At 36.6% G+C, this 115,343-nt stretch carries 128 protein-coding genes and 4 pseudogenes (1 of these 132 running past the window's edge); 106 read left to right on the top strand and 26 right to left on the bottom strand.

What is annotated here, in order from left to right; translation table 11 throughout:
• On the top strand, positions 1–518 hold the 3' portion of the coding sequence (locus tag ACI48O_RS14715; protein ID WP_435562581.1) for an SCO family protein. 64 nt of this gene lie to the left of the window's left edge; the window shows 518 of its 582 coding nt (coding positions 65–582); the start codon falls outside the window, past its left edge; its stop codon occupies positions 516–518.
• Between the two features lie 116 nt (positions 519–634).
• Entirely contained in the window at positions 635–1,207 is a 573-nt protein-coding gene (locus tag ACI48O_RS14710; RefSeq protein ID WP_435562580.1) for a YpmS family protein, read from the top strand.
• A gap of 409 nt (positions 1,208–1,616) precedes the next feature.
• Here the strand turns inward: ACI48O_RS14710 and ACI48O_RS14705 are convergent, their stop codons facing one another.
• Complete coding sequence (locus ACI48O_RS14705; RefSeq protein WP_435562579.1) at positions 1,617–2,381, bottom strand: DUF4397 domain-containing protein; 765 nt, start codon at positions 2,379–2,381, stop codon at positions 1,617–1,619.
• A gap of 303 nt (positions 2,382–2,684) precedes the next feature.
• Here ACI48O_RS14705 and rsgA point away from each other — a divergent pair, with 303 nt between their 5' ends.
• The 3 genes from rsgA (at position 2,685) to msrB (ending at position 4,828) form a co-directional block, all read left to right on the top strand.
• A complete protein-coding gene (gene rsgA, locus ACI48O_RS14700; RefSeq protein WP_435562578.1) occupies positions 2,685–3,746 on the top strand; it encodes a ribosome small subunit-dependent GTPase A in 1,062 nt (353 codons plus the stop codon).
• A gap of 109 nt (positions 3,747–3,855) precedes the next feature.
• Entirely contained in the window at positions 3,856–4,398 is a 543-nt protein-coding gene (gene msrA / locus ACI48O_RS14695; protein ID WP_435562577.1) for a peptide-methionine (S)-S-oxide reductase MsrA, read from the top strand.
• Entirely contained in the window at positions 4,388–4,828 is a 441-nt protein-coding gene (gene msrB, locus ACI48O_RS14690) for a peptide-methionine (R)-S-oxide reductase MsrB (protein ID WP_435562576.1), read from the top strand. Before msrA ends, msrB begins: the two co-directional genes overlap by 11 nt.
• A gap of 49 nt (positions 4,829–4,877) precedes the next feature.
• Here the strand turns inward: msrB and ACI48O_RS14685 are convergent, their stop codons facing one another.
• Positions 4,878–5,468 (bottom strand): DUF502 domain-containing protein, encoded by a 591-nt coding sequence (locus ACI48O_RS14685; protein ID WP_435562575.1) that lies wholly within the window; start codon positions 5,466–5,468, stop codon positions 4,878–4,880.
• 180 nt (positions 5,469–5,648) lie between these two features.
• Between ACI48O_RS14685 and ACI48O_RS14680 the strand changes: the two genes are divergently transcribed.
• From ACI48O_RS14680 to ACI48O_RS14595, 18 genes and pseudogenes are all read left to right on the top strand, one after another.
• Positions 5,649–5,798, top strand: coding sequence for a YjcZ family sporulation protein (locus ACI48O_RS14680; protein WP_435562574.1), 150 nt, complete (start codon positions 5,649–5,651; stop codon positions 5,796–5,798).
• A gap of 175 nt (positions 5,799–5,973) precedes the next feature.
• Positions 5,974–7,440, top strand: coding sequence for an NAD(P)/FAD-dependent oxidoreductase (locus tag ACI48O_RS14675; RefSeq protein WP_435562573.1), 1,467 nt, complete (start codon positions 5,974–5,976; stop codon positions 7,438–7,440).
• Between the two features lie 321 nt (positions 7,441–7,761).
• On the top strand, positions 7,762–8,751 hold the full coding sequence (locus ACI48O_RS14670) for a S66 family peptidase (protein WP_435562572.1): 990 nt from the start codon (positions 7,762–7,764) through the stop codon (positions 8,749–8,751).
• Between the two features lie 146 nt (positions 8,752–8,897).
• Positions 8,898–10,259 (top strand): aspartate aminotransferase family protein, encoded by a 1,362-nt coding sequence (locus tag ACI48O_RS14665; protein WP_435562571.1) that lies wholly within the window; start codon positions 8,898–8,900, stop codon positions 10,257–10,259.
• Positions 10,260–10,952, top strand: a complete 693-nt coding sequence (locus ACI48O_RS14660; protein ID WP_435562570.1) for a CoA transferase subunit A — start codon at positions 10,260–10,262, stop codon at positions 10,950–10,952.
• Entirely contained in the window at positions 10,937–11,611 is a 675-nt protein-coding gene (locus ACI48O_RS14655; protein WP_435562569.1) for a 3-oxoacid CoA-transferase subunit B, read from the top strand. Before ACI48O_RS14660 ends, ACI48O_RS14655 begins: the two co-directional genes overlap by 16 nt.
• A 4-nt stretch (positions 11,612–11,615) precedes the next feature.
• On the top strand, positions 11,616–12,884 hold the full coding sequence (locus tag ACI48O_RS14650) for a peptidase (RefSeq protein ID WP_435562568.1): 1,269 nt from the start codon (positions 11,616–11,618) through the stop codon (positions 12,882–12,884).
• Positions 12,885–12,919: 35 nt separating this feature from the next.
• Positions 12,920–13,777 (top strand): putative beta-lysine N-acetyltransferase, encoded by an 858-nt coding sequence (ablB, locus tag ACI48O_RS14645; RefSeq protein ID WP_435562567.1) that lies wholly within the window; start codon positions 12,920–12,922, stop codon positions 13,775–13,777.
• Positions 13,778–13,880: 103 nt separating this feature from the next.
• The gene (locus ACI48O_RS14640; protein WP_435562566.1) at positions 13,881–15,266 is read left to right on the top strand and encodes a sigma-54 interaction domain-containing protein; all 1,386 of its coding nucleotides are present in this window, start codon (positions 13,881–13,883) and stop codon (positions 15,264–15,266) included.
• Positions 15,267–15,383: 117 nt separating this feature from the next.
• The gene (gene kamA / locus ACI48O_RS14635; protein ID WP_435562565.1) at positions 15,384–16,802 is read left to right on the top strand and encodes a lysine 2,3-aminomutase; all 1,419 of its coding nucleotides are present in this window, start codon (positions 15,384–15,386) and stop codon (positions 16,800–16,802) included.
• A gap of 10 nt (positions 16,803–16,812) precedes the next feature.
• Positions 16,813–17,094, top strand: coding sequence for a YokU family protein (locus ACI48O_RS14630; RefSeq protein WP_435562564.1), 282 nt, complete (start codon positions 16,813–16,815; stop codon positions 17,092–17,094).
• Positions 17,095–17,299: 205 nt separating this feature from the next.
• Positions 17,300–18,226, top strand: a complete 927-nt coding sequence (gene rarD / locus ACI48O_RS14625) for an EamA family transporter RarD (RefSeq protein ID WP_435562563.1) — start codon at positions 17,300–17,302, stop codon at positions 18,224–18,226.
• A gap of 931 nt (positions 18,227–19,157) precedes the next feature.
• Positions 19,158–19,580 carry a hypothetical protein gene (locus ACI48O_RS14620; protein WP_435562562.1) on the top strand — a complete coding sequence of 141 codons (423 nt, stop codon included), beginning with the start codon at positions 19,158–19,160 and terminating at the stop codon, positions 19,578–19,580.
• A gap of 144 nt (positions 19,581–19,724) precedes the next feature.
• A pseudogene (locus tag ACI48O_RS14615) lies at positions 19,725–20,198 on the top strand (lysine 2,3-aminomutase); the annotation flags it as partial.
• Between the two features lie 10 nt (positions 20,199–20,208).
• Positions 20,209–20,490, top strand: coding sequence for a YokU family protein (locus ACI48O_RS14610; protein WP_435562561.1), 282 nt, complete (start codon positions 20,209–20,211; stop codon positions 20,488–20,490).
• Between the two features lie 333 nt (positions 20,491–20,823).
• On the top strand, positions 20,824–23,160 hold the full coding sequence (locus tag ACI48O_RS14605; RefSeq protein ID WP_435562560.1) for a helix-turn-helix domain-containing protein: 2,337 nt from the start codon (positions 20,824–20,826) through the stop codon (positions 23,158–23,160).
• A 324-nt stretch (positions 23,161–23,484) separates the two neighbouring features.
• Positions 23,485–24,918: an MFS transporter gene (locus ACI48O_RS14600; protein WP_435562559.1), complete on the top strand. Its 1,434-nt coding sequence runs from the start codon at positions 23,485–23,487 to the stop codon at positions 24,916–24,918.
• A 103-nt stretch (positions 24,919–25,021) separates the two neighbouring features.
• Complete coding sequence (locus tag ACI48O_RS14595) at positions 25,022–26,209, top strand: amidohydrolase (protein WP_435562645.1); 1,188 nt, start codon at positions 25,022–25,024, stop codon at positions 26,207–26,209.
• A gap of 313 nt (positions 26,210–26,522) precedes the next feature.
• On the opposite strand, the gene ACI48O_RS14590 is transcribed toward ACI48O_RS14595, so the two are convergent.
• A complete protein-coding gene (locus ACI48O_RS14590) occupies positions 26,523–26,711 on the bottom strand; it encodes a hypothetical protein (protein ID WP_435562558.1) in 189 nt (62 codons plus the stop codon).
• 669 nt (positions 26,712–27,380) lie between these two features.
• Here ACI48O_RS14590 and ACI48O_RS14585 point away from each other — a divergent pair.
• The 4 genes from ACI48O_RS14585 (at position 27,381) to ACI48O_RS14570 (ending at position 31,297) form a co-directional block, all read left to right on the top strand.
• On the top strand, positions 27,381–27,833 hold the full coding sequence (locus ACI48O_RS14585) for a VOC family protein (RefSeq protein ID WP_435562557.1): 453 nt from the start codon (positions 27,381–27,383) through the stop codon (positions 27,831–27,833).
• A 401-nt stretch (positions 27,834–28,234) separates the two neighbouring features.
• Entirely contained in the window at positions 28,235–29,128 is an 894-nt protein-coding gene (locus ACI48O_RS14580; RefSeq protein WP_435562556.1) for an NAD-dependent epimerase/dehydratase family protein, read from the top strand.
• An 855-nt stretch (positions 29,129–29,983) separates the two neighbouring features.
• On the top strand, positions 29,984–30,874 hold the full coding sequence (locus tag ACI48O_RS14575; RefSeq protein ID WP_435562555.1) for a hypothetical protein: 891 nt from the start codon (positions 29,984–29,986) through the stop codon (positions 30,872–30,874).
• A gap of 285 nt (positions 30,875–31,159) precedes the next feature.
• Positions 31,160–31,297 carry a cyclophilin-like fold protein gene (locus ACI48O_RS14570; RefSeq protein WP_435562554.1) on the top strand — a complete coding sequence of 46 codons (138 nt, stop codon included), beginning with the start codon at positions 31,160–31,162 and terminating at the stop codon, positions 31,295–31,297.
• 246 nt (positions 31,298–31,543) lie between these two features.
• Here ACI48O_RS14570 and ACI48O_RS14565 read toward each other — a convergent pair whose 3' ends face one another.
• Entirely contained in the window at positions 31,544–32,089 is a 546-nt protein-coding gene (locus tag ACI48O_RS14565; RefSeq protein WP_435562553.1) for a TetR/AcrR family transcriptional regulator, read from the bottom strand.
• Between the two features lie 211 nt (positions 32,090–32,300).
• Between ACI48O_RS14565 and ACI48O_RS14560 the strand changes: the two genes are divergently transcribed.
• The 11 genes and pseudogenes from ACI48O_RS14560 (at position 32,301) to ACI48O_RS14510 (ending at position 39,724) form a co-directional block, all read left to right on the top strand.
• Entirely contained in the window at positions 32,301–32,912 is a 612-nt protein-coding gene (locus ACI48O_RS14560) for a carboxymuconolactone decarboxylase family protein (protein WP_435562552.1), read from the top strand.
• Complete coding sequence (locus ACI48O_RS14555) at positions 32,909–33,058, top strand: carboxymuconolactone decarboxylase family protein (protein WP_435562551.1); 150 nt, start codon at positions 32,909–32,911, stop codon at positions 33,056–33,058. Before ACI48O_RS14560 ends, ACI48O_RS14555 begins: the two co-directional genes overlap by 4 nt.
• Before the next feature lie 52 nt (positions 33,059–33,110).
• The gene (locus ACI48O_RS14550; RefSeq protein ID WP_435562550.1) at positions 33,111–33,974 is read left to right on the top strand and encodes an aldo/keto reductase; all 864 of its coding nucleotides are present in this window, start codon (positions 33,111–33,113) and stop codon (positions 33,972–33,974) included.
• An 80-nt stretch (positions 33,975–34,054) separates the two neighbouring features.
• The gene (locus tag ACI48O_RS14545) at positions 34,055–34,462 is read left to right on the top strand and encodes a cupin domain-containing protein (RefSeq protein ID WP_435562549.1); all 408 of its coding nucleotides are present in this window, start codon (positions 34,055–34,057) and stop codon (positions 34,460–34,462) included.
• Positions 34,463–34,496: 34 nt separating this feature from the next.
• Positions 34,497–34,583: pseudogene (locus ACI48O_RS14540) on the top strand (MalY/PatB family protein); the annotation flags it as partial.
• Between the two features lie 484 nt (positions 34,584–35,067).
• A complete protein-coding gene (locus tag ACI48O_RS14535; RefSeq protein WP_435562548.1) occupies positions 35,068–35,535 on the top strand; it encodes a CBO0543 family protein in 468 nt (155 codons plus the stop codon).
• A 33-nt stretch (positions 35,536–35,568) separates the two neighbouring features.
• A complete protein-coding gene (locus tag ACI48O_RS14530) occupies positions 35,569–36,045 on the top strand; it encodes a hypothetical protein (protein ID WP_435562547.1) in 477 nt (158 codons plus the stop codon).
• A 178-nt stretch (positions 36,046–36,223) separates the two neighbouring features.
• Positions 36,224–36,646: a MarR family winged helix-turn-helix transcriptional regulator gene (locus tag ACI48O_RS14525; RefSeq protein ID WP_435562546.1), complete on the top strand. Its 423-nt coding sequence runs from the start codon at positions 36,224–36,226 to the stop codon at positions 36,644–36,646.
• A 67-nt stretch (positions 36,647–36,713) separates the two neighbouring features.
• On the top strand, positions 36,714–37,112 hold the full coding sequence (locus ACI48O_RS14520) for a DoxX family protein (protein ID WP_435562545.1): 399 nt from the start codon (positions 36,714–36,716) through the stop codon (positions 37,110–37,112).
• Between the two features lie 174 nt (positions 37,113–37,286).
• Complete coding sequence (locus tag ACI48O_RS14515; protein ID WP_435562544.1) at positions 37,287–37,889, top strand: NADPH-dependent FMN reductase; 603 nt, start codon at positions 37,287–37,289, stop codon at positions 37,887–37,889.
• 875 nt (positions 37,890–38,764) lie between these two features.
• Positions 38,765–39,724: a tRNA dihydrouridine synthase gene (locus tag ACI48O_RS14510; protein ID WP_435562543.1), complete on the top strand. Its 960-nt coding sequence runs from the start codon at positions 38,765–38,767 to the stop codon at positions 39,722–39,724.
• Between the two features lie 536 nt (positions 39,725–40,260).
• Here the strand turns inward: ACI48O_RS14510 and ACI48O_RS14505 are convergent.
• Positions 40,261–40,410: a hypothetical protein gene (locus ACI48O_RS14505; RefSeq protein WP_435562542.1), complete on the bottom strand. Its 150-nt coding sequence runs from the start codon at positions 40,408–40,410 to the stop codon at positions 40,261–40,263.
• Positions 40,411–40,619: 209 nt separating this feature from the next.
• Here ACI48O_RS14505 and ACI48O_RS14500 point away from each other — a divergent pair, with 209 nt between their 5' ends.
• Genes ACI48O_RS14500 through ACI48O_RS14490 form a run of 3 tightly spaced genes read left to right on the top strand, consistent with a single transcriptional unit; the run spans position 40,620 to position 41,914 of the window.
• On the top strand, positions 40,620–40,946 hold the full coding sequence (locus ACI48O_RS14500; RefSeq protein ID WP_435562541.1) for a PadR family transcriptional regulator: 327 nt from the start codon (positions 40,620–40,622) through the stop codon (positions 40,944–40,946).
• Positions 40,943–41,596, top strand: coding sequence for a permease prefix domain 1-containing protein (locus ACI48O_RS14495; RefSeq protein WP_435562540.1), 654 nt, complete (start codon positions 40,943–40,945; stop codon positions 41,594–41,596). Before ACI48O_RS14500 ends, ACI48O_RS14495 begins: the two co-directional genes overlap by 4 nt.
• Before the next feature lie 24 nt (positions 41,597–41,620).
• Positions 41,621–41,914, top strand: coding sequence for a hypothetical protein (locus ACI48O_RS14490; protein WP_435562539.1), 294 nt, complete (start codon positions 41,621–41,623; stop codon positions 41,912–41,914).
• Between the two features lie 346 nt (positions 41,915–42,260).
• On the opposite strand, the gene ACI48O_RS14485 is transcribed toward ACI48O_RS14490, so the two are convergent.
• A complete protein-coding gene (locus ACI48O_RS14485; protein ID WP_435562538.1) occupies positions 42,261–43,814 on the bottom strand; it encodes an ABC-F family ATP-binding cassette domain-containing protein in 1,554 nt (517 codons plus the stop codon).
• A 680-nt stretch (positions 43,815–44,494) separates the two neighbouring features.
• Here ACI48O_RS14485 and ACI48O_RS14480 point away from each other — a divergent pair.
• The 4 genes from ACI48O_RS14480 (at position 44,495) to ACI48O_RS14465 (ending at position 46,773) form a co-directional block, all read left to right on the top strand.
• Positions 44,495–44,788 carry a DUF4176 domain-containing protein gene (locus ACI48O_RS14480; protein WP_435562537.1) on the top strand — a complete coding sequence of 98 codons (294 nt, stop codon included), beginning with the start codon at positions 44,495–44,497 and terminating at the stop codon, positions 44,786–44,788.
• A gap of 49 nt (positions 44,789–44,837) precedes the next feature.
• Positions 44,838–45,104, top strand: coding sequence for a hypothetical protein (locus ACI48O_RS14475; RefSeq protein ID WP_435562536.1), 267 nt, complete (start codon positions 44,838–44,840; stop codon positions 45,102–45,104).
• A gap of 460 nt (positions 45,105–45,564) precedes the next feature.
• A complete protein-coding gene (locus ACI48O_RS14470; protein ID WP_435562535.1) occupies positions 45,565–45,906 on the top strand; it encodes a hypothetical protein in 342 nt (113 codons plus the stop codon).
• Positions 45,907–46,275: 369 nt separating this feature from the next.
• A complete protein-coding gene (locus ACI48O_RS14465; RefSeq protein ID WP_435562534.1) occupies positions 46,276–46,773 on the top strand; it encodes an LURP-one-related/scramblase family protein in 498 nt (165 codons plus the stop codon).
• Between the two features lie 271 nt (positions 46,774–47,044).
• Here the strand turns inward: ACI48O_RS14465 and ACI48O_RS14460 are convergent, their stop codons facing one another.
• Positions 47,045–47,989 (bottom strand): DMT family transporter, encoded by a 945-nt coding sequence (locus ACI48O_RS14460; protein WP_435562533.1) that lies wholly within the window; start codon positions 47,987–47,989, stop codon positions 47,045–47,047.
• Positions 47,990–48,108: 119 nt separating this feature from the next.
• Between ACI48O_RS14460 and ACI48O_RS14455 the strand changes: the two genes are divergently transcribed.
• The 15 genes and pseudogenes from ACI48O_RS14455 to arsA all read left to right on the top strand — a co-directional run bounded on the left by ACI48O_RS14455 (position 48,109) and on the right by arsA (position 58,612).
• The gene (locus ACI48O_RS14455; protein ID WP_435562532.1) at positions 48,109–49,002 is read left to right on the top strand and encodes an AraC family transcriptional regulator; all 894 of its coding nucleotides are present in this window, start codon (positions 48,109–48,111) and stop codon (positions 49,000–49,002) included.
• 209 nt (positions 49,003–49,211) lie between these two features.
• Positions 49,212–49,547, top strand: coding sequence for a DUF3139 domain-containing protein (locus ACI48O_RS14450; RefSeq protein WP_435562531.1), 336 nt, complete (start codon positions 49,212–49,214; stop codon positions 49,545–49,547).
• Positions 49,548–49,597: 50 nt separating this feature from the next.
• A complete protein-coding gene (locus ACI48O_RS14445; RefSeq protein ID WP_435562530.1) occupies positions 49,598–49,927 on the top strand; it encodes a hypothetical protein in 330 nt (109 codons plus the stop codon).
• A gap of 249 nt (positions 49,928–50,176) precedes the next feature.
• Positions 50,177–50,686, top strand: a pseudogene (locus ACI48O_RS14440) (methyltransferase); the annotation flags it as partial.
• 49 nt (positions 50,687–50,735) lie between these two features.
• Positions 50,736–51,116 carry a hypothetical protein gene (locus ACI48O_RS14435; RefSeq protein ID WP_435562529.1) on the top strand — a complete coding sequence of 127 codons (381 nt, stop codon included), beginning with the start codon at positions 50,736–50,738 and terminating at the stop codon, positions 51,114–51,116.
• Positions 51,117–51,464: 348 nt separating this feature from the next.
• On the top strand, positions 51,465–51,872 hold the full coding sequence (locus ACI48O_RS14430; RefSeq protein ID WP_435562528.1) for a thioredoxin family protein: 408 nt from the start codon (positions 51,465–51,467) through the stop codon (positions 51,870–51,872).
• Positions 51,865–52,557, top strand: a complete 693-nt coding sequence (locus tag ACI48O_RS14425) for a cytochrome c biogenesis CcdA family protein (protein ID WP_435562527.1) — start codon at positions 51,865–51,867, stop codon at positions 52,555–52,557. The genes ACI48O_RS14430 and ACI48O_RS14425 overlap by 8 nt, the downstream gene beginning before the upstream one ends.
• A gap of 78 nt (positions 52,558–52,635) precedes the next feature.
• The gene (locus ACI48O_RS14420; RefSeq protein WP_435562526.1) at positions 52,636–52,998 is read left to right on the top strand and encodes an ArsR/SmtB family transcription factor; all 363 of its coding nucleotides are present in this window, start codon (positions 52,636–52,638) and stop codon (positions 52,996–52,998) included.
• Positions 52,999–53,010: 12 nt separating this feature from the next.
• On the top strand, positions 53,011–54,015 hold the full coding sequence (locus ACI48O_RS14415) for a permease (RefSeq protein WP_435562525.1): 1,005 nt from the start codon (positions 53,011–53,013) through the stop codon (positions 54,013–54,015).
• A gap of 28 nt (positions 54,016–54,043) precedes the next feature.
• Positions 54,044–54,277 carry a thioredoxin family protein gene (locus ACI48O_RS14410; RefSeq protein ID WP_435562524.1) on the top strand — a complete coding sequence of 78 codons (234 nt, stop codon included), beginning with the start codon at positions 54,044–54,046 and terminating at the stop codon, positions 54,275–54,277.
• A 194-nt stretch (positions 54,278–54,471) separates the two neighbouring features.
• The gene (locus ACI48O_RS14405; RefSeq protein WP_435562523.1) at positions 54,472–54,819 is read left to right on the top strand and encodes an ArsR/SmtB family transcription factor; all 348 of its coding nucleotides are present in this window, start codon (positions 54,472–54,474) and stop codon (positions 54,817–54,819) included.
• Between the two features lie 32 nt (positions 54,820–54,851).
• Positions 54,852–55,907 (top strand): ACR3 family arsenite efflux transporter, encoded by a 1,056-nt coding sequence (gene arsB / locus ACI48O_RS14400; protein ID WP_435562522.1) that lies wholly within the window; start codon positions 54,852–54,854, stop codon positions 55,905–55,907.
• A 28-nt stretch (positions 55,908–55,935) separates the two neighbouring features.
• Positions 55,936–56,358 carry an arsenate reductase (thioredoxin) gene (gene arsC, locus ACI48O_RS14395; RefSeq protein WP_435562521.1) on the top strand — a complete coding sequence of 141 codons (423 nt, stop codon included), beginning with the start codon at positions 55,936–55,938 and terminating at the stop codon, positions 56,356–56,358.
• A gap of 94 nt (positions 56,359–56,452) precedes the next feature.
• Positions 56,453–56,824, top strand: coding sequence for an arsenite efflux transporter metallochaperone ArsD (gene arsD / locus ACI48O_RS14390; RefSeq protein ID WP_435562520.1), 372 nt, complete (start codon positions 56,453–56,455; stop codon positions 56,822–56,824).
• Positions 56,825–56,830: 6 nt separating this feature from the next.
• On the top strand, positions 56,831–58,612 hold the full coding sequence (gene arsA / locus ACI48O_RS14385) for an arsenical pump-driving ATPase (protein ID WP_435562519.1): 1,782 nt from the start codon (positions 56,831–56,833) through the stop codon (positions 58,610–58,612).
• A gap of 460 nt (positions 58,613–59,072) precedes the next feature.
• Here the strand turns inward: arsA and ACI48O_RS14380 are convergent, their stop codons facing one another.
• From ACI48O_RS14380 to ACI48O_RS14365, 4 genes are read right to left on the bottom strand one after another with little or no spacing between them, the layout of a single operon-like run.
• A complete protein-coding gene (locus tag ACI48O_RS14380) occupies positions 59,073–59,858 on the bottom strand; it encodes an arsenite methyltransferase (protein WP_435562518.1) in 786 nt (261 codons plus the stop codon).
• 1 nt (position 59,859) lies between these two features.
• Positions 59,860–60,018 (bottom strand): hypothetical protein, encoded by a 159-nt coding sequence (locus ACI48O_RS14375; protein ID WP_435562517.1) that lies wholly within the window; start codon positions 60,016–60,018, stop codon positions 59,860–59,862.
• A 56-nt stretch (positions 60,019–60,074) separates the two neighbouring features.
• On the bottom strand, positions 60,075–60,941 hold the full coding sequence (locus tag ACI48O_RS14370; protein WP_435562516.1) for a permease: 867 nt from the start codon (positions 60,939–60,941) through the stop codon (positions 60,075–60,077).
• 60 nt (positions 60,942–61,001) lie between these two features.
• Positions 61,002–61,424 (bottom strand): MarR family winged helix-turn-helix transcriptional regulator, encoded by a 423-nt coding sequence (locus tag ACI48O_RS14365; RefSeq protein WP_435562515.1) that lies wholly within the window; start codon positions 61,422–61,424, stop codon positions 61,002–61,004.
• Positions 61,425–61,818: 394 nt separating this feature from the next.
• On the opposite strand from ACI48O_RS14365, the gene ACI48O_RS14360 reads away from it, so the two are divergent.
• From ACI48O_RS14360 to ACI48O_RS14335, 6 genes are all read left to right on the top strand, one after another.
• Positions 61,819–63,090 (top strand): cation:dicarboxylate symporter family transporter, encoded by a 1,272-nt coding sequence (locus tag ACI48O_RS14360; protein WP_435562514.1) that lies wholly within the window; start codon positions 61,819–61,821, stop codon positions 63,088–63,090.
• Between the two features lie 115 nt (positions 63,091–63,205).
• Positions 63,206–64,432, top strand: a complete 1,227-nt coding sequence (locus ACI48O_RS14355) for a phospholipase D-like domain-containing protein (protein WP_435562513.1) — start codon at positions 63,206–63,208, stop codon at positions 64,430–64,432.
• 225 nt (positions 64,433–64,657) lie between these two features.
• Positions 64,658–65,047: a cupredoxin domain-containing protein gene (locus tag ACI48O_RS14350; protein WP_435562512.1), complete on the top strand. Its 390-nt coding sequence runs from the start codon at positions 64,658–64,660 to the stop codon at positions 65,045–65,047.
• A 120-nt stretch (positions 65,048–65,167) separates the two neighbouring features.
• Positions 65,168–65,728 carry a hypothetical protein gene (locus ACI48O_RS14345; protein WP_435562511.1) on the top strand — a complete coding sequence of 187 codons (561 nt, stop codon included), beginning with the start codon at positions 65,168–65,170 and terminating at the stop codon, positions 65,726–65,728.
• Positions 65,729–65,991: 263 nt separating this feature from the next.
• Positions 65,992–66,783 (top strand): GNAT family N-acetyltransferase, encoded by a 792-nt coding sequence (locus ACI48O_RS14340; RefSeq protein ID WP_435562510.1) that lies wholly within the window; start codon positions 65,992–65,994, stop codon positions 66,781–66,783.
• Between the two features lie 112 nt (positions 66,784–66,895).
• Positions 66,896–67,357, top strand: coding sequence for a hypothetical protein (locus ACI48O_RS14335; RefSeq protein ID WP_435562509.1), 462 nt, complete (start codon positions 66,896–66,898; stop codon positions 67,355–67,357).
• A gap of 213 nt (positions 67,358–67,570) precedes the next feature.
• On the opposite strand, the gene ACI48O_RS14330 is transcribed toward ACI48O_RS14335, so the two are convergent.
• The gene (locus ACI48O_RS14330; protein ID WP_435562508.1) at positions 67,571–68,902 is read right to left on the bottom strand and encodes a cytochrome b N-terminal domain-containing protein; all 1,332 of its coding nucleotides are present in this window, start codon (positions 68,900–68,902) and stop codon (positions 67,571–67,573) included.
• Complete coding sequence (locus tag ACI48O_RS14325) at positions 68,899–69,372, bottom strand: QcrA and Rieske domain-containing protein (RefSeq protein ID WP_435562507.1); 474 nt, start codon at positions 69,370–69,372, stop codon at positions 68,899–68,901. Before ACI48O_RS14325 ends, ACI48O_RS14330 begins: the two co-directional genes overlap by 4 nt.
• Before the next feature lie 364 nt (positions 69,373–69,736).
• Between ACI48O_RS14325 and ACI48O_RS14320 the strand changes: the two genes are divergently transcribed.
• A complete protein-coding gene (locus tag ACI48O_RS14320; protein WP_435562506.1) occupies positions 69,737–70,633 on the top strand; it encodes an RCC1 domain-containing protein in 897 nt (298 codons plus the stop codon).
• Between the two features lie 334 nt (positions 70,634–70,967).
• Here ACI48O_RS14320 and ACI48O_RS14315 read toward each other — a convergent pair whose 3' ends face one another.
• From ACI48O_RS14315 to ACI48O_RS14300, 4 genes are all read right to left on the bottom strand, one after another.
• Entirely contained in the window at positions 70,968–71,357 is a 390-nt protein-coding gene (locus tag ACI48O_RS14315) for an SHOCT-like domain-containing protein (RefSeq protein WP_435562505.1), read from the bottom strand.
• Positions 71,358–71,729 carry a DUF2089 domain-containing protein gene (locus tag ACI48O_RS14310; RefSeq protein ID WP_435562504.1) on the bottom strand — a complete coding sequence of 124 codons (372 nt, stop codon included), beginning with the start codon at positions 71,727–71,729 and terminating at the stop codon, positions 71,358–71,360. It abuts the gene before it with no gap.
• A gap of 287 nt (positions 71,730–72,016) precedes the next feature.
• A complete protein-coding gene (locus tag ACI48O_RS14305) occupies positions 72,017–72,322 on the bottom strand; it encodes a monooxygenase (RefSeq protein ID WP_435562503.1) in 306 nt (101 codons plus the stop codon).
• A 12-nt stretch (positions 72,323–72,334) separates the two neighbouring features.
• Complete coding sequence (locus ACI48O_RS14300) at positions 72,335–73,267, bottom strand: DsbA family protein (RefSeq protein WP_435562502.1); 933 nt, start codon at positions 73,265–73,267, stop codon at positions 72,335–72,337.
• A 192-nt stretch (positions 73,268–73,459) separates the two neighbouring features.
• On the opposite strand from ACI48O_RS14300, the gene ACI48O_RS14295 reads away from it, so the two are divergent.
• The 9 genes from ACI48O_RS14295 to ACI48O_RS14255 all read left to right on the top strand — a co-directional run bounded on the left by ACI48O_RS14295 (position 73,460) and on the right by ACI48O_RS14255 (position 80,915).
• Positions 73,460–74,029 (top strand): TetR/AcrR family transcriptional regulator, encoded by a 570-nt coding sequence (locus tag ACI48O_RS14295; RefSeq protein ID WP_435562501.1) that lies wholly within the window; start codon positions 73,460–73,462, stop codon positions 74,027–74,029.
• Positions 74,030–74,086: 57 nt separating this feature from the next.
• Complete coding sequence (locus tag ACI48O_RS14290) at positions 74,087–74,713, top strand: class I SAM-dependent methyltransferase (protein WP_435562644.1); 627 nt, start codon at positions 74,087–74,089, stop codon at positions 74,711–74,713.
• A 26-nt stretch (positions 74,714–74,739) separates the two neighbouring features.
• A complete protein-coding gene (locus tag ACI48O_RS14285; protein ID WP_435562500.1) occupies positions 74,740–74,889 on the top strand; it encodes a DUF4177 domain-containing protein in 150 nt (49 codons plus the stop codon).
• A gap of 613 nt (positions 74,890–75,502) precedes the next feature.
• Complete coding sequence (locus ACI48O_RS14280; protein WP_435562499.1) at positions 75,503–75,799, top strand: hypothetical protein; 297 nt, start codon at positions 75,503–75,505, stop codon at positions 75,797–75,799.
• Positions 75,800–75,954: 155 nt separating this feature from the next.
• Positions 75,955–76,296: a hypothetical protein gene (locus ACI48O_RS14275; RefSeq protein WP_435562498.1), complete on the top strand. Its 342-nt coding sequence runs from the start codon at positions 75,955–75,957 to the stop codon at positions 76,294–76,296.
• A gap of 65 nt (positions 76,297–76,361) precedes the next feature.
• Entirely contained in the window at positions 76,362–77,060 is a 699-nt protein-coding gene (locus ACI48O_RS14270; protein WP_435562497.1) for a response regulator transcription factor, read from the top strand.
• The gene (locus ACI48O_RS14265; RefSeq protein ID WP_435562496.1) at positions 77,060–78,091 is read left to right on the top strand and encodes a sensor histidine kinase; all 1,032 of its coding nucleotides are present in this window, start codon (positions 77,060–77,062) and stop codon (positions 78,089–78,091) included. Before ACI48O_RS14270 ends, ACI48O_RS14265 begins: the two co-directional genes overlap by 1 nt.
• Before the next feature lie 120 nt (positions 78,092–78,211).
• Positions 78,212–78,976 (top strand): ABC transporter ATP-binding protein, encoded by a 765-nt coding sequence (locus ACI48O_RS14260; protein WP_435562495.1) that lies wholly within the window; start codon positions 78,212–78,214, stop codon positions 78,974–78,976.
• Entirely contained in the window at positions 78,966–80,915 is a 1,950-nt protein-coding gene (locus tag ACI48O_RS14255; RefSeq protein ID WP_435562494.1) for an FtsX-like permease family protein, read from the top strand. Before ACI48O_RS14260 ends, ACI48O_RS14255 begins: the two co-directional genes overlap by 11 nt.
• 227 nt (positions 80,916–81,142) lie before the next feature.
• Here the strand turns inward: ACI48O_RS14255 and ACI48O_RS14250 are convergent, their stop codons facing one another.
• The gene (locus tag ACI48O_RS14250; protein WP_435562493.1) at positions 81,143–81,688 is read right to left on the bottom strand and encodes a pyridoxamine 5'-phosphate oxidase family protein; all 546 of its coding nucleotides are present in this window, start codon (positions 81,686–81,688) and stop codon (positions 81,143–81,145) included.
• Between the two features lie 109 nt (positions 81,689–81,797).
• On the opposite strand from ACI48O_RS14250, the gene pdxR reads away from it, so the two are divergent.
• Complete coding sequence (gene pdxR, locus ACI48O_RS14245; protein WP_435562492.1) at positions 81,798–83,207, top strand: MocR-like pyridoxine biosynthesis transcription factor PdxR; 1,410 nt, start codon at positions 81,798–81,800, stop codon at positions 83,205–83,207.
• Between the two features lie 353 nt (positions 83,208–83,560).
• Here pdxR and ACI48O_RS14240 read toward each other — a convergent pair whose 3' ends face one another.
• The 4 genes from ACI48O_RS14240 to ACI48O_RS14225 all read right to left on the bottom strand — a co-directional run bounded on the left by ACI48O_RS14240 (position 83,561) and on the right by ACI48O_RS14225 (position 88,279).
• A complete protein-coding gene (locus ACI48O_RS14240) occupies positions 83,561–84,430 on the bottom strand; it encodes an SDR family oxidoreductase (RefSeq protein ID WP_435562491.1) in 870 nt (289 codons plus the stop codon).
• A 1-nt stretch (position 84,431) separates the two neighbouring features.
• Positions 84,432–85,127: a hemerythrin domain-containing protein gene (locus ACI48O_RS14235; protein WP_435562490.1), complete on the bottom strand. Its 696-nt coding sequence runs from the start codon at positions 85,125–85,127 to the stop codon at positions 84,432–84,434.
• A 67-nt stretch (positions 85,128–85,194) separates the two neighbouring features.
• Positions 85,195–85,965 (bottom strand): hypothetical protein, encoded by a 771-nt coding sequence (locus tag ACI48O_RS14230; RefSeq protein ID WP_435562489.1) that lies wholly within the window; start codon positions 85,963–85,965, stop codon positions 85,195–85,197.
• A 289-nt stretch (positions 85,966–86,254) separates the two neighbouring features.
• Positions 86,255–88,279 (bottom strand): LuxR C-terminal-related transcriptional regulator, encoded by a 2,025-nt coding sequence (locus ACI48O_RS14225; protein WP_435562488.1) that lies wholly within the window; start codon positions 88,277–88,279, stop codon positions 86,255–86,257.
• A gap of 457 nt (positions 88,280–88,736) precedes the next feature.
• On the opposite strand from ACI48O_RS14225, the gene ACI48O_RS14220 reads away from it, so the two are divergent.
• The 3 genes from ACI48O_RS14220 to ACI48O_RS14210 are packed head-to-tail and all read left to right on the top strand — an operon-like array spanning position 88,737 to position 89,804.
• The gene (locus tag ACI48O_RS14220) at positions 88,737–89,228 is read left to right on the top strand and encodes a hypothetical protein (RefSeq protein ID WP_435562487.1); all 492 of its coding nucleotides are present in this window, start codon (positions 88,737–88,739) and stop codon (positions 89,226–89,228) included.
• 21 nt (positions 89,229–89,249) lie between these two features.
• Positions 89,250–89,525 carry a hypothetical protein gene (locus tag ACI48O_RS14215; RefSeq protein ID WP_435562486.1) on the top strand — a complete coding sequence of 92 codons (276 nt, stop codon included), beginning with the start codon at positions 89,250–89,252 and terminating at the stop codon, positions 89,523–89,525.
• Positions 89,526–89,564: 39 nt separating this feature from the next.
• Entirely contained in the window at positions 89,565–89,804 is a 240-nt protein-coding gene (locus ACI48O_RS14210; RefSeq protein ID WP_435562485.1) for a hypothetical protein, read from the top strand.
• Positions 89,805–89,913: 109 nt separating this feature from the next.
• Here ACI48O_RS14210 and ACI48O_RS14205 read toward each other — a convergent pair whose 3' ends face one another.
• On the bottom strand, positions 89,914–91,845 hold the full coding sequence (locus ACI48O_RS14205; RefSeq protein WP_435562484.1) for an alkyl/aryl-sulfatase: 1,932 nt from the start codon (positions 91,843–91,845) through the stop codon (positions 89,914–89,916).
• A gap of 589 nt (positions 91,846–92,434) precedes the next feature.
• Here ACI48O_RS14205 and ACI48O_RS14200 point away from each other — a divergent pair.
• The 9 genes and pseudogenes from ACI48O_RS14200 to ACI48O_RS14160 all read left to right on the top strand — a co-directional run bounded on the left by ACI48O_RS14200 (position 92,435) and on the right by ACI48O_RS14160 (position 97,368).
• Positions 92,435–92,971, top strand: a complete 537-nt coding sequence (locus ACI48O_RS14200) for a DUF6143 family protein (RefSeq protein ID WP_435562483.1) — start codon at positions 92,435–92,437, stop codon at positions 92,969–92,971.
• Positions 92,972–93,277: 306 nt separating this feature from the next.
• Positions 93,278–93,490 (top strand): RNA polymerase sigma factor, encoded by a 213-nt coding sequence (locus ACI48O_RS14195; protein WP_435562482.1) that lies wholly within the window; start codon positions 93,278–93,280, stop codon positions 93,488–93,490.
• Positions 93,491–93,613, top strand: a complete 123-nt coding sequence (locus ACI48O_RS14190; protein ID WP_435562481.1) for an RNA polymerase sigma factor — start codon at positions 93,491–93,493, stop codon at positions 93,611–93,613.
• 27 nt (positions 93,614–93,640) lie between these two features.
• Positions 93,641–93,739, top strand: a pseudogene (locus ACI48O_RS14185) (sigma factor-like helix-turn-helix DNA-binding protein); the annotation flags it as partial.
• 297 nt (positions 93,740–94,036) lie between these two features.
• On the top strand, positions 94,037–94,222 hold the full coding sequence (locus ACI48O_RS14180; protein ID WP_435562480.1) for a hypothetical protein: 186 nt from the start codon (positions 94,037–94,039) through the stop codon (positions 94,220–94,222).
• A gap of 170 nt (positions 94,223–94,392) precedes the next feature.
• Positions 94,393–94,590, top strand: a complete 198-nt coding sequence (locus ACI48O_RS14175) for a hypothetical protein (RefSeq protein ID WP_435562479.1) — start codon at positions 94,393–94,395, stop codon at positions 94,588–94,590.
• A 91-nt stretch (positions 94,591–94,681) separates the two neighbouring features.
• On the top strand, positions 94,682–94,945 hold the full coding sequence (locus ACI48O_RS14170) for a hypothetical protein (RefSeq protein ID WP_435562478.1): 264 nt from the start codon (positions 94,682–94,684) through the stop codon (positions 94,943–94,945).
• Between the two features lie 244 nt (positions 94,946–95,189).
• Positions 95,190–96,092 (top strand): radical SAM protein, encoded by a 903-nt coding sequence (locus ACI48O_RS14165; protein WP_435562477.1) that lies wholly within the window; start codon positions 95,190–95,192, stop codon positions 96,090–96,092.
• A 16-nt stretch (positions 96,093–96,108) separates the two neighbouring features.
• On the top strand, positions 96,109–97,368 hold the full coding sequence (locus ACI48O_RS14160; RefSeq protein ID WP_435562476.1) for a coproporphyrinogen-III oxidase family protein: 1,260 nt from the start codon (positions 96,109–96,111) through the stop codon (positions 97,366–97,368).
• Positions 97,369–97,491: 123 nt separating this feature from the next.
• Here ACI48O_RS14160 and ACI48O_RS14155 read toward each other — a convergent pair whose 3' ends face one another.
• Together ACI48O_RS14155 and ACI48O_RS14150 are read right to left on the bottom strand one after the other, a co-directional pair.
• The gene (locus ACI48O_RS14155; RefSeq protein ID WP_435562475.1) at positions 97,492–98,118 is read right to left on the bottom strand and encodes a hypothetical protein; all 627 of its coding nucleotides are present in this window, start codon (positions 98,116–98,118) and stop codon (positions 97,492–97,494) included.
• Positions 98,111–98,719 carry a hypothetical protein gene (locus tag ACI48O_RS14150; RefSeq protein ID WP_435562474.1) on the bottom strand — a complete coding sequence of 203 codons (609 nt, stop codon included), beginning with the start codon at positions 98,717–98,719 and terminating at the stop codon, positions 98,111–98,113. The genes ACI48O_RS14155 and ACI48O_RS14150 overlap by 8 nt, the downstream gene beginning before the upstream one ends.
• 210 nt (positions 98,720–98,929) lie before the next feature.
• Here ACI48O_RS14150 and ACI48O_RS14145 point away from each other — a divergent pair, with 210 nt between their 5' ends.
• From ACI48O_RS14145 to ACI48O_RS14085, 13 genes are all read left to right on the top strand, one after another.
• The gene (locus ACI48O_RS14145) at positions 98,930–99,277 is read left to right on the top strand and encodes a PadR family transcriptional regulator (RefSeq protein ID WP_435562473.1); all 348 of its coding nucleotides are present in this window, start codon (positions 98,930–98,932) and stop codon (positions 99,275–99,277) included.
• A complete protein-coding gene (locus ACI48O_RS14140) occupies positions 99,258–99,896 on the top strand; it encodes an HAAS signaling domain-containing protein (protein ID WP_435562472.1) in 639 nt (212 codons plus the stop codon). Before ACI48O_RS14145 ends, ACI48O_RS14140 begins: the two co-directional genes overlap by 20 nt.
• A gap of 68 nt (positions 99,897–99,964) precedes the next feature.
• Positions 99,965–101,425 (top strand): DUF4153 domain-containing protein, encoded by a 1,461-nt coding sequence (locus ACI48O_RS14135; RefSeq protein ID WP_435562471.1) that lies wholly within the window; start codon positions 99,965–99,967, stop codon positions 101,423–101,425.
• Between the two features lie 325 nt (positions 101,426–101,750).
• Positions 101,751–104,237, top strand: coding sequence for an ABC transporter permease (locus ACI48O_RS14130; RefSeq protein ID WP_435562470.1), 2,487 nt, complete (start codon positions 101,751–101,753; stop codon positions 104,235–104,237).
• A gap of 15 nt (positions 104,238–104,252) precedes the next feature.
• The gene (locus ACI48O_RS14125) at positions 104,253–104,942 is read left to right on the top strand and encodes an ABC transporter ATP-binding protein (protein WP_435562469.1); all 690 of its coding nucleotides are present in this window, start codon (positions 104,253–104,255) and stop codon (positions 104,940–104,942) included.
• 46 nt (positions 104,943–104,988) lie between these two features.
• Positions 104,989–105,252 (top strand): hypothetical protein, encoded by a 264-nt coding sequence (locus tag ACI48O_RS14120; RefSeq protein WP_435562468.1) that lies wholly within the window; start codon positions 104,989–104,991, stop codon positions 105,250–105,252.
• Between the two features lie 1,001 nt (positions 105,253–106,253).
• On the top strand, positions 106,254–106,478 hold the full coding sequence (locus tag ACI48O_RS14115) for a YozE family protein (RefSeq protein ID WP_435562467.1): 225 nt from the start codon (positions 106,254–106,256) through the stop codon (positions 106,476–106,478).
• A 173-nt stretch (positions 106,479–106,651) separates the two neighbouring features.
• Complete coding sequence (locus ACI48O_RS14110; protein ID WP_435562466.1) at positions 106,652–107,347, top strand: hypothetical protein; 696 nt, start codon at positions 106,652–106,654, stop codon at positions 107,345–107,347.
• Between the two features lie 78 nt (positions 107,348–107,425).
• The gene (locus ACI48O_RS14105) at positions 107,426–107,599 is read left to right on the top strand and encodes a YozD family protein (protein ID WP_435562465.1); all 174 of its coding nucleotides are present in this window, start codon (positions 107,426–107,428) and stop codon (positions 107,597–107,599) included.
• A 138-nt stretch (positions 107,600–107,737) separates the two neighbouring features.
• Entirely contained in the window at positions 107,738–107,914 is a 177-nt protein-coding gene (locus ACI48O_RS14100) for a hypothetical protein (protein ID WP_435562464.1), read from the top strand.
• Positions 107,915–107,944: 30 nt separating this feature from the next.
• A complete protein-coding gene (locus tag ACI48O_RS14095; protein ID WP_435562463.1) occupies positions 107,945–108,751 on the top strand; it encodes a serine/threonine protein kinase in 807 nt (268 codons plus the stop codon).
• 6 nt (positions 108,752–108,757) lie between these two features.
• Complete coding sequence (locus ACI48O_RS14090) at positions 108,758–109,528, top strand: sporulation protein (protein WP_435562462.1); 771 nt, start codon at positions 108,758–108,760, stop codon at positions 109,526–109,528.
• Between the two features lie 204 nt (positions 109,529–109,732).
• A complete protein-coding gene (locus ACI48O_RS14085; protein ID WP_435562461.1) occupies positions 109,733–110,041 on the top strand; it encodes a YodL domain-containing protein in 309 nt (102 codons plus the stop codon).
• A gap of 69 nt (positions 110,042–110,110) precedes the next feature.
• On the opposite strand, the gene ACI48O_RS14080 is transcribed toward ACI48O_RS14085, so the two are convergent.
• Positions 110,111–110,242 carry a hypothetical protein gene (locus tag ACI48O_RS14080; protein WP_435562460.1) on the bottom strand — a complete coding sequence of 44 codons (132 nt, stop codon included), beginning with the start codon at positions 110,240–110,242 and terminating at the stop codon, positions 110,111–110,113.
• Positions 110,243–110,456: 214 nt separating this feature from the next.
• On the opposite strand from ACI48O_RS14080, the gene deoD reads away from it, so the two are divergent.
• The 4 genes from deoD (at position 110,457) to ACI48O_RS14060 (ending at position 114,986) form a co-directional block, all read left to right on the top strand.
• Positions 110,457–111,164 carry a purine-nucleoside phosphorylase gene (gene deoD / locus ACI48O_RS14075; protein WP_435562459.1) on the top strand — a complete coding sequence of 236 codons (708 nt, stop codon included), beginning with the start codon at positions 110,457–110,459 and terminating at the stop codon, positions 111,162–111,164.
• Positions 111,165–111,313: 149 nt separating this feature from the next.
• A complete protein-coding gene (locus tag ACI48O_RS14070) occupies positions 111,314–112,165 on the top strand; it encodes a M15 family metallopeptidase (protein WP_435562458.1) in 852 nt (283 codons plus the stop codon).
• Between the two features lie 256 nt (positions 112,166–112,421).
• Positions 112,422–113,822 (top strand): lmo1851 family serine protease, encoded by a 1,401-nt coding sequence (locus tag ACI48O_RS14065; RefSeq protein ID WP_472850876.1) that lies wholly within the window; start codon positions 112,422–112,424, stop codon positions 113,820–113,822.
• Between the two features lie 324 nt (positions 113,823–114,146).
• Positions 114,147–114,986: a hypothetical protein gene (locus ACI48O_RS14060; RefSeq protein WP_435562456.1), complete on the top strand. Its 840-nt coding sequence runs from the start codon at positions 114,147–114,149 to the stop codon at positions 114,984–114,986.
• Positions 114,987–115,343: the final 357 nt, after the last annotated feature.

Here is a 115,343-nt window from a genome sequence, read left to right as displayed (position 1 = left end):
GACAAAATGAAATTAAAAATGCGAAAAACTGGCCTGTTCAAGATTTTACCTACACCGACCAAAATGGAAAGCCATTTGGTTTATCTGATTTAAAAGGAAAAGTGTGGGTTTCAGATTTTATTTTTACTACCTGTGCTGATGTTTGCATGCCGATGACAGCTAATATGTCGAAGCTTCAAAAGATGTTAAAGGACGAAGGAATCAAAGATGTTGAGCTCGTCTCATTTAGCGTGGATCCAACCGTTGACAACCCAGAGCAATTGAAAATGTTTGCTGATAATTTTGAAGCAGACTTTAGCAACTGGCACTTTTTAACGGGATATTCTCAAGAGGAAATTGAGAAGAAGGCATTAAAGGACTTTAAAGCAGTTGTGAAAAAACCGGTTAACGAGGATCAAGTAATTCACGGAATTGATTTTTATTTAATCGATCAAGAAGGAAAAATCGTAAAATATTACGATGGACTGAATGAAATTCCCTATAAAGAAATAATAAGAGACATCAAAACCTTGCAATAGACCTTCCTGTAAGGTCTTTTTTCTTTCTATTACTATTAATCGAGCTGATATAGTAAACTAATCATGGATATTTCGGAATAACAAAACCTTTTATAGCTAAATAGGAGAATACAGACATGAAAAATAAATGGAAAAGCTTGTTTTTAATTTTAGCAACTATAAACGTACTAATTATTGCGATCATTTTTTACTATATAACTTCCCCCGTAGATGAAAAACCTATTGAAGATAGAAATGTTACAAGTGATTCAGTTCCGTTTAAAATACAAACGAATAAAGCGGATCTAAATAAAGTAATCAATCAATACCTTGAAAAACAAGGCAATGGTTCGGTTGATTATCAAATAAGCTTGGACAATGTGGTGAATCTATACAGCACACTTATCATTTTTAATCAAAAAGTTGATATGAAAATAGCGTTTGATCCCATCCCATTAGAAAATGGAGATCTTATTTTGAAGGAGAAGGAAATCTCAATTGGAAAGCTCCACCTTCCCCCGGCAGTTGTCTTAACCCTGTTAGCGAATGCCTATCAATTTCCGAACTGGATGACCATCCAGCCAAAGGAAGAACAGGTTTATGTAGATGTGCAGGAATTACCATTAAAAGGTGGATTGCAGGTTGAAGTAAATGAATTTGATTTAAAGCAAGATCAAATTATGTTTACTTTGTACATGCCTATAAAATAAGCCGTTCTCTTTTACTACAACTACCAGTTCCAGCTGGTTCAAATAAGAAGTGCTGCAGCAACAAATATATATGCGGACATACGATCCGCTATTTTGACAAAAAGTGTTGTTTTGATAGGCTATCCGGACACTGGATCCGTTATTTGTTGATATTTGGGCATTATTTATTGGTTTTTAGTGAAATAAGGGAACCTATGTCCGCTTAATGCAGTAAAAAGGGGAAAAATTCAAAAATAAGGTCCTGTATGTCCGCTTAATCAAAAAAGGCAGAGCAAATGTTACAGATATTGCTCTGCCAATTTTATGATGGCGGCTCTGCCCGCTGATCGTTATATTTATAAACTTTTAGAAGTCAAGTAAAAAAATAATAGTTTTATAGTAAAAAAATTAACGGCCAATACTCCGGCCGTTAACCTCTAATGATAAATGCTTCGAGTAAGGGTTCACCTTGTTGAAGACCTGCGGCTACAATGGTATAAACCTCATTTTCTTTAAATTGCATGTTCGGCAAAGGCAGAATTACTTGTTTCGTTCCCGCTTCCCTCATCTCTAGCTTCACGTTCATCGGAGTCAAACCTAAGTAAGGTGTTACATTTCTATAAGCAACTTGAGGGAATACAACATCTCCTTTAACGACAGCGAGATCAACAGCTGGTGTATTTTGAGATAGATGGAGGAAACGAACTTTAGTTTCTCCAGTGGGAACATCAAGATGATCTACAACTGAAAGCATCCGAAGTTTTTTCTCAGTTCCAATGATTGGCAAGGTATAAATTTTCCCTGCTTCGACCGTTATTCTTTTGTTTAAAATAGAGGATACCGAATTCTCTGCAGGATAAATATCAACATGGTATTTTCCAGTTGGAAGAGACAAATAGTTGCTTACATCTTTGTAAGAAATATTTTTGAAGACCCTAATGGCATTAATGTAAACATCGACATTAGGCGCATCTGTTGAAACGTGAAGAAAGCGAATCGCTCCATTAGGCTGATTGCTTTGTGTTACAGGGCGTTGTTCCAACCTTGATAATTGAAACGCTTTTGTTAATGCTTGCAAATGCTTTTTGTAATAGTGAATATGCATATTAGGATCTAAATATTTATAGTAATTTGCCATCATATCATAGGCTGATGCTTTTTCGAAGTAATCCTGACCATTCCTCTTTTCAGACATACGCCTCGCTCCTATCCTCATTGCTTCTTCAATAACATATGCTCTTTGGGCGGCTGAGGTGTGTAAAAGTGAAACTTGGAAATCGATATTTACTTTTTGGATGATTTTGCATATACTAAAATCAACAAAAAGAAAGGTGGGTGAAGTGTAATGATTGCAGAGATTGTCGTAAATGTTAACTGTATTTTGCACAGCCCATCGGAATCGTTCGTTAATTAGTAGTGGATTTAATGTTCCTCGACTCGATTAACCATGGGCTGTCTTGCCTATGGTTTTTTATTATGTCTAAGATGGAGGAACGAAATGAATTCGATAACATTTGGTTTAGATGAACAATTTAAGCGGGAGTTTAAAAGCTTTGAACATAAAGAGTATATAATTGGACGGGTTGCCCTGGAATATAAGGGACTTTACCGGGTTTGGACCGATATAGGAGAACTTCTGTGTGAGGTTACAGGTAAATTTTTATATGAGGCAAAAAGTAAAGAAGATTTTCCAACCGTTGGCGATTGGGTTGTCCTCGATCCTCGTAAGGATGAACAAAAAGGGACGATTCATGCGGTTCTGTCGAGAAAAAGTAAATTTTCCAGAAAAATCGCTGGTTCAACAACGGAAGAACAATTGATTGCGGCCAATATTGATACCATATTCATTGTCAATTCATTAAATGATGATTTAAATTTACGCAGAATCGAGCGTTACCTATTGCTGGCATGGGAAAGTGGCGCGAATCCGGTCATCATTTTAAGTAAAGCTGATTTATGCGAAGAAGTAGAGCAGTCCTTACAAGAGGTTGAAGGTGTTGCCCTTGGTGTTCCGGTTATTCCAATAAGTGTGGTGACAAAGCAAGGTTTAGAACAACTGCAAGCCTACCTAGAACCAGGCAAAACCATCGCCTTATTAGGCTCCTCCGGTGTCGGGAAATCGTCCTTGACGAATTTCTTATTAGGGGATGAAAAGCAAAAAGTCCAAGGGATTAGAGAAAGTGATGATAAAGGGCGACATACGACCACACATCGCGAATTATGTTTGCTTCCTAACGGGGCGATGGTCATTGATACACCGGGGTTAAGAGAATTACAACTTTGGGAAGGTGACACGGGACTGAGTGAAAGCTTTTCCGATATTGAGGCGATTGCCGAAAAATGTAAATTTCGCGATTGTTCTCATGACGAAGAACCGGGTTGTGCCGTTCGGGCAGCAGTGGAGGAAGGAACGCTTTCTAATCGGAGGCTTGACAGCTATAAAAAATTACAAAGAGAGTTAGCTTACCTGGATCGGAAATTGGATAAGCGAGCCCAAGCAGAAGAAAAGAGAAAATGGAAAAACATTCATAAGCAAATAAAGCAAAGAAACAACCGTTAACGAAATGGCTGCTCCTAAATGTAGGAGTAGCCATTATTTTTCATTTTTAAAAAGAAACGTTAAAATAGTGATAATAGGTGAAAACGAAACTTATTTTGGAGGTGTGGAGATGGAAAGCCATTTAGAGCTGGCAACATTTGCCGGAGGCTGTTTCTGGTGTATGGTTAAGCCATTTGATGAACAGCCCGGGATTGAAAGGGTGGTTTCAGGATATACCGGGGGACATGTGGAAAATCCAACTTATAAACAGGTTTGCTCAGAAACGACGGGACACTATGAAGCCGTTCAAATAACCTTTAATCCAGACGTATTTCCTTATGAAAAATTACTTGAATTATATTGGCAGCAAATTGATCCAACCGATCCGGGCGGTCAATTTTATGATCGAGGCACGTCATATCAAACGGTCATCTTTTATCATAATGAAGAGCAAAAAAGACTTGCCGAAGCTTCCAAAAGTGAGCTTGAACGTAGCGGACGTTTTGCTAAACCGATTGCTACCAAAATTTTTCCTGCAAAAGAATTTTATCCTGCAGAAGAATATCATCAGCATTATTATAAGAAAAACGAGCTTCACTATCAGGGATATCGGATCGGATCCGGGCGGGATGCCTTTATCCGGAAGCATTGGGGGGAAGAGTATGGAAAATAAAAAAGTGGACGATTTAAAAAAGCGTCTGACACCAATTCAGTATGAAGTAACACAACGAAACGGAACAGAGCCGCCATTTAAAAATGAATATTGGAATGAATCACGTGAGGGTGTTTACGTTGATATTATTTCCGGAGAGCCGCTGTTTAGCTCCAAGGATAAGTTTGATTCCGGCTGCGGCTGGCCAAGCTTTACTAGGCCGATTAAGGATAATGAGATTGTTGAAAAGGAGGATTTCAGCCATTACATGATTCGCACTGAAGTGAGGAGCAAACAGGCTGATTCCCATTTAGGCCATGTCTTTAATGATGGACCACAACCAACTGGTCTCCGTTATTGTATTAATTCAGCAGCACTGCGTTTTATTCCCAAGGAAGATCTTGAAAAAGAAGGCTATCAAGAATTTCTTAGATTATTTGAAGAAAAGTAAAGAACGCCGCTCCGTGCGGCGTTCTTTGCTTGTTCCAAGTACAAACAGCTTATTGACTTTGCTTCACTTGTTTCGTTGTCATTCCGCCGGATAAAATGAACTTCATCGCATCTTCAGGTTTGACATCAATAATTTCAATCTGATCCTTTGGAACTAAGAAGGTGAAGCCGGCAACCTGAAAGGTTTGCGGCACATATACAGCCACGTATTGGGAAAGGGGCTGATGAAAATTTTCCAAATCCTCTGTGGTGATAAATCCCATGCTTTTCATCTCTGTTCCAGGAATGGTTACTAGAGCAACCTTGGAAAACGATTTTTTCTCACCAAGAAAGGAATGAATCGTATCCTTGATAACGGAATAGATAGTCTTAACTAATGGGATATTATCGAGGATTCGATCAATGATCCGAATCATCTTTCCGGTTATGAATTTAGTAGATAACCAGCCTAACAGGGTGATCAACACTAAAGTCAGCAGTAAGCCAATTCCGGGAATGTAGTCATTTTTCAAAAATGGCTTAAGTACGTTTCCAAGGATGCTGTCTAAAAACATAAATGTTTTATAAATAACATAAATTACGAGAATGATAGGGACAATCGTTAAGATTCCATTAATAAAATTCTTCACTAGATTCCTCATCTGCGTTACCTCCACTGTGCTTTCATTTCATACCTCTTTTAGTTTATCAAATTCCACTCTTATAAGGTGACAAAAGATTCCCTAAGATTATCACAAAAAAATAGGCGAATACACATGCGAGACAAGAACCTATTACATACTGTATCAATGAGACCGATAAATTTTCAGGGAGTGATGATCATGCATTATGGAATGGGTGGTTATGGCTGTGGATACGGCTATACTGCACCGTGTGCATATCCAGGCTTTGGCTATAATAATTGGTTTGCGCTAATTGTTGTTTTATTTATTTTATTAATTATCATTGGTGCAAGCTGTTACGGAAAATAAGACGAAAGTGCGACTCACGGTTGATCCGTGAGTTTTTCATTTTGTTATTACGAATGTTTTTTGGTATATAGGTTGTTAATGTTCGGATTTTGTGTTGACTCCACTCTGTATTTTTGATATATTAACCTTTGGTTAAGGATATACACGAAGATATTACGTCTGGAGGAATAATCCGATGAAATCAAATTATGATGTTATTGTTGTAGGCGCAGGTCCTGCAGGAATTTTTACTTGCTATGAACTTACATTGAAAATGCCGAATGCTAATGTACTTTTAGTGGATAAAGGCCATGATATATATAAACGAAACTGTCCAATTTTACAAAAGAAAATAGAAAAATGTCCGCCAGCTGCTGGAAGAAAGGAATTCGCAGGATGCTTACCGGCATGTTCAATCACCAATGGCTTTGGCGGAGCTGGAGCCTATTCCGATGGGAAATTTAACATAACAAGTGAATTTGGCGGTTGGATGACTGATTATCTCCCTGAATCACAAGTATTAGAATTAATTAAATATGTGGACGACATCAATCTTTCTCATGGAGCAACGGAAAGCATTACCGACCCGTTAACGGACAAGGTAAAGGATATTGAACGAAGAGGCTATGCCGCAGGGTTAAAGCTGCTTCGTGCTCAAGTTCGTCACTTAGGCACAGAGCAAAATTTGCAAATTTTAATGAGCATTTTTGAATACTTAAAAGATAAAATTGATATGGCGTTTAAAACAGAGGTAAGCGATTTAATTACCGAAAAAACTTCTGAAGGTTTTAAAATTAGTGGAATTCATTTGAAAAATGGCGAGTCCATCTATTCGGAAAAAGTCGTAATCACTCCAGGGCGCGACGGCTCAAAATGGCTATCTGATATGTTTAAATCACGCCGCATTGGCATGATCAATAATCAGGTTGATATTGGTGTTCGCGTTGAGACCTCTAATGTTGTCATGGAGGAAATTAACGAGAACTTATATGAAGGAAAGTTCGTCTTTAACACCTCTGTCGGAACAAAGGTAAGAACTTTCTGCAGCAATCCTTCAGGTCATGTAGTGGTTGAAAATCATTCGGGAATTATGCTGGCCAATGGACACGCTTATCGCGATCCTAAATTAGGAAGTGCTAATACAAACTTTGCCTTGCTTGTATCGCATACTTTCTCGGCTCCATTCGATAAGCCAAATGAATACGCCCATGAGATTTCAAGATTGGCGAACGTTTTATCAAATGGCGGCTTGATTGTTCAAAAATACGGAGATATTTTAAAAGGTAGACGTTCAACAGAGAAACGAATTAAGGAAGGTTTCATCGAGCCAACTCTAAAGGAAGCAGTTCCTGGTGATTTAGGACTTGTTCTACCTTACAATACAATGAAAAGCTTAATCGAAATGACCGAGGCATTGAACCATGTTTCTCCGGGTCTTGCATCTGAGCATACGTTATTCTATGGAGTAGAAGCAAAATTCTACTCAGCTCGTCCAAAACTGAATGAGCGTTTTGAAACCGAAATCAACGGTTTGTATGTTGGCGGAGACGGTGCCGGTATTACACGCGGTCTTGCTCAAGCGAGTGCCTGCGGCGTTTGGATTGCCCGAGATATTATCGAAAAAACAAAAGTATCATCATCGAATGATGCAGTCTTAGTATAAAAAGTAGGTAAACCTAAAGGGGTGGGGCTCCTTTAGGTTTTTTTGTTGATGTATGCTTGGTATGAATGGGGTCTGATGTCTGATGGACCACTTCAACGGATTTTCCAGAAGGTTTTGGTCACATGAAGGGCTCATGTGACCACTTCAATTGTATTTTCAGCAGTTTTTGGTCACATAACCGATACTACGTCCCTAACTCACCTACTTTAAATTGTTCTTGGCTAATAAAACAGGGTAAATAAAAAATTCATGACTGGTTCATAGGTTATCCAAGAAATATGTGGTAAAATTAGTCTTTACAATGGATTTGGGGGTATTATCATGTTTCCAGCAAAGCTACAGCCAGGAGATGAAATTCGAGTCATTGCACCATCTACCAGTATGGCACTTGTAAAAGAAAAACAACTCGAAATTGCCGTTGAGCGATTAAACAAATTAGGCTTTACCGTAACTTACGGAAAAAACGTTAATGTCCATGATGAATTTTATAGTTCCTCGATTGATGAAAGACTCGAAGATTTACATGATGCCTTTCGCGATCCGAATGTAAAGGCGATTCTAACAGCACTTGGCGGCTATAACAGCAACCAATTGCTCAAATATATTGATTATGATCTTATTCGGGCCAACCCGAAAATTTTTTGCGGATATAGTGATATTACCGCTTTAAGCTTGGCTATTTATAAAAAAACAGGATTAGTAACCTATTCTGGTCCCCATTTCTCCAGCTTTGGGATGAAAGAGGGCTTCGATTATTCATTGCAATCCTTTTTAGATGCAGTCACAAACGATTCTCCATATGAAATCGTGCCATCATCCTTTTGGAGTGATGATCCATGGTACTTGGATCAAGAAAACAGAACCTTTGTCGAGCAAAGCCATTATCACGTTATTCATGAAGGAAGTGCAGAAGGAAATTTAATTGGCGGAAATTTATGCACCCTTAATCTCTTGCAGGGAACCGAATTCATGCCATCACTAAAGGATGCAATCCTCGTCATTGAAGATGATCATGAATCGCATCCGCACCTCTTTGATCGAGATTTGCAATCCTTGCTCCATTTACCTGAAGCAGACCAAATTAAAGCTATTTTAATCGGAAGATTCCAAAAGGACTCGAATATGACGGAGGCTGCGTTGGAGCAAATTATTGAAAATAAGCGTGAGCTAACTAATATTCCGGTCATTGCCAATGTCAATATCGGTCATGTATATCCATTTGCAACGATTCCAATAGGAGCATCTGCTTCGGTACGGGCAAAAGGAAATGATACGGAAATTACCATCGAACAAGCGGAATACAATAAATAAAGCAACACCATAATATCGTTAACATTAACCAAAACAGGCACAAGATCTTGTGTCTGTTTTTTTCATTTATAAACTCCCCAATTCATATAATGGAATAGTAAGAGAATGACAGAGTCACCGGTTTGAATAAGAAACGGAGTGAGACCATGGACCAATCCTATTTAATAAAACCGCTTTTAGACTCTACATATCCTGTAGTCGATTATGGAGAGGGGATTTATTTATACGATAAGACGGGAAAAAAGTATCTCGATGCATCGTCTGGTGCTGTGACCGCCAATATTGGCCATGGGGTACCAGAAATTGTTGAAGCCATGCAAAAGCAAGCACAGCGAGTTTCGTTTGTCTATCGTTCGCAATTTACAAGTGAGGCGGCGGAGGCATTAGCCAATAAGATTGCTAGCCTCGCGCCAGGAGATTTAAATTGGAGTTTTTTTGTCAACAGCGGTTCTGAGGCGACCGAAACGGCAATGAAGATTGCGATTCAATATTGGCAAGAAAAAGGGATCACTTCTAAAACGAAAATACTCTCGCGCTGGGTCAGCTATCACGGAATCACTATCGGTGCTCTGTCCATGTCCGGTCATCCAAGTCGGCGGGCTCGATTTGTCCCTCACTTAGAAGATTGCCCATCGATCAATCCTCCGTATTGCTATCGTTGCCCATATAACCAATCTGCACCCCAATGTGGTTATCCATGTGCTCATGAATTAGAAACCGCCATAAAGCGTATCGGTGCAGACAAAATCGCTGCGTTCATTGCCGAACCCATCATTGGTGCCGCTGGCGGTGCAATCACGCCGCCAAAAGACTATTACAAGGTCATTAAGGATATTTGCAAGCGAAACGAAATCCTCTTTATAGCTGATGAAGTGATGACTGGATTTGGAAGAACCGGGCCCATCTTAGCGAGCGAGCATTGGGACGTGAAGCCTGATATTGTTGCTCTAGGAAAAGGAATGGGAGCCGGGTATGCCGTGATAGCGGCCACTCTTGTTAGTGATCAAATCATGGAGCCGATTTTGGAAGGCTCAAAGCTCGTCATGAGCGGCCACACGCTTAGTGCCAACCCGCAGGCTTGTGCCGTTTCCTTAGCTGTTCTTGAATACTTAGAAAAAAATCAAATCGGGAGCCAAGTCGAAGCAAAAGGTATTTATTTAAAAAATATGCTGGAAAAATTAATGAATCAATTCGACTTTATTGGTGATATAAGAGGAAAAGGTCTGTTACTAGGGATTGAATTCATTGAAGACAGAACCACTAAACAACCATTTCCAAGGGCAATTCAAGTTACAAAAACAATTATTGAAATAGCTCAGAAAAACGGGCTGTTAATTTATCCCGCCGGCTCGGGTCTTGACGGAATAAACGGAGATGCCATTATTATTTCCCCGCCCTTAACAATTACGAAACGAGAAATAGAGGAACTAGCGCGCTTAATAACCACGACTCTTTTGCAATTTAAAGAAATGATAAGCAACAGCAAGCCGAAGGAAGGTGAACTCTGAATGGATAATTCTTTCGGGAAAATCATTCCGCTTCAGGAAGCAACTGAATATTTTTTTGACGGCATGACCTTAATGTTTGGCGGGTTTGGCGGGGTAGGTTCCCCGCCGACACTTATTGAGGCCATTATGGCAAAGGAAATCAAACGGCTTACTCTAATTGGAAACGACACGGGCTTTCCCCATATCGGGATAGGAAAAATTATCAGCAATGGTCAGGCTGACAAAGTAATCGCCTCCCATATCGGCTCCAACCCGATCGCCGGAAAATTAATGACGGAAGGCAAGCTTGAAGTGGAGTTTTCCCCACAAGGAATACTAGCCGAAAGAATCAGAGCGGGGGGAGTTGGATTAGGAGGGATTTTAAGCGACATTGGCTTAGAAAATGAAGTGATTTCAGCTAGGAAGCCCACCTTAAACATTGAAGGGAAAAACTACATGATTGAAACAGCCTTAACGGCCGATGTTTCGATTGTATATGCAAAAAAAGCGGATCCTTACGGAAATCTCATTTTTGACAAAAGTGCGCGCAACACCAATCCCCTCGTCGCGATGGCAGGCAAGGTCACCATTGCGGAGGTTGCAGAAATCGTACCGCTTGGAAGTTTAAATCCTGATGAGATTGTAACCCCGGGCATCTTTGTTGATAAAATCATCCAATCGGAAGGGGTGAATTGGGAGTGGGCATGGGAGTAAAGATTCGCGAGATGATGGCACAAAGGGCAGCCCAAGAAATTAGATCCGGAATGACGGTGAACCTTGGCATCGGTATCCCTTCATTAGTTCCGAATTACCTGACGGCTAGCCACGTCATGTTTCAGGCTGAAAATGGAATTTTGGGGATGGGACCAAGTCCGGTAAAGGGTGATGAGGATGAAAACCTATGCAATGCAGGTGGCTTCCCGGTAACGGTTAACAAGGGAGCATCGTATTGTGACAGTGCCACCGCATTTGCGATGATTCGCAGGGGAAGGATTGACATAACGATACTGGGGGCACTTGAAGTTAGCCGGAAAGGGGATTTGGCGAATTGGATTGTTCCAGGTAAAAAAGTACCTGGTATGGGCGGAGCAATCGAATTGGCTCAAAAAGCGAAAAAGGTAATTGTTCTAATGAGTCACACTGACAAACATGGAAATCCGAAGATCGTTGAGGAGTGTCAATTTCCATTAACAGCCTCCTCCTGTGTAAACATGATCATAACCGAGATGGGGGTTTTTCATGTCGTTCCGACAGGGATTGAATTAAGTGAACTATTCCCCCCATATTCCGTTAAAGATGTTCTAGAAAAAACAGGTTGTCCATTATTAACAGTGCCCGAAATTAAAACGATCAAAATTGACAACAAGGAGTGATAGGATGGAGCCTTACGAAAGCAGGTTGGTGGAGTGGTTAAAGAAAAATCAAGCAAGGGGAACCTCGCTCCTGCAAAAATTAGTTCAAGAGGGAAGCACTAGAGGGAATGAAAGTAGCGCCCAGGCGGTCGTGATAGAAAAGTGCCGGGAGCTTGGTTTAATACTTGATATTTGGGAAATTGGCAATAAGCAGCTGTTAAGTCATCCCTATTTTTGTTCGGATCGCAAGGTTTTTGAAGGAAATCCAAATGTTGTTGGTATTTTGAAAGGGAAAGGAGGAGGCAGGTCAATCATATTAAACAGTCATATTGACGTGGTTCCGGAAGGGGATCGGAACAATTGGCTCGATGACCCTTTTAGTGGGAAGGTTAAAGATGGGAAGCTATATGGCAGGGGTTCAACAGATATGAAAGGGGGAACCGCTGCTCTTTTGCTTGCACTTGAAGCAATCCGAGCAAGTGATATTACCTTAAAGGGCGATGTCATTTTTGAAAGTGTGATAGAGGAAGAAAGTGGGGGTGCGGGAACACTGGCAACACTCCTGAGAGGGTATACTGCGGATGCTGCCATCATCCCGGAGCCGACCAATTTAAAGCTGTTCCCAAAACAGCAGGGTTCAATGTGGTTTCGAATCAGTGTAACTGGAAAATCAGCCCACGGCGGTACAAGATATGAGGGAACAAGCGCAATCGAAAAGGCGATGCAAGTAATCGAGCAGCTTCAGAGTCTGGAAAAAAAGAGAAATAGCCGAATTGACGATCCGTTATATGAACATATTAAAATACCAATTCCAATTAATGTTGGAAAAATAAATAGCGGATCATGGCCATCTTCAGTTCCTGACTTAGCAATAATTGAAGGAAGAATGGGAGTAGCGCCAAACGAAACAATGGAAAATGCCCAAACTGAAATGGAAACGGCTTTATTGGCCTTACAGCAATTGGATTCATGGTTTAACTTACATCCCCCAACCATTGAATGGTTTGGCGGCAGGTGGTTGCCGGGGAATCTTTCGATAGAACATCCATTAATTCAAGTCGTTAAAGACCGCTATGCATCAGTTGTTAATAGCCAGGCAGTGATTGAAGCTTCCCCTTGGGGAACAGACGGGGGAATTTTATCTCAGGTTGGTCACATTCCAGTGCTCGTATTTGGACCCGGAGTAACTGAAGTAGCCCATGATGCGAATGAATACATTCATCTAAAGGACGTATATTTGGTAGCTGAAATTATCGCTCTTTCGATTATAAGATGGTGTGGAATCGACCATTAGTTTTGATACAATTTAAGAGGAAAGGAGGAGGGAACGTGTCAACACAAGCTCAAACAAAAATCATTACTGGCCCTTCTTATACAATCGAAGCGTATCTCGACCCTTTTAACAAACGAGTTCGAATTGATGATTTTCGTGGCAATGTTAAGCAAGTAATTGAAGCAGCAGAACTTGAAGCAGAACATATTCAAGCAGAAAAATTAATCTTTAAAGTACGTCAGGAGTATTTTGCCGACTTTCTCGTCCATGGGTTTAACTGTGAAGCCAAATTAGATGGATATTTTCTCGGTTCCGATTCTTATTTTTTTTGCAAGTATTATCAACCAGAGCGGATGGAAAATGATCAATGGGTTTTTGAAGATCAGATTATTAAAAATGTTTACTTGCTACAAAGGCAAACGAAAGATCCTTTGCCTCAACCCGATATAATCTTAAGAAAAGCGGATTTCAAAGATGCCAAAGCCCTATCTCAACTTTATAGAGAAGTGTTTCAAGTGTATCCAACACCACTTCATGATGCGGATTATGTAACAAAAACAATGAAAGATGGAACCATCTATTATGTCATTGAACAAGATGGTCAAGTAATTAGCGCTGCTTCTGCAGAAGTAAATCAATTTTATAGAAATGCAGAATTAACCGATTGTGCAACGCTTGCTCAGCATCGAAAGCACGGTTATGTAAAGCTATTATTACAAATGCTTGAAGAAGAGCTGATTCGTAATGGGATTTTTTGTGCCTATTCACTATCAAGGGCACAATCCTTTGGTATGAATGCGGCTTTTTATCAGCTTGGCTATCAGTATCGGGGACGTTTGCTTAACAATTGTTTAATTTTTGATCAAATTGAAAATATGAACCTGTGGGTCAAAGATTTATCAAGTTCGGATTAATACTGGAAACCAGTTTCTTCCTAGAGCTGTGCCCGTTTTCTGGCAGAAAAATAGACAGTTTTTCGGCACCATTTCATATATTAGGATTGGGATGGTGAAAAGGATGATCGAATACAACAATGTGACAAAGGAAGTGTTAGCCTCCATCTTAAAAAGTATTGATGAAGCTATACACGTTGTCAACAATGAGGGAATTTCGGTTTTTTACAATGAAGTAGCCGCGAAGCATGATGGCCTGAAAATGGATGAAGTCCTTGGAAAACCTCTGCTCTCCGTATTCCCTTCTCTAAACGAAAAGACGAGTACCCTCTTAAAGGTATTAAAAACAAAGGAGCCTATTATTAACCAACCTCAATCTTATGTTAATGTTCATGGGCAAAAAATAGAAACCATCAATACTACTCTCCCCATTTTCGATCAAGAAGAATTAATCGGTGCAGTTGAAATCGGCAAGGATTATTCGCGAATTAAGTCTATCTACGAGAGATGGTTAGATCTAGAAAAAAACAAAAGGCGACAAAATCCAGAAAATAAACGGGTTCAATATACACTGGATGATCTTAAAACCGTTCACTCTTCCTTCCAACAAATGAAGAAACAAGCAAAAAAACTGGCCATTTCCGACTCACCAATCATTGTTTTTGGGGAAAGCGGTACGGGAAAAGAGCTGTTTGTTCAAGGGATTCATCATGCTTCAACAAGAAAAGAAGGTCCTTTTATAGCACAAAATTGTGCGGCGATTCCAGCTAATTTGCTGGAAAGCATTCTATTTGGCACAGCAAAAGGAAGCTATACTGGTGCTCTCGACCGGCCGGGGTTATTTGAGTTGGCTAGTGGTGGGACGTTATTTCTTGATGAGCTTCACTGCATGCCCATTGAGCTTCAAGCAAAGTTGTTAAGAGTACTGGAGGATAGCGTGGTACGAAGGGTGGGCGGGGCTAAAAACATTTTAATCGATGTCAGAATCATTGCAGCAATGAATATCAACCCTATGCTCGCTGTAGAACAACAGCAGCTTCGCCATGATTTGTTTTATCGGCTGAATGTACTATCCTTCGAACTTATTCCCCTTCGAAACCGAAAAGAGGATATTCTTTTTCTAACGGACCATTTTATTGCGCATTTTAATGATTTTCTTAGTAAAAACATTATTGGACTGGACGAGGACGTAAAATGTTTCTTTTTAGAATATCACTGGCCCGGAAATGTTCGTGAATTAAAGCATGCCATTGAATATATGATGAATGTATGTGAACAGCCTTATTTAACAGTCGGCGAGCTGCCTGTTTTTTTTAAAAACGCTCTACTTAGTAAGGAAATGAAAAGGAATGCGTCCTTATCCCTCAAGGGAAATCTACAAAAATTAGAGAGAGAGCTAATATCGCAAGCTCTGTCTTTAACAAAGGGTAATATTCAGCAAGCAGCGAGTATATTGGATATTCCAAGGCAAACACTTCAATATAAAATCAAGAAGTATCGTGCCGAATAATTGGCATGATACTTCTTGTTACTTTTGCAAAGCCTTTACATAGAAACGTTTCTCCTCCCTTATATTTTGGCACAAAAATTGCATTAATTTCTCATAGAAAGCATGGGAGGAATGACAATGAAACAAACTTTATATAAACCAACGCGGCATTGGAAGGACATTGAATTATGGAAGGACGTAACGGACGTACAGTGGAACGATTGGTTATGGCAGCTTACCAATACGATTCGAACATTAGATGACCTGAAGAAGGTTATTCAGTTAACGAAGGATGAAGAAGAAGGAGTAAGAATCTCAACAAAAACCATTCCATTGAATATAACCCCTTATTATGCTTCGTTAATGAACCCGGATGACCCTCGTTGCCCGATTCGAATGCAATCGGTTCCGATCTCAAAGGAAATTTACAAAACGAAATATGATTTAGAGGATCCATTACACGAGGATGAAGATTCTCCTGTTCCTGGATTAACCCATCGCTATCCGGATCGCGTTCTTTTCCTTGTTACCAATCAGTGCTCCATGTACTGCCGCTATTGTACAAGAAGAAGATTTTCCGGCCAAATTGGGATGGGTGTGCCGAAGAAACAAATTGACGCAGCGATCACCTATATTAGCAATACTCCCGAAGTTCGGGATGTCTTGCTATCAGGCGGAGATGGGCTGTTAATCAATGATAATATTTTAGAATATATTTTAAAAAACCTGCGGGAAATAGATCATGTTGAAATAATTCGAATAGGTACTAGAGCTCCTGTGGTTTTCCCGCAAAGAATCACAGAAAACCTATGTAATATTTTTAAAAAATATCATCCCATTTGGTTAAATACCCATTTTAATACCTCTATTGAGATTACCAAAGACTCGAAACGAGCCTGTGAAATGCTGGCCAATGCAGGGGTGCCGGTTGGAAATCAGTCTGTTATTCTAGCCGGCATAAACGACAGTGTCCCAATTATGAAAAAGCTCATGCACGATTTAGTAAGAATTAGAGTTCGTCCTTATTATATTTACCAATGTGATCTCTCAGAAGGAATTGGCCATTTTAGAGCACCTGTTTCAAAGGGGTTAGAAATTATTGAGGGATTACGAGGGCATACTTCGGGTTATGCCGTCCCAACCTTCGTTTGCGATAGTCCCGGTGGTGGTGGGAAAATTGCGTTGCAGCCGAATTATCTAATATCTCAGAGTGCGGATAAAGTAGTGTTGAGGAATTTTGAGGGTGTGATAACATCCTATCCAGAACCGCAGAACTATATACCAGGCACAGCGGAAGATTATTTTAAAGGCGTATATCCTGATTATGAGAAATACCACTCCAATGTCGGGATATCCGGGGTTATGAATGACAGTAAATTCAACCTCATACCCGAAGATCTTCATCGTCTAAATAGAAGGCAAAAGTACCAGCAAGATCCCACCCATTCTTCTCTAAAGGATAAACGTGAAAAGCGTGATGAGTTAAAGGAAAAGAAATTTAAAGCGCAGCAAAAATCAAGCGATTTTGTGGAATCCAAACCATCTGAAAATGAGTAGGTGATTTGTGTTGGAGATTAAATGTGAGTGGTGTGGAGGAAACGCATGCAGCGGGGAGAACACGGTTTATTGGGAGCTGTCGGATGGCACAAGGGCGATCGAAATTACGATGACCCCAGCGGTTATCTGCCAAGAATGTGACATGGTGTACCAGACCGATAACACGATTAAAGAAATTGAAGATCAATTGTTTTTAGTGGATACAAAGCTAATCGGAAATTCAATAGGTTTTAAGGAATTAATGATGTTACCTAGATTGTTGAAGAGAAATTATTTTGATTTTTCTTCTTAAGGTTTCTTTCAAACTTTTAAATGGCACTCTGACGTGGGTGCCATTTTTCGTATTTATTAATTTTTTTCTTATACAACAATCGGGCCAAATAATCGAATAAGCGTTTGCTACAAATCTAAAAGATTTCTAAAAAGTTTGGTAGTAAACTTTAATTTAACCTTATTGTTATAATGGAGTAAACGTATAAACAGGAAGAAGGCTTAGAATGAAATTAAATAATGAAAAAGATGGTGTTGTATATGCCGTTTTTTCTTATGTAATGTGGGGGCTTACTCCAATTTATTGGAAACTTACTCAGCATATATCTTCTGGAGAGATTTTAGCCCAACGAGTTTTTTGGTCTTTTATTTTTATGATTGTGCTTTTATTTTATTTAAAGAAAAGGAATGTATATGTTGGATTCGTAAAAGAAATCGTAAAGAAACCAAAATTGTTTTGGTCCCTTTTTCTTGCTTCTGTTCTGATTAGTTCAAACTGGGGTATCTTTATGTGGGCTGTGATTGAAGGGAAGATATTAGAAGCAAGTCTTGGTCAATATATAAATCCTTTAACAAGTATGTTAATCGGTGTAATAGCATTAAAAGAAAAGTTGAGTGGTTCTCAAGTTTTTGCATTTATTTTAGCAGGAATAGGGGTACTAATACTAACGCTCCATTATGGTGTTATTCCTTGGATTTCGCTTAGTCTTGCACTAACCTTTGGGTTTTATGGTTTAACAAAGAAAATGATTAAAGCAGATTCAACAATTGGATTAGCTCTTGAAACGATGGTGATATCCCCAATTGCGTTAGTATATTTGATATACTTGATGTTTCAGTCTCAAATACAATTTTTCGATTCCCTTTCAACAAGTTTACTCTTAATGGGTAGTGGTGTAGTAACCGTTCTACCTCTTTTATTTTTTACTATGAGTGCCCAAAAGGTAACACTATCTATGCTTGGAATTCTCCAATATATTTCACCAACACTAGCACTAATAGTGGGGGTTTTTCTTTATAACGAAACGTTGACACAAGCACATTTTATAGCGTTTATCTTCATTTGGTCAGCTCTTGCAATTTATACTTTTTCATCGGTAACTAAGAGAGGAAAAAAGAGGGAAGAACATATTAAAAGTAAAATGAGGGCCTGACAAGAGCAATTTTTCATTTCTAACGAGGGCGATGCTTCAATAAGAAGCATCGCCTTTCTTATTGAACAAACGAAGCATTTTATCTCAATTACAGTATTCAGCAATCGGGCGCGATTATCAAAAAGATGGTCGCGCCTATTTCAAGTTTGGCCCAGATGCTGAAAAATACCAAGATAACTAGGTTAAAGTTTAGAAGAAATTGTAAAAAACTTAAAGTAACTGCAGATTAGTGGAATAAGAAATCTGAGGTTTCCATAGTAAATGGTATAATTTTCTTAGTGACTTGAAAGGAGGCGTTGAATTATTTCAAACACTTCATTCAAAGTAAAGGAGAGAAAAGATGAATAAAATTTTATCTGGAATTATTCGTTTTATCGTCACTCTTGCCCTTGTTGTGCTAATTTATTTCATGGCTTTTAGAGTTTTTTAAATGAACAATACTAGAATAGTAAAAGGTTTTAAATTATTCAAGAAAAGGGCGCGATTGTTGAATAGAAAGACTATTTCTTATGCAATGCAAGAATTAGATAACACACTACTACATCATATTATCTGCCACACCATTCCAACCATGTTGTCGTTACCAAAATAGGTTTAAAATAAGTAATTAGTGATGAACAAATTATTCATTTTATATATCAAGTTAATGTTTATAGTATTTAGTGATAATTTACTATAATAAATAGCAAAGAGAAGTATACATTAAAAAACGAGAGTGCAGCTTGTCACTTCTTTACTTTTAAGGCTACCTGGTATCTAATTCTCATTTAGCCTTAAAAAAGGAGGGCAAGCTTTTCTTATTGTCTAAGGAGTGGTTTCCTTTTAGGATTTTGAAGAAGCAGCGACTCTTGTGTGGGCTAAAAATACAGATTATACAAATGCACTAAAGTAAAATTGGTTGTAATATTTATAAAGAAAGAAGATGAAGAAAGTGAACAAATCGAAACTGTTGTCTTATGCCACAGGTGGTTTGTTATCTTTTATTGGGATCAGTGGTGTAATTGTTGGACTTTTGCTTGTAATAGAACCAGACGGAAGATGGGTGGGGTTGAACACGGATCTATTAAAGAATACACCATTCGTTAACTTTATGATTCCAGGAATCCTGTTATTTGCCGTCAATGGGGTCGGTAGTCTGATAGGCACTTTTTTAGTATTAAAAAAACACCATAATAATGGAATTGCCACCATCTTTTTAGGAGTAGCAATGATTATTTGGATTTCTGCAGAAGTATACTGGTTTGGTTGGATTAGTAGTGGGCTACAAATAACATTCTTAGTAGTCGGTGTGGTTGAGGTAGTTTTAGGATATTTCTTACATGAACAGGATCGTCATCGGGCACACATACATTAAATTAGTGGAGGTTTTTTGAAAACGTCTAGTCCTGGTGAACATGTGGAGTACGGGAAACATTTTGTAAATAGTCAATAACCAAAACAGGACAAATAGTCATTATGTCTAATTAAAGCTGCAAATCAAGATGATTATCTTCTTGTTTTGCAGTTTTTTCGTTATTTAAAAGTACTTACAATAAAAAACGCAGTCCCTACCTTCGTTTGCGATGCTCCTGGTGGTGGTGGAAAGATTTCGCTGCAGCCGAATTATCTTATTTCACAAAGTGCGGATAAAGTGGTGTTGAGGAATTTTGAAGGTGTGATAACATCCTACCCAGAACCGCAGAACTATATACCAGGCACAGCAGAAGATTATTTTAAAGGCGTATATCCTGATTATGAGAATTACCAATCCAATGTCGGGATATCCGGCGTTATGAATGACAGTTAATTCAACCTCATACCCGAAGATCTTCATCGTCTAAATAGAAGGCAAAAGTACCAGCAAGATCCCACCCATTCTTCTCTAAAGGATAAACGTGAAAAGCGTGATGAGTTAAAGGAAAAGAAATTTAGAGCGCAGCAAAAATCAAGCGATATTAAAGATCAAGAAAATGAATCAACGGGAAATGAGTAGGTGATTTGTGATGGAGATTAAATGTGAGTGGTGTGGAGGAAACGCAAGCAGCGGTGAGAACACTGTTTATTGGGAGCTGCCTGATGGATCAAGGGCAATCGTAATTACAATGACACCAGCGATTAACTGCCAGGAGTGTGACATGGTGTACCAGACTGACAACATCATTAAAGAAATAGAAGATCAATTGTTTTTAGTGGATACCATGATCATCGGAAATTCAATAAGTTTTAAGGAATTAATGGTCTTACCTAGATTGTTGAAGAGAAATTATTTTGATTTTTCTTCTTAAAATTCTTTCAATCTTTTATTTGGCGCTCAGAAATGGGTGCCATTTTCATGTTTTTTAATTTTTTTCTTATTAAACAATCGGGCCATTATTGAAGAAGAGTTCAAGAAATTTATTGGTAATTCATTTAAGTTGTTTGGGATTAATCGGAGTGAACCGGACCATTAGTAAATGAGGTTTTTTATGGCAAAAAAGAGGGAATCTAGTACCGTTAAATGGTGCGACTTCCCTCTTTTTAAATTTTAGAAAAAGGGTTTATTATTATTGTTAAGGAAAGTATTAAATAGCTTTTGGGCATTCTCTTTATCGGACAAGAAGGAATTAGGAGTGAGTGGGATGAACGATCCATTGTCAGATTTTCAAATATCATTTCAACATATTGATTTACTTGTTCCAAGGATAAATAAAGGGATTCAATTTATCCTTGTAATAAGTGGTGAATTAAAAATAGAAACATCTAGTCGTTTTTATCATTTGGAAGAAAAGGATTTGCTGGTCATAAATCGTAATCAGCTTTACCAGGTTGTGGGTAGGAAAAATAATAGGGTAATGGTTGTAACCATTTCAGATGCCTTCATGGATTATCATTACACAGCCTATCGAAATAGTCGATTTGAATGCTATTCCAGAGAAATTGATTTGGGAAGAGATGATATGATTGTTTCGATTCGTAAACTGCTAGCAAACGTGATGATTAGTTATTATAGACAAGCTGAAAGCTATCGAATTGAGGTTAAAAGTTATATCTGCCAAATATTACTTTTCCTGATTCGAGGTTTTAAAGTAGAGGGCAGTGCTCTTGAGAAAATGGATACAGACGATCTTCGTTTATCCCAAATCATCGACTATATGGAAAAAAACTATGACCAGATGATTACATTAGAGGAAGTAGCTAAGAAATTTTTTCTGTCAACAGGCTATCTATCCCGTTATTTTAAACAGAAAATGGGTATGGGTTTTAGTCGTTTTTTAATGAATATAAGGCTTAATCATAGTATAAAGGATTTGCTTTATACGACTGACTCGATTTCGCAAATCGCCATGAATAATGGCTTTCCCAATACAAAGTCCTTTTCAACCCTTTTTAAAGAAGTGTATGGAACCACCCCGCATGTATATCGTGAGAACCATTATGTACAAAAAGAAGATTCAGTTCAAAACTATAACAAAGAAGATGTTTTAAATTTTATCCAATCACCTGAAATTGTAGCAAGATTAAGCAGCATGATTTTAGATGATCAAAAATCTTATTCCCATAATGAGACAAGGTATGAAAGGTTGCCATTAAACCTATCTCAACCTGTGACAATGAAAATAAAAGGTCCCGATCACATTCTGGAAATTGGAGAAATTATTGAATTATTAAAAGAAGATGTACGATCTCAAGTACTGGATGTGAAAAGGGATTTGCAGCTGCGTTTTATCGGAGTCCGCCATCTGTTGAGTAATACAGCCATTCCTCCAGAGGTCGAAACAGATGAAGAGATTCCGACAACTTCTCCGTATTTTGCAATTGATCGTGCATTGGGATTCATGAAGACGTATGAACTATCTTTGTTTGTTCGGGTCGATTATATGGATATCTCTAGAAATGAAGAACCTTATTTTACTAAACTTACTCAGTTTATAAGACATTGTTTGCAGCTTTATGGAGAATCGTTTGTGAAGCAATGGCATGTGATGTTTTACGAGCCTTATTACACTGGAGTTGATGTAAAAGAACTTCAGAGAGTTTATTTAAAACTGCACAAAGCATTGAAAACGATGATCCCTTCCATTCAAGTAGGAGTATACATGCCTTTTTCTTTCCACAATGAAAAGACCAGTGATCATCATGAATGGCAGCTAGAAAATGAAACGTCTATTGATTTTATCGGTTATAACGCTAACCAAAATGAGGTCATTGATTTTAAGGAAATAGCGGATAACAAATTTTATTTAGCAAGGGATTATATTAAGGAAAAAACGGACAAGTTGAAACGGTATTTAAAAAGCAACCATTTTGAAAAACCGCTTCATCTCGTTTCATGGAACACGTTGTCGGGCAATACCCGGTATACGAACGGCACTTTTTTTCGAGGAGCATTAGTCTTAAAAAATGTACTAGACATAGCAAATGATGTAAAAACAGTTGCTCTTTGGATCAATACTATCGTACATGAAGAAATAGAAAAAGATAAACGGTTTCGGATGGATGGCGTCGAATTATTCCATTATTTAAACGGAAAGCGCCCCGCTTATTTTGCGTTGATGTTCTTAAAACGCTTGCATGGCGAGGTTGTTGCACATGGAAAGGATTACGTAATGACACAGAATGAGCGGGGATATCAATTGATCCTGATGAATAGTACGATTATCAATCCGTACCTTTCTGTTGAAGAGACATTTCTTCAAAAGCTTAATAAAGAAATTCACGTAACGATTTCTGGAATCCCGAAAGGGGAATATCAAATACGTAAGCATGTGTTTGATAAAAATCATGGAGCATTATACACCAAATGGTGGAACTTGAACAGTAAACATGGGATGGATGCTGAAATCATTGAATATATCATCAATTCCAGCAGACCATCTTTAGAGATTTTTGATGAATCGATTGAAGAGGATTGGTCATTTTTTACCTACTTAACCAGTAATGCAATTCATTTTTTTGATATTCGGAAAACCTATTGATAATACAAAAAGGGGTCTGACACCATAATTCCAAAACTTTGGGGTTTATGGTGTCAGACCTTTTTTGATTAAAAGGATAAAAATTAACCGTTTAATTTTTACCTACACATCCATCTGGTTAATTAATTTGCATATTGTCTTATGGATTTGCATCAAAATTGACTCACTAAATTATTCAGCAATTTTTATAATGATCATATAGAAACACCATAAAGGGTTCCTGAGTTTCATTAAGAAAATTATACTTTTCTGGTCAAACAAGAGGAGTATCTTAATCATAAAACTTGGTGTACAAAGGACCCATTAAAATATAGGAGGTAAACCATGGAGACAAATTATAAAGGTACAGATAAGATGATCACAGGAATTGTGTTCGGGGTTATCACATTTTGGCTTTTTGCACAAGCAATGGTCAATGTCGTGCCGGCCGTCCAAGAAGATTTAGGGATTTCATCCGGAACGCTAAATATAGCCATCAGCTTAACAGCCTTATTCTCCGGAATGTTTATTGTTGCTGCCGGCGGAATCGCAGATAAAATTGGACGTAAAAAAGTTACCTATCTCGGGTTAATTTTAAGTGTTATCGGATCCCTTTGCCTTGTATTCGCGCAAGGAGCTGCATTGTTAATTATCGGACGTATCATTCAAGGACTTTCTGCAGCATGTATTATGCCAGCAACGATTGCTTTAGTGAAAGCATATTTTGATGGAAAAGAAAGGCAACGTGCTCTAAGTTTTTGGTCAATCGGATCTTGGGGCGGTTCAGGAGTTTGTTCGTTTGCAGGCGGTGCCATTGCCACGTATATGGGTTGGAAATGGATCTTTATATTCTCAATTATTTTTGCCCTACTCGCGATGTGGCTGATAAAAGATACACCTGAAAGCAAAGCGGAAGAAACTGGAGTATTTAAATTTGATTTTATTGGCTTAGCTATCTTCATCGTCACCATGATTGCATTAAACGTTTTCATTACATTCGGTGCAGACCTAGGCTGGACAAGCCCAATTTCCATTATCTCTGCCGTTGTTACCATTATTGGATCTATTGTCTTCTTTAAAGTTGAAAAAAAGAAAAAGATCGCACTGATTGATTTCTCTTTATTTAAAAATAAACCATATGCTGGTGCCACTTACTCAAACTTTTTATTAAACGCTGTAGCTGGAACGCTCGTTGTTGCTAATACCTATGTTCAAGTCGGCCGGGGTTTCACTGCTTTTCAGTCAGGAATGTTATCCATTGGATATTTAGTAGCTGTGCTTGCAATGATTCGTGTGGGAGAGAAAATCTTGCAAAAAGCGGGTGCCAAATTACCTATGATATGGGGCGCTATGATCACAACAGTTGGTGTAGCGTTAATGGGATTAACATTCTTACCTGGTTTTGCCTATACTGTCGTTGTATTTATTGGGTTTGCTTTATTTGGTCTTGGACTTGGAGTATATGCGACACCGTCTACAGATACATCCGTATCCAATGCTCCATCAAACAAAGTGGGCGAAGCTGCAGGGATTTATAAAATGGCAAGCTCTCTCGGCGGTGCATTCGGTGTGGCCATTTCGGCAACGGTTTATAGTTCAGTTGCAGCAGCTGGAAGTGTTGCTACTGCAGCATCAGTAGGGATTATTGTAAACGTTATATTCGGGATACTTTCTATTATTTCTATTGTGGCCATGGTTCCGAAAAGTGCAGGTCGAGCATCAGAAGCTTCATCAGCAAAAGCAAGACTCACACCAAAACCACAGAAAGTTGCTAATTAATAGAGATAAAGTAACGTAAGAGGTCGGATTCAGCTCATTTTATTCATTAGGCATAGAATGGGAGTTTACTCCATTCTATGCCATCAAAAGGGAGATGAAAATGATGAAAAGTGATTTAATGGGAATGTTAGAATCACGTAAAGAAGAAATAATCGAAATTCGACGTTATCTACATGAAAATCCTGAGATATCCTTTAAAGAGGAGAAAACAGCTCAGTACATTGCGGATTTTTATAAGGGAAAAGATGTTGATATTCAAACACATGTTGGGAATGGTTATGGCATTATCGTCACGATTAAAGGTGGAAAACCAGGAAAAACTATTGGACTTCGCGCTGATTTTGATGCTCTTCCAATTACAGAAGAAGCAGATGTTCCGTTTAAGTCAAAAAATGAAGGTGTCATGCATGCGTGTGGACATGATGGACATACAGCATACTTGTTAGTTTTGGCTGATTGCTTAATCCAATTAAAAGATTCCATCCCAGGTACCATCAAAATCATTCACCAGCATGCAGAGGAAGTCCCGCCAGGTGGAGCCAAAAGTATTGTAGAGTCTGGTTTGATTGATGACTTAGATGCCATTTATGGTATTCATTTGTTGCCTATGGGACCTGCGGGAACAGTAGGATATCACGCTGGGTATTCCTTCAATGGACGTGCATACTTGAAATTGAAAGTTCAAGGAAGAGGTGGCCATGGTTCCTCTCCTCATCTAGCTAACGATGCTATTGTTGCTGCTGCACATTTTGTTACAGCTGCCCAAACCATAGTTAGTCGAAGATTAAGCCCTTTCGATATAGGTGTTATTACAATCGGGTCTTTTGATGGAAGGGGGACATTCAACGTGATCAAGGACAGCGTAGAACTTGAAGGCGATATTCGCTATATGACTGTGGAAACAAAAGAAACGATTGAGAGAGAAGTTAAACGGATCGTAAGAGGAATTGAAGAAGAATTTGGCGTAACCTGTGAGCTTACGTATACTCCAGATTATCCACCTTTGTACAACAATCCTGATCTTACGGCAAAGGTTGCAGAAAGTTTACGAAGCATGAATGATCGAGATATTTTAGAAGTAAAAGAATTTCCAGCAATGTCTCCATCTGAAGACTTTGCTTATTATGCTGAAAAATTCCCTGCTTGCTTCTTTTACATCGCATGTACACCAAAAGGGGTAGACGATCCTTACTTCAATCATCACCCAAAATTTGATATCGATGAAGATTCACTTCTAGTAGCTGCGAAAGCTGTTGGACAAGTTGTGTGCAGCTATTATCAAATAGACTAAAAGAAAGTTAAAGAACCCTTTCACTTACTTCATTTATTCAGTAAGTGAGAGGGTTCTTTGCATGGTATCATTTTGTTTAATTACGATGAACCGTACCACATGTGATAATATGTGTTAGTTTGAGTTTGTAATTTAATTGATATAACTAATACTATAAAAAGTCGCTCTATCAACTATGATTGACCGCTTTTTTTCTCCTTAATCTATTAACAATGTACGCTATCAATCGAAGGTGGATGACAAGTTATGATTGGTAGCTATTCAGCAATCGGGTGCTTTTCTGGAGTAATAAAAAAAGCCCAATTTCTCAGCATTAAATTGAGAAATTAGGCTTTTTAATATTGTCATTTTTTTTGCGTTGTAAATTCGAGTTTTGTTGGTGATACCCCAGATAAGTCTCTTGCACACCTCTGTTTTGTTGCAACAACAAAACTAATTTACGAACAAGTATTTCCTTCTTTTGTTTCTTCTCAGACGCTTTGCTTTTTAGATTATATGACATATTCACACCTCACACCTCAACAAAAGTGAGCATTTATAATTAGGTTCCCATTCTTAATTTAATTTTTTTTAATAACAATCAAAATGTCACTTCATCAAATTGAAAACTCAGCCATCAAATTAGATATTTTAGACCTGTCCATTTTTACTTCCCGAACTTTTGAATGGTTTTCCTTAATCTATTTATAGAACTAATGACATAAGACAATATAGTTAATTCGTATTTATTTCTTAGTTTTTGTCCGTTTTTGTCGAAATTATATGCTGAATGTAGGGTTACTGGAATCATTTAAACCGACAATATTGCCAAACCATAGCTCAGTGTTTCTAATTTCGTTAATAAATAGGAAAAATATATTAAAGAAAATGTGGCATTGAAATAAAGTCGCGTTGTTTATAAAAAAGGTGCGATGATTTGCCCTCATGATAGCATTCACGAAATAAGGTTCACGAATATTCCATAGCAGAGGGTTTACGAAGTGTTGTTCGTTAACAAGATGTTATATAACATACTCGAAAACCCAATTTCACATTTTCCTATACTGTGACTTTTCATTTTATTATGAACTGTGACAAGGTGTTTTTTGTTTGGAAGGAATTTGTAATTTTTGAAAAGAATAATTATGAAGATGAACAGGTAATAAATTTTTACATATAAGGAGATAAAACTATGGCAAAAAACAAATTACTAAGAATGGACAATGTCGGTATCGTTGTAGAATCCCTTGATGAAGCAATCTCTTTCTTCGAGGAGATTGGCTTAATCCTCGAAGGGCGAGTCACTGTCGAAGGAGAATGGGCTGGTCGTGTAACCGGACTGGGTTCTCAGTGCGTAGAGATTGCTATGATGGTTACCCCAGATGGCCACAGCCGAATTGAACTTTCGCGATTTCTCACCCCACCTACTATATCAGATCATCGGACTGCTCCTGTAAACGCCCTAGGTTATCTCCGCGTCATGTTCACCGTTGAGGACATTGACGAAATGGTATCCAGACTTACTAAGTACGGTGCTCAGCTAGTTGGCGAAGTGGTTCAGTACGAGAACTCGTATCGACTCTGCTACATTCGTGGTACCGAAGGACTTCTAATCGGTTTGGCGGAACAACTCGGTAACAAATAAGTAAGTGACGTTTTATAAAAAGCCTTTACTGAAGTAAAAATTGAAACAGAAAAGCGGTGTGAAATTAACTCGAAGAAGTCGGGTGTGTATATAACACGGCATTAACGCTATGGGACTCTCCGAGCCGAGAAGAAGCAGGGAAGATTCAGGTGACAACCCTTCGCTCTAAGGCTCGAAGGGTTCGTGAATGCGAAAACGTCATAGGTCAATCCGTCTCGATTTGAAGAAAATTCATATTCAATAGAAGGGCGCTTTATCCTGCAGGAAGGATAGGCGCATTTTTTCATTTTAGGCTAAGATTGTAGAATAAAATAATGTGCAATTATTGGAATTTTTAGATAAAATATCCATTAAATGACAGATGGAAAAATAAATTTTGAAAGTGAGAAAAGGAGAACATTATGAAAACGGCATTAGTGTTAGGGGGAACAAGATTTTTTGGAGTAAAACTAATTCAATCTTTACTCGATAATGGTATATCGGTAACGGTTGCTACAAGAGGAAATGCACCTATACCTTTCTCAGAAGTAGAATTGATTCAATTTGATCGAGATAAGGTTGAATCTTTTTATTCTGCATTCAAAAGTAGGAAGTGGGATGTAATATTTGATCAAATTTGCTATTCATCAATTGATGCACGTAACGCCATTGAAGTTTTTGAAAATAAGACGAAAAAGTACATATTCACCTCTACATTATCTGTTTACGATATTCTTGATCGGGAACTATTTGAAAATGATTTTGATCCATATTCATATCCTATTAAGTTAGGAAAAAGGGAAGATTTCACCTATCAAGAGGGGAAACGGCAAGCAGAATCTGTTTTTTTTCAAAAATCACCATTCCCAGTAGTGGCCGTTAGATTTCCAATTGTTCTGGGTGTAAATGATTATACAGAAAGAATGATTTATTATATAAACAAGGTCATTGATGAAGAAACTATTTATTTAAGCAATCTGGATGCAGCCATAAGTTTTATTAATGAAGATGAAGCAGGTAAGTTTCTTAGTTGGATTGGTACTACAGATTTCCTTGGCCCAATTAATACTTGTTCAAATGGGACAGTGACTTTAAAAGAATTATTAGCATACATCGAGGAAGCAACAGGGATCAAAGCAAAAGTGGAAATAAGTCAGGATGACGAAAAGCAAACACCATATGCAATTCCCAGTACATGGACGATGTCCAATCAAAAAGCATCGGACTTGGGTTTTAAATTTCAAAGTTTGCATGAATGGCTTCCTGAATTAATTAGAAAATCAATAAAGTTAAGAGAAAAAAAGCTTAACAAATAGATAATAGCGATAGATTATTCAAGAAAAGGGCGCGATTATCAGAATGATGATCGCGCCTAAACAGGTTTAGGCCATTTATTTGAATAACGTATCTTTAGAAAATCGTTATAGGAGAAGAGTTTACAAGGGTTTTCACTTAAACTAAACCCAATTAAAAATGGTCAACCAGAAATATTTAGCATTCTGGCGAGGGGGTTATTGTCGAAAAGGTGCTGTCTTGCTTCCCTTGTATATTGCGTAGTAACCTCTATTATTTCCAACCATCGCAACTTCCTGTAATTCTAGATTAACAGTAAATGTATATCCATCCTTGGTTACCTGATGACTCATAAATGTTTCTATACTGTTGTGCCCAGGTGAATAATACATGGCAACTTTTACGTCCTTGATAACATTACCTATTTGGTTTGTAGTATTCCTTACTGATTCTAATAGGATTTCTCTATTTTTGTAAGTTTTGTAATTATCAAAATCAAGAAATTGTTCTAGCTTTGGTTTATATAAAGTATTAGATTCAGATTTATGGTTACTAGTCTATTTGCCGTTTTCAGATATATGTATTTTCAAAGGAAGAACAAAGAAGAATAGCATCAGTAGAACAACTCTTCCCTTGTAAATTCTTCCTCATCAAATTTCTAAACGACCACTTCAGAATGGCAACCAAGTATTATTGAATAAATTGTAGGAACTTTACGCATAAACCTTACTTTTTTTGTGATAAGTTAGAAGTACTGGATGGAATATAAGGAGTCAACCATTATGGATAATATACTTGTAGTTAGAAGTGAGTTTCAAAATAGTTGGAAAAGCAACTAAAAAGACAGAATAAAGATAGGAAATGTTGGGAGATAGAATATGAAATATTATAGATATTTTGTAGTTATTTCTTTAGTTATTAGTGTATTAATGAATTATGTATTATTGAACAAGATAGAGGGTTTGGAAAATCAAGGGGATTCTATTTTGGAATATCAGAATCAATTAATGTCAAATATCCAATCGCAAACAAGTAATATTGAAAATGTAATGAATGAAATAAAACAGGAGCAAAGCTGGATAAGTACGATTGAGAGCTTTGTTGATCGCAAAGGCTCGCAGGCAGAGATAACTTTTGAATGGCAAATGAAAGAGCTCCAAAATAATTCAAATATTGTTTTTAATTATTCATTAGGGGAAGATAAAGAGTATTTAACTGTGCCCGCAGTAAATAAAAAGAATGGATTGTTTTATGTAACGGTTCCTGTGGATGTTGAATTCGAGCCACACTGGGTGATTCAGCTAAATGCATCTGGTAACCAAGCAGAAGTGAGTAATGATAAGGAAATTGAAGAGAGAAAATTTGATCAAAATGCAATGAAGTATTTTGTATCCGCTTCTTCCGATGACATCGTGAAAAGCAGCGAAATACACAAAATGGATTTAACTAACCTAGGTTCTATGGATTATGGCTTGTTAGATGTGATAGTCGATATGACGAATAATGACTATTTTGTTTCCGTTTTACATTCTACCGAAGGTAATGATAACTTCATCCCATTAAAAAAGGTTTACATAATGAAGTACCGAAATAAAGAATTGATTAAAGAAGAAAAGCTTATCTCTGATGATAGTTCTGATTCATCAGAAGAGGAGCCTGTTTTTTTCCGGATGAAGCAATCAGAGAAATTGGAATATACGCGTCTGCTTGTAAAGGTAGTCTATAGCAATGGCCAAACATTTGAAAAAGAAATCAATTTAAAGAAGTAATTATTTGGACTAGCAATATTTGAACGGACAATTTGCAATAGTATAACTGATCCTTCTTTTTGCAAAGAGTACTGCGAGAATCTATAAATGATTCTAGTAATACGTCTCCTTTTATTTTATGCGGTTACTGTTCACCTGCTTTAGAAAAATCAGTTTAGTAGAAAAGGTGGATTTTCTAGGAACTGAATCGGTTTTTTTTAGAGTGGCGGATAATGTCACAAATCCCACTATAAATTAAAAAACGGTAATGCAGCTTTCCATGAGAAGGGAACTGAAATTTGAATTGTGATTTACCAAGCTTACTTTTATAAAGATTTCGGATATTCAAATGGACTTATAAAATTAGGGAAAATTGAATCTGGTATAGAAAATCTAGAAACTATGAAAGACAATTTTACTGTTCAGATTGAAAAAGTTGATTAAATAGAGCAATAATTAATTTCTTTCAAAAATGAACGCAATTTGTTCCTTACTTACAAATCACTCAAAATTGTTGTTTATATTGGAAAGACTGCCACGAATATTGATCATTTTTAGTAATGGAACAGGGGACAGGCTGGTGTTCCTAATATTTGTAGGATAAATATGAATATACCGAGATAAAAATCCTGAGTCCTGAATAGATATGGACTCAGGGTTTTAATTTTTTTTTAAGCCTTGATGATTTACTCAAAAATTCCTATCTAACAATGCCCCCGTTTGTTCAGCCATGTCACGGGCTGGCAAAGGCATTCCATTCTTGAACCACCATTCCACTGACCCAACGACCGCTGAGCCAAAAAATTGAAGAATAACTTCTTCATTTAATCCTTCGTTTTTTTCTATTTCTTCATCCATTTCCGCTCTAAACTCTTCGACGACCAAATCAAGAAACCGACTTCGAAAATAAGGGGCACCTTTACTCGCCAACATGGTTGAAAAGAATAAATAATTAGACTCAAAGTATTCGTACCAGACATAATTTCCTTCTTGGAACGTCATCTCTGATGCCGATTGGCATAGTTCTCGGAGATTCTCTATATGTTCTTCAATCATTTTATCTAGGAGGTCGTATTTATCCGTGTAATGAAGATAAATGGTTCCTCGATTAACATCTGCTCTGTCAGCAATATCCTGAATAGTAATGTCATCAAAACTTTTTTCAGCCATCAGTTCGGTTACAGCTTTTTTTATAGCTACTTGGCTTTTGGCTATTCTTCTATCTACCTTAGGCATTTTAATTCACCGATCTTTCTAGAGATAATCAACAATTGTAATTGATTTGTTGAGTAATCAACGATTTGCGCTAGATTAACCATTGAAAGTATGAAGGGCTTTTTTATAATTATAAACAGATGTTGATTAATGAATCAATATTGATTTTAACTTAGATTTATTTTATCACCTTTAGGATAATAGAAGTGATTTATAAGCGGGGGGTTGAATGATGGATCGTGGTGAAAAGAGCAAAGAAAAGTTTAAACAACTATTTGGTGAAGGAGTAACTGCAACGCATACTACTGATCCTGATTTTCAGGACATTCTGAGCCATTTTATTTTTGGGAAGGTTTTTTACCAAGGTAATCTGGATGACAAGCAACGTGAACTGATCACCCTGGTGGTGCTTGTTACGAACCAGACGTTGCCACAATTAAAAGCACATGTTAGTGCTGCGTTAAACGTTGGGCTAACACCTGTAGAAATCAAAGAGGCGGTTTACCAGTGTGCTCCATACATTGGCTTCCCCAAAACGTTAAACGCCATCAATGAAGTTAATGAGGTTTTTAAAGCAAAGAATATCGCTTTACCAATTGAAAGCCAAAAGACTATAGATGAAGATACTCGTTTTGAGAAAGGACATGCTACTCAAGTAGAGATTTTTGGTGAGATCATTTCAAAAATGAGAGAGGCTGCCCCAGCCAATCAAAAGCAGCTCCAAGATTATCTTTCTGCTTTTTGTTTCGGAGATTTCTATACTCGGAAGGGATTCGATTTGAAAATACGTGAATTATTGACATTCTGCATCTTAAGTGCGTTGGTGGCGCTGAGGGTCAAGTGAAAGCACATGTGCAGGGAAACCTAAATGTGGGCAATGACAATGAAACATTGATCACCACCATCACCCACTGCCTTCCATATATGGGCTTTCCAAGAACACTGAATGCATTAGCTTGTATTAATGAAGTGATTCCTGAAAATAAATGAAAAAGTAAATAAGTTCCTACAAAAAATATAACAATGCAAAGGAGACAAAAGCATGTTTAGCGAAACTTTCAAATTATCAAATGGTGTAGAAATTCCAAAATTGGGTCTAGGTACCTGGCTGCTTGACGATGCACAGACATCACAGGCAGTGCGTGATGCGGTATCGATCGGATATCGTCATATTGATACTGCTCAGGCTTATAAGAATGAAGCTGGTGTAGGTGAAGGAATCCGTTCCTCCGGTGTCGCAAGAGAAGAACTCTTCATTACAACAAAGGTTGGGGCAGAACTAAAAAACTATGATGCAGTAACGCAGTCCATTGACGAGTCTTTAGCAAAGATGGGATTGGATTACATAGATCTGTTGATTATCCATAGCCCACAGCCTTGGAAGGAGTTTAGGGAAGAGAACCGTTACTTCGGGGAAAACAAAGAAGCATGGAAATCTTTGGAGGATGCTTATAAGATAGGCAAAGTAAAGGCAATCGGTCTTTCTAACTTCCTTCAAGATGATCTAGAGAATATTCTTGCAAACTGTGAGATCAAGCCTATGGTAAATCAGATATTGGCACATGTGAGTAATACTCCTTTTGAACTAATTGAATTCTGCCAAAAGAATGACATTCTGATAGAGGCATATTCACCAATTGCACACGGTGCAGTTCTGGATAATCCAGAGATTAAGGTAGTAGCTGATAAGTATGGAGTATCTGTTGCTCAACTTTGCCTACGTTATTGCTTACAGCTTGGTCTTGTAGTCATTCCTAAGACGGCAAAGCCTGATCACATGAGAAACAATGCAGAGCTTGATTTTGTTATTAGCGATGCAGATATGGAGATTTTAAAGAATGTAGAGCACATCCAGAATTATGGTGAGCATAGCTTCTTTCCGGTATTTGGCGGGAAATTAAAATAACAGGTAATGAATGGGGCTTTTTATAGCAATTGATCAGCAGGAGGATATAAATATTAATATTATTTATTGGAGGAACCAAAATGGCAAAACATGAAGAAGTTAAAAATGGCGTTATTTTCCCAGTAGGCGAAAAAAATCCATTTTCACAATTTTTTGTGGGACAAAGTTATCTTAAAGGATTAGTTGTGGATCATAACGTGAGTGTTGGTGTCGGGAATGTTACCTTTGAACCGGGATGCCGGAATAACTGGCATATCCATCGTGATGGATTTCAAATTTTATTAGTAACCGGTGGAGAAGGCTGGTACCAAGAAGAAGGAAAACCTGCTCAATTCTTAAAAGCAGGTGACGTAATTGTCACTCATGATGGTGTGAAACACTGGCATGGCGCTACAAAAGACAGTTGGTTTGAACATATCGCAATCACTGCAGGTACTCCTGAATGGTTGGAACCAGTATCAGTTGAGGAATATAACAAAGTAAAATAATAGTTGAGTTAAAAATTAGATTCCTTAAAATTGTATCACCTGTGTAGCACCAACAAAAACTTTTAATCTTGTGGGTATTCAAACGTCAAGTATCATAGTGCCAAATCCAGTTTTAAGAAAACTTGTGAATCGTGGAATCAACATTGCCTGCCCGATAAAGCGACTTGAAGATGGTTTGCAACGTCTGAAAAAAGGTATGAGGCATTTGAATGTTTAAGCCATTAATCATATACAATATTTCTTGAAAAATGATATCCAAATTCAGGCATGGTATTCCTTTTATTGTGCAGCGATAGGTAATAGATTGACATAATGGAATAAAAGAAATTAAGAGCATCGGGCTTAAATCCGGTGTTCTTTCATTATCGGAGGAAACATTGATTGGCTTTATTACATTTGGTAAAAACTTACTGATACTTTTCTAATTAGAGGAAATTTATATTTTTCTTGATTTGCTTTTCCTTTTTTTGAAATTACAAATAAGAATTTATATATTTTTTTATGCTGGTTTCTTTATAAAAAATTCCAAGGATTACCTATATTAAAGATATGTATTGGGCAATTTAAGAGTATTACGATTCCAGAAAATGAGAGGATGTTAGTAAGTGGAGAAAAAGTTGTTAAACTTATTACTCGCATTATGTATAGTTTCTTTTCCATTTTTATTCAAGGGACCAAAAATGAGAGAAAATCTTGTGGTTTTTTTCTCAAAAGGGGTTCTTGCTACCCTAATTGATGCTTATGTGGTTGGAACCAAAAAACTTGAATATCCTGTGCGTCCTTTTCCTAAAATTTTTAAAACGAATATTATTTATGATATGTTATTTTTTCCGATTTTAAGTGTAATATGGGTAAAAATCTCGTATAATGATCATTTTGGAAAAATTTTATTAAAAAGTTTGATTTTTAGTGTTCCAATGAGTATTGGGCAATGGGTTATGGAAAAGTACACAGGATTATTTAAATGGAAAAGGTGGTCACCTTTTCATACATTTGCTAGTGTTAATTTCACTTTGTTTACGATCAGAGGGTTAGTTGGTTTATTAAAGTTATTAGATAATGTAAAAAGGTAAGCAAAATAGAACCGAATATTAAAGGTTGATACTATGAAGAAAACGATAAAATTAGAAGCCATTCTCTGGAGCATTGCTTTTCCAGGCTTTGGTCAACTGTTAAATGGTCACCTCATCAAAGGGATTTTGTTTATTATTTTAGAATTCGTTATTAATGTGAACAGTTTTTTTAATCAGGCTATCATGTTTAGTTTCCTTGGAAAAATAAAAGAAGCTCATGCAGTGGTGGATCACCAATGGCTTATGTTTTATCCTTGTGTCTACATGTTTGCTATGTATGATGCCTATAAATTTGCGGAAGGGGAAAATCCTCAGCTTTCATTTGTTCCATTTGCATTTGGAGCTTATTTTGTCACAGTAGGTCTAATGTATTCCCAAAACATCATTTTTGGTGTATCATTTGGCCCGATTTGGCTTCCAATGATGTCTCTTATTCCTGGATTAGGAATTGGATTTGTTATTCGTCATATATTAATTAAAATATCCTCAAAACTTAACAATACTGTATAAAATCAATGGTTGCGTCGGTAACCATCTTTAATAGGTAAGGAAAAATCGTTATATACGGAGTACAATTTTCAAAAAACTATGAAATGAAAAATAGTAGTTGACACAGAAGTTGATAAGTATTATTATTATCTCATATTCAAGATATTTTAATTCGAAATACTTTTAAGGTGGTGAATGAATGAACAGAAAATGCACAAATTTACCCTTTCTTGTTTTGATGAGAACATCAAAAGAAATTCAGGAGAGTATGAAGTTGGAAATGGAAAAAAATAATCTCAGTATTACCGAGTTTTCTGTTCTAGAAGTACTTTATCACAAAGGAAAACAAACCATTCAACAAATTGGTCATAGCATCTTAATATCAAGTGGTTCAATGACGTATGTTGTTGATCGATTGGAACATAAAGGCTTTATTAATCGAAGTGCATGCCCTGATGACCGTAGAGCAATACATGTCACTTTAACTGATAAAGGTACTAGCTTGATGGAAAAAATAATGCCAAAACATCAACAATGGATTGATGACGTGTTTAGTTCTTTAAATACGGAGGAGTCAGAGATATTTGTTAATCTTTTGAAAAAGGTAAGTAAAAAAGTTTAGGTTTGATATTTTTTGGAATAATATCTCGAATTCGAGATAAAGTAAATAATTTAGGAGGAAATAAAAAATGATAAATCTTGGTTTATTAATTATTCGATTGGTAATTGGTGTTTTATTTATTGGACACGGAGCTCAAAAATTATTTGGTTCATTTGGTGGGTATGGTTTAAAAGGTACTGGCGGTTGGTTTGAATCTATTGGGATGAAACCAGGTATTACAATGGCTCTAATCGCAGGATTGGCTGAACTTTTTGGCGGGATTTTATTTGCTTTAGGATTATTAACTCCTCTAGCAGGAATCATGATTGCAGGGACAATGGTAATGGCTATCGTTAAGGTGCATGGTCCAAACGGATTATGGTCCACATCAAATGGATATGAATATAACCTCACTTTACTTGCGGTTGCTATTGGGGTAGCCTTAATTGGACCTGGTCAATATGCATTGGATACTCTTTTATTCTAAAAATCTCATTTTGCAAATTCTTTAATCAAGCACAATGTTAAGCGATTGTATAGGCGCAATAATAGGGTGTTACTTAATTGGGAAGACTAATAGAATAATTAGTTGCGATAAAGGAGATACCTTTAAGATTAAGAATAGAAATCGACTAGAAAGATATAATAGGTGGTGTATTAAATGGGTTTGTTGTCTAAATTGTTTGGAAATTCATCTGAAAAGGAGATTGACATAATGACAAATGAAAAATTAAAAATAGGAATTATTTTAGGAAGTACTCGTCAAGGACGTGTGAGCCCACAAGTTGGAGAATGGGTAAAAGGGATTGCTGATAAGCGAGGAGATGCCGATTATGAAATAGTTGACATTGCTGACTTTAATCTTCCGTTTTTAGGAACAACTGATGGAACAGAACCAGGAATTGCAGCATGGAATGAAAAACTTACAAGTCTCGATGGATTCGTGTTCATCGTTCAAGAGTACAACCACAGTATTACGGGTGCATTAAAGAACGCTATCGATTTTGCTCGAGAGGCGTGGTATAACAAGGCAGCTGGTATTGTAAGTTATGGTTCAACCGGAGGAGCTCGTGCAGCTGAACATTTACGGGGAATTCTTGCAGAACAAAAAGTGGCGGACGTTCGTACTCATCCAACGTTATCCTTATTTACAGACTTTGAAAACATGAGTGAATTCAAACCAGCTGAACTCCACCTTAATAACGTTAATGCAATGCTTGAAGAAGTAGTTGCATGGAGTGGTGCACTAAAAACCTTGAGATAATAATAGAACAAAAAACCAGAATGGGAAGCCATTCTGGTTTTCTAATGCTATTTTTGCTCTCAAGATGCGAATAAATATTTTCCAGTATTAAACAATCGGGCGCGATTGTTAAAGAGAAAGACTATTTTTTTGCAAGAATTAGGTAAACATCACCACTCAAGCCATGTGGAGTGCTTAACACTGCTTCAAAAGAATGATAAGTAACAATGTCGGATTTTTGGAACTTTAAGCGTTTGATTTCAATGATGAATACTATAAAAGTCCTGCTCTTTCAAACTATAAAATGGTGCTCAGAAATGGGTGCCATTTATCATATTTAGTAATTTTTTTCTTATTCAACAAAACAGGTCAGTTTCTGAAGGAAATGAATCTGGGATCATGAGGATCCGTTCATATCTATTGAATGATTAATCAGATGAAGCACACGATCATATAAATAGACGGAAAAATTTCGCTTAATTCTCGAATAGCATTAAAGTAGCTAAAATTGAATCGAAAAACGCGAAAATGGAGGGTTTTTCTTTGCATAATCGGAAAATCTCCCTTTTTTTACCCCAAAAACGAACTCCATTCGGTATTTAAACGGATAATCTCCGCTTATTGTACTTCTGCTGATTACTTAATTAAGATCGCACTTTTATTGACGATAGAAAACATCTAACCATTTACCATTTTTACAAAAATCCCACTCAGTAAGCGATATTCTTAATAATAAACATTGCGGATTTTCACAAATTAAAAATGGCTAGATGTACTTGTGATTGATAATAAGTTATAAAGCATGATATAAGTGTAAAAGAAGTAGAATATTTGGCTATAAATTTTTTGACCGAGAGTTTGAAGTTGTATCCACAGTGAGAGGATTTGAGTTTGAAATGATAGATAATTTTTGGCGTGATTTACCACGACCATTTTTTGTACTTGCACCAATGGAAGATGTAACAGATGTTGTTTTTCGTCACGTAGTAACTGCAGCCGGACGACCTGATGTATTTTTCACGGAGTTTACAAACTCGGATAGCTATTGTCATCCAGAGGGCATGAAAAGTGTACGTGGTCGTTTGCTTTTTACAGAAGACGAACAGCCAATAGTGGCACATATTTGGGGGGATAATCCCGAATATTTCCGTCAAATGAGTATTGGCATGAGAGAGCTAGGATTTAAAGGCATCGATATTAATATGGGCTGTCCTGTACCGAATGTGGCATCGAGGGGAAAAGGAAGTGGCCTTATTCTGCGTCCAGACGTTGCAGCAGAACTAATTCAAGCAGCAAAAACGGGCGGACTGCCTGTCAGCGTGAAAACACGACTTGGCTATAAGGAGGTTCAGGAGTGGGAGGAGTGGCTAACGCATATTTTTAAACAGGATATTGCGAACCTTTCTATTCATTTACGGACAAGAAAGGAAATGAGCGAAGTAGATGCACATTGGGAGCTCATTCCGGAGATCAAAAAATTACGTGACCGTATCGCACCAAATACGCTCCTAACAATCAATGGAGACATTCCTGACCGTCAAATTGGGCTGCAACTTGCTGAACAATATGGTATTGATGGCGTAATGATCGGGCGAGGTATTTTTAAAAATCCGTTTGCTTTTGAAAAAGAGCCAAAAGAGCATAGCAGTAAAGAATACCTTGATCTTTTATTACTGCAGCTTGATCTTCAAGATCAATATGCGGAAGTACTACCACGATCAATCACAGGGCTTCATCGCTTTTTCAAAATTTATGTCAAAGGGTTCCCTGGAGCTGCTGAATTAAGAAATCAATTAATGAACACAAAATCAACAGATGAAGTGCGTGCATTGCTTGATAACTTTGGAAAAGAATGATGATGGGACGGGGTAGTGTATGAAGTAACTCTTAAAAAGTTAGAGAAAAGCAGTTTCCTTATTCAACAATCAGGCGCAACAATATAATTTCCAGAGCTGTCATTTTGGCAGTTCTTTTTGTTGTATACAATTCAGGTAAGATTAATCGTTAATTGGGTTTTTATGGTAATATTGACGTGAGGGAGGTTTTCTTTATGGAGCTACGATTGCCTAAAATTATCAATAAATTCTTTTGGATTTTGTTTTCTTTCATTTTTGTAATAAAAAGCTATTATAATATCTTTTATAGTTGGAGCCTCCAAAATTATGGATTCAATGAACTTGAAGATTTAGGAAGACTTTTGTTTGTATTTGGTATTAGTGCTTGTGAAAGTGCTTTAATAGTAGTCTTTCTATGGTTGATAATAACATTTACAAGGCGATTTTTAAGTAAACCGAAAAGTTAAGAAACTAGATTTAATTAAGCTAATAGTGGCATTTCGAAAGATCCACTTCTTATATTTTGAAGAGGGGGAATTGGTTTGAATGGTTATTTACTAAAGTAACGAAAAAATAGCAACACCTATTTGTGAAGGATTGTACTTAAAGTAATAGGTGGTAAAGCTCAATAAGTGAGATTCGGATTCAATAGCATCTTCCGCAGTCGGGCGCTTTTCTGGAGTAACGAAAAAAGCCCAATTTCTCATTGGGGCCTCCAAGAAGTGCCGGAGCTGTCATTTTTGACAGCTTTTATTTTGTTGTGAAGCGAAATCTGCTAAAAATAATATTTATCTATGTGAGAAAATAGGTATATACATAAAAGTACAAACTTTAAAAGGTTATAAATGTAGATTTAAATATTTTCGGTTTTTAGCATTGCTATACAATGTTATTAGAAATATTTGGAGGTGAATTCATGGATAGAGAGCTGCTTAAAGGTAGTATTGAGATTTTATTACTTTCCCTACTAGCTGAAGCTGATTGTTATGGCTATGAAATGACGAAAAAATTAAAAATATTAAGCAATGAAAAATACCATATGAACGAGGGAACATTGTATCCTGCATTAAAAAGGTTGGAGAACAAGGAGTGTGTTTCATCCTACTGGAGTCAGGGAGTGGATGGAAGTAGAAGAAAATATTATTCCATTACCGAAACAGGACGTAAGAATCTTAAAGAAAAACTAATTAATTGGAAACAAATCAATCAGTTAATTGAAAATACACTGGAGGGGTTCTCTTGAAAGAAATTGAGTCCTTTGTAAAGTCAATTGTTTCAGATTTGCCAATGAATGATCAAGAAAAGGAAGACCTTAAAGAAGAGCTAATATCTCATCTTAATGAACATGTCAAAGAGCTTATAATTAAAGGCCATTCGAAGGATGAAGCTGTTATTCATGCAATTCAATCCTTTGGATCTGAAAACGAATTGAATTGGGAAATAAAAAAAGCTATTTTTCCGCTTTACAAAGTGATTCGGTATTTGTGGAATGTTGTTTTTGTCACGGTCATTTTATGTATTGCATCCTATTCTATAATGGAATATTATCATCCAGAGTTTGATAACTCATTACCAATATACAGTATAGTGACGGAAATGCTACTTGTTGCCATTATTGCAGGTGTCGTAGAAATCTTTTATGAAGCTTTTATCTCTGTTTCCAAATCAAAATATTTTACAAATCCATGGTTTTTCTTTTTGGTACCAACACTTTTACTAGGTATATTGTTGTCATTTTCGCTATTAAATAATCCAGGAAATTATAAAGAAGGTTTATGGGCAGATTTGTTTGCTATTCCAATTGGAGCTTTAGCATATATCATTTCAAGGCAGCTGTTTACCTCTCTTTTTGTGCGTAATAAAAATGAATATAAGAGAACGACGGTTAAATAAATTCGGAAAGTGGAGGATGTTTAATTGGCTAACATTACGATTAAAAAAATGAATTTATTTTTTCCATTGTTATTCTTCGTTATCAATCTTATATTCTCAGCTTTTCTTATTGAAGAGTTGTTCGATGCTTCTGATCCGAATTACGGAATAACTGGTTTCTTTACACCTATAACAGGATTGATTTCCTTCATATATCTTAAAAAATTTGCAGAAAAAAAGTTAAATGTTTTGTTAAGAGTTTTACAACTATTCAATGGGGTTTTTATTATATTTCCTATAGTTGTTTTCATTTATGGGATCATTATCATGATTGGTTAATCTAAAAGTGCCTCTACTTCTAGTATCGAGCAAGGCATTTTTGTTATCCCAGTAAAGGTTAGTTTAACAAGACATGTCCTTATGATCTTCCATAATCGGGCGCGATTGTTGTAGATTTTTTATAGAAAATTAAAAAAGGTAAACACCACTCCAACAATACGTCTACAACCAACACTCAAGCCATGTGGAAGTTATTAGAAAATTAATATTGAAATAGATAGAAGCTCATTTTAACTTTAGTTTGGATGAGCCTTTTAAGAAATCTAAAGTATTTTTAAAAAGAATTTTGGATGTTTAATAAAAAGGGGTACCCAAGTAAAATCATTGGGTACCCCTTTAAGTTAAATTAAAACACCTTCGTAGTCCAATCCTCGCAATTCCAAACATCTGTCGCAATTTCACGATAGAAATCAGGTTCATGGGATACCATCAAGATACTTCCGCGATATGCCTTTAAAGCACGCTTCAATTCTTCTTTTGCATCCACATCCAAGTGATTGGTAGGCTCGTCTAGAATTAATAAATTTGTTTCTGTATTTAAAATTTTACACAAACGAACTTTGGCTTTTTCGCCACCAGAAAGGACTTCGATTTTACTTTCAATATGTTTCGTCGTTAATCCACATTTTGCAAGAGCAGCACGAACTTCAGCCTGATTCATACTTGGGAACTCGCTCCAAATCTCTTCAATACAAGTGTTGTAGTTGGACTGTTTAACTTCCTGCTCAAAGTAACCGATGTATTGATACTCACCACGTTCCACTTTACCCTCCAGCGGATTAATCAACCCAAGAATACTTTTTAAAAGAGTAGACTTACCAATACCGTTTGCACCCACGAATGCAATTTTTTGTCCGCGTTCCATTTTCAAATTCAGTGGGCGAGAAAGTGGTTCATTGTAACCAATAACAAGATCTTCAGTCTCGAAAATCCAACGACTAGCTGCACGAGCTTCTTTGAAATTAAACTCTGGTTTCGGTCTCTCTTTCCCCAATTCAATAACTTCCATTTTGTCGAGCTTCTTTTGACGGGACATCGCCATATTACGAGTCGCAACACTTGCCTTGTTACGGGCAACGAAATCTTTCAAATCAGCAATTTCTTGTTGTTGACGCTTGTAGGCTGACTCTAGCTGTTGCTTCTTCATTTCATAAATATTTAAGAAGTTATTATAGTCACCAACATAGCGATTCAACTCTTGGTTTTCCATGTGATAGATCAAGTTAACAACATCGTTGAGGAAAGGAATATCATGTGAAATCAAGATAAATGCATTCTCATATTCCTGTAAATAGCGTTTCAGCCAAACGATATGCTGCTCATCCAAATAGTTTGTAGGCTCGTCTAGTAATAGGATTTCAGGCTTTTCTAGCAAAAGCTTAGCTAGCAAAACTTTCGTACGTTGCCCACCGCTAAGATCAGCTACATCTCGATCGAGTCCAACATCGTCTAATCCTAGACCACGAGCAACTTCCTCAACTTTTGAATTAATTTGATAGAAATCATTACTATCTAAAGTTTCTTGTAACTCTCCAACTTCGGCAAGAAGTGCATCGATATCAGCACCTTCATCACCCATTTTTGCATAAAGTTCATTGATCTCTGCTTCAGCATCAAAAAGATATTGAAAAGCAGTACTCAAAGCGTCACGCATCGTAGTACCTTTTTGAAGTACAGCATGCTGATCTAAATAACCAACACGAACTTTTCGTGACCACTCAATTTTTCCCTCGTCGGGTTGCAACTTCCCAGTAACAATATTCATGAAAGTAGACTTACCTTCACCATTTGCCCCAACAAGTCCAACGTGTTCACCTTTTAAAAGTCGAAAAGATACATTATTAAAAATCGCACGATCACCGAAACCGTGGCTTAAATTTTGTACGTTTAATACGCTCATTTTTTTAGCCCCTTATCTAAAGTCACATGAGGATATTTTACTAGATTTAGCCTAGATTTTCTACTTGAAGTTATTTCTTGTGCAAAATGTAATTTGATTTTGGGGCTAAATTGAAGTCTGCCCGTTCTTTATTAAATAAGATTATTCATATATATACTTGGACGTATAACAATTTGGTAAGAGCTATTATAAAACAAAACCTTGAGGTAAGATATGAGTTATTCCTATGTGGGAATAACTGTAGAAAAAATGTAAGAATTGGTTGAGTTCTAAACAGAAATTTTTAAAAACGGTGTAAGAAAGCGTAACGCCAGCTTGAAAAAGAACTTTTCCATCGAAAGGGTGACTAGGCACCATGAAAAATATTGGAAGGTGCCACCTTTTTGGTTTATTTTACACTTTAAATATTGTTGTAATTTGTAAAATTTGCTAAATTTGAAATTAATGTCAATTACATAATAAAAAATTCGATGACAAAGGGGAAGATTGTGGGGCATCGATAAGGATAAAGCTGGAAGAAGTAAGAAATTCAAATGTAGGAATAAGACAATCGTATCAAAATCTTTCAAATATTCAATCAGTAGTGTCTTTCATAAAATCAAGTATTGATCCTAAAATACTCTCGAAGAAATATTAAATCAAGACTTAATGAACTGTATAGGTCTATCGATAAATTGGAAATGAGAGTTAAGAAACTTGAGAGTTTTATTGATAGTTCAATGGATCGGTATCCTCATGGTTCCATTGTACTTCTAAAAGAGGGGAAGAAGAAGTTAGTCATATACGGTAGGAAACAGATACTCCTAAGTGGAGAAGAGCCAAAGATGTACGATTATCTGGGCTGTTTTTTTCCAGAAGGCTATATCAACCAAGATTATTCATTCGTTTTTAACCACGAGGATATCGAGGAAATTCTTTTTATTGGTTTTATCAATGAAGAAGAAAAACAATTTGTGGAATTCCTCTCGAAGTAAGATTCGATACACTGGTTAAGTATGAAAAGGTAAATGGAGGAAAGTATTAATGAGCAAGAAAAGGCAAAGGAATAATGAACGGGATTTTAAAACTTTTAGGCTTCTTGAAATTTTTTCTCGTTTTTTTGGGTGTGTGGTAACTACTTATTTCGGATATAAATCAATTCTTAAAATCTTCTCAACCTATGAAAAGAATCAAACTTTTGGATTAGTAATTTTTCTCGCTTTGTCGATCTTATTCATATATCTAGGAATTGCTCTATTCAGACAGGGGATTCAGGCAGTCAAAGCAAAAAAAATGGCAGATTTACCATAATAATTTTTGAAAAGATTTATTCGTTACTTTCAATTCATTAGTAAATATTTTTCTGTGTTCAAGTTCGTTTGAAACTATAATAAAGATATTAAAAAGCTGTTTCCTGAAAACGGGAAATTACCAGATTGTTGAAGAGAAATTATTTTGATTTTTTTCTTAGGTTTCACGTTTAAATGGCACTCAGAGAGGGTGCCATTTTTTCATATATATTAATGACTTTAACGATCCCAGTTTTTCTTAATCAAAGATTGGACCAGATTCTTGAGAAACATTTTTAAAAAATAATTATGGGTGAAGGAATTGTGAAGATTTTCTCTTAAACTACTCCTTTAGTTGAATCAACAACAAATCTGTTGAAAACCGGTCAGCATTTTACTAAGTGTCGGGCGTTTATCCAATCACATTAGGCAGTAGTTACATAACCTTTATTATATTTCATATTTATAGAGGAGGTTTTACCTTGAATAATTATTATCAATTTACGAGATCGCTCCCCCCAGTCGGTCAACAGGCTATAAATCCTTTTGACCATAGGGGTTTCCCATTGTTTGGACTTGGGCTTGGATTTCTAGGGGGTCTTGCTACCGGTGCATTACTGGCTCCAGGCCCAGGCTTTGGACGCTACCCTTGCCCATACCCTTTTGCTCCAGGTTTTGGTTTAGGTGGACCAGGCTCAGGTTTTGGTTTTTATCCAGGTCTTGGTTTTGGTGGTCCTGGCTATCCAGGCATCGGTTTAGGTGGTCCAGGTTCCGGATTTGGTTTCGCACCAGGTCTTGGTTTTGGCCGTCCTGGCTTGTTCTAGATATGGTTGTCCAAATTCTTACCAATAATTTTAAACTGTACTTTACTGTTTAGAAGTAAAATTGACTGTATTTAAACTGTACTCTTAATAGTGGAGTTTTATTAAACGACGCGTTTCTACAATAAGTGGAAACGCTTGTTTCTTATTCCACTAATAAACAGGTTGTATAGAAATGTACTTAACAGGTGGCTTTAGTGAAAGAAGAATTGCTGACTTTACATAAGGTAAATTAAATAAGGATAAAAAGTGGTAACCGGAAAAAGGTGCTTTTAAGTGGAGCTATTATTTGGAATTTATTTCATAAGTTTGGAACCATTGTCCATTTAAAACGTAAGTAATATAAAAGACTTAGGGTTGGGAGGTGTAAGTATGAGGCAGCTTTATATAAAACAGAAGGTATTCAGTCTTAGCGGGAAATTTACAGTAAAGGATCAGCAGGAGAAGGATATATATTACGTGGAGGGAAGTTTTATGAAAGTCCCAAAGACTTTCTCCATTATGAATGCAGCAAGAGATGAAGTAGCACTCATTACGAAAAAGATGTTCAGCTTTTTACCAAAGTTTTTGATTGAGGTGAATGGTCAAGAGGTATTAACAATAAAGAAGGAATTTTCATTCTTAAAAGCACGATATACAATTGATGCGGCTGGCATTGAAGTACATGGTAATTGGTGGGATATGAACTTTCAAGTTTTACAGCATGGTAAAATCATAGGTGAAGTGGGCAAGGAGTGGTTCACTTGGGGCGATAGCTACAAGGTTCAAATCATAGATGAAGAGATGGAAACCATTATTATTGCACTCGTTGTTGCAATCGATTGTGTGAAGGCTGATCAAGCATCTGCTTCCTCAGCAGCGTCGATTTAAAGTAGAACTGTAAAAATAAAAATCTGCCAGTTAAAAAAAACACAGCTTGAATAGGTGCGGTGAACCGTATCATAAATAAATGATAAGGCCATTTAGTACCAAAGTTTTATATCGTTCTTCAGCAACCGGGCTCAATTCCAAAAGAATTGTGCTCTTACATTTTGGGGCCAGAATGTGGAGGAAGTATAAAGAATAGAAATACTGATAAAAGATCATTTGTGAAATGTTTCACTTGAACTACCGCTTATTTAGTACAAGAAAGCCCCTCTAATTAACTAACATTTAGGGGCTCGCCACTATTAGGAGATTGGCTAGTTCTTGATGAAGACTCTTTTTTCAAAGCCAACAATAATATCATTCCAATGATACAAGCTGTACCAACCCATTGGATAAAACCAAAGGGTTCTTTTAACCAAAAGACCGTTGTTAAAACGGCAGCTAGTGGCTCTATGCTTCCAAGGAGACTTGATTCTTTAGGTGACAGACTTTGTAAACTTTCTACATAGAACCAAAATGCAATCATAGTTCCAAATATGATAACGAAGACTAAATATAAATAAGCTTCCAGCGTTAAGCTTTTAGAGTCCATTAGCCAAGGCGGATGGATAAAACTTAATGCAAAACCACCGATAATCATCGCCCATCCGACAATGACAAGTGAATCGTATTTCGCAAGGAGAGGAATGGCATATAGAGTATAAAATGCTAAAGCAATTCCAGATAAAATGCCCCAAATGATTGCAAGTGTTGGAACAGATAATTGAGAGATTGAACCGTTTGTTAATAAGAAAAAACAACCCAATAAAGCCAGACAAACAGTCATCAAATCTCTTCGTGTTAGAACAGTTTGTTTGCGGAAGATTAAGTATACGATAATCATAACAGGTGCTAAATATTGTAATAAGGTTGCAACAGCAGCATTTCCATGCTTAATGGAAGCCATATATGTGTATTGAACTGAAAGCATACCAAGTAACCCGAAGATAATTAAATGAATAGCGATCCTTCGAGTTTTCCAAACACCGAGTATCTGGGATCGCTCGTTTCTGAAAAATTGAACTGTTAAGAGTAAAAAACCAGCTATGAGCAATCGGATTGTTACCAGCCAATCTACGTCGATTTGATATTGTTGAAAAAGCTTTTTTGAAACAGTACCACCAATCCCCCAAAATACTGCTCCCGTTATAACAAGAAATATTCCCTTTAGTCTGTTCATGAATGATTATCCACCTTTAAATATAAAAATAGTGTTATAATATTTTATATGATAAGTGGAAAACCTCTGAAATAATACACAAATCGAATGAAAAAATATAAATATATTGAGGTATCAATATGCAAATAAAAGATTTTAGGGTTGACCAAAGTTTAAAAGAATTAACTGAACATCGTACAGTTGTGTTACCGATTGCAGTATACGAAACAACGATTAACCAAAATATAAATGGATATATACCACTTCACTGGCATGATGAATTTCAGTTTGTTCTCGTTGTAAAAGGAGAAGCAATTTTTCAAATAAATGAAGAAAATATTACTGTTCAAGAAGGCGAAGGGCTATTTATAAATAGTGGCTGCTTGCACATGGCAAAAGATAAGGATGATTCGGGCTGTGCCTATGTCTGTTTAAATGTTTCCCCAAGTTTCGTTTTATCACAAGAACTTTATGCATCCTTTGTAAATCCGTATATTCAGGCCACTAATATTCCGTATTTACTATTGGATCCAAAGGAGCTTTGGGCGACTAATATTTTGGACTCTATTATGAAAATCAATCAGTTGATAAAACAAAATCTACCATATTATGAAATCGACATCATCGTACAACTAACGTTAATTTGGAAAAACCTAATTATTAATGGTATTCAATTAGAGTACGAACAAACGGAAATGTTAAAGAGTCATCGAATGAAGCAAATGTTAAATTGGATACACTTACATTATGCTGAGAAAATCCTTTTAGACGATATTGCACGAGCTGGTGGGTTGAGCCGATCTGAATGCTGTCGGTATTTCAAACGAATTTTAAAGAAAACACCTTTGAATTACGTAACCGATTATCGAATTCAAAAAAGTTTAATTTTACTACAACAACCAGAATCCAATGTTACGGATATTGCTTATCAAGTAGGATATAACAGCACAAGCTATTTCATAGATAATTTCCGAAAGTCGATGAACATGACACCATTAGCATACAAAAAGAAATATATGTCTGATTTGTTATAGTTTTACAATCAATAGTTATAGATAGTAATCATAAGTAGAATATAAACATGTAAGTGTTATAAAAAACGATAATAACAGGTCGCAAAAAACAAGTGAAGAAAAATCTAAGTTATTCAATTAAAGGGCGTGTTAATCAAAGAAGGATTAACACTTCTTTTGTTGAAATTAATAAATCAAAAAGAGAGCGATAAACAACGGAGGACTAAATTATGTATAAGAAAATTATTATCATAGTTTCAATAATCTCTTTAGTAATTATTGGTTTCCTTGTTTATTGGTACCCTGTTCAAAAGGGCATGGCTGAAAAGGCTGTTCAACTATATATGGAAAAACAAGGGATTTCCCAGGATAATATCGATGGCAAAAACATAATGAAGGATTATAAACAGGGTGGGTATAAGATAGACATCGTATTAAAAGATGATCCAGGCCTTGTGTATTCTTACTTTTGGAGAAAAGAACATGGGGTTGTATTACTTGTATTTATTAATGGTACTGCAGGTATTGATGAGGGAATGAAGTATCCTCCCCTAGAAAACCCTTAAGATAATAAGGAAGAATAGCAGCATAAATAGTCAAAAATGGAGGGGATGAAATGAAAAAATCAATAATCATTTTTTTAATATCATTGATTGTGGAAGTTGCTATTACCTATTTTGTTGCAGAGAAATTTTCCATCAGATTTATAGAAATTATGTTTTTGGGAGGAGTCATTTTTTCTGTAATCACCTTTTGGTTTTCTAGCAGTGGAGGCACTTTCTCAAAGTATAGTGAAAGCGAGGCCAGCGCCATGACAGGCATTATCCAAAAACGAACGGAACCGGTCTTCAGAAATGGACCAATTTTTATGGCATCTCTAACTTTTATGCTAATTGGGTTGGTCATCTTCATCCTGCTAATCGCCAGAGTTATTCCCGAAGCGTAGTGGACAGCTTCTTTGAAAATGGATTTTATATAAAATCAGGACAGAATGAAACAGATAAATTATTGAATTATAATTATAGAATTATTAATTACTCAACTAACAAGCGCTATCCATTAACAAGGATCAGCGCTTATTTCATTTAGGGCAATTTTTGTTGAAGAAGGATATCTCCAATTTTTAACGAATACAGTGTTATAAATATGCATATCAAGAGTGGTGAGATAAATAGGAAAAAAATTTAATTTCTTTTTGGACAATGAAACGGAAAAATGTATAATTAACAGGCTTCGGAGCGCGGGTTGTGTTTTCGCAGAAGAAGAGACTCAGTTACTTATCTCAAAGGCACGAACTCCAGAGGAACTCAAGAAAATGGTGGAAATGCGAGCCGATGGTTTGCCTCTTGAATATGTTGTTGGATACGCAGAGTTCTGTGGTTTGCGGATTGAAGTGGACCAAGGCGTTTTCGTGCCTCGCAAACGTACCGAGTTTCTTGTTCACCAGGCAGAACTCCTGTCATGTTCTGATGATATCGTTGTTGACCTATGTTGCGGATCAGGTGCAGTTGGTGCAGCGCTGGCGGCAGCTTTAGGACGAGTTGAATTGTATTCTGTTGAGATTGACCTTGCCGCAGTACGATGCGCTGGCCGCAATGTAACGGATTTCGGTGGACGTGTTTTTGAAGGTGACTTGTATAAAGGACTACCCCACTCACTTAAAGGCAATGTGAACATCCTTGTTGCGAACGTACCTTACGTTCCTTTATGGAGAAAAATGTTTTCATTTTATTATTAGGAAGGAGAACCCTTCTATGAGAAAAGCATTAGTTTTAACTTCTTCAATTTTTCTATTAATATTGACAGGATGTATAGGAGGAGGAAATCAGTTAATTAGAGTAGCAGACAAAATGGATCCTGAACCTAATTTAGGTGTGATCACAAATGATAAAGATATTTCTGATATTATGGAAATAGTGGACAAAATAGAATGGAAAGAAGATACATTAGACAGGCCAAATAGAGATGATGATATTGAATTTTGGATAGAAAAAGAAGGTGTTGATGAAAGATTAGCAAATTATGAAGTTTGGATTGAAGAGGATCAAACGGTTATTTTTAATTCAGTAGAAGGAAAAGTCGGACAAATAAAAAATGTAGATGCAGAAAAACTAAAACAATTTTTAACAGAATAATTATTCCTAAATTAATAGATAAACCCCATTATTTGTTAGCATTTATTAATTACCAGTTAAACAGTCGGTGTGTATCTTTATTGGATAGTATTAATCTTTCATAAACGGGCGCAATTCCAAAAGAATTGTGCTCTTTCATTTTGGGCGAGCTTATCTAGCAACTCATTTAAATAATATTTCCATGCTAACTTTTATAGGACATTTGAAATTATCTACTAAAGTAACGGGATAGTTGATGAAGGATAAGCATTAACGAAAATTCGATAAGTTAAAAGAGTCAAAATAGTTCACAATTTCTTAATACAAAACTATAAAATTAGTTTTATAATCTTATATAGGAGGGAGGAAATGATGAATATTGAAAAAAGATTGCAAAGAAGAGTTTCTTTACTATTTCTTATTGTCATTTTTATTTTATTAGGATGGTTTAAGTGGAACTCCTCACAAGATCAAGCTGAAATAGAGCCAATTCAGCAACCACGCTGGATATTGTTCCATTCCACAAAATGTGAGGCGTGCATGAAAATGGAGGAACTTTCTTCAAAATTAAAAGAAGAATATGAGGGTAAAGTTGAGTTTGTAGACGTTGACATTGATAAATTATCTAACGAGAAAATCGTCAGCGAATATAAAATTGCATTTATTCCTACAAGTGAGTTTGAAGCAGAAGGTATGAAACGAATTGAACGAATTGGAGCAATTCCGGAAAATGAATTAAGGGAAATATTAGATGGCCTGGTGAAAAAAAATGAATGAACTTTTAGAAGAAGTTCTTAAAAACTCGCTCTGGTTTTCGGTAATTGTTACATTTTTAGCCGGTATTTTATCAAGTATTAGCCCGTGTAATTTATCATCAATTCCACTGTTACTTGGCTATTTAGAGGCTTCAGAAAAAAAGGAAAATCAATTTTTGCCGTTGAAAAAAAAGTTTTTCCTTTCAATTTTTTATATTCTCGGAACAGCCACTACATTTGTCAGCATGGGCTTGTTATTTAGCTTATTAGGAGAAATCCTTGGCCCACTGAAAGAGGTTCTTACATATTTAGCCGTAGTCATCACGTTTATCATGGGACTTGTTTTGCTGGAACTGATTCCATTTGAATTAAGTCTTTCTATTGATAAATTAATAAGCAAAATAAAAATAAAAGGTTTCCTGGGTAGTTATGTTTTGGGATTCCTTATGGGCTTTACGACAAGCCAATGCGCTACACCGGTGTTGTTAGTCATATTAACGTATGTAATGCTAGAAGGTAAATTGCTTTTTGGCGGAGTGTTGTTGCTAATGTTTGCTTTAGGTAGAGGAATTCCCTTGGTAATCCTTGGGACCCTATCTGGGATGATTACTTCTATATCCAAAATAAAAAAGTACAGTCAATACATTCAACATGGAATGGGTGTTCTTCTAATCATAATGTCATTTTATTTATTTTGGATTGCATAATTTTATCTAAAATTTTCATGAATAAAACTATAAAACTAGAAAATTAGATGTATAATAAACACGTAAGGAGGTTTTTACATGGTCGAGAAAAAGACTTGGAACATGAAGTCTAATGAAAATATGAATAATATCAGGCGATTAGCTGAAAAACAATTTCCAAAAACATTGGATAGTCAAGAATTAGAAAACATCGCTAATTTTTATAAAGGACTAGGAGATGAAACTAGGTTAAAGATTATTTCTTTACTATGGTTCGAGGACATGTGTATGTGTGAAATTGTAACTGGCATATCTGGAGCTTCTTCAACCGTCAATCATCATTTAAAAATCATGGAAAAAGGCGGAATTATTGACTCGAGAAGAGAAGGGAAGTTCACCATTTATCATTTGAATAAAGAAAAAATTACAAACTTAGTCCCTTACTTATTCGAACATCATTAAGGCGGTGTTAAAATGAATATTTTTTCATGGTTAAACAATCAACTCCTTAAAATGGATTGGCTCAATGACCTTGTAACAATTCTTGTTAATAATGTATTTGGATTAGATGTAAAAAGTAGAGTTGGAGGCAGCATCCACTTCTTTATATATGATGTCGTAAAAATTTTTATTTTACTATCGGTGTTAATTTTTGTGATCTCCTATATTCAAAGCTACTTTCCACCTGAGAGAACGAGGAAAATTCTTGGTCGATTTAATGGGATTACAGCTAATATATTAAGCGCATTGCTAGGAACAGTAACACCGTTTTGCTCTTGTTCATCGATTCCATTGTTTATTGGTTTTACAAGCGCCGGCCTGCCAATTGGAACGACATTTTCATTTTTAATATCTTCACCATTAGTTGATTTGGCTTCAGTTATATTACTAGCCAGTATTTTCAACTGGAAGATTGCGATTGCCTATGTTGTCGTAGGTTTGATCCTAGCGGTTATCGGTGGAACCATTATAAGTAAACTAAAGCTTGAAAAATACGTTGAACCATTCGTGTTTAACAATAAAATGATTGATTCTGAACCAGAAGAGTTATCGATTCAGGATCGATTACAATTTTCTAAGGATCAAGTAGTTGATATCATAAAAAAAGTTTGGTTATACATTTTAATTGGTGTAGGAATTGGTGCAGCTATTCACAACTGGATTCCTGAATCAATTATTACTGCATTGCTTGGTTCAGATAAATGGTTCTCCGTTTTATTAGCGACCATTGTTGGGGTGCCAATGTATGCAGATATTTTTGGAACATTACCAATTGCTGAAGCTCTTGTGTTAAAAGGGGTAGGAATTGGCACTGCATTAGCATTTATGATGAGTGTTACCGCTCTTTCATTGCCATCAATGATTATGCTGAAAAAAGTTGTAAAAACAAAACTATTAGCAATATTTGTAGGGATTGTTGTTGTTGGAATCATTATTATTGGTTATATCTTCAATGCTTTTGGATACATGTTGTTGTAAATTTTATAAATATTGAGGAGTGTTCAAAATGATTATTAAAGTTTTAGGTTCAGGATGTAAGAATTGCCAGGTGTTAGCAAATAATGCTGAACTGGCAATTAAGGAACTTGGAAAAGAAGCGGAGATCATTAAAGTTACGGATTTTCAAGATATTATGTCTTACGGTGTGATGTCTACTCCAGCATTGGTCATTGACGAAAAATTGATTTCATCTGGAAAGGTGCTCAAACCGAAAGATATTATTGAGATTCTTAAGAAATAATTTTAAAAGGACTGATCAGATAGTATCAGTCCTTTTATATTTGTTAAGGTTATGTAAAAGAAAACGGTTAGCTCTTGCTATATATAAGTATCTAGTTATATACTTATTTTCGGATATCAAACGAGTTATTAAAGCTTCAGTCAATAAAAAACTACATATAAGCAAATAATTATATCGTGAACGGGGGTGTCGATATGGAGCGAACCATTATTGATTTAGAACGTATGTCTCAACTTTTCAAACTTCTTGGAGATAAAACTCGTTTAACGATGGTGGGGATTTTAAAACAACGAGAATGTTGTGTTTGCGAGTTTGTCGAAGTCTTTGAAACAAGTCAACCTTCAATCAGTCAACATTTACGAAAGTTAAAGGATGCGGGATTAGTAAAAGAGGAACGTAGAGGTCAGTGGATTTATTATTCACTTAATCCACAAAACGACTTGTATGAACTCCTTGATGATCTTTTGCGTCATGTTCCAGCACAAGATGAAAAAATCAATAAAATTATTCAGAGTAACCCAACAGAAAAATGTGGTTGCTAAAACAGAAAAAATAGTGAAAAGGGAGTGTTGAAATGAGTAATACAGAGAAAAAACGGTTAGGCTTCTTGGATCGATACCTTACCCTTTGGATTTTCTTAGCTATGGCTGTTGGAATTGGATTAGGTTTTATCACGCCAGGATTTGTGGATAGTCTAAACAGTATGCAGGTGGGAACTACCTCTATTCCGTTAGCGATTGGTTTAATTTTAATGATGTATCCGCCTCTTGCCAAAGTTCGTTATGAGGAAATGGGGCGTGTATTTAAGGATGTAAAAGTACTATTGTTGTCACTTGTGCAAAACTGGGTTATTGGTCCGGTATTAATGTTTTTGTTAGCCATCATTTTTTTACAAGATAAGCCAGAATATATGGTAGGACTGATCATGATTGGTTTGGCACGTTGTATTGCGATGGTCATCGTATGGAATGACCTTGCCAAGGGCGATACAGAATATGCAGCTGGACTGGTTGCCTTTAACTCCGTCTTCCAAATGTTATTCTTTTCCGTATATGCTTATGTTTTTGTAACCATTATTCCTGAATGGTTAGGAATTGAAGGTGCCATTGTCGATATTACGATGGCTGAAGTAGCAAAATCAGTTTTCATCTATTTGGGAATTCCGTTCATTTCTGGAATGATTACCCGCTTTACTTTGGTAAAAGCTAAGGGTAGACAGTGGTATGAAAAGGTCTTTATTCCTAAAATTAGTCCAATCACTCTAATCGCTTTACTGTTTACAATTGTTGTGATGTTTTCCTTAAAAGGAGAAACAATTGTTAGCCTTCCATTAGACGTAGTACGCATCGCTATTCCACTTCTTATTTATTTCGTGGTCATGTTTTTTGTCTCATTCTTTTTAGGAAAGAAAATTGGTGCAAATTATCCTGTTACAACAACATTAGCCTTTACTGCTGGAAGTAATAACTTTGAGTTAGCGATTGCTGTGGCGGTCGGAGTATTTGGCATTCATTCTGGTGCAGCGTTTGCAGCGGTCATTGGTCCTTTAGTTGAGGTGCCTGTAATGATAGCGTTAGTCAATGTTGCCTTATGGTTTAAACGAAAATATTTTTCTGAACATGCTGCTTAACAAAACTATACAAGGTGGAATTAATATTATGGAAAATAAAAAAATTATCTATTTCTTATGTACAGGAAACTCTTGCCGGAGCCAAATGGCAGAAGGTTGGGCAAAACAATATTTAAGTAGTGAGTGGGATGTAAAGAGTGCCGGTCTTGAAGCGCACGGATTAAATCCGAATGCTGTTAAAGCAATGAAAGAAATTGGGATTGATATTTCCAATCAAACTTCAGATGTCATTGATCCAGAAATTTTAAACAACGCAAGCCTTGTCGTTACTTTATGTGGTCATGCTGATGAGCATTGCCCAATGACTCCTCGTCAAGTGAAACGGGTTCATTGGGGCTTTGATGACCCTGCAAAAGCGGAGGGAACAGAAGAAGAAAAGTGGGCATTTTTCCAGCGTGTTCGTGATGAGATTGGTGACCGCATTAAACGTTTTGCCGAAACTGGAGAGTAAAATTAACATAATAGCCAAGGCTTCCTAAGCTCTTGGCTTTACCTTTAATCTTTATATAAGTAAATACTTATTTAATATAAGGAGAGTGTTTTCCGTGAGTAAAGTAGAAATTTTTGACCCTGCAATGTGTTGTCCTACTGGTGTTTGTGGACCTAGTGTGGATCCCGAATTAACGAGATTGGCTTCCGCACTATTTTTATTAGAGAAAAAGGGTTTTGACATTAAACGGTATAACCTTGCAAATGAACCAGCAATATTTGTTGAAAATAAAAAAATCAATCAACTTCTACATGAAAAAGGAGCAGAGTCGTTGCCTGTCACCTTAGTGGATGGAGAAATCGTAAAAATCAGTATTTACCCAACCAATGAAGAACTTGGAGAATGGTTTGGTGTAAAAGCTGAGGATCTAAGTGTTAAACCAAAGGCCAATCTAAATATTCAACTTAATCCAATGAGAGAGCAGTGAAAAATCATGTTTCAAACTTTTGATACAAAAATGATCGTAAAGACAAAATTTTTATTTTTCACTGGAAAAGGTGGGGTAGGAAAGACATCAACTGCCTGTGCAACGGCTGTATCATTGGCAGATGCAGGAAAGAAGGTTTTGCTCGTTAGCACAGATCCTGCTTCAAATTTGCAAGATGTATTAGAAATTGAATTAACAAATGAGTCAACATCCATTCCAAATATACAAAATCTGTTTGCATGTAATCTTGATCCAGATGAAGCGGCAAGAGCCTATAGAGAAAAGGTAATTGGGCCATACCGTGGGAAACTTCCTGATGCCATTGTAGCGAATATGGAGGAGCAATTATCTGGGGCATGTACGGTTGAAATTGCGGCATTCGATGAATTTACATACTTACTTTCAGATCCATCCATTGTTGAGGCATACGATCATATCATCTTTGATACAGCTCCAACTGGTCACACGCTACGTCTCCTCCAGCTCCCAACGGCATGGAGTGGATTTTTGGAAGAAAGCACCCACGGCGCATCTTGTTTAGGTCCTCTTTCAGGCTTAACGGAGAAAAAAGAGACCTATTCAAAAACGATGGATGCGTTATCTGATTCAACAAAAACAACCTTGATACTTGTTGCTAGACCAGATGAATCATCTTTATTTGAGGCAAATCGTGCTTCAAAAGAATTAAAGGAAATAGGCATTATAAATCAACTGTTAGTCATTAATGGTGTCATGCAGTCTTATTTATCTGAGGATGAAATCTCTTCAGCTTTATATCATCGTCAAAGAAATGCATTGAAAAATATCCCAAACGATTTAAAACAGGTCATTACTTACTCTTTGCCATATGTAGCTTACTCCTTAACTGGCGTTGAAAATTTACGTCATTTATTTAAACAATATACACTGCCTGCAAAACAATTAAAGATGGAAAAACTAGATATAAGATTACCGGGGTTAAATAAAGTGGTTCAGGATTTCTCGCAAAGAAAAACAAGGGTCATTTTAACAATGGGTAAAGGCGGAGTAGGGAAGACTACAATAGCAAGTGCAATTGCCATAGGATTGGCTCAGCAGGGACAAAACGTTCACTTAACAACCACTGACCCTGCTGCAAACTTAGAATTTGCATTTAAAAACAGCAAAGAAAATGATAAATTAACCATCAGCAGAATCAATCCAAAAGATGAAGTAGAAGCTTACAAACAGGAAGTATTATCAAAAGTAAGTGATGAATTAGATGAAGAAGCACTTGCCTATATACAAGAAGACTTAAACTCACCATGTACAGAAGAAATAGCCGTTTTCCGCGCTTTTGCCGATGTTGTTGGTAGAGCAAAAGATGAAATTGTTGTGATCGATACAGCACCAACCGGACACACGTTACTGTTGCTAGATGCTGCTCAGTCGTACCATAAAGAGTTAGCTAGGTCCACCGGGGAAGTTTCAGATAATGTAAAAAACCTCTTACCTCGATTAAGAAATCCTGAAGAAACAAGTGTTGTCATTGTAACTTTGGCTGAAGCAACCCCAGTTTTAGAAGCTAGTCGCCTGCAAGAAGATTTAAAGCGTGCTGAAATTGTTCCGAAATGGTGGGTCATAAACCAGAGTTTATATGCGACTGAAACAAATGATCCGGTATTAAAAGGAAGGGCGCAAGCGGAGGTTGGTTGGATTCAAAAAGTATCAGCTGAATTAGCAGAAAAAAGTGCAATTGTTCCTTTATCAAGTGGAGAGAACATTGGATATGCTCAGTTAAAAAAATTTATACAAGGTGGAAATGAATAATGGCTTATAATGGCTTATAATGAATTAATTAAAGTGCGTATTTTTCCTAAGTCATAAAGGAAATATGATTTTAAATAAAAAAACATCTAAAGGGGGATAAAACATTGATTATCACAGATCAAGCACGTGATGTGCTATTACAATTGTTCCAAGAACGCGATGCGAAAAACATTCGTGTTTATTTTGCAGGCTTTGGCTGAGGACAGCCACAAGTAGGACTGTCTCTGGATGAGCCAGATGTAGAAGATAAGGTAGTTACCATTAATGAAATAAAGGTCGCGATTGATTCAAACATTGAATCCTATACTGAAACACTAACTCTTGATTTTAATCAGGAATCAAAAGGATTGGTGTTATTGGGAAATGAAAGTAATTGTTGTTAGATTAAATTCCAACGATTTATGTTTGTGATTCTAATTTGTAATGAATAAACCGAAAACTCGCCAATTGGCGAGTTTTCTCATTTTACTGCTTCAATTATATATGAGGCAACAAAATCTTCGATGCTTTTTTCAGGTGTCCAATTTTGGATTATCTCTTTACTGTTATCCTTTAAAGTCATTCGGATGTCATCAAAACCCGCATCGCGAATGATTGCTTCGAGGTCTTCGATGTACTCAGCACCACCAATACAACCTGAAATCAATGACCTGTCTTGTTTAATATTTTCCGGTAATTCTGCTGTTGCCACAACATCTGAAATGGATAATCTTCCTCCTGGCTTTAGTACTCGATAAGCCTCGTTAAAAACCTGCTGTTTATCTACAGAGAGATTAATGACACAATTAGATATAATCACATCAACTGAAGTGTCAGCTACCGGTAAGTGTTCAATTTCACCCAGCCTAAAATCAATATTACTATATCCACTTTTTGCTGCATTTTCCCTTGCTAATTTTACCATATCGGGAGTCATATCAACTCCGATTACATATCCGTTCTCTCCAACGTGCTCTCGAGCAAGAAAGCAGTCAAAACCCCCGCCGCTGCCGAGATCAAGAACTGTTTCTCCTTCTTTTAGGGAAGCAAACACTAATGGATTTCCGCAACCTAATCCCATATTAGATTGGAGTGGCACATTAAGCAGATTTTCCTTAGAGTATCCTAATTTTATTGATGTTGCTTCAACATCCATAGGCTCGCTACAATCACACCCACCACTGCAACAACTACTGTTGCCACCACTTACAGCAATTTCTGTGTAATTTTTACGGATATGTTCGCGGATTTCTTCCTTTTTTTCCATTTTAGTTGTTTTCCTTAGAGTCACTATTTTCGATTTTTACTTCACAGCACTTTCTCTTTTCTTCCTTAGAGTTTGCTTCATTTTTATCAACTTCCTGGATAGATATAGTGCAACAATCACTTTTTTTCCCAACAAGAATGTTTTTAAACGATTTAAGCATGTAAATTCCTCCTATTATTTAATATAAAAAATTATTATCCTTTTTGGTTTAAGGTTTTAAATAAGGTAAAAAATTGTGCCTGAAAGCGTAGACATTATAAACACGGATAATAAAAAGGCCCCTACTAAGCGTTTATGGAAAATGGAGTTTAGTAAAGTTACTTCCGGTAAACTTGCTCCGGTTGAACTAATCATAATTGCCATAACTGGACCTAAAGCCACCCCTTGTGCAACCATGATTTGCGCAATTGGAATCATGGTAGAGAGTCTAATATATAACGGAATTCCAATAATTGCGGCCACTGGGATTAACCACCATTGATTTCCACCTAAATATGTCGTTATAAATTCTGTTGGTACAACACCGTGGATTAAAGAACCAATTAGAGCACCAATAATAAGAAATGGATATACGGTCTTCATCAGACTAATCGTTTCATTCCAGGCATGTTTTAAATTAAAGCCTTTAACTTGCTGCTTACCTCCTGAAACAATGACATTTTTGACTGCGCTATTGAAACCTAGCGCTTCTAATGTGAATCCAATAATAATGGATAACATTGTCGTAAGTAAAGTATAGATGGCAGCTACCTTCCATCCCATTAGGGCACCCATTAGTGTCAAAATAGTTGGATCTAAAACAGGTGATGCAAATAAGAAAATCATGACATATCCAAATCGCATTTTCTTTTGCAACATACCAACAACGATTGGAATGGTTGAGCAAGAGCAAAAAGGCGTAATAAAAGCTAAAAGAATGGCAACTGAAGCTCCAACTATTTTATTAGAGTTGAACAGATACCTTTCCATTTTTTCATATGGTATTAATCCTTGAAGGAGACTAATAACAAATGAAATGATGAAGAAAAGAAGAGTCAATTCAAATGCAATCGATAAAAAACTTGTAAAAACTTCTTTCCACATATCGTTCCACCCTTCCTTTATTTGATTTTTGCAAGTATTGCTTTAAAATATTATCCTCCATTATCTTGGAGGACAACATTTGTTTTCTGATTTTCTCATGGTCTCTTCAAGTAAATATAAGGATCGAATAACCGTATCGCGTTCGAAATCGCTTAAATTCGACAAAATGGAGTTAAGGTAATTGTTCATCTCATTATTAATATTTTGCTCAGTTGCAGTTCCTTTAGGTGTTAAAGATAAAAGATTTACTCGGTTATCATTTGGATGGGGTGTCTTTTTCACTAAATCTCTTTCAACAAGAGTCTTTACTTGTCTGCTAAATGTAGTTATGTCCATACCTAATGCATTAGAGACGTCTTGCATTGAAGGCGAGGACTGTCTTGATATTTCATACAAAATGTGACTTTGAACAAGGCTTATATCATCTCCACAACAGTCTTCACAGCAACGCTCGTTAAGAAAGCCGAATCTTCGTACAATCATCTGCATTAACCCGCGCACGTTGTTATTTTCCATTTTTCTCACCTCTGATTTATTTATATACTATATATTTGCATTTTGCAACCTTTGTTATTTCTGAAATGCAAATATTTGTCTGCAATCACTATTGAAGCCGCGTTGATTGCGGAAAAATGCACCTAAGGAAAAATTAATGTTAGAACTATTTAAAAGCGCCAAACACTAGGATTCTAGTGCTCGGTGCTTTTTCTATTTTGTTGATCCCAACTACATAGTCAGGTGAAATTCAACATTTATCGCACATTTATATTTTGTCTCTGTAGTATTCTGTAGGTTTTTGTAGGTTTCATTTTAAACTAAGAATACTCACATATGTATAGGCGATAACAAAGGGCTACTTATTTAAGGAGGATTTTATATGAAGAAGTTTGGTCTTGCTTCGCAAATTTTTGTTGCACTTGTACTCGGTATTGTTCTTGGTGCTTTATTTCATGGTAATGAAACAGTCATGGCCATTATTACTCCAATTGGCGATATTTTTATTCGTTTAATTAAAATGATTGTGGTCCCGATTGTCATCGCTGCACTAGTAGTCTCAATAGCGGGAGTTGGCGATATTAAAAAGCTGGGGAAATTAGGTGGGAAAACCCTTCTTTATTTTGAGATTGTCACGACCCTTGCTATTGCGATTGGATTGCTGTCGGCAAACTTGTTCCATCCCGGCTCTGGTTTAGATACCAGTAATCTTGAAAAAAGTGATATTTCAAAATACGAGGCTACAACGAAAACAGCTGAAAGCCATGGCTTTGCGGAAACGATTGTTCATATTGTTCCGAAAAATATATTTGAATCCATGGCTCAAGGGGATTTGTTGCCAATCATTTTCTTTTCAGTGTTTTTTGGTTTAGGAATTGCGGCGATAGGGGAAAAAGGAAAACCCGTCATTGGATTTTTTGAAGGTGTATTGGATGCGATGTTTTGGGTAACAAATCAAGTGATGAAGTTCGCACCATATGGTGTGTTTGCACTGATTGGAGTGACTGTTGCTAAATTCGGGATCGCGTCATTAATCCCTTTAGGGAAATTAGTAGTAGCTGTGTATGTAACAATGTTATTTTTTGTGTTCGTTGTCCTTGGAACGATTGCCAAAATGTCTGGGACAAGTATTTTTGTACTAATTAAAGTGTTAAAAGACGAACTAATATTGGCTTTTACAACCGCAAGTTCAGAGGCTGTATTACCAAGGTTGATGGACAAAATGGAGAAGTTTGGTTGTCCGAAATCAATTACTTCTTTTGTTATTCCAACAGGTTATACGTTTAATTTAGATGGTTCATCGATTTATCAAGCACTAGCTTCACTTTTTGTTGCCCAAATGTATGGGATTAATCTATCTTTGACACATCAAATTACCTTGTTATTGGTACTAATGTTAACATCAAAAGGAATGGCTGGTGTTCCAGGTGCATCCTTCGTTGTTGTTTTAACAACACTTGGTTCTATGGGATTGCCAATAGAAGGTGTGGCATTTATCGCGGGTATTGATCGCGTTTTAGACATGGTACGAACAGCAGTGAATGTCTTGGGGAATTCATTAGCGACGATTGTCATGTCAAAGTGGGAAGGCGAATTTGACAAAGAAAAAGCAAATGATTACATTAATTCAACTAAGCAGGCTAAGGTTGCGTAATAAACTTTTAAATGGCGCTCAGAAATGGGTGCCATTTTTTTATTTATTAAATGTTTTTTGTCACAAAAACAAAAACTAACAGTCATGTAACGATAATATATAGAGGAGATTACATATGCTGAAAAAGATATTGAAAATCCTTCAAGTACTCCTATTTGTATTTATCAGCGCATGTTTTGTGTTGTTTGTATGGAGTAAAATTGACAGAACAACAGCCGAAAAAAAGAGGGTATTTGACCAGCAGCCCATCCAATACCCGATTCGTCAAAGTAATATTACGATGTATACGGACGGGAAACAGTTAATCAATCAATTATTTTCAGATATAAGGAAAGCAAAACATTACGTATATATCGACTTTTTCTCTATTGCAGATGATAAAGTAAGTCATCAGTTTTTAGATTTATTGAGGCAAAAAAGTCAGGAAGGTGTAGAAGTATATTATGCATTGGACAGGCTAGGTGGATTTTTACTTAAGAAAAAGGAAAGAGAATTATTGGTTAGAGAAGGAGTGCATTTTACGTATTACAATAAGCCTGCTTTTCCATATCTTTTTTCATCTTTGGATAAACGGAATCATCGTCGTATTTCAATTATTGATGGAAGGATTGGGTACATTGGCGGATTTAACATCGGTAAGAAGTATTTAGGAGAAAAAGCAAAACTCGGTCATTGGAGAGATTATCACCTTCAAATACGAGGAGAAGGAGTTCAAGATCTAAAACATCAATTCGAAATAGACTGGAAGAAAAACACTGAGCAACAGATTCCAATACACAGCGCGTCAAAGGAAAAGGGAGCAACCATGCATCGATTTACTGCATATTATAGCGGTGAAAAGCTTGGGCAAGATTATGCAAAGATGTTTCAACAGGCAAAAAAGTCCATCATTATAGTAACACCTTATTTTATACTAAATGACAGAACTATTTGGAACTCATTAGTGGATGCAACCAAAAGAGGAGTCCGTGTTAAAATTCTGTTCTCACCCCATTCGGATGCACTGTTAGTTAAAGAAGCAGCGAATCCATATATTCGAAAAGCACTAAAACTGGGAATAGAAGTATACAGATATAAAAAGGGAGTGTTACACGGAAAAGCATTCTTGATTGATGAAACCGTATTGATGGTTGGAACCGTAAATTTTGATTCGCGCTCGTTTCATTTAAATGAGGAAATGAACTGTTATATCCATGACCCGAGCTTTATTTCTAAAATCAAGCCGGTAATCAATAAAGACATCCAAAATTCAAAACGAGTAACATCCTCAGACGTCAATCAAATATCTATAAAAGAAAAAATAAAAGAAAAGGTTGCCAAAATGATGGAGTATTATTTGTAAAAACTACTTAAATCTTAATTGATGCTCCTCAATCTAGGCTCGTTCTTATTCCATTTAAGGGCACTATCCTAGAATGCATTATGGACATTTAGACAAGATAATATGTTTTCTTTTCACTGTTTCACATAAAAAAGTTTCTATTTGAAGGAGCGGTGGAACCAAATTTATAGTGATATTATTTTATCTGTTTGAAAAAAATAATGTTTAGGAAAGGAGGGATTGCGAATGTCTGTGAAAAAGTGGGTACCAAGATTGGTCGTTGCGCTGGCAATGGTTGTGGTTGTGACAACTCTAGGCACACTCGGCGTATTTGCCGAATCAAGTATTGTACCTCAGCCTAATGAGAGGGTGAATTCGATTGAGGTCGAGTTGAACGATGATTACTTTAATCCGAAAGTCATCACTATTCCAAACGGAACAACCACAACGCTGATATTGAAAAACAAAGGCAAGAAAGATCACACCTTCACAGTGGAAAAGCTCAGAATAGATGCCGAGGTTCAGCCAGGGAAAGTAAAAAACATTACCGTGACACCGAAACAGCCCGGTACATATGATCTTATATGTCGGTATCATTTCCGGGAAGGAATGGTTGGAAAGGTAATAGTCAAATAAAAAAAGCCTTCCTTTTTAATAGGCATAGGCAAATGTTTGGATTATTAATAATAGTTCCACCTCTAATAAATGGTAAATATAATGTATGGTTATAAACCATTTATAATGAGGTGGACCTGTGTGTATTTTTTAAAACCTATTTCTGAAGAAGTTCGCTTATCTCAAATATTATTCAAGAAACATAAAAGGATGTCGAAGCTTATTGCAGCGTCTATTTTTGCCTGTATTGCTTCTATTCTTCAGGCCGCTGGTGGATTTTTACCTGGTATAGGATTTTTTTTAAGTCCGTTTGCCACTGCACCTATTCTGTTATGTTCCATGTTTTCCATTCCGTTTGGAGTAATGTCCTACATTTTGACAATTATGTTGTTATTCATCCTACAGCCAACAGAACTAATTGTATTTCTGTTTACAACAGGTTTGTTAGGACTTGGCATAGGGTTATCTTTTTACTTTTTTAGTAACAGATTATGTATTATTGTTACCGGTGCAATTCTTTTAATGGTAGGAATTATGAGTTTGATTTTTATTTTTCACTTTCCAGTTTTAGGTCCAGTAGTCTCTGCTTCTTTTTCATTTATTAAAACAGGAAGTATCTTTTTATTTGCTTTCCTTTATAGCTGGTTATGGGTTGAAATAGCTTTAATCATTTTTAAAAGATTAAAAATGATTATAATATAGTGATCTTTCATCCCTTGGTTTTTATTTCAATTCCTTAAATCCTGTAAGAGACTGATCAAATGAAAGCAGAATATTATAGATATGATTTATAGTACTATTTAAAAAATCTGTATATACAAGAACAAGCCCAAATTCAAAAGTAGCACTTGTTTCAATATTTTGTAAATAAATCAAATGTTACTATCAAAGGAAGAAAGTTAAAATAAATTTAACAAGTTGGTGAAGCAAAAGGGACCTATTAAACTGAAGGGGGAGAGACTAAAATGATTAGAAGACTTAATGAGAATGATCAAGAGATTTGTTTTAAATTGATAAAAACTATGCCAGCTGAAAATTTATTTATTATTGGGGACATTGAAGCATATGGGTTCGATCAAGAATTTCAGAAAGTTTGGGGAGAATTTAACGAAAGTGGAGACCTAGTGGCTATTTTGTTAAAATTTGAGGAAAACTATATTCCATTTGCTGCAGAATCCTTTAATGCTAAGGGATTCGCAGAAATTATTTCTAATGATCCTGATTTTAAAATGATGTCCGGATTAAAGGAATTTACAGAACAAATTGCACCGTTCCTGAAACAAGAGCTTAAGAGGAAGAGGCAATCCTTTTATGCTAAATGCACAAAACTAAATAGTAATATAAATAATATAGAACTTAAAAATGTACAAAAAGCACTTCCTAAAGATGCAGAAGCCCTTGTTGAATTGATAAACTCAATTCCTGAGTTTGAATCAACCCTTACAGTAGAAAGAAAACATCGTGAATTGAAGAATGGGACTTCCCGTTCATTTTTTATTTTAGAAGAAGGAAAAATGGTATCAACAGCATCAACAGCAGCAGAAAATTCTATGTCCGCTATGGTTGTAGCTGTAGCTACATTAGAAAACTATAAGAAAAGGGGCTATGCAACCAAATGTATGCTCAAGCTTTGTAATGAACTGTTACTCGAAGGGAAAGATCTCTGTTTGTTCTATGATAATCCTAAAGCTGGAGCAATCTATAAACGAATCGGATTTGAAGATATAGGATACTGGATGATGTATACATATAAATAAAGGTCTGTGCCATTTGTTAAATATAAAATTTCTTATCTGAGCATTAAATAAGCGATGCAATAAAAAATATTATTTAGGCAACCCTAATCGTAAAGAGTATGGGGTGAATGCTATGAAGAAAATAATATTAATGTTAGTAATGGTATTCTTCTTTATTGTTGGCGATGCATCTGCTTCTGAATTTATAGAGACAGGAAAAGAAGTAGAGGTAAAAGACCAAGCAGCAAAAATGTATATATATGAATCTTTGGAAACTTGGATGACCCATGATGTATCAGATTTTTATCATAAAAAATACAAGGCAGAATCAATTCAGTGGGATGGTCCTAAACCTGAAAAAATTCGTATCTGGATAAAAGAGGTTAAACCAGGTTTCGGTGATAGAACATATACCCATGTCATAAGAGTTTTCTTGCCTTATGAAAATGTAATTATTAATGAGACAAAGCAAATAAAAGCGGCAGATACATTTATTTATGCAGTTAATGCAAATCTGCTATCACTTTGTCCTGAATCAGGAAAATCAGAAAAGGAAATTAAATTAATCAATACTTTCCATAAGGTTAGCCCTTAAATGTCTAAGGTCACGACTTGAGACATGTAAGGTGAGGGATTATTTTTTAAACGTTCAACAATCTTCGGTAAAGAAACAGTGCCCATACTTCGAAAAAAACAGGTTGGTCGAATAACTCCAATTGAGAAACGGAGTCATTCAACCAACCTAAACAATGGGTAATACATTTATAAGCAAAAATTATTACAATTTATCATGAATGTTATTTAGACTTTAATTATTCTCCGCCCCATCCTGAATCCAGTTTTTTATAGTCTGAATCGTATCGTCACTCAAAGGTTGTCCCGGAGGCATTGGGAATTTAGCTTTTCCTGTAATACTATCAAATAGCAGGCTTTCATCAGGATTTCCTGGAGTTACTTCCTTCAAAATGCCAGAATAGCTCTTGTAATTAGGGTGACATTGGTTGCAATAATTCTGGAAAATAGGTTCAATGTCTTTTTGAAAACTTGGATGAGCCACTACTCCCTTCGTTTCCAAAACCTTAGGTCCAGAGCTCATACCTTGATAGGTTAGGATACCTAGCCCTATCACTAACACTGCAGCCACACCCAGTGCAATCGGTCTTTTCTTAGGTGTACGACTCGGATTACGATCAATCCAAGGCAAGAATAATAACACAAGAATCCCTATCACAGGTAGTCCCACCATCGCTAGGACATCCCACTCCCCAGGAAAATACTTCAGAAGTTGATACACACCCATGAAATACCAGGCTGGCTTAGGGGTATAGTTTTCCATGTTTAATGGATCTGCTGGCTCGCCCAACTCCTTGGGGAAATTACCAGCTAGGATGAAAAGGGTAACTGCAATTATTAAAATAAAAGAAGCCATCCGAAAAGCTTCATTTGGATAAAAAGGACGTGACTTTTTGGTTATATCTTCGCCCCTCTGTTTTGCTTTAGTAAGTTCGTCTGTAGAAGTCATCCCTTGACGAAGAACAAAAAAGATATGAGGCAAAAAGCCTAATAAGATAATCCCAGGAAGAACAAGTATATGTATTGCGTAGAACCGGGTCAGTGTCGCTCCCGTTACGTTTACGCCATCCCGCAAAATCTGTACGAGATAATCCCCGATCACTGGGACATAACCTGCCATTGCCGTACCTACAGTCGTGGCCCAATATCCCTCTTGATCCCAAGGTAAAAGATAACCTGTAAATCCTAATGCAACAGTTCCCAGAAACAGAATAATTCCTGAAACCCAGGTTAACTCACGAGGGTATTTATAAGCACCTACGTAGAATACACGGAGCAAATGTATAACAACTAAAACAATCATGAAATCTGCTCCCCAAGCATGCAAGGAGCGAACAAAATTCTCAGCACCTGAAGCTTCTATAGCCTTGACACTGCTGTATGCTTCATTAGCTGAAGGTATGTATACTGTAGCCAATAAAATTCCCGTTAATGCTTCATTAATAAAAGCAAATAAAGTGGCAAAGCCTAAATAGTCTAAATAATTACTTCGTTTAGGAGCAGGGTGATTAAACATAGAATCTAGTAGTTCCTGAACCCTTAATCGTTCTTCAAGCCATTTTCTCAAACCAACATTCCCCCTACTCTGACAGATTCCCCTTGAACTTCAATAACCCGGCGTTGTAAAGGTTTTGGAATTGGTCCAAAGAGAACATTTCCTTTAAGATCAAATGCTCCACCATGGCAAGGACATATAAATGTTTTCGATGCCTCGTCGTAATTGACCGCGCACTGTAAATGGGTGCAGAGAAATTCTAGAGCAAGCCATCCATCCTTTCCCATGTTGAGTACGTAGATACCTTCCTCGACGGTACTTCCTCGATAAGTAATGAATTTAGGGACACCTTCCTCAAAATCGGACACTTTCCCTACTTCCTTTAGCGTCTCTGCATTGGCTACTGGTGGTTCTAGAAACTTCCCAGCCGCACCAATATAACCCAGTGCAATTGCAGTTCCAGCTGCACCTATACCAATATTTAAAAAACGTCGACGCGACATTCCCGATTCTGTTTTCTCATCCATTGGTTTCTTTCCCATAGATTTCAACCTCTCGTCAGTTTAGTTTGGACTATCGCCATTATAAACACCAAGATTATTAGGACGACAATGATAATATCAACAAGCGATAAATTGGCCATGAATATTTTTCACGGCTAACCAGTCGGGTTGGGGGATACCAACTGATTATTAATAATAATATACCTCTTGTATTTAACATCACATGCAGAGTAACATTGTACGGAAAGGCTTACAATAGCCTTGTTTTGTGTTTCACATAGTTGTCGGATTTATTTTTTTTAAAAGACATTTAATTGACAATAAAAGATGACATACTCACCTAGGGGAGATAAAGTAAAATCAGCTGTTTTATCGAATAAAATTGAGTAGAGGGAGGTAAAACATGAATTACATTTCACCGAAAGAAGTTGCTTTAAAGGTGAAACGGTTGCCTAAAGATACCATAGCGTTGGGGTGTCGTCATACCGTTGGTCTTAAATCGGACGGCACGGTAACGGCTGTGGGTGATAATAAATATGGCCAATGTGATGTAAGCGGCTGGCGCGATATTGTGGCGGTAGCAGCGGGTAATGTTCATATGGCGACGAACACGGGTAATGCCCATACAATTGGTCTTAAATCAGATGGCACAGTGGTGGCTGTGGGGTGGAATAATGAAGGGCAATGCGATGTAAGCGACTGGCGTGATATCGTGGTGGTAGCGGCGGGGTGGCGACGTACCATCGGTCTTAAATCGGATAGCACGGTGGTGGCTGTGGGTCGAAATAAAGAAGGGCAATGCGATGTTAGCAGTTGGCGTGATATTGTGGCGATAGCTTCGGGTGACTGGCATACCGTCGCTCTTAAATCGGACGGCACGGTGACGATTGTGGGGAATAATCGATACGGCCAATGCAATGTAAGCAGTTGGCGCGACATAGTGGCGGTAGCGGCGGGTTACCTTCATACCGTTGGTCTTAAATCGGACGGCACGGTGGGGGCTGTGGGTTTGAATAAGCATGACCAATGCAGTATAAGCGGCTGGCGCGATATTGTGGCGATAGCGTCGGGTAGTTATCATACCATCGGCCTTAAATCGGACGGCACGGTGGTTGCTGTGGGTTTGAATAAGCATGGTCAATGCAATGTAAGTGGCTGGCGTGATATTGTGGCGATAGCAGGGGGCTGTGCTCATACTCTCGGCCTTAAATCGGACGGCATAGTAGTTGCTGTGGGTGATAATGAATACGGCCAATGTGATATAAGCGGCTGGCATGGCATCCAACTGCCAGTCAATTAGTTTGAACCTTACCAAGGGCAGAGAAAAAAGCACAATTCCATTGTTCCGAGGAATTGTGCTTTATAACCTAATAGAAACTTCTGTTCCGTCGTTAAGGATTGTTTCAACCAGCAGAATACCTCTTTGCTCGGAAAGTTCCCTTAACAAAGGCTTCAAATCATGCCTGCTTATATAAGGAATTTGAAAATTCTTCTTTGTCTTTTTTTCAATTGAACGATTTACAAGTACCAGAATTCGCCTTGAAGTGAGGGTCCCGATGAGTAGATATAAAATAGAATACGGGATTGGTATAAAAAATCGTCTGTTTTTTACTTTTATTTTTATCTTTATCATTTTACTCAATTACCACTAACACTTTATCACCATTTGCCGAGGTGATATCCACAATTGGTCCGTCCAATTCATTTTCAATCGCTTCAATTAAAAGTTCAACGTCGATATCCTTCACATATTTTTCTGCTTCGGGAATTCTTTCAGCAATGCTCACCCCAACCTTTAAAACAGCTTTTACGAGTCTAATTGGCAGATTAACATTTACATTGTCACCAATTTCTGAAGTAACACGGATTTTTAGCATTTTGTCCAAGTAGCTAGTTAAGGTCTGTTTATTCTGTTCACTCTGCTTACCCTTGCCTTGCAGTACATCGATCAATTCAGCTGCCTTATCTTTGTCCAACTTTCCCTCTTCAACCATGGTTAATACTCTAGAGATTTCGTCGTTCATTTAGGATTCCTCCCCATTTATTATCGAGATAGCTTCTTCGGCAGTTATTTCGCCTTTTTCCAACATTAAAATGACTTTTTTTCGATCAATTTCAACCTTCTTAGGGGTGGAATATCCGAGAGTAGAGATAATGTCATCTAATTTCCCTCGGACGGTGGGATAAGATACTCCAAGTTCTTTTTCAACTTCCTTAATATTTCCACGGCATTTTAGAAAAATCTCAATAAAATTAAGCTGTTCCTTGTTGAGACTCGCAAAATGCGAGAGCTCAAATTCATTTTCGATCGTCGTGTGGCAGTGCGTACAATGCAGCTTTGTAATTTTTAATTGTTTACTACAAACGGGACACATTGAAATAAGAGGATAAGCCATAATTACCTCCTTCATTATTTATAATCCAATCATACATCAGTTGATTTAAAAATCAAATAGATAAATCAATAAAATTAAAAATAAAATAAGTTATTATTAATATATTTAATTTAAACTTTAAAAATATTGATTTTGATTAGGGGTTTCTACGAACGAGGCTTTGACGAGAACTTGGTTGGAAATTTGCGATATAACGCTTAAAATAAGGGTTGTTGAATGAGTCAGGGTTCCTATTGGTAAATAATGGGTGCGCAAAAGAACCGTCCCCATGATTACAGTTTTTTTATTTATTTGACTGGACCTTTATTAATCTCAGTAAGTTTAGAATTGATGAAAAAGATTTTTGCGTTTATATTGGTTATACCAAATCCAGCTAATCTTTTAGAATGCATATTTAAATACTTTTCAGCTGTTTCTTTTGTTTCGAAAATATAAATTCCACCTGATTCTTTTGTTTCAGGATTTTCTGTCCAGATTTTCCATTTGAAACCAACTTCTTCATTAATGCTTTTCGCTAGATCAGAAAACGCCTCAGCCATTTCATCCCCGAAAGGTCCATTCATTTTGAAATCAACTTGTAATAAGTATGCCATTGTCATTCTCCCTTATTTTGTATTAGTTGTATAATACATTTCTCCTAGAATTTCTTTCACTTGATAACGATTTGGTGAAAGTTCTTTGCCAATGAAGTTGTTAATCTCCGATTTTTCAACATCATACATCACTTCAATTTCTTTTGAAAACAGAAGTTTTTCTTTTTCTAGCAAATTAGAAAGGGATGGTGGTTGTTTTGGTTGCAGCTCTTCTACATTTAGAGCTTGCTTTAGTCCAGCAACATAGTTTTCTAAAGGGCGTGCACCAACAATTTTTACACCTTTATTTTCTTGGTTCACGATGATAATGGTTGGGAACCCTCGAACACCGAGGTTTGCGACAAGCTTAAAATCCTCATTTAATAACTGCTGTCCTATCGGTTGTTCAGCTTCATCTACAATTGCTTTTCCATCAAGTCCAAGATTATTTACAATGTCGATCAAAATGGTTTTTTCTGAAACATTATGATTAAATGCGAAAAGAGCTTCTCTTGAACGCCGTAAATATTCATAGGCTAATGCGTCATTTTGATTTTTTTGAATCACTTTAAATACACGTGAAGGAGGATAGGATGATTGAACGGGGTTATCAATCATGAGCGTCCCATCAATTGGCATGCGGGAATATTCACCAACTTCTCTCCAATGACCAGCAACGTCCGCAGGTTTATATATTCCGTTTGCAGGATCAATTGGTCCATCATGCCATTTTTCCAGCAGACCACCCATGACCGTATGAAAGTTGAAATAGTGGCTATACTGCTCGACAAAACGGCGAAGAACTGGTTCGAGTGCCCAGCAATGTGAGCATATAGGGTCTGTCACATAATATAAATCAACAGTTTTCTTTGGCTGATTGATATCAATGATCTTCATTTCTTCCTCTCCAACTACACCACAAACTCCTGTTTCTAAATCACATATCATTTTATTATTTTCATTCATATCAAAACACCACCTTAATGTTTGTTAAATGAAGTGCACCCATAAAGAGCAGCCCATTTAGATTTGATTTAATATTTGTTGTACAATTGCATTGTATTACTTAATGAAAAACACTAATACCGATAGTTTATTGGATTTATCGTATATACAACATATTTAAATAATTGTCTAAAAAGTTGGAGGGACTTTTGAATGACTCAAGAAAAAACGGACCCCCGAATTCTTCGGACACGTAAATTAATCATGGATTCTTTTATTGAACTTTCAAGAAAAAAAGAATTCAAGGATATTACCATTAAGGATATTACAACTGAGGCTATGGTCAACCGTGCGACGTTTTACTATCATTTCGACGATAAATTTGACTTATTAGAAAAAGTATTATCAGAGGTCCTGTTGATCAATTTGAATTCTGACAAGGTTGAGCAAAACGAACTAAATGAAGTAGTGATCGTAAGGATCTTTATAGCCATTACGAATTTTCAAAAATCCTTATCCAATCGTTGCCATAGGGGGTACGAAGACACGATAGCTCGCATTATAAGGGAACAACTGGAAATTATTTTTTACAAAATGTTGGTAAAAAGACGTTCAATAGATGAAGACCAAGCGCTAAAGAGAATAGCTGTCATGTTAAGTTGGGGAATCTACGGTGCATCTGTAGAATGGGGAAGAAATAGAGGGATACCACCGGAGGAATTTATCAAATCACTTGTCCCATTTATTATGTATGGAAATGATTTTGAGCCTATCAACCAATAGGAAAAACAAACACACACATAACGGAAACTTAAAATGATATATGAAGGAGCTAGAGCTATGACAGAATTCTGGGAATCAAGTTTTATAGAAAATCAAATGATGTGGGGATTTGAACCTTCAGATTCAGCAATCTTGACAAAAGACTTTTTCCTTGAAAAGAAAGTTAAGGATATATTGATCCCTGGTATGGGATATGGTAGAAACGCAAAGATTTTTATTGATAACGGAATAAATGTTACAGGAATTGAGATTTCAAAAACAGCGATTGATTTGGCAAGGGAAAATGGGCTTAATATGAGTATTTTTCATGGTTCAGTAACGGATATGCCTTTTGATAACAAACTTTATGACGGAATATTTTGTTATGCACTTATTCACTTATTAAATAATCGTGAGAGAGATAAGTTTATTAATGATTGCTATAATCAGTTAAAACCAAACGGATATATGATTTTTACTACTATTTCAAAAGAAGCCCCAATGTTCGGAAAGGGCAAACAACTGGGTAAAGACTATTTCGAGACAAAGGACGGGGTCAAAATGTTTTTTTATGATTCTGACTCGATCAAACAAGAATTTGGGAAATATGGACTAATAGAATTTTCAGAGATTAATGAGCCACATAAGAATATGGAAAATAAACCTCCATTTAAATTCATAATGGTAAAATGTCAAAAAGAATAATCATTACAGTTACATAAAAATAGTATTTGGATGAATATGAATATGTAGAGACTTCGTTAGGAGGATTTTATTCTGCTGAAGGCTGGAGATTGGTACAAGTCCTGCCAATGGAATATAATGGACATGGCAAACCAACGTTATATGAGATAATTTTTGAAAAACTAATTCGAGAATAGTTTTTTCATGACATATTATTTTTTCTATTTGAAAATTAATAGGGTTAATTTCAATTAAATGATCCTTCGTAATCTGGCGCATTTCTCAAACAAGAGATGCGCTTATTTTGTTATAAGCTAGATTGTGGAGGAACTCATTTATAAATTAAATGGATATTTATGTTGAAATTTATGGGACAGATTTTGAATAAATGGACTTATTCGGATCAGGATGTTTAAAAGGGAAATTCAAAATATTTACAAACAATAACAATGGATATGATTGGAAAGAGTCATATAATGGATTTGTAGGTGGAGGACTAATGATTATTCTGTTTCCATTGGGGGGACAAAATGAGAAAATATTTAGGAATGCCTGTATAGCTTACTAATTGTCGGTTTTATAACTATATCTATTCTCTTTGCTGTTTCCCATATGTAATTTATTCCTATTAGGTTACTAGGTCTAAGATGCGAACAAGAGCTGTCATTACGTCAGCTTTTTCTTTTTGTACTAACAGAACAGGGGTGAAGAAGCAGGTATATCTAGTTGAATCTAGAAATTGTTATTTTAAGGATGTGGATTTATTAGTCAGGTTAATTTTATAAAGCTAGAAAATGGAGGTTGTTTTAATTGGCTGATACAACAATGAAAAAAGTGAATCTATTGATTCCATTGTTTTTATTAGTTATCAATTTAATTTTCTCTGCCTTTTTAATTGAAGAGTTAATAGATGCATCTGAGCCGAATTACGGTGTAACTGGTTTATTTACACCTGTAATTGGTTTGATTTCCTTTATATACATAAGAAAGTTAGAAGGAAAAAAGAAAATTTTTTTGTTAATAGTTTTACAACTTTTTAATTGGATTTTTATTATTTTTCCTATAGCTGTTTTCTTTTATGGGATTATTATCATGGTTAATTATTAACTATCGGGTACATGAGTTAAGAAAAAGGGGGTGCTATGGCAGTTCCCTTTTCTTGTTCCACTAATGGGGCGTGCAAACTTTGTGAATTATTAATTTATGTTACATTGTGAGAACTTAAGTGTTGGATTAAATATAGAAAAAAAGAGGCGGGTAAAGTGGCGGAAATTAGAAGGGATAATTCAAAATGGTTCAAGTTTGTCGGCATAGGAATGGTACTTCTAGTGGTGGTCGGATTAATCGCATGGCAGTCGGTTGACAGATACAAGGAAGTTCAACAAATCGAGACGAAATTAGGTTTTGATATTATAGTGGTAGATAGACAGTCACACGATGCATGGTGGGCAGCAACGAGAACGTATCTTGTGAAACCATTAGAAGATGGTAAAGAAAGCAATATTGAATACCTATTTTATTTGAACAAAAAGAACAAGGTCGAACAATGGGCGAAGGTCAGAAATGGAAAGACAATCAAACAAAATATCACAGAAAAAGAGTAGAGTATGATTTAATGTCTTTTACAATTTATACTTGAATTGAATAAGTTTAAAAGGGAGAACCGGACGTGTACAAAATATTGCTTATTGAGGATGATCCCCAGCTTTGTGAATTAATTAAGGAAAATCTGGAACGGTACGGGTATGAAGTGCATCTTCCAGATCATTTTTCAAATATCGAGGAAAAATTTGCTCATTCAAATCCTGACCTTGTACTGCTGGATATTACTTTGCCTTACTACGATGGATATTATTTGTGCAGGAGTTTTCGAAAGCAGTCTAATGTACCGATTCTGATGATGTCAGCGAGAAGCCACGAGACGGATCAAATTATGGCTATAGAGCTCGGGGCAGATGATTATATTACGAAGCCATTTACTTTTGAGATGCTGCAGTCGAAAGTAAAAGCCACTATCAGGAGAGTTTACGGAGAGTACTCAGTAAAGGAAACGAATACCTTGTGTGTAGGTTCCCTTTGTATAGATGCCAAGACTCTTACCTTAACCTATGGCGGGAATCAGGTTGAACTTTCGAAAAACGAATATAAACTGATGAAGAAATTAATGGAGCATGATGGTGAGTTTGTATCTAGAGAAGAGCTGATAGAAGAAGTATGGGATTCAGTCACATTTATTGATGATAATACACTTACGGTTAATATGACTAGGATTAGGCATTTACTGTTGGAACTGGGGGCAAATCATGTGGTGAAAAGTAAAAGAGGAGTAGGGTACAGGTTATATGATTCTGTTACGATGAGGGATTGATGATGTTAAAAGAGATCTTTACGAGGTTTATAAAAGACAGATTCCTTAACATCATGCTGTACTTGGCAAGTATGGCCTCTATCATAACCTTTTACCATCTCAATGAACCTGCGAATACAGAGATTTTCTATCCCGTGTCGATTGGCGTTTTTTTATTAATTGTATCCCTCGCCATTGACTGGATTCGTTACTACCCCACAAATCGGGCAATTGCACTTATATTAAAGAATCAAGGTGCGGAGTTCCAGCCGCATACGGAAGAACAGAGGGCGTTCCAGCAAATAATATATAAAATGACAGAAGAATACACCCGAAAAAACAACGAATTGAAGGAAAATAATAAAGAGAGACTCTACTTTCTATCCCACTGGATGCACCATTTAAAAACACCTGTGTCTGTGATTGAGCTCATCATAAATAACGAGGAAAAAACAAACGAAGCAGCCGAAATTTTCGAGAAAATTAAGCATGAAAATAATCGACTTCATACATACATCCAGCAAGGTCTTACGATGATTAGAATGGAGAGTTTTGAAAATGACCTTGAGGTACGGTCAGTAGATTTACTCCCAATATTACGAAAATTGATAAACGATAGAAAGAAAGAATGTATCTATCAGTCAATCTATCCTTCTATTGAATTCAAAGGCGAGAATGCCTTTATTATCACAGATCCAAAGTGGAACGAAATTCTGTTGGTTCAGATCATTTCAAATGCGATAAAATATTCCGGCCCGATAGCTGGGAACAAAAAGCTTATCTTTCAAATTGAGACAAATGGCAAACATATCAGCTTAACCATCAAGGATGAAGGTGTTGGCATACCTGCCTATGATCTTGAGCGAGTCTTTCAGCCCTTTTTTACTGGCGAAAACGGAAGGACATTCTCGAACTCCACTGGGATTGGGTTGTACCTAAGCAAAAAAATTGCCGACAAGCTCGGGGCGACTATCAATATTCAATCCGAGCCATTTAAAGGTACTGCTGTGACAATCCGGTGGTTGGCGGGAACCCAAATAACCCGCTCCTAAATCCATTTTAACCATAGTCATGATACCTTACAAAAATGTAAGGTATTTTTAGCGTTTGCGATGGTTGCAATTCTTTATGTCTCTTAAAATGATAGTATTGCGAAACGGGGAGGAAAACCAATGGTTATTTTGGATGTGAAAAATATCGTGAAAATTTACGGAGGGACAATTGGGGAAGGATCGACCACAGCTTTGGGCGGGGTAAGCCTGTCCGTTAAAGAAGGAGAGTTTATAGCGGTTATGGGACCTTCCGGCAGCGGAAAAACTACACTGCTAAATGTGTTGAGCGGGATTGATCAGCCAACCTCAGGGGATGTCATTATCTCAGGCCAGAAAATATGCGAGATGAAAGGAGATGACCTTGCTATTTTTCGCCGGAAAAAGCTAGGGTTTGTGTTTCAGGATTTCAATTTGTTAGATAGCTTAACCGTTAAAGAAAATATCCTGCTTCCGATGGTCCTCGAGAGGAAAAATGCGGCTGAAATGGAAGGAAAGCTTGAATATCTGGCGAATCTTTTTGAAATTGATCCCATCTTGTCTAAGTATCCATATACGATTTCCGGTGGCCAGCAGCAGCGAACGGCCGTTAGCAGGGCATTGGTGAATGAACCTGCGATTCTTTTTGCTGATGAACCCACTGGGAATTTAGATTCTAAATCATCCGCGGTCATCATGGAATGTTTTGAAAAAATCGTTAATGAACTTTCGACAACGGTACTTCTTGTTACGCACGATGTCTTCGCCGCTAGCTATTGTCAGAAGGTTGTTTTTATCAAAGACGGCCTCATCCACTCTACCATTGTCAAAAAAGGGAGCAGGAAGGAGTTTCTGAATCAAATCATGGATAACCTGGCTGTCTTAGGGGGGAAATCCTATGACATTTAATCAAGTCATTTGGAAGATGGCCAAGGTTCAATATAAAAAGTACATCTTTTACTATTTGTGCAACAGTTTTGCTGTCATGTTTTTCTTTATGTTCTCAACCGTATATTTTAATAACCAGATTGAGAAGGCAAAGAAGCTGGACGGAATCCAGGATGCCTTGTCGGTTCCGGGAGTTGCCCTGATTGTATTTACCATCTTTTTCATTAGCTATGCCCATAATGTTTTTATGAAAAGAAGAAGAAGTGAGTTCGGGCTTTTCATGACATTGGGTATGTCCAAGCGCGATATTACTAGACTACTCGTTTTCGAAAATGGGGTAATTGCTGTTGCTTCGATCGTATCTGGCTTGCTGGCGGGAACTGTTTTCTCGAGATTATTTTTCATGTTGTTAATGAGCCGTGTTGGGCTTCAGGACGTTTCGTTCCATTTAAACGGAAAAATGTTTATGTACTCACTTGGGGCTTTTCTGGTTGTTTTTTTATTTGCGGTTGGGAAATCGCTATTTCTTACGCTTGAAAGCAGCGTAATCATCAGCATGAAGAGTAACAGGGTTTCCGAAACGGTCAAGATGAGAAGTCCAATCCTCGGGTTTTTCGGTTGGGTCATAATGGTTGGATCTTTGCTAAGCCTGTATGTTACTTATAAAGATTCATCTGGAGAATTATTGCTGTTATGGACCATTGGAGTTTTATTGGGTTTGTACATATCACTGATCCAGTTTAGTAGTTTATTGATCAAGGCCGCAAAAAATATCCCCGGATTGTATTTTCGCACGATGTTATTCTTAACCAGCCTTGAATACAAGTTTAAACAGCTTACGTCGATTTTTATGCTCGTTTCTGTCATGACGATGATTACAATCTTTTACAGCACTTTGTTGCTTACGTTCTATAAGTCTTCCGAAACGGATGCCGTAAGCAATAATCCTTATGATGTTGCCTTTTATCAGACTGAAACAAAAAATAATCTGTCTGAAGATGAGCTTTATGCTGTTCTGGACCAACAGGATCATCCTATTAAAGAGCATTTTGTCATTCCGATTTTTACGCACTATGAAAAGCAACCAAATGTTGAGGGGGTTCAACCCTATTATTTCATGTCACTTACCGATTTCAACAAATTAACTTCGGGCCAAGTGAAATTGCAAGGTAAGGAATATCTCGTCTATTTAAACATCGAGCCAGAATATGGAGATGTTGAAATTAATCAATCTCTCGAACTATCAATTAATAACGAAAAGGCTAGCTATCTATTTAAGGAGAAAGTGTTTCAAAAAACCATTAACCTACTGCCAAATACGAATGAATTTATCGTAGTAAATCAAAATGAATTTGACTATTTGGCCTCCATCTTAAATGGGTATGAATCCAATCTTCATTTAATCAATGTGTACAACTGGAAGGCAACAGCCGGAGCCGTAGAGAAGTTAAGCGAACAATTCGTGAACTATAATCGGAATACAGCCCCAATTGATGACCATCGCACTGAGTTTTCATCTGAAGAAGAGCTGTTCCGCATAGCGTCCAAGATTGATGATTACCACAACAACAGGAATTCAAGCGGCATCATGTTTTTTGTGACCACCTTTCTTAGCATCATGTTTTTCTTTGGTACTTTCATACTTTTATACTTAAACCTTTTCTCAGAGATTGAGGAGGAAAAAGCGAAATATCAAAAGCTGTATAAAATAGGGATGACGTTGAAGGAAGTTAAAAAGAATATCTCAAGTGAATTGTTAATGCTCTTCTTTGTACCTACCATGATCGGGACAGTATTGGCGGGCCTTTACGTGGTTATCCTGTCAACGGATGTTGGCGGGATTATGAATAACCTGGATATACTGTTCCATTTCTTTCTCATTGCCGGAATTTACCTAACCATTCAAATCATTTACTATTTCTATTTGAGGAATAAAATGCTGAAACACTTAACTTCATAAAGTATAAAGTGGATGCTCTTTTTTACTTCCGGGGCCGAATAATTAAAATGAAGTTAGTGGTAAAAACATGACATTACTAAAATATAAAAAAGATTAGTAATTTTAACATATAAATGATATAAAAAATTGCTGTCACTAAGGCAGCAATTTTTTTGTTAAAAAACACAACTTTTATTTACCCGCAACGTCTAAATAGTGATTATTCAAGAAAAGGACGTTGGTTAAATCTAGCAATCCATCCCAACTTTTCTGCCCGGATAAAAAGCTAATTCCATATCCAACTGATTTTCCTTTGCAGTTCGTTCACTAGGAATAAGTCTAAAAACAACAGTATGACTTCCTAGAGATGAGTGGTACTTTTCAACATGAGATGGTGAAAGGCTTTTATCATAGTAGCCTGGCACGTACTTATCGAGCATGGCTTGCATGACCGCGGTCGCTTCGTTTAAATCCGTTACTGTTTCGAGTGCTCCGAATAGCATCACACTCGTGTAAGCAGTATCTGTCTTGGCGGGTATAGGGTTTACCATCGTTCCGTAATCTTCAGCTACGGTGAAACAACAGTTGGGATTGGCATGAATCAAATCAATTTTTCTCCCATGTGCAGCTCCATGAAAATATACAGCCTCATTCATCCAGACAAAATTCAATGGAACAACATAAGGAAGCTCCCCATCCGTTAAACCAAGGTAACCAGTCCGTGTCCGGCTTAAAAACTGATCAATGCGCTTATCATCTGTACATACTAAATTTTCTTGGCGAACGTTATGCATTTTTCCATCCCATCCTCACTTTTAATGATAAAATCATTTTAGAAAATAACTGTGCTCAATAAAAGTGACAGAAATAATAAGTTTAATAGGGACAGATGGAGGATCAATAGTGGAATTTACCCCTTTTTTAGATAAGGAATTGCCAGAGCCATTATACAACCAGTTATATCATTGGATAAAGAAGGAAATAGAGGGAGGTAGGCTTTTACCAGGAACAAAGATGCCTTCGATTCGCCAGTTAACGACCCATTTAAAGATCAGTCGCAACACGGTTGAGGCAGCTTATCAGCAGTTACAATCAGAGGGTTACCTCGAAAGTGTCCCTAAAAGTGGAATATGGGTAGCTGAGATTGAGAAACCACCACTGCATCCGATTGTGGTGGAACAGCCTATTCGTTTGGAAAGTGAGCCGACAAGCCACAATTTTGTTGATTTTGAATATGGGAATGTCGATCTTGATAAATTCCCTTTGAAGAAGTGGAAAAAGTGTCTGTCAGATGCGGTTGATCAAGAAAACAACTGGCTATTTCAGTATAGTGAAAAACAGGGTGAGTTCGCATTGCGGCAGGAGATTTCAAACTATTTACTGCAATCCAGAGGTGTACGTTCTACACCTGATCAGATAATTATCACTGCCGGAACACAGGCTTCAATAGCATTGATCTGCCAGCTATTAGATCTTCAAGGGGAATTTGTGGCCATGGAAGAACCGGGTTACAGTGGGGTGCGCTCAGTTTTAGAGGACCACAAATGCCATATTGAACCCGTGCCGCTTGAGAAGGACGGCTTGTCAGTTGAACACTTGCTCACAAGCTCTTCCCATGCCGTATACGTAACGCCTTCTCACCAATTTCCGATTGGTATGGTTCTGCCTATTACAAAAAGAATGCAACTACTAAAATGGGCGTATCAATCAGAAGGATACATTATTGAGGATGATTATGACAGCGAGTTTCGATACCTGGGCCAGCCGATTCCTTCACTGAAATCCCTGGATGAAGAGGAAAGGGTCATTTATTTAGGGACATTTTCTAAATCCTTTCTACCTTCAGTCCGATTAAGTTATATTGTTTTTCCAACTTCGCTTATTGCTCAATATTCACAAAAGTTCGCGGCCTATAATCAATCTGTCTCACCTATCATTCAGAGAGCTATGGTTCTGTTTATGCAATCCGGGGAATTTGAAAGGCATGTTCGAAGGATGCGGAAGCTATATCAAAAAAAACATCAAGCTCTACTCAAGAGTATTGAACAATATATTGGTCCTCAAGTAGAAGTTGTCGTAGAAAAATCAGGCTTGCATATCTTATTGAAGCTAAAAGGTATAACCGCCATCGAGCTAATCGAAAGGGCTCTAAAGAAGGGTGTCAGAGTGTATTCGCCGGTAAGGTTTTGGCTTAATCCAACTCCCGATTGTCATTCCTATATTTTGTTAGGATTTGGTGGATTATCCGTTGAAGAAATTGAAGAAGGAATCAAATTACTGGCTAGCTGTCTTGAGGGGATTGAAGAGGTGTAAGGTATTACAGTGGGGATAAATCCATTTTTCACAACCAACTTGATGGCTACCTTCACATGAGAAGATAGCTGGGTTTCTTAATTATTTTCATCCAATCAATTATAAGTGTACCATCAGGAAACGCGAATTTAAAACGTTAAGGAAATTCAAAAAGCCTAATTTCTCGGTGTTGTAATTGAGAAATTAGGCTTTAGTTACTTCATAAAAGCACTCTTAAAAGGAAGATCGTTCTTAAACTTCATGCTGCAAACAATTCAAGTAAAGCCTCAGATTATGGAACAAGCTATGCAAGTTATCGAACTACGAATTAAAATATTTCTTCTAAATGACCAGCTGTAACCATAGCACTACATTTACATTTGTTTTTTCCAACGTGCAACAGTATCCGCTACGAAATCGTCAAATGAACGGGGCTCCCGTTGAAGTAATGTTTTCTGAAGTATAAAGTCCTGCTCCGTTCCTAAGCATCCAAATCTTTGGAAGCATTCGTACATGACACAATAATCTCTAGCAAGCCATTCAGGCATTGTTTTAATAGCTTGTTGATACCATGAATCTAAATCATCTCCAATATATCGAACAGTAGTACCAGTATGACGACTATACGTTTCAGCGATTGCTTCCCCTGTTAATACTTGAGAACCGTAGATAGGATATTCTATTCCCTCATAGCCGTTAAAAAGGAGTGCGTTTGCAGCAGCATAAGCGATATCTCCAACGTCAATTCGATTCAATCCAACAGAACCAAGTGGTTGTGGATAGACCCCCTCTTTAAGGATAGCATCACGAAACCAGTAATCATTTTGAAAGAAATTATTCGGTCTTAAAATTGTGTAATCTATGCCAGATTTCTTAATCTCCTCTTCGATCCCGATCTTACTTTTTATATGAGGAATGTGTAACATACTTTCATACATTGGAGCGGATAAATATACGATTTTGCGAACCCCTGCTTTTCTAGCTTCTTTAACAGCTGTAACTCCTTGGCTTGTTTCAGTCTGAGACATGCTAGTTAAGAGAAACACCGCATCGAATTGATCAAATGTTCCAGCTAGGCTTTCCGGCACCTCCAAATCACCTTGTATCCATTCCGAGTTTAAATGTTTATACGTAATTTTACTTGGATCTCGTGTAAGAATACTGACGGTTGCTTTGCGCTTTAAAAGCTCTGAAACCACCTGACTGCCTACAGTACCTGTACCACCGATAACAAGAATATTCATTCTAATCACTCGACTCCTTCGCATTGATTCCATCTAACGCTGAATACAGTTGTTCCCAGCTTTCTTGATCCAAACGAGACTTTGCTAAACTCAACATACCTGTATATGCTTCTTTTGGTGCAAATCTTTTCATATCGCTAAACATCTCTACCCGTTCTAAATGACTGATCGCTGGAATCATATAGTGCATAAAGATCGACATTGTTTGTGGAGGAATAGAGGAACGGATGTTTATGGAGATCACTTTTAATTGGTCATCGTTAAGATTCTCCCATAATGCTTTCATGCCTGGTCCTTCTTCACTTTGAAGATGGCTAAAATAATCCGCTGTGAAGCCGTTCAGATCTTTCCCAAGTTGGTACCAAATCCTCTTTAGCTCGTTTGAATTTTGCTTTTTCGATTCTAACTGATCCACTAAATCAATAAGCTGTTCAAGCTTTTGTTCCAATGCTCCGTGTTCTTTCTCCAATAGAAACAGTGTCATAGGTGCAAATTTTTCATATGAATCATTAATATTCGCATCCTCATCTCTTGAATGTGCTTCTAAAATAATGGTTACCTGCCTAAATTCCTCAACAAATGCGTTCACTTTTTCTTTATCAGAATGATCAACTGAACCTGCCTGATAGCATAATCCACTTAATGCGAAGCGAATCCCTTTATGAACTGGAGCATACAGATCAAAACGATTAAACATGTTCAACTCTCCTTTTGTTTTCTTAATTTTAATAAGCTCGATCAGAATAAAGAGTAACTCTGCCAAATTAACGATGAGAGTCTTCACCTAACCTGATCTTTTCTTGTTCTTCTGGGGTGATGAAGTAATGGTGAATGTCGTAATGTGGCATTGTGTAACCATCATGGCCACTAGGGATAAATTCGATATTCGTATGGTCGATTGCTGGTGAAGGGAGCCCCTTCATGCCGGCAAAATTGACGAAACTCTTTCCTTCTGTAAAGTATTTCTGTGAAATCATTTGTTCAATGAAAACTAATTTTCCTTGGTAAATCCCGTATATCGTTTTAAAAACCGGATCGTCATTTTCTAAAATTAGGATATCCTCTTGAGGATTTATCCAATGTTCCCCCATTTGCGGAACGACTGGTGAAATCTTAACGGTTCCTTCTGGCAAAACTAACAAGTAAATCGATCCATCTTCCTCCTTTTTCATATTTGTAACATCGATTACTTCCGCCAAATCATCCACGTTAGCTACAAATCCATCTTTGTGCTTTTTAACAGAAATCGTTTCATTCTTGTAAATTAAGTTTTTTTCTTGCTTATCGAGTTCATAGGATGCTTTTAGAACGTGGAAAAAAGCATCTACATCCACCCAAATTTCTCCGTTCTTTGCATATGAGATCGGGGAATAGACCTCTACACCATTGATTTCAACTTTTGGATTTTCTTCCTTAGCATAAACTGCAGCAATTGAGAAAAGTGATACAAAAATAAAACAAATACTGATTAGAAACCTTTGCGCAATTTTCCTTCCTTTTATTTTGTTAAAGTGAATTACACGCTGATTTTCCATCTTCCTTCACTCCTTGTTCCGGTATGGTTTCATTATATTGACGATGGGGGAAGAAAGTAATTATACGAAGGTATATTCAATCGTATATTTGGGTATCCATTTCGTATACATAAAGAAAACTCGCCGAATGGCGAGCCTTGGAGAGGCGAAGAAATAGGAGGGTTGCACTGCACTTACACATGATTACTCAAAGTTCTGACTCATTCAAGTTGTTTCTTTGATGGAAATTTATGCTTCCTTAACGTGAAAAAACATCGAAAACAGCTAATTTTCAATGTCAATCATGGATTTATGAGCTTATTAATTTTTTGACCAGCTCCTTTTTTCCATTTACCTTAAGTTTCTCATAAATGCGGCTAAGATTCTTTTTTACCGTGATTTCTGATAAGTAAAGCTTCTGGGCTATTTCTAGATTAGATAAACACGTTATTGTTAAAAGAGCTATTTCACGTTCACGTGGAGTAAGTCCAGATAAAATGGCATCAAGAGATGAATCTGTATGATTGTCTTCTGTTGATTGATAAAGATACTCCACAAATTTCTTCATTTCTTTATCTTCTCTAAAATCGAGTACAAACATCGGTGCTGGAAATTGAGGACCAAATCCAAAATGGGTAGTTCTTGGTATTTCAACATACCCTACCCCTTTGACTGCCTCCTGATTATATTTCATGGGAGCCGTATACACCAGGATTCCTCCTTTCAAATAGTAGGAAAGATATGCTTGAAAGTACATGAATCGGGCTGCTGAACTTCCATCCTTTGAAAAATCAATCATATATTGAAACCACCCTGCTGGCGACTCTGGAGGCACATTTAGCTTATTCCTCTCCTGTTTTGAAAGGGTCCGGAAATAAGATTGGGTAATCGGATTCTGTTCCAGCAATGAAAGGGAACCTTTATGAATGGGAATGTATACAAAAATGCCAACCGCTTCGTGCTTTTCATTTTTGAGTAACCTAACAACTTCACTGCCAAGAGAAATCACTTCAGAAAGCTTAATCGAAGAAAACCATTTTTCATTGACAGCTTTCGGAATTGTATATAAATGTCTTTCATTTGTAACTGGATCGTACATCTCTTGGGTATAATCTTGATGATTTGAAAGGATATCCTTAAAATATTGTTCTGCTTCATACAAATTTTCCTGATTAACCGTTTCAATATAGTAGGATTGATCAATCGAATCATCATAAAACATGGCACGAAAACCAGGATCCCCGACAATATAGATAAAATCTAATAGAAAAAGATTTCTTTCTTCTATAGAATGATGCCGAGATGAAAAAAGACTGTAGTGGTATTTAACGCTTCGTTTCCAGAGTTGATTATAAATTTGCGGTTTTTTTAGTCTGAAATCCTGATAGAGAGCTTTTCGGAGAACCTGATGTAAATACCAGCCACGTTCACTTTTTCGAACAAAAGAGAGATGGATGAGCTTCTCAAACTCCTCATTGCTGATTTCTTTTCCAGTAATATTCTCGAGGACTTCTTGATTAAATACGCGAACCATTGTTACAGCCTCCAACAGCTCCATTAATGTGGAATCAGTGATTTCACGCAGCCACTGCCCAGCAATTTCTTTAAAGGTTTCATTCCACAATAGCAATTCTGGTTCTTGTTCGTCCTTCAATCCTTCCAATTCATTAAGGCCAATGAAAAGAGATAACGTAAGAGGATGCCCTTTTGTAATAAAATATGACTTTCTTACAAAGCTATCCCTCCCGTTCCCAAATTTAGATGTGTACTGCTTGCATGTTTCATAGTCAAAAGGTGACAAAGGCATAAATTTTATGAATCTTCTCCAAGCAGGTGACGACACCCAGCCCCCTTTTAAGGGGAAGCGACCAGACAAAACAATCATAATATTAATAGATAATTCAACTAAAAAGGAATTTCGTAACCAATCATCAAGCTCGTTCATCTCTTCATATGTATCTATAGCAAAAATTAAACGATTAGCTTGAGCTCGTTTATTAAATTCTTTCACAGCAATCTCTAGTAACTTTCCTTCATTCCAATGCGCTTCGGCATCTACATTTAAGATAGAGAGCAATCGTAAGGCAAATCCTTTAGGAGTTTTGGTGAAATCCAAGCAGTCCAAAAGAAAAAAAGGAATTCCTTCTGAGTTGCAAATTCGCCGAAACTGATCGAGCAAAAAGCTTTTCCCAATTCCTCCTGTCCCACTAATATTTAAGATACGTTCTTTATTCTCTATATTGCATAAGAAATTACGAAAGTTACTCAATTCCGTTTTTCGCCCCACAAAAAACCGTTCTTCTAATCTTCGAATCTCTTCACCAAAACTACTCATCGTAACCTCCAGCAGGTAATGAATTACTCATATATACTTAAAGACCTACTCATATCCTTCTTTATATCTAATCGCTTCGATTATCACTGTGAAATTCTAAATATAAAGTCTGATTCCCATGAATTATTGATCTCAATACAGGCAATGGATCCGGATAAAAAGAGGTTATTTCGTATCAACCAGATACGAGGATATACTGAAAAAAACATATTTAGATTAATTTTCTAAATTTTACTAAAATTAAAAAAATAATTCAACCGTTCCATTTTGGGCATCCGTATATTCATTCGTCGTTGGGTTCCGAGACATCATTTTTCATCTCCTTAATTACTGTGAAAGCGCTAATAATAAAGGTATGAAAAATCGGTAAATTGAGTGCCTATAATAATATTGCCGAATCTGGTGTGACCTTCATATAATACATTAAATGTAAAATGTATATGAGGAGGTCAACACCTTGAATAACTTTACTAATCCATACCTTAGTTCTTATAGGAATCAATATATTCATTTAGGTAATAGAATTAATGATAATTTGAAAAATACTTATATACTTGATCAACAAATAGGAGATGTAAATGGCGACAACATAGCGGATATCGTTTACCTTGTAGGTGAAAAGACAGAGAATCCCTTTTATGAAAATATAAAAGTAATAGTACAAGACGGCAGGACAATGCAGCGGTCTGTTATACCTTTGTATCCTAAATACAGTATGGCCTACACTCCATGGCTGGTTCTTGCCAACTTTACTAACTCAAATACAAATGAGATTATGGTAAATCTTCCTGTTGGAGGAAGTGGGGGACTGAATTATTACTATGTCATATCCTTTCTGAATAATAATGCAGAATATATACTTGGACCTGAAGAGTTTGCGGCGCTTTCGCAATCCCTGGGATATGAAGTTATATATTTGGATAATTATAGAGTACTTGTTAAAAGTTAAAAACTCGATAAGTTCTATACATTGGATATTAGCAGCAGAAAAGAAGTTTATGAAGGAACCGTTTATGACAAAGACGGCAAGCTCATCAAACCACAAGAAGGGTTTGTCATTGATCTACCCCATCTGTATCCAATCAAAATAGACGGAAGTGTGCCATATAAGCTGGAAGCACACCAGGATATAGCAGGAACATCACATGCTGACCAGTTAGGATTTATTGTCACTTATTGGAAATTTTTAGGTTATAATAAATCCTGGGTTTTAGATCCCGAGATGTTTTTTGTAATGCTTGAATAAATGAGGTAATTAATATTTGACTTTAAAGGGGGAAATTTAATGCCTTGGCAGCAAAAAATTGGGTACTTGTTCGGTCAGCCAGTAGGAATTTCATTTATTGATGGTACAGGAACTTCAGGGGTCTTATGTGAGGCGTATGGTGGCAGCGTGTACGTCATGGAATATTTATATCATTCACAATTTGCAATGAAACATTATAACTACAACATGATCCAGGATATTCATCCTTTTCCGAGTTGTAATTATCACCAACAAAATAGCAATTCAGTAGTATATTAGCTTTTTTAAAGAGGGAAAGATATTTGCATAAATTATTTGATGAAAAACCTAATATCAAACAGGAAATTATTTGTAGATATTAGGTTTTATATTTTAGGATAAAGTAAAATTACTTCTTTGGGACAGGTGTCATAATATTGAAATTTTGATCGAATGTATCTAATAGGGATAAAAACGTATTCCACTTATGAATATCACCCTCTATTTTTATCTTTGAAGGATCAGGGTTCTCATTCGTTGCAGCTAACTCATATAATACTTCTTTTGGCATGGTAACCGTAACAGCAGCATCTTCAGCTAATTCATTATTCAAATATCGGAATATCCCTCGCTTCAGCTCTGTTGAAGCAACGTCTTCTCTGTCAGGTATAACAAAATTCATTTTGTAATTTAAACGCCCAGCATTTAGTCCTTCTATTCGAATACTAAGTAAATAGAGCACATCAGCAAGAGGTAAATGATTTAATACATCATTTGTAATGATCGAACCTCTAGCCGGTAGAATACCATAGCGTAATTCTTGAGCTCCCGTTAAATACACATTTCTCCAAGGACCAGATTCTGCAACATAACCTAATTGTTCTAAAGCATCGGCACAAAGCACTTTGGCTTCCCTGTTACTTGGATTAGCATAAATAATCTGTTTTGTAACCTCTGCAACCCATTGATATTCTCCTTTCATGTAGTCCTGGTTGGCTTTCTCTAAAACACGTTCCTCTCCACCCATATATTCCACATATTTTTTTGCTGATTCTTCAGGTAATAATTTATTTAGATCAACCGGGTTTCCATTATACCAGCCGATATACTTCTGATACACCGCTTTTGCATTATGATTGACGGTTCCATAAAATTCACTATTATACCATTCTCCTTTAAGACTCTCTGGAAGTTTCACCATTCTGCCAACTTCGTCAATTGTATACCCTTTATTAATCAGCCTTAATGTTTGGTCATTTATATATTGATATAAATCTCTTTGTTTTTCCAAATAATCTATGGCTGCTTCGTTTCCAAAACGGGGCCAGTTATGCACGCCAAATACTGATGTTAATTTAATTCCCCATAAATCAATGGCCTTTTGGATGCTGGCTGCCCAAGCCACTGGGTCTCTTACTTCAGCTCCTCTTAACGTATAAAAGTTATGAAGGGTCGCATTACAAAGCTCGGCAATGCATAAAGAGCGTTCACCTGGTATATAGATGAACATTTCCGAAGGTGCTTCAGTGTGCAAAGCTAATTGAAATTCCATAGCAATTCCATCAACATCTTGTTCTACATGCTCTGCATTTATTTCATAAATATTGTTAGTAAAAGTTACGTTTCCGATCGATACACTCTTTCCAATGCCATCGTCGATCTGCCCTTTCTCATCGCGGGGTAAAACGGTCCCGTACATATATACACCACGCCGGGTCATTGCAACTCCAGCATTTCCATTCTCTTGTAAAACAGAATGAATAAAGTTCATTGGTGCATAAATCCTAGCATCCTCTTTAGCGTCATCTAATACCCCTAAGATCCCTCCATAATGGTCTGTATGAGAGTGGGTGATGATGACTGCACTTATTGGCATCTCCCCAAAATAATCATGAACTAATTGTAAAGCTGCTTTAGCCGTTTCCTTTGTCGTCAAACAATCAATGACAATCCAGCCGGTACTTCCTTTAACAAACGTCATATTGGCTAAATCAAAACCTCTAACCTGATAGATATTGTCTGTTATTTTGAACAACCCTGTGTTTAAATTTAAATTCCCCTGTGTCCAAAGCTTTGGATTAACTGTGTAAGGTATATAGTTATTAAATAGAAAAGAATACCTTCTTAAATCCCATACAGAAATCAATGAATCTTGATTATGAATGACAGGTAGGTTTGTATTAACAAGCATTCCAGCTTTAGCCAACTTATTTTCAACTTTCACTTTACTCCAATTTATTTTTTGATATGTTTCATGGTTTAATTGCATTGTCTTTGTTGTCGCATCTTTTCTTAAATCACGAGGTATATTTTGATGATCGGTGTGATCATTAAAGATCATAAATAACACCTCCAAGATTTTATGAAGCAAATTTTTTTATAACTATACTTTATGCAGTCAGCTACATTCAGATGATATGAAAACTAAAAGCTATTTGCATGAAGCCTTTTAACTGAAAGAAATTTTGGTTTTAAAATTATAACTAATCCCCCATACAAAGTAATTTGATAACTATTTAGGATCCCAATTTTTTAACCCCTTGATAAACAACCATACCCTTGTCTCCCTTCATGAATATTCTGTTATGAAGGAGGTGAAAGGAGTATGTCAAAGAAGAAAAAAAAGAAAGATGAGTGCTGTTGTTTTAAACACTTTTCAAATCCCATAGTACAACCCTGTTCACTTTCTAAGGTGAAAATTATTCCAATTAGAGACATTCCGGACAATTGCCAATTAGTTTGTGTAGGTCCTTTTTGCTCATTAGTCTGTTTTGGTTCTGATTTACGAGTCATTCATTGTGATATAGTGTGTGATGATGCCGGTAATTGCACTGTGATTTGCACGCCTGACAAGAAGGGATAATGCATTCCATTTTGAGCTTGGCTCATCGTACTAATACTTTAGAAAAACTATAGAAAGGAGTGAAGTTTTGCCATTGGAGAATAATGAACACTATAGTAAAACTGTTAATGTACCTAACCCCTTGTATCAATCCTTGCAGGGAAGATATTTTGTTGGACAAACGGAACACATTCTTTTTGGAAATGGAAAAAATGGGTGGGGAGGCTTAGTGAATCCGTATAAATCTGATGTCAATTTATTTGTAAATGCGTTTACGATAACCAATCATTCCAATCAACCGTTTGAAGCTGAAATTTGGTTTAATCCCATTCCTCCAGGAAAGGCAATGATTTCGAATAATGTGACACCCGCAAACACAGCCCTTACACCCCTTCCAAAGCCCAAAGTAAAAATTGCATATGCTGAATTAGTTCAAGGATTTCCAAGAAGCGGGATAATGGCATTTAGGCGGATAGTACCACCCCAAAGTACTTTAGTAAGTGATGAAGATGGGAAATTTATCTTTCCACCTAGCGGGTCATTTATTATTTTTTTAGTTTCACCAAATAATGAAATCATTGAGGCGGAAGTTGCGTTCGGCTGGTTTGAAAAAAGAAGGAAATAGGTTAACATAACAATAAACTGAAACACAAACTGTTTGGAAACGATAACTATTGCTTGTTAATGAAGAGTCGGTCGTCAAAAGACGATCTATTTTTTTGGCGAAAAAAGGATACCAAGAACTCCCGAACTTAGGAGTGAATACCCGACTTTGAAAAAATATTCTGGGATTCTATCCAAAATTTTTTGTTTATATGAAATTATTTATACTCATATTCGTTATATGAAATTATTTATACTCATATTCGTTATATAAAATGAAATTACTTAAACGAGACATGCGCATGGTCTTTTTAGTCAGGGGGTCACTATGCAAGAGGAAATAGAGTGGATCCAAGAGGTCCTTACCGGGAACAAGCAAGCCTATGAAAAAATTATTAATAAATATAAAGATCAGTTATATGCCACGATTTTACGCATGACCAAAAACCCACAGGATGCACAAGATTTAGTTCAGGATGCCTTTATTAAGGTCTATCATCAGTTGGAAAAATATAATCGACAAGGGGCTTTTTCTAGTTGAATGTATCGAGTTGCGATCAATCATTGTATGGATGTATTTCGTAAGAAGCAATACAAATTGAAACAAGTAGAAATAAGTGAAGAATTCGCTCCAAATCCGAATCATCCTGAGGTTATTTTTTAAAAAAAAGAAAAGCAGCGGCAGTTAGAGAAATTAATTGCCACTTTACCAGAGGACGAGCGCATCATCATCTTGCTGCGCTATGTTAATGAGTTAAGTTATGAAGTAATCAGTGAGCTGTTGAACTAAATACTTAGGTGTTGGTTGGTAACAAAGGAAAATCGTATGAAACCTATCCAAGCAGCGAAATACTGGATGGAAAAGATCAACATGGACGCTATAAGTCTAAATATCGGATTCGATCCTATGATCTCAACGAAGTACCTGAGGAACTGACGTTAAGATTGCTATCGGAAACGCGCTATTATGAAGTGAAAAACAAGTGGCGGGTACGAATTAATTAATAGAGTTCTATGTTAAAAGGGCCATTGAAATAAACAAAATTGGAATTATGTGGTAAAACGATTAATGAGGGAGGTAGATGAAGTGAAAATAAACTTATATCCTTTTCGGTTGGCAATCCTTTTAATAGTAATTTTTGGTGGCACATTTACTTTAAGATATTTTAAAACCGGCGAACTTTTATTAGACCAATTAATAGGGGGTTTTGTAGGTTTAGCTCTGCTTTTATTTGCTTTCTACAGGAGAAAAATGAATAAAACATCATATTAAATACCCTTTTTGTAGGTAGAAGTTAAAAGTGATAGCTGCTTCGGCAGCTTTTTTGCTTGTTCCATTTACAGAGTGAGTTTTGTTAATGAAGCAATACACAAAGAGTTTTATTACCTTAGCAGAGAGTAAGCTCATTTTGTTGAATATATCAGCTTAAGGAGTTGGAAAATATGGGGTTTGTAGGGGTACTTCCAGTTTTATTAGTTCTAGGTGTTAGTGTATTTATAATTTACTACTTGCCATTTTTAGCTAAGGATTCAAAAAAGATAACTGACTCAACAGAAGAAATTAAACAAAGTCTTAAAACAATTATTAGTCAAAACGAAGAAATTATAAAACTTTTACGAGAGCAAAAAAATAGAGAATAGTACTGAGACTTCTTCCACTAATGGAGCAGTAATGTTAAAAAATGAGTCGGTACTAGGAAGTGATAATTTGTTGGATTAATGGAGGGATTGTATGAAGGAAAAGGAGCGAAGACTATTTTTTAATATGTTTATCGGCTCAATTGGTTTGTTACTCATTGCAATAGTAGCTATGGGGCATCTTGTAGAAGAATTCAATAGTGGTGGTTATCTAATGATAGTTTTTGGTTTTATATTAACAATGAACTATATCAACTACCTTGAAGAAAAAGCAGGAATAAGTAAAAAATTGACTTGGGCTAGAGCTTCAATATCAATAGTCTTATTATTTGTAGTTTCATATTTCTTATATTTTTAGTTATTTAATAATCGGCGCTAGAGTTGAAGATCCAGTTGCCATTTAGGCGACTTTCTTATCAAGCCATGTGGAATGCGGAATCATAAAGTAAATTTGTGAAATTTAGAAACATAAGTAAGCATCCATTTTGGGTGCTTTTTCATACTGTTCATAAAATTTACCAAATTTTGAGTAGGCATATCATCCTTCATATCGAATAATTACGAAAATAGGACATAATAGCAAATTATATGTGAGGTTGAATATGAAACTAAAACACTTGTTAAAACTTGGGGCTTTTGGAATAAGCACTGTACTGTTTCATAGAAAAAAACCAATACTGGGAACGATTATTGTTACGGACAAATGTAATTTGCATTGTAAGCATTGCTCGGTAAATAATCTTACTGCGGTGGTACATCCCTATGAAAATATAAAAAAGGAAATGGAACTATTGTATAAACAAGGGATTCGCATCCTTTTCTTTTGCGGTGGAGAAACCTTTTTGTGGAGCAGTGAAAATAAAACTTTGCGTGACTTAGTCATAGAAGCAAAAAAAATGGGATTTTATATTGTTAATGTCGTTACGAATGGAACCCAAAAGCTAGATTTGCCTGAAGCAGACTTAATTCTACTGAGTCTTGACGGTGACAGAGAGCATCATAACATCATTCGTGGCAATACCTACGATATCATTATGAAAAATATTGATGAAGCGACCTCTGATAATATCTGCTTTTATATGGCAATCAACAAGATCAACAAAGGCTGCATCCAACATGTTTGTGATGTTGCCAAGAACAAGGCAAAGGTCAAAGCTGTATCCTTTAATTTTCATACTCCGTATCCCGACACGGTTGACTTGGCATTGAGCGTTGATGAAAAGCGGCGTTGCTGTGAAGAAATAAGCGAACTTATCGATAGGGGATATCCTGTTTTCAACTTGAAGTCCGCCTTTCATTATATCGTCCACAATAAGTTTCCGACCCCCTGTTACCAATGTGTGGTGATGGAAAACGGAAAGCTTTCCATCTGCGGAAGATGTATTGATGTTCCAGGACTCTGTGAAAAGTGTGGGTATTTCTTTGCGGCAGAATACACACTTATATTTAATGGAAAAATCAAGGTAACAATAGATATGCTGAAGACATACCTGCGATATATTTAAAGAAAAGGGGAAAAAGATGAGTGTATTAACAAAAGCAACAAGAGCATGGCTGACAAGATCGTTTAGACCCTTTCATTTTACCGATACATATGAAAACACGTTGAATTATCAGAATACAAAAAAACTAGGATTATATGTACATATTCCGTTTTGCAGATCCCTTTGCGATTTTTGTCCTTATTGCAAGGTTAAATACAATAAAAGTCTGAGCGATGCATATATTGAAGCGTTGCTGAAAGAAATTGAAATGGTGGGAAGTACTGTAGGAGTAAATAAAAAGCAAGTGACAAGCCTTTACTTTGGTGGTGGCACCCCTGCACTTCTGGCACATGACATAAAACAGATTATCCAGCAGATTGATAGATATTTTGTCATCACGGAAGGAATAGGGATAGAACTGCACCCTCGTGACGTAACGGAAGAGAAGCTGACCGTGCTTAAAGCTGCCGGTGTTACAAAAATCAGTATTGGAATTCAATCCTTTCAACCTGAATATTTAAATCTTCTCGGCAGAGATGAATTTGATTACAGCAGAATGTTTAAGGCGTTAGCAAAGGTTCATTTCGAAACGGTTTCAATGGATTTTATCTTTGCATTACCAAACCAGACAATTGAAATCTTAAAAGAGGATATTGAAACCGCTTTTGATAATGGCGCGAATCATATTGCTATTTATCCATTTATCGATTTCACTTTTACAGACCGAAAGTTTAAAAAAATGACAAACAAAGAAAAGAAAAAGCTATTGTATGAAATCGTGGAGCATTGCCAGGAAAAAGGATATGTACGTGATTCTATTTGGACGTTTTCAAAGCACGGAACATCACAGTATTCCTCGATGACCAGGGAAAATTTCCTTGGATTTGGCTGCTCTGCTACAACCCTTCTTGAAGACCAGTTTAAAATAAATACTTTCGATCTCGACGAGTATCAAAAAAGGATCAATAATGGTCAGTTGCCTACCGCTTTAAAACTGAAATTTTCGCGCAGGCAAAGAATGGTATATTACCTGTTTTGGACTGCGTATTCAATGAAGGTTGATCCAATTGATTTCCAATCGTTTTTCGGTGAGAGTTTGGAACATAATTACAGGTTTGAATTATGGCTTGCCAGATTATTAGGCTTTGTTAAGAAGGAAAACAATCAATATGTCATGACAACAAAAGGATCCTACTACTATCATTATTATGAGAACTTTTACACACTTTCCTACATCGACAGTTTATGGCACCTGATGAAAAATGAGTCTTTTCCGAAGGAGCTAATAATAAAATAAAACATTTAGATTTTAGTGGTTAGTCACCATGAGTAAAACCCATGACAGAAATAAAATGTCATGGGTCTTTTATTATTGATAAAACAACCATTAACGATTGTGACTCGGACTAAAGTAAATGCATTATTTAAAACTTTTCCCTATGATGATCTTGATACCAATCTCGTAGAAAGGATACATATCATCTAGTTCCATAATATGTGTTTGAATTGGAACGCCATACATTAAAGCGATTAATTGACACACTAATTCATTATATCGAGAAGGGGGAATAGATTTTATTTCCGAAAGATAGTAGGTTAAAACCTGATGCAAGTTGAGTGGGTCTACCTTTTGATCAAATGCTTCTTGATTAAATAAGTAATATTCATAAGGTGAAAGTTCAATAGCGTCTGGTTTCTCGGTAAGCTTACTATAATAATGGATGAGCGATACCATAATTTTTTTTCCAAGCTCACCATCTTCACAAATGGATTGAAATACAGTATATAATCCTTCTTCACCTTGATACCTTTTACAGTGGATCTCAAAGCTTCTGTCATAAAGCCACTTACTTACAAAGTAATCCAAAACTTGTTCCTTGTAATGAAAGTATTTAAAAAAAGTCACTTTCGTAGTATTGATGTTCGAACACAATTCTTCAACGGTTATATCATTAAGATTTTTTATTTTCAGCAGACGAAGCATTTCCTCAAGTATCGATACCTTCAAAAGTGCCGCTTTTTTTTCTCTAATCCCAAAACTATCCACGAATTTGCTCCTTTTTCGTTCTATTTCTAATCCAGGTTACACAGCTTATGATAAAAATAATGAACGATATTATATAAAATATTGAAGTCGACATGCTTTTAATGATGGTAAAAATATCTGCAACATAGACTACCATTTTTGGTACTGCCGATTGATATGAAAGCATTACGAATATCATCATGTTTTCCATGTAATCAAATAACATAGCGATCAATGGGAGAGTTAATGTGGCTTTTGAAAAAGGTGAAAATAAATATAAATCTGATTTATTCTTAACCTTATTATAGAGACGAATCAGCAAAATGAAGGTACACAATCCAGTTATGCCGTTTAGGATAGGAAATAAAATATCCAATGGTAATTGAACGTGCGTATACAGTTTATAACCTTTTTCTGATAGCTGCGATAGAAATTTATATGCATCCTCATAAGTATAACCTAAAGGCTTCATATCAAAGATCAAAAGCCCACCAGCCTCATCGCTTATTCTGGGAATAGTATAGGTCTGCATGATGATATAAATAGTTTGAGACAGGATTAGAAATAGTAGCCATACCTTAAAAGTTATTTTTTCAAGATTTTTAGCCAGGTTGTTTTTCATGTAATCCTCCTCTCTGAAATTTACTTAACTTAAGTAAATAAATTAACTTTAGTTAATCTAATTTTAAAAGGAAGATGATCCTAAGTCAATAGTGATTTTTCTCAGCTTTTTTGTTTAGATCATCAGAAGTAGGGTACTAAAGATACTTTACATTGGAATACAAAAGATATAGAATATCTATGTACCTAATAATTCTAGGTAGGTGAAGAAATGTTTAATCGTGAACTAGTAAAAGGGAGTACATCGCTCATTCTCCTCCAATTGTTAAATGAACGGGATATGTATGGCTATGAATTGGTGAAGGAATTAGAGCAGCGTAGTGACAATGGTTTAAGTGTGAAAGAAGGTACTCTTTATCCGGCCCTTCATAAGCTTGAAAAGCAGGAGTATATCGAATGCTATTGGCAGGAACAGGAAAAAGGCCCTGCTCGTAAATATTATCGAATTACCAATGCTGGAAAAGAAGTGCTAAATGAAAAAACCAAAGAGTGGCAGGATTTTGTGAAAGTGATGAACAAAGTGATTGGGAGACCGAAGCATGGAACTGCCGAAGAATAGATTTTTAGCTGAACTGGCAAAAGGACTCAAAAATCATCATGATAAAAATCAAATTTTGTTAGAATATGAAACACATATTGATGAGATCATCATGGAAGCCATTGATTGCAATAATGAAGCGGAGCTAATGGAGAGAATTACTACTCGGCTCGGTACACCAGAGGAGATCGCCCAATTATGGGACGATGAACTCTCTGTTACTCCCAGTAAAATGAAATGGCTTTTTATCATTATCAATATCCTCTTCTTCGGAGGAGGCAGCTTGTTAACTTTAGTACATAATCTTTACGAATGGAAATGGATGTCTACCATTTGGAATCATTTGACCAAGATCCCTATTATTATAGCGATTGTATATATGTTCTTCTGGACGTTATTAGGCTATGAAATTGGCAAAGGATTTGGTCATGGCGGGAGAAAGCTGCTGAATAAAACATTTTTTGCAGCATTAATCCCGAACCTGACTCTCATGGTTCTAACCGTTTTAGAAATTGTCCCGCACTCATGGTTTGCCCCTTTATTGACGAGAACTTTTATTATTGCTTGTATCTTATTTACGATCATCTTATATCCAGTCACATGGGTAGGCTATCGGTGGGGGAAGAAAGCTTCAATATAGCCCCTTTTTTCACCTATATACCTAGCAAATCTATATATATAGAATATCTATTATGGAGTGTGAAACAAATGGAAATCAAACTGAACAAACTAGATTGGGTATTTTTATTACTTTGTTTCGTACTTGGAATTGCGGCCGAGGAATCTTTTTTTCGAGATATGATCGGTATTTCGTATCTTGTGTTTATTTTCCTCTTTTATGCTGTATTCTATTGGCGCTTTCGTGGCTTTACTTGTTCCCATCAGCGTTTTGGGTATCTCGTCCTTATTTGTATTTGGTTGCTGGCAATTAGCTATTCTATTCACATCAATCAACTATTTTACGCATTGAATGTATTAATCATTCCGGCTTTAGTGATTTTTCACCTTGTCCTAGTCACAAGTCAAAAAAGCTTGCCATGGAGCAAACCGGTATTTATTCAGTATCTTTTCTTAAAGCTGCTTGCAACATTCAAATACAATATTGGGTTCATGGCAGTTCTTGGAAAACTTTTCAAACAGGGAGTAAATGAGGATAAATATGTGATCTGGAAAAAGATTTCAATCGGGTTATTGATCTCCATCCCTGTTCTTTATGTAGTCTTAACTCTGCTCATGTCAGCAGATTCACAGTTTGAAAGAATGATGGGTGAAATTCCTCAGCTATTCCAGATCGTTGATGCGGAAGATATTATGAGGATGATCGTCGTATTGATTTTTACCTTTGCTTTCTTTGGCCTACTGCAGGTTTTGTTTAATAAACAAATAAAGGCGATCATTCAAAAAGAATATAGCCAATCATTCAAAATAGATGCGATTATCAGTATTACCGTACTCGTTTTAATCAATGCCCTATATCTGCTTTTTACATTCGTTCAATTTAAATACTTCTTTAGCGGTACCTTACATGGTGACTTTACCTATGCTGAGTATGCAAGAAAAGGATTTTTCGAGTTGCTATTTGTCACGATGATTAACCTGTCAATCACGGTATTAGTCCTAAACTTTGTTGATACTTCAGCAAGCTTGATGAAACGATTGACCCAAATCCTGCTTACTGCCCTCGTCCTGTCAAGTGGGGTTATGTTAAGCTCGGCCTTCATGCGCTTAAGCATGTATGAAGAAGCCTACGGGTTTACTTTTATTCGTTTCATGGCCTTCTCCTTTATGCTTTTTCTCGCAGTTATCTACTTGTATACGTTGTTTAAAATTTGGATTGAAAAGCTTTCTCTTTTTCATTTCTATTTCATTAGTTCGTTACTCTATTATACGGGTATGAATTTGATTGATGTTGAAAAAATCGTCGTCACTAAAAATATCGAACGATATGAGCAAACGGGTAAAATTGATCCAGTCTATTTAAACAGCTTATCCTATTCTGGAGTTCTCGGATTAATGGAGCTATATGAGAAAAACAGCGAGATTCCAGGAGTAAAAGAATTACTGCAGGAAAGAAAAAACAACCTTTCTAATGAAAGTGTCAGCTGGCAATCTTACAATTTGAAAAGAGAGCTGGCAATTAAAAAACTGCAAAAGTTAGAAATTAAATAAAATAAAGGGCACGAATTGCGAAGATCAAGTATGGACTAATCTCATGCTTGGTCTTTTTTTATTTCTTTAAAAATTTGCCTGATGCAGTATGCAAAATATTCAAATACTTGTAACAATTCAATTAATAACAGCCGAAATATTATGATACTATGTACACGATTGGCTATTTTAGTCTTCTCTTCTAGGTGAATTGTTTTGGAGATAAAGAAAAGGGAATGAAGAAACGTTTATTTGACAGTGACTCCGTAAGTTTGTAAAGGAACAAATAACATTACAGAAATGTAAAAATATGTGGCTTTACAATAAAAGAAAGAAGGAGTATAGGATGAATGTTTTTAGTAAGTATTTGTTAAAATCAATGACGGAGAAAAAAGGAAGAACACTGCTTCTTTTGATTTCTATCGCCATTAGTGCTGCACTATTAGTTGCCTCATTAGGTTCGATTAAGGCATTGCTTAGTACTTTGTCGGCACAGGTGAAAGGAAACTTAGGCGAATTTAACATACAAATATCTGCAAGTAGGAACGTAGATGTCCCCCTGTTTGATCCAAACAGCATTAAAGATTCAGATATTAAGAAAAGCTTTAAGGAAATAGATTTTGGAGGCTACATAAGTAGTGATAGTGAGAAGGAGTTTAGAATAGCAGGAACAACTCTTTCAGATTTTAATAATTTTGGTACGATGCGTTTAATAAAAAAAGGTGATTTAGAGCCGTTTACAGGTCGGAAGTTAATTATTTCCCAAAATGCTAGTAAAAAGCTAAATGTTAAACTTGGGGACGAATTAAAATTAACGATTTTAGGCAAGGAAGCTAGCTATAAAATAGTTGGAATTTCAACCAATAAAGGCTTATTTTTTGGTGAAAAAGAGAAGCAATTCAATTTTGTGACTCCACAGGAAAATATTTTTTCGATATATGGTGTCAAAAATAAATATAGTGTGATGTTAGCTTCCGTGAGTAGTAAAGACCTCGGTGCCTGGATAAAAAATTTTAATGAAAAAAATAAGGGAAATAACATCGTTGCATCACAAACCTATGATGAAAAATCTTTAGAACAACAATTAAATATGATTCGGATGCCCTTATTTTTCATGCTCGGTATCGTTCTGATCATGACAACTTTTATCATATATAGTTCCTTTAAGCTGATTATCATTGAAAGATTGTCGGTAATCGGAGTATTTTTAAGTCAAGGAGCTACTAAAGGTGGAATCATCAAAATCTTATTGAGAGAAAGCTTGGCTTATGGGGTAATAGGCGGAATCATCGGTGATTTAATCGGAGCAGGTCTTACCGTTTTGATATCCTTTTTTGCTAACCCATTAAAAGAGTATGGTGTGGAAGCTACAACAGAATTTTATATTCCTTATTTTGTAATAGGTTTTATATTTGCTGTTGTTTTATCCGCAGCATCAACGTTAGTACCAATATTATCAATAAGAAAGCTTCCTGTTAAGGATGTAATCTTAAATACTATAAGCACCACCAACAAGATATCGATAAGAAGTTTCATAGTAGGAATTGTGTTCATTGTCATAACGATCATACTTCATTTTATAGGAGGAAGATTTAATTATGTAACTTCTTTGCCGGCAATACTCTTGGGTTTTATCGGAATTATTGTCGTCATTCCTAAATTAGTAGACATCCTATGTTATCCTTTGGTTCGAGCGCTAAGAAATGTCAGCGGATTATCGATGATTTCTTTTAACAATGTTAGGACATCTCGTGTGTTGATAAACAATATTAGACTCATTGTCGTTTCGGTTATTGCCATTGTGATGATCACTTCATTAAGTGTTTCAATAACGGAAGTCGTACAAGGTGCTTATGATGGAATGAACTTTGATGTGATGGTCAGTGGGAATTCAAATTTTTCAAAGAATATTGATGAAATCATTAATGGATATGAGGATGCAGATACGATTCATGCAAATGGTATGATTATGACGAACTTAGATGGAGATAGCACGAAGAGTCTAACTTTGGTTTATATAGAGCCGGAAAAATATAAGACATTTGAAAATTATACCGTGTTCAAGGATAAGGTAAAACAGTTAGATGAGCTTAAAAGTCATGAGGATGGAATTATTATCTCAAAGCAAATGTCTTTAAGATATAACATAAAACAAGGAGATACGATCACTCTTTCAACAGATGATAAGAAGGAAACCTTCAAAGTGTTATCGATCTTTAATGCGAAAATGATGGATAACGGCAACTATAACCTTATCTCCTCACAGGCAGCTTTAAAACATTTTGATGTTAAATATTCTAGTCAGTATTTTATTTCGACAAAAGTTCCGGCAAAACAAGCGGAAAAAGCGCTCGAAAAGAAACTGAAAGGCTTAGGTGTCAGTATTATTACTAAAGCTGAAATGGCAAAAAACAATAAAGAAAACAATAAGATAATGACCAATGTTCTGGGGATTTTCTCTTATATTACGATGGTAATCGGGGCCTTTGGAATTATTGGAAATGTTTCGATCAGCTTTATCCAAAGGAAAAAGGATATTGCAGTGATCAGTTCTGCCGGACTCAGCAGGGCTGGAAGAGGATACATGATCATGCTAGAAAGTGTATTCCAAGCGTTAATAGGAATTGTCATATCCTTGCTGGCTGCATGGGGAATAAACGTATGCCTTGAGGATGTCTTCAAACTCTTAACGATCGATCTTAAGTTGAGATTTCCATACGAATCAGTTGGGACAATCGTTATTGCGGTGCTGGCTTTAATGATTCTTACCTCTTTATCAACATTGTTTAAGAGTAAGAAGCTTCAGATCGTACAGGAATTAAAGTATGAATAAAAGGGGGGATTTAAAGTGGTGGCAGCCATTGAGGTAGATCATTTATATAAATCTTTTAAGTTGGGAACGGAATCGGTAGAGGTCTTGAAGGATTTAAATTTTTCAATTGAAAAGGGCGAGTTTATTTCGATTATGGGACCATCGGGCTGTGGAAAATCAACTTTGCTCTATTTATTAGGCGGACTCGACAATCCTACTAGCGGTCATGTTTTGCTGGATGGGAAAGATTATGCAAACATGAAAGAAAAAGAGAAAAGTAAAATGAGAAGAACGGAGATGGGCTTTGTTTTTCAGTTTTATAATTTAGTGCCAAATCTAAATGTCGAGGATAATATCCTTCTTCCCATCCTTTTGGATGGAAAAAAGCCAAAAGTTTATGAAAAAGAACTGAAGAAAATCCTTGATATTATCGGTATGAGTTCAAGACAAAAGCATACTCCAAGAGAGCTTTCGGGAGGACAACAGCAAAAAGTAGCGATCGCAAGGGCCTTGTTATTCAATCCTGAAATCATTTTTGCTGATGAGCCGATTGGTAATCTTGATTCTAAGTCAGGAATGGAAATAATGAAATTATTTAAGACGATTAATAGCGAGTTTGGTAAAACCATCATTCAGGTCACGCATTCAAAGGAAGCAGCAGCGTATGGATCAAGAGTATTGAATTTAAAAGACGGGGAAATTGTCAAGGATGATTTAACTGCATAGGTAAACTTAGTATTTGGTTACATACACCGTGATGGAAGGCGAATAAATGAAAGCAAAAACAGAAATAGGTCAACTACTTGCAGGTAAAACATACTTTACTGTACTTGCAATAGGAAACTTCAGTTTTAAAAGAACGACTGGTATTTCCCCTGTTTTGTATTTTTCAGCTACATCAGTATTAGCTTTTATCGTTTTTCTAATTCTAAGAAGGTTTAGAGAAAGACAATTTATGAAAAAACCTGGTCCGCCTTATCTTTGGGCTATTTGTGGAGTAATTTTTGTTAGTGGGTCGTTTCTTTATTTCCTTTAGTTGTTATTAGAGAGAAAGAAAGAAAGAAAGAAAGAATGCTGGTTTATATTTCGGGTAACTCAATGTTGCAAGGAAGAGAGTAGTCGAGTTTGTGACTACTCTTTTCTGTTTTTAGGATATTATTACTGGCTTGTAAGGGATCTGTTTATTTCAAGTTTGATTGGGACTGAGATGGTTTAACATAGGATTGAGTGGTAACGATCAAGTGGTGATATTGCCCGAAAGCGCCCAAAAAGAGCCAAGACGGGAACAATCAAGGCGTGAACGTGCCCGGAAGCGCCCGAAAAGAGCCAAGACGGGAACAATCTGAGCGTGAATGTGCCCGGAAGCGCCCAAAAAGCGCCAAGACTGGAACGATCAGAGCGTGAATGTGCCCGAAAGCACCCAAAAAGAGTCAAGACGGGAACAATCAGAGCGTGAATGTGCCCGGAAGCACCCAAAAAGAGTCAAGACGGGAACGATCAGAGCGTGAATGTGCCCGGAAGCACCCAAAAAGAGTCAAGCCGGGAACAATCAGAGCGTGAATGTGCCCGGAAGCGCCCGAAAAGCGCGAAGACGGGAACAATCAAGGCGTGAACGTGCCCGGAAGCGCCCGAAAAGAGCCAAGACGGGAACAATCAGAGCGTGAATGTGCCTGGAAGCGCCCAAAAAGCGCCAAGACTGGAACATTCAGAGCGTGAATGTGCCCGAAAGCACCCAAAAAGAGTCAAGACGGGAACAATTAGAGCGTGAATGTGCCCGGAAGCGCCCGAAAAGCGCCAAGACGGGAACAATCAGAGCATGAGCGTGCCCGTGCCCGTGCCCGTGCCCGAAACCAATCAAAAAAGCACCAAGGCGGTAACATTCAAGTTGCGAAAGTCCCCAGCAAGCGCCCAAAACATACAAAACCGCTAAAGAGTGGACGGAGCATAAGGTTTTCGTTTATAGTAGTTTTTAAAGCTCAAAATACATTTATTTTATAAAAACATACAAGACTTGAATAAAGACAGGAAGGCGTAGCGATGGCAAAATCATTTTATCATTTCTTGATGAAATACAGACATCCTGAGCCAAAGGATGCGATCAGTCACTTTGCAAACCATGCCTATAGTGACCACAGTTTTCCAAAAGGCTCATCAGACTATCATGAAATAAGCATATATTTGGAATTAAACGGACATTATCTTCAAAGTATGTCAACTTTCGATGAAGTATGGGAAATTTATAGTATGACCGAAGAGGGGTAGGCAGCAGTCTATCCCTCTTTACTTTTATATAAAGGCTACAAGCTGCACAATGACCTACAACCCAGCTTGTTTTTATTCCGACACTCCACTTCTTTTAGGGTGCCTTTTTAATTTAAGGTGCATATAATAATGTAAATATTTTTCACGGCTCAGCACCTGAGAGGATGGAGGAAATGGATAAACGGAAAAAACCAAAGTACAAAATCGGTGATACAGTCGTGATCACAATATATGGAACAGTAGGCAAAATTACAGATGTAAAATGGCTAGATGGCATGTATGTGTATGAAATCGATAACAGTGAAGGGTTATTCTTTGAAACGAAGCTGGAATTACTGTCCGAGTATAAAGGCGACATTATGGAAAAGGAACAAATAGATATTGAGTATCGGTTCTTTTTCGGAGACTTAGTTCAAGTGAAGGGCTATGGAGCAGAATTATTTAAAGTGGTTGGATTTCGGACTGAAATTTGGCGCTATAAGGACAATGCCTGGGAAGATGTGATTTATGAATTGGCGAGAATTAAGGATGGGGAATGGTTAGAGGCGGGCGAAGAAGAGCTAATATTAGTGGCAGATGCCGAAAGTGCGGATATGTTTATAAAAAAGCTCGGTCTGCTTTATTTGGCAAACAAACCACAAGCGCTCCTCAATCTACCTGAACCAAAAAACCCGATTCGAAAAAGAGAGCGGGAAGAGTTGAATAACACAATGGATAAGAAAGAATATATTGATTTCCTATTGGATGTATATAATGATTATCGTTTGTTATATGATTTGTTCCACGACGATGAATATCGGAAGGTCATGCAGGTTGTTTTGAAAAAATTAACATCAGTGGTTAATGGAGACGAAATTAATCACTCCTAAATTTATTTGGACTTTATTTATTTTACAGGGTATGAAAAAAGAAAGTCGCTCATACATTCCTATAAAGGGGGCGATACTGTGAGAGAAATTGAAGTATTCATTGATACGGAAGAAATTGCAGAATTTTTCTTTCAGGAGTTGTTAAAACGGGGATACGTTCCCGCAGAGGATGAGCTGGAGGAGCTAGCGGATATAACCTTCGAGTACTTAGTAGAAAAGTGTATTATCGATGAGGAAGTTTCTGAAGATTAATATAGATATAAAGATGACGGGTTGAGACTCGTCATTTTTTGTGGGAGTTTATGAAAAAAATAAATAAGCATTGAATGGACGAAACCTTTTGATTTCGATATCGTATAATTAAGGAAAGAAAATAAGGAGGTTTTAAAAATGCTTAAGAAGCTTTTGAAAGCCATTTTTAAAGAAGCTGTTGGTAAGAAACATCATTATTCAAGTGATGCATGGAAAAAGGGGTATAAGCATAGCAGTCATTCTCATTACGGACATCGTCACTATAAGAAAAAACATCGGAGCCATTCCGTGTTTAGTAGTTTTTTTAGCAGCTAAAATACCGCTTGTTGAAATGGACGGAGTAACATGCTGAAACCAATCGTGCTCATGATCTCGAATATAGTAGAAAAACCATTACATAGTGGTGAAAAGATAGTAAATCGTTATGAGATTATTCGGCACCTGGGTAGTGGAAGTTATGGGCACAGCTATTTAGTCCTCGACTCCAATACCCAAAGTCAGGTTGTTCTAAAGGCACTAAGATGGCATAAACGAATTACAAATAGCGGCCGAATCGGGTTTCAGAAGGAAATCAACATGTTAAAGGAAATTCATCATCCCAGCTTCCCGGCATACTTGGAAAGTGGGTATGTTGGTAAAATCCCCTTTTTTACGATGGAATATATTGATGGAAAAACCTTTGAACAGCTTATCTTTAACGATGACAAACAATTCGGAGAGCGTGAAGCCTTTACATTGGGGTACGAGCTGCTTGAGATTATCGACAGCTTGCAACAAGCCAATATTGTTCATCGTGATATACGAATTCCAAATATTATGTGGGACGGCAAGACAATAAAAGTAATCGATTTAGGCTTAGCAAGACGAGTCTCGGAGAAAGAATCGATAAAATACACAAAAATCAGCCATCCCCGAAAACAAATTGACGTAAAAAGTGATTTTTATGGTCTTGGGCATTTTTTATTATTTTTACTATACTCCAATTTTTCTCCATCTGAAGATGGGAAAGAAAGAAGTTGGGAAGAAGAATTATCGATATCAGGGCAAGGAAAACGGGTCCTTCGGAAACTGCTGCAAATCGACCCTCCATATGAAGTATGTGATGAACTGAAACTAGATATTCAAAAAATAATTTCCAGTGAGGAAGGATGAGGTAGAATGTCTTTTTTTAATAAGGTTTTTGCAAGTATTGGAATTGGCTCAGCAACTGTGGATACAAAATTGGCAAGTGACACATTGGTGCCAGGCGAAGAGATTAAAGGGATTGTTGAAATCCGTGGCGGGAATATTGAGCAACAAATTGATGAGATTTACTTGACTTTAAATACTAGTTATTTAAAGGAATCGGATGAAAAGAAATACTCCGTCAATGCGACGATTGATCAGGTTCGGTTAAATGAGCCATTAGTAATTAAACCTCAAGAGACAAAACAAATTCCATTCTCTTTTACTATTCCAATTGATACACCCATTTCACTGGGAAGAACGAAAATTTGGGTAGCGACTGGGTTAGACATTAAGAATGCTGTAGACCCAACAGATAAAGACTATATAAAAGTCATCCCTACTCCATTAATGGAAGGGGTCATTAATGCTGTGAATGATTTAGGGTTCCGTCTTCGTGAGGCCGAGTGTGAGGAAGCTCCGTATCGCCTGCGGAAAAGACTTCCGTTTGTTCAAGAATTTGAATTTGTTCCGATTACATCGCCATTTAGAGGGAAGTTAGATGAGCTGGAGGTCGTGTTCTTTCCACGTTCGAGCTCAGAAACGGATGTTTATCTTCAAGTGGATCGCAAGGCGCGTGGGCTAGGAGGATTTTTAGCAGAAGCGCTGGAAATGGATGAAAGTCACATTCATTTTACCGTAACGACAGCTGATTTACCTTTACTCCGCGAAAAATTAGCGGAAACAATACAAAGATATTCATAAAAATGTGTCAGGAGTGGAGTTTTTCCACTCCTTTTTTTTGTAAAAAAACAAAAGTTCTATGTAAGCGACAAAAAAACAGGAAATCTGATGAAGGATTCGACAAACCTGATGTTTAATTAGTAGTAAAATAAATTTATTAGAATTTTGAAATAATTTAAGTGAATGTCGGTTATTGGAAAAAACTACAATTAGGGGGAGTCGAACATGATAATGGAATTAGTAGGGAAGCGTAAGAAAAAATTTGATGTAACCCTTTATCAAACTCCAGTATTCAGACAGAAAAAAGGTTACGAAGAAGTTTATCGAATTTTAGTTGAAGAGAATAATCATAAGGAATGCCTAGACAGTATATTTAAAACATTTAATGTGAATGACCTAATCCCAAATGATTACAGCGGAAGATACGTTGGAACAGGCGATATTATTTCAATTGATGAAGGGAAGGGCGCGCAAGCCTTTTATCAATTACAGCCAGGCGGCTGGATGAAAATTAATCGGATACGTTTAAGATAAGAAGAGGAAAGCAAAAGGGCTTTCCTCTTCTTCTTTTTTGCTATGTTACTAAGGCAATTAATCAGGTGCCTATTGTTTATTTTTTCTGTTTCCGGCACTGTACTCTTTTGCGTGTGCTTCTTGTTCAGCAATGATTGCTTCCGGTGGAATATGATTATTTTTCTTTGGAGAATTAATTCGATTACGATGTTTTTTGCCCACTTTTTATTCCTCCTATAACCTATTATTTAAATATCTCTATCCATTTATATCCAACATTCTGCATGATAAATGCCACTTATGGAAAGCTAGTCTTAGCTTCTCCAATTTCATTTTAATCATGAATCATTCTGAGAGTTTTTCAGCACAGACTTAATATGGTATAGTTTGAATGTTAACGAAAACATTAGTCTTTTGAAGAATGGAGGAAAAAATTTTGAGTATCCATATTGCTGCAAAAGAAAACGAAATTGCCGAAACGGTTTTATTACCAGGTGACCCACTTCGAGCAAAATATATTGCTGAAACTTTTTTAGAAAATGCCAAATGTTATAATGAAGTCCGTAATATGTTTGGATATACAGGTACATATAAGGGGAAACCAGTATCGGTCCAGGGGACTGGGATGGGAGTCCCTTCAATCTCCATATATATAACAGAATTAATGCAGAGCTATAATGTTCAAAAGTTAATTCGCGTTGGTACATGTGGAGCGATCCAAAAGGATGTTAAGGTTCGCGATGTTATCCTTGCGATGAGTGCGTCAACGGATTCACAAATGAACCGAATTACTTTTGGAGGAGTCGATTATGCTCCAACAGCAGACTTTGACCTGCTAAAAAAAGCCTATGATGCAGGTGTTGAAAAGGGACTGAATTTGAAGGTTGGAAACGTGTTTACAGCAGACCTTTTCTACAATGATAATGCCGAGCATGAAAAATGGGCCAAGTACCAAATTTTAGCGATCGAAATGGAATCCGCAGCCCTTTATACTTTAGCCGCAAAATTTGGCCGCAAGGCTTTATCTGTATTAACTGTAAGTGACCATATTCTTACAGGGGAAGAAACCTCTGCAGAAGAAAGACAAACAACTTTTAACGAAATGATCGAAGTGGCGCTTGAAGCAGCGATAAATGAAAAATAGTAGTATATTCAAGGCACCTGAATTTTTCAGGTGCCTTTTTTCTAAGGAAAACCCTTTGTGTTTTGTAGTATTTTGTGGTTTTTTCGTTACATTAACTCGTTTCGTGGTAAAATATGATGTATTGTAACAAATAAGGATAGGTGGACATAATGAAAAGATTGTATTTACAGCTTGGATTAAGCTTAATCCTTTTATCCGGGTGCAGTCAGTTTAATTCGTACGTTAAAAAGGTACCTTTTATTAATGACAACGATCAAAACGGGTCCGAACAGATAAAGGAAACGGAAAAGAAATCTCAACCTAAAAACACTGACAATCCATCGTCAAATGAAAAGGATCCGACATTAAATAACGAAATGTCACTTGAAGCAGGATATTTTAATCAAATCGAACAAGTCAACGGAAAAAATATCATTAAAAATCCATTGAATGTCTTAGCATTAGTTAACAAGCAATATGCCTTACCAGACGGGTACCTTCCTAACGATTTGGTAAGACCAAATGTAATGTTTTCCTTTGGAAATCAAGATATTGAAAAGAGCTATATGCGCAAGGAAGCTGCACAGGCACTTGAGAAAATGTTTCTTGATGCACAGAGTTCAGGCTTAACCTTGCAGGCAGTTTCCGGGTATCGTTCCTTTGAACGTCAAGTTGCATTATTTGATGCAGAAGTAAGTCGTGTTGGCAGGGATTTGGCAGTCCAAGCAGTGGCAGTTCCTGGGAATAGCGAACACCAAACGGGTCTTGCAATGGACATCTCAAGTGAAAGTGCAAACCTTAATCTTTCCGAACAATTTGAGTCTACGGAAGAGGGGAAATGGTTAGCTGCCAATGCCCATCGCTTTGGGTTTATTCTCAGGTATCCAAAAGGGAAGGAAGCTATTACAGGTTACCAATATGAGCCTTGGCATTTCCGTTATGTTGGAGAAAAAGCGGCCAAGCTAATATTTAAAAAAAACATGACTTTGGAAGAGTATTTTGAAGTTGTAAAAAAAATCTAACAAATTTTCATTATAATGGTGAAAAAAAAACGACAATTACAATATCAAGGTGTGGGAATTAATAGAATTTCTTTGTTAAAATGTTGAAAAAAATGTTATTCTAAACATCAGGAAAATCTCTATCCAGTTCTTCAACGGGATAATGAAAGTGGTGAAAGGTTTGGAACAAGAAAATTTAGAACAAGAACATCCAGAACAACCAGCACAACCAGAACTTCAAGAACAACAAAAAAATGATACTGCTGGTTTTATTCGAATGAAAAAATTCCATTTTGCGATGTTGTTATTACTCCTTGTGTTTTTAACAGCAGGAATCACAACTTTTGCTTTGGCTTTTGGTGAGGAAAAAGTTGTTACCGTTGGAACTGAAAGACAGGAATTTGATAAACTTTATTCTGTCTTTGATACGATCAAACAAGATTATTTTCAAGATATTAAAGATACAAAGTTAATTAACGGAGCCATTGATGGAATGATTGCTTCCTTAGATGATCCGTACTCTGACTATATGAACGAAGAAGAAGCAAATAGCTTCCACCAAAGTATTTCCTCCTCGTTTGAAGGAATCGGGGCGGAAATTCAAGAGCAAGAAGGCCATATTGTCATTGTGACACCATTAAAGGGTTCACCTGCTGAAAGGGCAGGATTAAAGCCAAATGATAAAGTCATTACTGTTGACGGAAAAAGCTTACAAGGAATGAGTTCAACCGAAGCAGTTACACTTATTCGCGGTAAGAAAGGAACAACGGTTGAGTTAGCCATTATGCGTGCAGGAATGGAAGAACCAATGACCGTGTCCATTGTCCGCGATACGATTCCAATTGAAACAGTGCACGGAAAAATGCTTGAGGAAGGCATTGCACAAATTCAAATTACTTCTTTCTCGCAAAACACTACACAAGAACTTGTGGATGTGTTAAATGATTTGGAAGGCCAAGGAATGAAAGGTCTGATCCTTGATTTAAGACAAAATCCAGGTGGTTTATTGGATCAGGCGATTAATATTTCAAGTCTTTTTGTCCCGAATGGAAAGGTTATTTTCAAAGTAGAAGACCGTGATGGGACAATTAAAGAATACAAATCAAATAATAAAGGAAATTCATCCATTCCTCTTGTTGTCGTGATAGATAAAGGCAGTGCGAGTGCCTCAGAGATTTTTGCAGCAGCTGCAAGTGAATCTGCAGGAGTACCGCTTGTCGGTGAAAAGTCATTCGGAAAAGGAACGGTTCAAAGAGCGCAGGACTTCCCGGATGGTTCCAATATTAAATTTACGACAGAAAAATGGTTGACGCCAAAAGGAAACTGGATTCACAAAAAAGGTGTTAAACCAGACTATGAGGTCGCATTACCAGACTACGCTTCATTACAGATGATCAATCCTGATAAAGAATATAAAGTTTCATCTTCATCAAACGAAGTTAAATCGGCCCAACAGATGTTAAAAGCACTTGGTTATGATCCAGGCCGAGAAGATGGTTTCTTCGATCAAAACACGGAAAAGGCAATCATTGCTTTCCAAAACGCAGAAAAAATCGAAGCGAATGGAATTCTTTCCGGGAAAACAACGATGATGCTAATGGAGCGCTTAAGAGATCATATTGAAAAAAATGATACGCAAATCTTAAAAGCAATAGAAGTATTAAAAACTAAAATGTAAGAACAAAAGCGGAAGCGCCCGGGTAGCGACGTATGGACTGGAGCTCATCGACTGAGATAAAGGAAACACGAAGAGCGGAAGCGATTCGATGTTGACTTATCGTAGGGAGGTGGGCGAAGTCCACTAGGCGCTGGGCGCTGGAGCTGGACGTGTCTTATGTGGTAATAATTATACACAGCATTTAAATCTATATTTCATAAACCATGTGAAAAACCTCTTTTCGAAGAGGTTTTTTCTTTCTGTCTTTTCTGAATGATTTCCACTCTGAAAGGAAAAACTTAAATATCGATTGATAAGAAAATTACTGAAACCGAGTGGAGAAACATGACTACAAAATGGATTGCGATTTGGGTTACCCTTTTTTTGCTTTCTACAGATTTTAGCCTTTTTTCTAAGACTGGGAAAGCAGCAAAACCGATGGATATGCCATCTTGGGAAAAGGTAAATATAATCCTCCCTAAATATAGCAAATTTACTGTAATTGATACGGAAACCAGAATGAAATTTCGTGTTCAAAGACGAGCAGGAAGCAGGCACGCTGATGTTCAGCCCCTTACAAGTCATGACACAAAAATTATGAAAAAAATTTATAATGGTAAATGGAGCTGGAGGCGGCGTTCGATCATAGTTCAAAATGGTAAAGTGAAAATTCCAGGCTCGATGCATGGAATGCCGCATGGGGCCGGAGCATTAAAAAATAATTTTCCCGGTCATTTTTGTATCCATTTTTATGGAAGTACTACGCATCGAACCAATCATATGGATCTTTCCCATAAATTAATGATCCTTAAAGCTGCAGGAAGGCTTGAAAGTCATTTGGCAGGACCCGATCCATATGAAGTGGTTAATGCCTATATTGCAGGATTGAAGGAGAAGGATCGAACGATAGTTTCTGTTGTATCAATGCAACCAGCAAATTGGACTGATCTTTTTCGCGTCATTGAGGCAGTTCGAATAAGTCATATGACAGTGCTGCCGATTGAAGACGTAAGTCAAGAATTAAACCTTTCGATTCCAGTTCAAGTTGATTGGTTTATTAAAGGGGTAGGTGCAAAAAAGTTTCGGGGAAATATAGAGCTTATTCGAGTTTCTCATACTGACCCGTGGAAGATAGATACTTTATCTTTTCTAGAAAAGAATGAATTAATGGAACAGCTACAATAAGCTTTGAAATTAACGATTAATAGCGCATGATAATCATTAATTTGCAGGAGGACAATGAATGATGTACTCCTGCATTTTGATTGCAATTATTAGGTAGCGGACATACGTTCCGCTATTTTTTCGAAAAGTGTTGTTTTGATAAGCTAAGCGGACGACAGATCCGTTATTTGATAAAAAATGGGCATTATTCAGTGGTTTTTATATAAATAAGGGATTCTGTGTCCGCTTAAGTCTAGAAAAGGGGTTATTTTATCAAAATAAGTTATCATGAACAAAACTGGCTCCTTATCGTAAATTCGTAGGTTAACTTGGTTAGGCTGTTTAATGGAAAAACAAATAACCAAATCAGAGCTACAT

The sequence above is a fragment of the Neobacillus terrisolis genome (genome assembly GCF_051233475.1).
Taxonomy (GTDB): domain Bacteria; phylum Bacillota; class Bacilli; order Bacillales; family Cytobacillaceae; genus Bacillus_BU.
The sequence above is the reverse complement of the archived record's forward strand: the minus strand, read 5'-3'. Positions and strand labels throughout refer to the sequence as shown.

Bases quoted from the DNA above. Each gene is read 5' to 3' on its own strand.
- ACI48O_RS14675 (WP_435562573.1), top strand. From the start codon at position 5,974: ATGAAATCAAATTATGATGTTATTGTTGTAGGCGCAGGTCCTGCAGGA.
- ACI48O_RS14085 (WP_435562461.1), top strand. From the start codon at position 109,733: ATGATAATGGAATTAGTAGGGAAGCGTAAGAAAAAATTTGATGTAACC.
- ACI48O_RS14260 (WP_435562495.1), top strand. From the start codon at position 78,212: ATGGTTATTTTGGATGTGAAAAATATCGTGAAAATTTACGGAGGGACA.
- ACI48O_RS14410 (WP_435562524.1), top strand. From the start codon at position 54,044: ATGATTATTAAAGTTTTAGGTTCAGGATGTAAGAATTGCCAGGTGTTA.
- ACI48O_RS14210 (WP_435562485.1), top strand. From the start codon at position 89,565: ATGCCTTGGCAGCAAAAAATTGGGTACTTGTTCGGTCAGCCAGTAGGA.
- ACI48O_RS14110 (WP_435562466.1), top strand. From the start codon at position 106,652: ATGGATAAACGGAAAAAACCAAAGTACAAAATCGGTGATACAGTCGTG.
- ACI48O_RS14360 (WP_435562514.1), top strand. From the start codon at position 61,819: ATGAAGAAGTTTGGTCTTGCTTCGCAAATTTTTGTTGCACTTGTACTC.
- msrB (WP_435562576.1), top strand. From the start codon at position 4,388: ATGGAAAATAAAAAAGTGGACGATTTAAAAAAGCGTCTGACACCAATT.
- ACI48O_RS14595 (WP_435562645.1), top strand. From the start codon at position 25,022: ATGAAAAGTGATTTAATGGGAATGTTAGAATCACGTAAAGAAGAAATA.
- ACI48O_RS14375 (WP_435562517.1), bottom strand. From the start codon at position 60,018: ATGCTTAAATCGTTTAAAAACATTCTTGTTGGGAAAAAAAGTGATTGT.
- ACI48O_RS14130 (WP_435562470.1), top strand. From the start codon at position 101,751: ATGAATGTTTTTAGTAAGTATTTGTTAAAATCAATGACGGAGAAAAAA.
- ACI48O_RS14380 (WP_435562518.1), bottom strand. From the start codon at position 59,858: ATGGAAAAAAAGGAAGAAATCCGCGAACATATCCGTAAAAATTACACA.
- ACI48O_RS14525 (WP_435562546.1), top strand. From the start codon at position 36,224: ATGAACAGAAAATGCACAAATTTACCCTTTCTTGTTTTGATGAGAACA.
- ACI48O_RS14100 (WP_435562464.1), top strand. From the start codon at position 107,738: ATGCTTAAGAAGCTTTTGAAAGCCATTTTTAAAGAAGCTGTTGGTAAG.
- rsgA (WP_435562578.1), top strand. From the start codon at position 2,685: ATGAATTCGATAACATTTGGTTTAGATGAACAATTTAAGCGGGAGTTT.
- ACI48O_RS14150 (WP_435562474.1), bottom strand. From the start codon at position 98,719: ATGAAAAACAACCTGGCTAAAAATCTTGAAAAAATAACTTTTAAGGTA.
- ACI48O_RS14370 (WP_435562516.1), bottom strand. From the start codon at position 60,941: ATGTGGAAAGAAGTTTTTACAAGTTTTTTATCGATTGCATTTGAATTG.
- ACI48O_RS14310 (WP_435562504.1), bottom strand. From the start codon at position 71,729: ATGGCTTATCCTCTTATTTCAATGTGTCCCGTTTGTAGTAAACAATTA.
- ACI48O_RS14265 (WP_435562496.1), top strand. From the start codon at position 77,060: ATGATGTTAAAAGAGATCTTTACGAGGTTTATAAAAGACAGATTCCTT.
- ACI48O_RS14520 (WP_435562545.1), top strand. From the start codon at position 36,714: ATGATAAATCTTGGTTTATTAATTATTCGATTGGTAATTGGTGTTTTA.
- ACI48O_RS14240 (WP_435562491.1), bottom strand. From the start codon at position 84,430: ATGAATATTCTTGTTATCGGTGGTACAGGTACTGTAGGCAGTCAGGTG.
- ACI48O_RS14510 (WP_435562543.1), top strand. From the start codon at position 38,765: ATGATAGATAATTTTTGGCGTGATTTACCACGACCATTTTTTGTACTT.
- ACI48O_RS14065 (WP_472850876.1), top strand. From the start codon at position 112,422: ATGAAAAAATTCCATTTTGCGATGTTGTTATTACTCCTTGTGTTTTTA.
- ACI48O_RS14290 (WP_435562644.1), top strand. From the start codon at position 74,087: ATGACAGAATTCTGGGAATCAAGTTTTATAGAAAATCAAATGATGTGG.
- ACI48O_RS14580 (WP_435562556.1), top strand. From the start codon at position 28,235: ATGAAAACGGCATTAGTGTTAGGGGGAACAAGATTTTTTGGAGTAAAA.
- ACI48O_RS14475 (WP_435562536.1), top strand. From the start codon at position 44,838: ATGAGCAAGAAAAGGCAAAGGAATAATGAACGGGATTTTAAAACTTTT.
- ACI48O_RS14420 (WP_435562526.1), top strand. From the start codon at position 52,636: ATGGTCGAGAAAAAGACTTGGAACATGAAGTCTAATGAAAATATGAAT.
- ACI48O_RS14590 (WP_435562558.1), bottom strand. From the start codon at position 26,711: ATGTCATATAATCTAAAAAGCAAAGCGTCTGAGAAGAAACAAAAGAAG.
- ACI48O_RS14115 (WP_435562467.1), top strand. From the start codon at position 106,254: ATGGCAAAATCATTTTATCATTTCTTGATGAAATACAGACATCCTGAG.
- ACI48O_RS14235 (WP_435562490.1), bottom strand. From the start codon at position 85,127: ATGTTTAATCGTTTTGATCTGTATGCTCCAGTTCATAAAGGGATTCGC.
- arsC (WP_435562521.1), top strand. From the start codon at position 55,936: ATGGAAAATAAAAAAATTATCTATTTCTTATGTACAGGAAACTCTTGC.
- ACI48O_RS14415 (WP_435562525.1), top strand. From the start codon at position 53,011: ATGAATATTTTTTCATGGTTAAACAATCAACTCCTTAAAATGGATTGG.
- arsA (WP_435562519.1), top strand. From the start codon at position 56,831: ATGTTTCAAACTTTTGATACAAAAATGATCGTAAAGACAAAATTTTTA.
- ACI48O_RS14710 (WP_435562580.1), top strand. From the start codon at position 635: ATGAAAAATAAATGGAAAAGCTTGTTTTTAATTTTAGCAACTATAAAC.
- ACI48O_RS14350 (WP_435562512.1), top strand. From the start codon at position 64,658: ATGTCTGTGAAAAAGTGGGTACCAAGATTGGTCGTTGCGCTGGCAATG.
- arsB (WP_435562522.1), top strand. From the start codon at position 54,852: ATGAGTAATACAGAGAAAAAACGGTTAGGCTTCTTGGATCGATACCTT.
- ACI48O_RS14445 (WP_435562530.1), top strand. From the start codon at position 49,598: ATGAAAAAATCAATAATCATTTTTTTAATATCATTGATTGTGGAAGTT.
- ACI48O_RS14140 (WP_435562472.1), top strand. From the start codon at position 99,258: ATGGAACTGCCGAAGAATAGATTTTTAGCTGAACTGGCAAAAGGACTC.
- ACI48O_RS14355 (WP_435562513.1), top strand. From the start codon at position 63,206: ATGCTGAAAAAGATATTGAAAATCCTTCAAGTACTCCTATTTGTATTT.
- ACI48O_RS14450 (WP_435562531.1), top strand. From the start codon at position 49,212: ATGTATAAGAAAATTATTATCATAGTTTCAATAATCTCTTTAGTAATT.
- ACI48O_RS14255 (WP_435562494.1), top strand. From the start codon at position 78,966: ATGACATTTAATCAAGTCATTTGGAAGATGGCCAAGGTTCAATATAAA.
- ACI48O_RS14160 (WP_435562476.1), top strand. From the start codon at position 96,109: ATGAGTGTATTAACAAAAGCAACAAGAGCATGGCTGACAAGATCGTTT.
- ACI48O_RS14455 (WP_435562532.1), top strand. From the start codon at position 48,109: ATGCAAATAAAAGATTTTAGGGTTGACCAAAGTTTAAAAGAATTAACT.
- kamA (WP_435562565.1), top strand. From the start codon at position 15,384: ATGAAACAAACTTTATATAAACCAACGCGGCATTGGAAGGACATTGAA.
- ACI48O_RS14170 (WP_435562478.1), top strand. From the start codon at position 94,682: ATGAAGGAAAAGGAGCGAAGACTATTTTTTAATATGTTTATCGGCTCA.
- ACI48O_RS14665 (WP_435562571.1), top strand. From the start codon at position 8,898: ATGGACCAATCCTATTTAATAAAACCGCTTTTAGACTCTACATATCCT.
- ACI48O_RS14335 (WP_435562509.1), top strand. From the start codon at position 66,896: ATGAAGAAAATAATATTAATGTTAGTAATGGTATTCTTCTTTATTGTT.
- ACI48O_RS14305 (WP_435562503.1), bottom strand. From the start codon at position 72,322: ATGGCATACTTATTACAAGTTGATTTCAAAATGAATGGACCTTTCGGG.
- ACI48O_RS14195 (WP_435562482.1), top strand. From the start codon at position 93,278: ATGCAAGAGGAAATAGAGTGGATCCAAGAGGTCCTTACCGGGAACAAG.
- ACI48O_RS14565 (WP_435562553.1), bottom strand. From the start codon at position 32,089: ATGCCTAAGGTAGATAGAAGAATAGCCAAAAGCCAAGTAGCTATAAAA.
- ACI48O_RS14530 (WP_435562547.1), top strand. From the start codon at position 35,569: ATGAAGAAAACGATAAAATTAGAAGCCATTCTCTGGAGCATTGCTTTT.
- ACI48O_RS14315 (WP_435562505.1), bottom strand. From the start codon at position 71,357: ATGAACGACGAAATCTCTAGAGTATTAACCATGGTTGAAGAGGGAAAG.
- ACI48O_RS14705 (WP_435562579.1), bottom strand. From the start codon at position 2,381: ATGTCTGAAAAGAGGAATGGTCAGGATTACTTCGAAAAAGCATCAGCC.
- ACI48O_RS14550 (WP_435562550.1), top strand. From the start codon at position 33,111: ATGTTTAGCGAAACTTTCAAATTATCAAATGGTGTAGAAATTCCAAAA.
- ACI48O_RS14670 (WP_435562572.1), top strand. From the start codon at position 7,762: ATGTTTCCAGCAAAGCTACAGCCAGGAGATGAAATTCGAGTCATTGCA.
- ACI48O_RS14340 (WP_435562510.1), top strand. From the start codon at position 65,992: ATGATTAGAAGACTTAATGAGAATGATCAAGAGATTTGTTTTAAATTG.
- ACI48O_RS14680 (WP_435562574.1), top strand. From the start codon at position 5,649: ATGCATTATGGAATGGGTGGTTATGGCTGTGGATACGGCTATACTGCA.
- ACI48O_RS14575 (WP_435562555.1), top strand. From the start codon at position 29,984: ATGAAATATTATAGATATTTTGTAGTTATTTCTTTAGTTATTAGTGTA.
- ACI48O_RS14205 (WP_435562484.1), bottom strand. From the start codon at position 91,845: ATGATCTTTAATGATCACACCGATCATCAAAATATACCTCGTGATTTA.
- ACI48O_RS14605 (WP_435562560.1), top strand. From the start codon at position 20,824: ATGAACGATCCATTGTCAGATTTTCAAATATCATTTCAACATATTGAT.
- ACI48O_RS14145 (WP_435562473.1), top strand. From the start codon at position 98,930: ATGTTTAATCGTGAACTAGTAAAAGGGAGTACATCGCTCATTCTCCTC.
- ACI48O_RS14090 (WP_435562462.1), top strand. From the start codon at position 108,758: ATGTCTTTTTTTAATAAGGTTTTTGCAAGTATTGGAATTGGCTCAGCA.
- ACI48O_RS14560 (WP_435562552.1), top strand. From the start codon at position 32,301: ATGGATCGTGGTGAAAAGAGCAAAGAAAAGTTTAAACAACTATTTGGT.
- ACI48O_RS14295 (WP_435562501.1), top strand. From the start codon at position 73,460: ATGACTCAAGAAAAAACGGACCCCCGAATTCTTCGGACACGTAAATTA.
- ACI48O_RS14610 (WP_435562561.1), top strand. From the start codon at position 20,209: ATGGAGATTAAATGTGAGTGGTGTGGAGGAAACGCAAGCAGCGGTGAG.
- ACI48O_RS14230 (WP_435562489.1), bottom strand. From the start codon at position 85,965: ATGGAAAATCAGCGTGTAATTCACTTTAACAAAATAAAAGGAAGGAAA.
- ACI48O_RS14500 (WP_435562541.1), top strand. From the start codon at position 40,620: ATGGATAGAGAGCTGCTTAAAGGTAGTATTGAGATTTTATTACTTTCC.
- ACI48O_RS14465 (WP_435562534.1), top strand. From the start codon at position 46,276: ATGAGGCAGCTTTATATAAAACAGAAGGTATTCAGTCTTAGCGGGAAA.
- ACI48O_RS14120 (WP_435562468.1), top strand. From the start codon at position 104,989: ATGAAAGCAAAAACAGAAATAGGTCAACTACTTGCAGGTAAAACATAC.
- ACI48O_RS14640 (WP_435562566.1), top strand. From the start codon at position 13,881: ATGATCGAATACAACAATGTGACAAAGGAAGTGTTAGCCTCCATCTTA.
- ACI48O_RS14600 (WP_435562559.1), top strand. From the start codon at position 23,485: ATGGAGACAAATTATAAAGGTACAGATAAGATGATCACAGGAATTGTG.
- ACI48O_RS14480 (WP_435562537.1), top strand. From the start codon at position 44,495: ATGAGAGTTAAGAAACTTGAGAGTTTTATTGATAGTTCAATGGATCGG.
- ACI48O_RS14460 (WP_435562533.1), bottom strand. From the start codon at position 47,989: ATGAACAGACTAAAGGGAATATTTCTTGTTATAACGGGAGCAGTATTT.
- ACI48O_RS14165 (WP_435562477.1), top strand. From the start codon at position 95,190: ATGAAACTAAAACACTTGTTAAAACTTGGGGCTTTTGGAATAAGCACT.
- ACI48O_RS14685 (WP_435562575.1), bottom strand. From the start codon at position 5,468: ATGAGGAATCTAGTGAAGAATTTTATTAATGGAATCTTAACGATTGTC.
- ACI48O_RS14320 (WP_435562506.1), top strand. From the start codon at position 69,737: ATGAATTACATTTCACCGAAAGAAGTTGCTTTAAAGGTGAAACGGTTG.
- ACI48O_RS14175 (WP_435562479.1), top strand. From the start codon at position 94,393: ATGGGGTTTGTAGGGGTACTTCCAGTTTTATTAGTTCTAGGTGTTAGT.
- ACI48O_RS14430 (WP_435562528.1), top strand. From the start codon at position 51,465: ATGATGAATATTGAAAAAAGATTGCAAAGAAGAGTTTCTTTACTATTT.
- ACI48O_RS14250 (WP_435562493.1), bottom strand. From the start codon at position 81,688: ATGCATAACGTTCGCCAAGAAAATTTAGTATGTACAGATGATAAGCGC.
- ACI48O_RS14095 (WP_435562463.1), top strand. From the start codon at position 107,945: ATGCTGAAACCAATCGTGCTCATGATCTCGAATATAGTAGAAAAACCA.
- ACI48O_RS14515 (WP_435562544.1), top strand. From the start codon at position 37,287: ATGGGTTTGTTGTCTAAATTGTTTGGAAATTCATCTGAAAAGGAGATT.
- ACI48O_RS14545 (WP_435562549.1), top strand. From the start codon at position 34,055: ATGGCAAAACATGAAGAAGTTAAAAATGGCGTTATTTTCCCAGTAGGC.
- ACI48O_RS14485 (WP_435562538.1), bottom strand. From the start codon at position 43,814: ATGAGCGTATTAAACGTACAAAATTTAAGCCACGGTTTCGGTGATCGT.
- ACI48O_RS14435 (WP_435562529.1), top strand. From the start codon at position 50,736: ATGAGAAAAGCATTAGTTTTAACTTCTTCAATTTTTCTATTAATATTG.
- ACI48O_RS14505 (WP_435562542.1), bottom strand. From the start codon at position 40,410: ATGAGAAATTGGGCTTTTTTCGTTACTCCAGAAAAGCGCCCGACTGCG.
- ACI48O_RS14365 (WP_435562515.1), bottom strand. From the start codon at position 61,424: ATGATTGTACGAAGATTCGGCTTTCTTAACGAGCGTTGCTGTGAAGAC.
- ACI48O_RS14585 (WP_435562557.1), top strand. From the start codon at position 27,381: ATGGCAAAAAACAAATTACTAAGAATGGACAATGTCGGTATCGTTGTA.
- ACI48O_RS14060 (WP_435562456.1), top strand. From the start codon at position 114,147: ATGACTACAAAATGGATTGCGATTTGGGTTACCCTTTTTTTGCTTTCT.
- ACI48O_RS14190 (WP_435562481.1), top strand. From the start codon at position 93,491: ATGTATCGAGTTGCGATCAATCATTGTATGGATGTATTTCGTAAGAAG.
- ACI48O_RS14425 (WP_435562527.1), top strand. From the start codon at position 51,865: ATGAATGAACTTTTAGAAGAAGTTCTTAAAAACTCGCTCTGGTTTTCG.
- ACI48O_RS14650 (WP_435562568.1), top strand. From the start codon at position 11,616: ATGGAGCCTTACGAAAGCAGGTTGGTGGAGTGGTTAAAGAAAAATCAA.
- ACI48O_RS14300 (WP_435562502.1), bottom strand. From the start codon at position 73,267: ATGAATGAAAATAATAAAATGATATGTGATTTAGAAACAGGAGTTTGT.
- ACI48O_RS14660 (WP_435562570.1), top strand. From the start codon at position 10,260: ATGGATAATTCTTTCGGGAAAATCATTCCGCTTCAGGAAGCAACTGAA.
- ACI48O_RS14225 (WP_435562488.1), bottom strand. From the start codon at position 88,279: ATGAGTAGTTTTGGTGAAGAGATTCGAAGATTAGAAGAACGGTTTTTT.
- ACI48O_RS14325 (WP_435562507.1), bottom strand. From the start codon at position 69,372: ATGGGAAAGAAACCAATGGATGAGAAAACAGAATCGGGAATGTCGCGT.
- rarD (WP_435562563.1), top strand. From the start codon at position 17,300: ATGAAATTAAATAATGAAAAAGATGGTGTTGTATATGCCGTTTTTTCT.
- ACI48O_RS14135 (WP_435562471.1), top strand. From the start codon at position 99,965: ATGGAAATCAAACTGAACAAACTAGATTGGGTATTTTTATTACTTTGT.
- ACI48O_RS14405 (WP_435562523.1), top strand. From the start codon at position 54,472: ATGGAGCGAACCATTATTGATTTAGAACGTATGTCTCAACTTTTCAAA.
- msrA (WP_435562577.1), top strand. From the start codon at position 3,856: ATGGAAAGCCATTTAGAGCTGGCAACATTTGCCGGAGGCTGTTTCTGG.
- ACI48O_RS14070 (WP_435562458.1), top strand. From the start codon at position 111,314: ATGAAAAGATTGTATTTACAGCTTGGATTAAGCTTAATCCTTTTATCC.